This window comes from Paenibacillus ilasis (assembly GCF_043195395.1).
Taxonomy (GTDB): Bacteria; Bacillota; Bacilli; order Paenibacillales; family Paenibacillaceae; genus Paenibacillus_AQ; species Paenibacillus_AQ lautus.
In genome coordinates this window covers 2176670-2292012 of record NZ_JBHDJG010000001.1, presented here as the reverse complement: position 1 = coordinate 2292012, position 115343 = coordinate 2176670, and the positions used below count along the sequence as shown (strand labels likewise).

Genomic DNA, 115343 nt, shown 5'->3' with positions numbered 1-115343 from the left:
ACGCAGCTTTCCGGCTGCGTTTCATCTCATTATACTAGGATTTTCTTTTAGCAAAATGGTAGCGGAACAGATTTCTTTAGCAATTCATGCCGAAAACCGGTCATTGGATGACAATTAAATAGAAGAGAGCTGCTAAGACAAAACGGTATAGAGCAAACCATTCCAATCGAAGCCGCTTAATCAGTTTGATGAAGGTCACGACTGCAATCATTGCCACAAGAAAGGATGTCGTAAAACCAATCAACATGAGAAAGATATCGTCAGCATTCAGCAGATCGCGACTATCGTATAAATCCAGCAAGCTTGCACCAAACATAACAGGCACGGAAATAAGGAACGTAAAATCTGCGGCGGCTTTTTGGCTGGTGCCAAGTAAAAGTCCGCCTGAAATCGTCGAACCCGATCTCGAAAATCCCGGCCATAAAGCCAAACATTGGAACAGGCCGATCCCTAGTGCTTGTTTATAATTAATCCCATCCATCGTATCAGCGGTTTTAGTTCTCCTGCTCCGTGCTGCGATGATCATCAACAAGCCACCGGCAACTAAACCGATCAAGACAGGGGTTGGGCCGAATAGTTGGCTTTTTATGGTGTCGTTGAAGAGAAGATATAGGATCAGTGCCGGTAACATAGCCAAAATCATATGAATGACATTTAATCCTTTACTTTGGGAAAAATCCATTCTAATCAGATTAGCCCCAATCTCCAAATACCTTTTCCAATAAAGAATGAGAACTGCCAATACTGCACCCAACTGAATAACAATTTTAAAAGTTATTGCAGCGTCTCCCTCAAAGCTAAGCAAATTGCCTGCTAAAATAAGATGTCCGGTAGACGAAACCGGTAAAAATTCAGTTAAGCCCTCTATAATGCCAAGTATTATTGCTTTAACTACATCAGTCACCAATGAATATCCCCCTTCGGAAACAAACTCGTTCAGCAATTTCCAGTATAAGGGGGACATCTATATATTCCCATCGATTAACATAACAAAATTCCATTCCGTATGACATAATTGTCACATTGCTCATTGTTTTAGTCTTAAACAGCCCTTTGACTAGATAATTGGAAGATAGGCACCCACTTGTTACACCATGAACGAAACTGTTCTCACACACAGACTACGTGAAAAAGGACAGCCCCGCTTAGCCGGGACTGTCCATCATCCAACGTTCTGATATGAAGTAATTATATTAGCCAGTCACACGATTCACAATTTTAAGTACCGTATCCCGCGTTAATTTGCTTCCCCCCGCAGAAATGAGGTTGACCGTAGCATGAGCTAACGCTAATGGAATCTTGCAAAACTTTAACGCCGGACCATCCTTCAGGTCGGCGATATAAGAGTCTGCGGTTTGTAAATTACGGCATGTGTACTGGTGCATCTCATGAAATCCCCAACCATCAGGGAAGAAGTCAACGCCACGTTTAAGATCCTCATCTCTATTTCGAAGTATATTTACCGATTGGAGCCCTCTTCCGAAGGCAATTGCCTTCGTTAGATCAGATTGCGTTCCGTCATGCCATAACCATAGTTCGGATAACATTTCTCCAACCATACCCGCAACGCTATAGGTATATCGGTCCAGATCCTCTTCTGTATGAATGTTCCACCCGTTCTGAACCCATTCAGACATATGTAACGCCATCTTTGCGATGTAATGATTTACGATGGGAGCTCCGGAAGACGGACAAAGGATCGCCCATTTGTCTAGCTGCATCGTAACTTCTGGTAATACTGTCCGATAAGGTGATAGTAGTCTTGGTGTTGCTTCCATAATATCCTGTGACTTAAATATTTCATGAATTCCAAAAAGCAATTCAACTTTCAATTCGTCATTGAGTTCATTATGATCCTCGATTTCGTCTATTGCACGCATACATAGATAGGCAGATGTAACAGCCTCCCTTAATCCTAAATCCAAATAACTAATGGGTATATAAAAAGTACGGCTCGTCTTCTTTAACATGGACATGGCTTCATTCAAGGCGACGTTATTAATGAGTACTCCCTCCAAGTATAGCTAAGTTTTAAATTGCTCATTACTTACCATGATAACACACGTTGATATAGTCAATCCAAATTGTACTTAAAACTTAGGCATCGTTATAAACAAAACAAGAGGCAAACCGATATTCTCGATTTGCCTCTCTCACCCCTCAATGGAAATGACGCGTTTATTGATTTGTTCTCTCGAAATACACCAGCAAAGATCTCCCCCCAGCAGTCGGGAGCATCTGAATGGACGCGGCTTTATAATAAACACATAACATCGACCACAGTGTGTCAGTGATTAAAAATAATATAAGTTTACGGATCGGTCCCGAAGGGAAAACGGATACTTCGCATCGCGGGGGCAATCTCGGCTTTATATCACCCTTTTATCCATGACAGGTTGTATTTCATGCCGTCTTTCATGACAAAACCTTTTACTTGACGCATTCAGTTCTTACAATATTTCGATATACCCTTCTGTTCCATGGACGCGAATTCGCTGCCCATCTTTTATCCGTTTAGTAGCATTCTCCACGCCGACAACTGCGGGTAAGCCATATTCACGTGCAATAACTGCTCCATGGGTCATCAGTCCACCCACTTCGGTGACTAGGCCTTGGATGGATACAAACAATGGTGTCCAGCTAGGGTCAGTAAAGGAGGTGACTAATATATCTCCATCTTCCAGATCAGTATCTTCCATGTTTAAGATGACTCGTGCTCGCCCCTCTATAACTCCAGAGGAAACAGGCAGACCTGCAATCGCTCCGACAGGGAGATTCTCTCGTTTGTACTCCCCTGCTATGATTTCACCATCCGAGGTGATAACACGCGGCGGAGTTAGTTTTTTATATAATTTGTACTCGTCTTTTCGTTTGTTGATCATCCGGTAATCCAGTTTATGTGTGCGTACGACTTCGTGAAGTTCCTCAAAAGTGAGATAATATATATCTGCTTTATCATGAATAACGCCCACTTGTACGAGTTGTTCGGCTTCTTTCAGTAAAGCCTGCTTATATACGAAGTAGCGATTAATATACCCGTATTTTGGATATTCACGATAACCGATGAAATTCCGGACGAGGTCGATCATTCGTTTGGTTTCTTTGGCTTTTTGTTCACCATCCGGCAATTGCTTCAATCGATATAATAAGTCTTGTTCTTTTTGCAGTGCTTCCCGTCGCCCTTGCTCAAATCTCCTAATGCTTTCATGAGGCTCAAAGTTTTTGATGTTATTCAGAATTAAAGGCACAATCGTAATCGGTTTTTCGCTCCAACGCGTTCGAGTAATATCGATTTCTCCGGCACATCGCATACCGTATTTGTTGAGATAAGCTTGCACCGCGTCTCGGGCTTCCTGTCCGCCTTCAAACTTAGGTAGTTCATCCAAAAAGGGATCATCTTTTACATGTTGCAAATATTCAATCACTTCCGGATAAGGACGGATCGCATCTGCGACATCCAACAACGCCAGACCCATTTCCGAAGTAATATTGTGGGGCACGGATTGCGAAAGCGCATCGGCTGCGTTTTTTTCCCCCAACCACTTCATCATTTTCTCGTTGATCCATTCGGAAGCATCCATAGCCGCCATAAACACAGAGGTACTTCGGGGGTCGAATAAGATCTTCTTTAATTGTTGGATATCCTCCAGAATAAAATCAAACAAATCCGATCCCGATTTCGCTTGGATGTTATATTTTAGTTCTTCTACTGAAGCTTGATTGCTCTTAATCAAATCGGAAACGATTGCCGGATCGTGTTCGAATTGCGCTTGAACGCCTGCGGACGACTTGCCTTTACCGCGATTCCCGGGACTCCGTTCTTTATCATCAGTCGGCACCAGTTTTATAAAATCTCGCTCTATAATGGTCTCAAGTGCGTCTTTTATGAGCGGATCGGATCGTCCCAGGGTTAGTAACGCATCTCTGCCGACAGGCGAAGCCAACATAGCTGAAATATCGACAAACAACCTCCCGCCGGCTTTACGCATAGGTGCAGAAGTAATTAACAGGTAAAACGACAACCCCAGTGGTTTTATAGGATCCGTCATCATTTGTTGATGACCAACAGAGATATAGACGTGATTTTCTTGATCGCTCGCTTCAGGGATCGGATATAAAGTCGTGATTGGCCGACTCTGAACAATATAAAAGGTATCATGGGCCAAACACCATTCGATGTCTTGGGGCTGGCCGAAATAAGCTTCGATTTGTCTTCCGATGCGTGCCAGTTGTAGAATTTGCTCATCAGTAAGTGTTTGAGTCTTTTGCTGATCAGGATCGATCTGCTTTGTCTCCGTTCCGCCTTCTTTTCGTCCATAGATCGCCAATGTTTTGGCTGCTATCCTCTTATCGACGATATCCCCTTCCCGCACTTTATAACCATCGGCAGATACTAAACCAGAGACAAGCGCTTCTCCAAGTCCAAAACTGGCATCGATGGATAACACCTTTCGGCTCGAGGTCATCGGATCGGCGGTAAATAATATCCCTGAAGCCTGTGGGAAAACCATCCTTTGCACAATAACGGATAAATAAACTTGACTGTGGTCAAATCCATTTTGCATACGGTAGATCACCGCGCGATCCGTAAATAGGGAAGCCCAGCATTTGCTGATATGCTGCAAGATGGCATCGACGCCGATGATGTTTAAATAGGTGTCTTGTTGACCGGCAAAAGAGGCATGCGGTAAATCTTCGGCAGTCGCACTAGAACGCACGGCATAAGCATGTTCCTTGCCAAACCGGGAGAGATAGTGAGTTACGGCTGTCACTACATCGGGAGGAATTTCTATATCCATAATGGTTTGTCTGATCTTCCTGCTGATTTCACCAATTTGATCTCGATCTTCTGCTTTTAGCATAGTTAGTCGACCCAGCAAAGCATGATACGTTTCGTTTTGCTCGATGGCTCTTTGATAACCCACGGTTGTCACACAAAATCCTTCGGGAACCTGTATTCCTTCGATTTTTGATAATTTCCCTAAATGTAACCCTTTTCCGCCAACGAGCCAAAGCTGCGTTTTTTCCATTTCCTGAAAATCGAGAACCAACGAACGCATTCAACATCTCTCCTAACCATTAAATTGAGAAAAAACATTTGACAAGGATTTTTCGGCATGGTACAATTAAATTGTAAGATAAGATATTTATGTCCGATTTACTTCTGTCAGTCGTGGTCTGATTATATCACCATGTCTGTTTATATGCAATAAAAAAGAACCTTCAGGTTCTTTTTTTGTTTTCCGCTATCTTAGTGACATCCAAACCAAATAAAAAGAGCTGCGAAATATCGCTGCTCTTGTCAGTGGATAGCTAGCAGGGTTTTCACTGCATGCACAAGTTTCTGTCTTCTGTTAATCCTTTAATATTCTCCTTTAATGACGAAAAACGAGCCCCGAATGGTTCCAGCTAATTTCGACTTCTGTCTAGCAAACTTAAACTTCCCTTCCAACTCCTGTGGAACCTCCATCCCCTCCGAAAGCTTAAAACCAACAGCCCGCTTCTTAGGATCATCCACCGTATACATGACGTTGAGGGCAAGACCATCCTCATAAAAGACGTAGGCAAATTGGATATTTTCCACTTGAAAGCGCGAGGTTTCTAAAGGTTTGGCCGCAAACTCAAGATCACGTTCTTCTTTTAAAATTCGGTTTACATAATCAAGGGTTTCCTTGCTTTCGCTAGCGGGTACAACCGTAAATTCATGCTTATATTTGTTCATAAAGTAACGGGCTTCATTCGCTCGTAAACCAGCAAGCGCTTCTGCTGCGGGTGAAGATTCTAAGCCATGCGTAGACACATTTTTAAAATCAACGATATAGGACATTTCCATTCCTCCTAAAAGTTATGCGAGCATTACTTCATTGAATCGACTTCGAGTAAAGCTCGCATCAAGAGCATTCGCTTATTTCCTTACAACCGGAATCCACAACTCACCGAATACAAGATCGTCTCGCTGCCCCATTTCAACCGTTGCATTTGGCCCGCCAACATAGGCAAAATTTTGTGCTTCCGGCAAGACTTGTCCAAAGGCAATGCCAGTAAGTTTATTACTCAACTCATCAGCCGTCTTCCCTTCCCCTTTTACAACGAGGTATTCCCCTTTAGGAAATTGAATCACTCGAGTTGCTTCAGGTAACGATGTCTCTGTCATGACGCCGGCATAATGCATCATCTTATTATTCACCGCTTCGTTTACGGCAAAAATGTAGTCATTTGCGGCGATGGCCTTTAACGTGTCCAGCCTTCCATCCTGTTTCACGGCCTCCCAAAAATCCGCCTTCTCCTTGTTTATGCCAGCATAGTCTGTGTAATCGCTCTGGAGCTCCGTTCCAATTCCTAATACGATAAAGCTGTCTTTTTCCTCAAGCGCATAATTTGTCATATTCAAAACCATCCTTTTTTTAAGTTTATCAAATGATTGTCTTTTCACTTGATAGGTTTATAATAACCTTAAATCATGTCAAAAAATGATACTGTTTAGGAGAGGCCCGATGAAAAAAGTTGAACGAATCAATACCATTATGCGATATATCAACAACCGCGCCCACTTTACCATTTCTGAGATCATGCAGGAATTTAACATCTCTCGTTCGACGGCGATTCGAGATATCCGAGAAATTGAAGCCATGGGGATGCCGCTTGTTGCTGAAGTTGGGAGGGACGGGGGTTATTTTGTTATGAACAACTCTGTACTGCCCACGGTCCGCTTTACCGATACTGAAATTAAAGCGCTGTTTATTGCCTTTATGGCCACAAGAAATCAACAACTCCCTTATCTAAAGAGCCGTCAGTCTTTAGCTGAAAAATTACTAGGCCTCATCTCGGAGAACCAGCAAGATGACCTTGTGCTTTTGAATCAAATATTGCTTTTTGAAGGGACCAACCCCAATAACCCAGACCTGCTTGACTTGTCTGACCTGCCCCATCCGATGTTAGAAAAGCTCATCCAAATTCTTCTTGTGGACAGGTATTTATCGGTTTCCATCCAAGAAGAAAAGATGATAAAGTCTTATACCATTTATCTCTTACACCTCTATCGTGAAAAGAGCTTATGGATAATTGAAGGCTTTGACTTAGAGGAAGAAAAGAGGCGGATTATTCCTGTCGACAATCTCACCCATGTAGAACCATACCCTACGAAAAAAAGAGTAAGTAAGAAAAAAATTTTAGAACAACTAAGTAAGCACGAAGAAGTAATCAACCTTGTCCTTGATCTTGGCCCCAAGGCGATTGCCCAGTTCAAAAAATACCATCCTTTAAAGTTTTCAATTTCATATACGAACCCGTATCAAACCACAGCTACCTTAAAGACTTTTATCAATGTTCATCATTCAGAAGAATTGACTGAAATTACAAATTGGCTGCTTTTCCTAGGTGGAGATATCAAGGTCAGGGAGATACCGGAAGAAGTCTTAGTAGGTTTACAAGAGAGATTAAACTTATACTGCCCATAAGCAGTACCAGTTAAACCAATTAAAACATCCCATTCCTCTTTTGGTGAGAATGGGATGTTTATTAGTATCTTCAAATGGAAATGGAAGTCTTCCAATTCATTTGCTGCTATTTTCATGATTGGTTTGATCGTATATTGGAGCTGCCTTGCCAACCCTAAAAGCGTAATAACTCATCACAACAATACCTAAGAAAATAATGCCGGAAATCAGGGAAAAGCGAGTTTCATCGTTCATCCACATACCGACCAGTACCATAAGCAAAAAGGCAATGGTCACATAGTTTGTCACCGGGGCGAAAGGCATTTTGAACGGATGATGCTGCAAGGCATTCCCCTTGGTTTTTCTGAAATTGATTTGACTGATTAGAATGACAAACCACGGTACCATACCGGGAAGTACGCTGGCACTGTACACGTGCACAAACAGATTTTCGGGTGAAATATAGCTTAAAATCACGCCAATGCCCAATCCCACGAGTACGCCAATCGTTCCAAGCAAGGGCACGCCGTTACGGGACAGTTTCGTAAATATTTTCGGTGCCTGTCCATTGACTCCCAATGTATAAAGCATGCGTCCTGCGCTAAAAATCCCGCTATTACAACCTGACATGGCAGCTGTGATGACAACAAAGTTGATCAGCCCCGCCGCTGCAGTAATGCCGATTTTCGCAAATGTAGCAGCGAACGGGCTGCCGATGGTTTGCAATTGATTCCAAGGGTAAACCGTAACAATCACAAAAATCGCGCCAATATAGAAGATCAAAATCCGCCAGATAATACTTTGCGTCGCGCGCATTAACGTTTTTTGCGGGTTTTTTGCCTCACCTGCTGTAATCCCGATCAGTTCGACTCCTTGATAGGCCCCTATTACTAGAGAGAGAGCAAAGAAAAACCCCGACCACCCGCCAGTAAAAAAACCCCCATGCTGCCACAAGTTCGAAAATCCAATCGCATGCCCACCGTTGCCTATTCCGAACAAAATCAGACCCAACCCTGCAACAATCATCAGGACGATGGTAACGATTTTAATCATCGCAAACCAAAACTCAAATTCACCAAATGATTTCACAGAGAATAGGTTGGCTGCACCGAGAATCACGATTGCGACGAGCCCTGGTATCCAGGCGGGCAAATCCGGAAACCAGTACTTCATATACGTCCCAACAGCAATGATCTCCGCCATCCCGACAATAACCCATTGGAACCAGTTGCTCCAAGCCGTCACATACCCTGCCAAAGGATGAATGTACTTATGTCCAAAGGTCGCAAATGACCCCGTGCTCGGTTCTACATACTGCATTTCCCCCATTGCGCGCATGATGAAAAATATAAAAACCCCTACAATTGCATACGCAAGCATCACCGAAGGACCTGTCCAATTGATCGTGCTTGCAGAGCCCATAAATAATCCGACACCGATTGTGCCGCCTAAAGCAATCATCTGAATATGACGAGCTTCGAGCCCTCTCTTTAATTCATTGTTTTTCATTGCAGTTCCCCCCTCTGCTGCTCTCTTTGCTGTTCATTTGGACAAGCTGCAAATCTCATAAGAAGTAGACGCCAATTTTGTTTTATACACGCTAATCCAATTGTAGTAGCTTGTTCCTATGAAAACAATTATATTCATTTGGTAAACCTACAAGGGGCCCTACTATTCTAGAATGACATCAATCTCATTTATTATCAGACCTTGTAAATGTATATAACCCCGTCCTAATAATAGGACAGGGTTAACATTAAAGGTATTTTAATTTTTGATAAAAAACGCTTCACTGACCGTAAAACTCCTAATAAAGTCGTTAGAACTCGCCATGGAGTTACTTCTGCACAATCTGAATAAGGTTGCCGCATGTATCATCGAAGACAGCTATTGTGAGTTCGCCCATTTTTGTCGGCTCCATCGTAAACTTCACGCCGCTTTCCAACAATCGATGATACTCTTTATTAATATCTGCAACGCCAAACATCGTTGCTGGGATGCCATCGGCAAATATCTTCTTCTGATATTCTTTGGCGGCAGGATGGTCATTCGGTTCGAGTAAAAGCTCGGTACCCTCTTGGTCATCGGGAGAAACAAGCGTTATCCACCTAAATTCTCCGACGGGAACGTCCTCCTTTTTGACAAACCCCAGCTTTTCTGAATAAAACTCAAGTGCCTTGTCTTGATCTTGAACAAATAAACTGGTCACCATGATTTTCATAATGTTTTTGCCTCCTTAGATATTTGTGATGTTGGTGTGCTGCTAACAATCTGGCTCCAATCAGAAAAACCTTACATTCTTCCGAAGCAATTAAAATTACTCTACCCATCCTTTCAGTAGATTTTTAAGTGGTTCGTTGTTGAAAATAATCACTCGATATTTTCCTTTTTTTTCTGATTTTACGAGCCCTGCATCTTCCAATGCCGAAATATGTTTAGCTATCGCTTGTCGAGTAATAGAAAGATTGTGCTTCGTAATGAGGCGCACCGTAAGTTCATACAACGTCTGCTCATTGCGTTCGGATAGTTCGTCTAATATAAGCCTCCGAGTCGAATCGTTAAGTGCTTTGAATATAGCATCATTGTCCCAATTCATATATTGATTATAAGCAACCCCGCGGTTGCTTGTCAAACTTACCAAACGGGAAACCGCAATGATACTGCCAGCACCCATCATTGTGAACTTACGATTCCATCGATCAAGCCAGACACCAATGAACGGGCAAACATCAGATCACTGAAAATTGGACCATAGAAGACGTTAAAATTGAAAATACAGCTCATTTACTCCTTACTTCAATCGAATAAGTTGGCCATCCTTCACCTCATACACCTGGGTTGCGACGCCCTCGATCAACCGGACATCGTGAGATATAAACACGATCGTGCCTGCGTATTTTTGCATCATGGTCTCGAGCGCTTTCACGGCTGGAATATCCAGAAAGTTGCTCGGTTCGTCCATAAGCAGGATGTTGTAGCGCCCAAGCAACAATTGGGCTAGGAGGAGTTTGATGATTTCGCCGCCGCTTAATACCGAAAGCTCTTTGCGAACATCCTGATGCGTGAACCCCATGGACGCGAGTACAGCTCGAATGTCCGAAACAGGGTATTCACAGTTTTCCTGTATGAATGCCATTACGTTCTGATTCCGATCGAACTTGTAATCATTTTGGACAAAGCAGCCAATTTCCGCTTTTGGCGACAACGTAATCCCGCTCTCCCGATCGCGAATCATGTTAAACAACGTGGTTTTTCCGACGCCGTTAGCCCCGGTTATCGCAATCTTGCCACCAAGCGGGAACTGGAAGGACACGTTGTCGAAAATCAGTTTATCTCCGAACCGTTTGCTGATCTCGTTGCCCACAATCGGAAAGGGATTGTGCAACTCCAGCGCTTTGCTCTGTCGGAATTGAACACTTCGTTCGGGCTCGGGCGGGGTAACTTCGCCAAGCGCTTGGATTCGCCGTTCCGTACTTTTGGCTGCGTTATGGAGCTTTTTTTGCTTGCTGCCTTGGGACTTCTGATGGCCGAGGCGTCCTCCGCTTTGCGATCTGTTTTTTCTGTCTGTTCCCTTTGCCTTTTGCTCAAGCTTCCGTGCCTGACTCTTCTTCTCATTGACGACCTGTTCGAGTCGCTCTCTTTCCTCCACATATTGTTTATATTGGGTAAACTGGGATTGTCGTTCCTCTTCCTTGTGAACCAAATAGTCAGTATAACCACCCCAGTATTCGGTAATTTTACCGTCTTTCAGCTCCCAGATCTTATCGACGACCTGGTCTAGGAAATAACGATCATGACTAATGATGAGCAGAGCTCCGGAATAATGTTTAAGCCGGTTCACAAGGAAATCGATGCCTTCGCGATCCAGATGACTTGTCGGTTCATCGGCAAAAATGCCATGAACTTCTCCCGAAAGTGCCTGTGCAATTTTTAGTCGCGTCTCTTCCCCACCGCTCATTGTGTCGGCTTGCACTCGGTCGATCCCTAATTTGCCAATTATGGCGTAGTCCTGCACATCTTGAACAACGACCTCTTCCAACTGGGGGAGATAGGCAAATGTCCCTTCCCTTGAAATCTTGCCGTGCTGCAGAGGGATTTTGCCCAGCAGAGTTTTGAGCAACGTACTCTTCCCAGCTCCATTGGCGCCAACCAGACCGATTCGGTCGTACTCATACAACTCCAACTGGTCGATATCGAGCACGTCGCGCCCCAAATATTCCACATAAATATCCTTAGCTTTTATTAATAACATGTATTATCCTCCTTCGAAAATCGCAGTTTCCGTTGTTCCGTTTGCAGGTTGACCCGCGATTCGCAAAGGGAGGATTATATAAAGAAGTACCAGTGTATCCTTTGCATCGTCATGCCTCCTTTTCAAATAAATGACTTTGATCGTTACGTGCCAAGCACGATAGCAATAAAAAATGCAGATCCAAGTCCACAAGTGGGCTTGGATCTGCATGAATTACGTGCCAGAACAGAGCGAAACAAGACACAGCAAAAATGCCGTCCGGGTCGCAATCAATGTCCTCATACGTAAAATAAGCAGCTCAAAAAAAGCCCACCTCAGTGGAAATCCGCTTTTTTATCGCTTGCTTACCATAAACGCATGGAGTGAACCATTGATCGCAATCCTCCTCTTCAATAATAGTCGTATGTTAACATCGAGCGCTGCAACTGTCAAATGATATCCCAATTAATACCCACTAACCATACTTTTTCTGAATGAAGAGTTAAAAACCTACCCATAATACGATAGTTCGGAGCCCGAACAAATATCCCAGCAAAAGGAGTGAAATGGTATGCAGCGGATGATCCCTTTCAAAATCAATAATCAGAAAACCGTCATGTCTTTATTAGCTGTAGGTGTCGGTGCCACACTCATTGGAATGGCATATAGACGCAGGTCGAATAGAAATGCTTGGGGTCGAATGTTGAGGTCTATTCAATAATTTTCTTGAACAGTAAAAAGAATAAAGCAGTCGGATTCAAAACTCCGGCTGCTTTGTTTATACAAACGGTTTGCTTTTCTTAAAACGAAGGAAACCGGTTATGTTTTCTAAGTATATCGAATGCCTCAATGAGTTAAATTAACTTTTGAGTTACATAAATTAAGGTGGTGACTTGTTTACCTATGCCTCTATCCCCGCGCCTGTATCACTGGTTTGTCCGTCCCCAATGGATTACAAAAAAATACATCCATGACCATATCCAAAACCATTTCCAATTGGAGAATAAGTTCATTCTTGATTTTGGGTCGGGTACTGGAGCCAATTGCTCCCTTTGTCATGCAGATCGGTATCTTGGCATTGAACCCAATATGGATCGGGTTCGTCTCGCCAAAAGGCTGTACCCTAACCATAAGTTTGAAATATTTGATGAATACCAGATCCCTATAGAGAATAACACCATTGACTATATCTTTGTCGTAGCTGTTCTTCATCATATATCAGATGATCAGATTCGTTCATATTTGATCGAGTTTGAGCGAGTTTTGAAACCGGGTGGGAAGGTTATCGTCATGGAGCCGTATTTTTGTATGAACAGAACATTTAACAATCGATTTATGAACTGGTACGATGATGGGAAATACATCCGCAGCGAGATTAGTTACCTAAATTTATTTCAAAAAGGGCAATACGAATGTGAGGTCATAAAGAAGTTTACAAAGTGCATGTTATATAACGAAATTTACTTCACGGCGGAGCCAACCAAGCAGCAAATTAGTAACCTCATGAGAACTTAGCTCTCCATCCCAATTTACAGAGGTTTCTGACTTACGTCTGACTTAATATCGGACACCGCATATTATCAAAGGCTTGCTAAAAGACTAAATCTTTCGTTCCTCATACTCAAAGGGTTCTTCACTCGAGTAAATCTCATGGAAAAATCCTTTATACGGGATATCGTCTTCCAAACATTTTATGAGATACGATAACACCTCGTCACACTTCGGTTCCTCACCATGGTTCTGCATCACCTCGAATGTATCGACAATATTTTCCATGAGGGTTACTTTGATAAATAAGGGCAGCATATCCAGCATCGATTCTTCGATCTTGGTCTCGGATCTGTAACCCGCGAGGACGGTTTCAAAATAATCATCCATAAACTTTCTGCGTTTACCGGCGTCTGGTTCGAATTGTATCCAGCCCACCCCGTTTCCCCAGATACTGGCCAAGTCAAACATATACCAACCGAAACATGAATTATCGAAATCATATACGGTTATTTGCCCGGTATCATAATCTATCGAATAATTCCCATCGTTATAATCAAAATGAATCATACCGAAAGTTTCCTGGTTTCTGTCCAAGCCTTCCAAGGTAGTAAGGAGCTCTGTCAGCTTCACCTTGAGCATAGATAAAGAGTCGGGTATTAGTTTATCAATATATTCGGCATTGAATCTGTCAAAGAAATGAAACCGGCGATGGACAGGAGTATACCCTTTCGAGATTTGGTGCAGTTTCCCCAGGACTTTACCGCAATTATAATAATATTCGGTAATGGGAGCACCTTCCCGGTACCGGTAATGATTTTCTACAAGCATATTCCCCTTAGCTTTTTCAAATAAGCAGATAAAAAAGGTATGATTATTGTGAGTGATCTCCTCCAGCAGATTCCCCTTTCGGGAGCTGATTACATTGGAGACACTGCCTCCATGATCAAATAGATACCGAACATATTCCAGCTCACCCAGAAAATCATTCCGGCTCCTGTCAGGTAAAAAAGCGATTCGGAGTATTTTTGAAAGGCTCCCTTCTTTCTCACAGGTATATACGACATTCCTTCCTCCTTCATGTGGCGGAATCAGCCGGATATCATAGCCCTCCAATCCGTACAACTCTGATATTAATGGAAGCAAATATATATCACCGATGTTAACAACCTCGTTATAATTCATAGCATCTCTCCTTTAACAATTCAATACACACTTACAGAATAACCCTTTTTTACATATGACTACAAATCAAAAAATGATTATAGCGAATTTCTCCCAATTACTCGCTCTTGGTTGATCAACAGTATATTCAAATCACCTTTCTAAGGGCTGTATGTTCGATACTGGACTTTAGTCGAGGTCCACTACCTGCCGTAGTCTGTTCCGATTCACGAAGAAATTCGTTACAATATAGCAAAGACTTTTGGAGGAGCGATTGATCATGAATTACGCACATAAAGTGCAGAGGGAAATTGCCAACTGGGAACAAAAAATGTTCAAACCGCCGGGATGGCTGGAAAAAACATCGAAAACCATCGGCAATCGAATTAATCATTTGATTCCCCCGAAGGTGCACAGCATGATTACGACCACCATACGATCGATCGTGCGCACGGCGCTGTTCGGTGCGGAATATACGCCCAGCCGTTCGGTGCAGCATACTCTGGAACTGGAGTCTGCCGATCGAGAAGCGAAAGAGTTGTTTGCCCTATACCAAAAAATCGCGGTTGCCGAAGGCGCTGGAACGGGAGCTGGCGGCATAATGCTCAGCATGGTAGACTTTCCAGCTTTAATTGCGATCAAGATGAAATTTTTGTTCGAGCTGGCGCATGTTTACGGTTATGACACCAAACACTTCTCCGAGCGGGTATTCATTCTCAAGGTTTTTCAAATGACGTTTTCGGGACCGGAAAACCGTGCCAGGTTGCTCTATTCCATCAAGCATTGGCATATGGAAAAGGAACAATGGCTCTCCGACGCCGAATACTCCCGAAATATGGACTGGGAGACATTTCAGATCGAGTATCGCGACGCCATTGACTTCCGGAAAATGCTGCAGATGGTTCCCGGGATCGGCGCTATCGCAGGCGCATGGGCCAATTACACGATTCTAGATGAGCTCAACGAATTCGCCATGAACGCTTACCGCCTGCGCAGATTGCACGATGATGTCGTGGTTATGGATTAATCCTCTCTCTCGCCATATACGTCCAGGAGGCAGGGGTGTTTGGAGAAAAACAAAGGCAGCTAATCCGTAGGATTGGCTGCCTTAAGGTTTGCCTTCAATTGACATTATTTCGCGATGACCGCGCCCTTCCTATTAAACAACCTATGTGTAAAACACATCACTGTGCTCTATTGGATAATTACAAGAGATGGCCCCCTCATCCGAAATTGCGAACCCCTTCCCGAAATTCCAATACTCCTATATTTTGGTAAAACGGATTATAATCGTTTTTGTAATCACATGGATTCTAATGTCAGACAGCCAAATACAGCCGCCAACACAAAGGAGGAATGCTGTTTCAAACCCAATTACGAAGTTGCTTTTATCCCCATTCTAAAGGAGGAACTTTGATGATGCGAAAGGGAATACCTTATCTGCTGATCCTGTCGTTGCTGTTGACCTGCTGCACCCTCTTCGGTACGAAGGCGGAGGCTGCGGACTATACGCAGGGCGTCGAATTATCCGGAAGCGTAGCCACTGTATGGTTCAAATCCACCGTTAACACGAGTTGGGTCGATGTCCATTATAAAGGGAACGACGGCGTACAGCAAAATTTCAGAATGGCTTACAACGCTGGCAAATCCCGATACGAACAGGCCATCTCAGGCTTTGCAGCAGGCCACGTGATTACGTATTCTTTCACTTACAATAACGGAACCCCAGCCTACGACACCGGTGTCTTTACTTACACCGCCGGTTCCACGCCACCTCCCTCTTCTTCCGGCTCCATTGATGACATTCATCCATCCTCAATTCCCATGCCGCCAAATGGCGCCGTCTCGGTGAAAATCATGAACGGTACCCATGGCGCTTATACCGACCAGCAAATATACTGGGGCGTTCTCGGTATCAATCCCGTCAACAATCAGTGGAGCTATCTGGACCTCAATGGCAATCTGATCCCCATCTCCAGCGCCTTGAATGATGCGCCGGGACATCTAACCAAGAACGGTATCAACTACGCCAACATTTATCACAAGGCCAGCGATGCTTCCTGGATCACCTTGCCCCGGATCACGTCGGGCCGAATGTTCCTTAGCGTTGGCACTCCAATGTACATGAAGACTTATAACGATGGGTTCGCCGGCCCCGATCTGAACAATCCGACCGATCCCAACCGCGACATCTATTTCGATTTCGTCGAATTCACGATTGACGCGGCGGGCTATCACGGCAATACGACCCGCGTTGACGGATTCGGTTTTCCCCTCCAGCATCGACTGATCAACATATCCGGTTCCTTCGATCAGACCGTGGGTGAGCTCGAATCCGAAACCCGAAACGGAATCTTCGCCAAATTCCAGGCGGAAGTTCCTGGTGCTTTCAAATCACTGGCCACGATTCAAGCGCCTTATCGCATCGTCGCGCCGATTCACGGTTCTTTCGCCCAGGGTGGTGCTAATGCGAACTATTTCAGCGGATACGCTCCATACAGTACACAGGATATTTTCCGTTGCGACGGCGCTTTAACGGATGCGGCAACTTGTGCAGCCATCAATCGTCACGTATATACGACTAACGACTGGAATAACGTGTCGAATTACTATCAAGCCGCACCTGCTAACTATTACGCGAAATTCTGGCACGACCACAGCATGAACCGCTTGGCCTACGGGTTTCCATATGACGATGTCAACGGTCAGGCTGCTTACCTTGAAGTGGGCGATCCGAAAGGCCTGATCATTCGCGTAGGCTGGTAAATCATCCACGATTGCTAAAGCATGGAACCCGCCGATATACAAAAAAAATGCCTTGGTATCAATGAAGCTGCCTATCGAGCGGACCAAAGCTATTCAACATTAAGCACATTTAATCGGCAGGTATATTAGTTTTTGTTTGCCGACGGTTGAATAAATTCAAACTTCAAAAACAAAAACGATGCCATAAAGTCATCGTTTTTGTTTTTGAACTATTGAGTGGTTTGCGACAGTCCCGCTGTTTACGCATAAGTTGAAAAACAGCAGCCATTTCTCTGGATACCCATCTCTTCCGTTTTGTTGAACAACGATTACATCGCTTTCGGTACGTTTGAGTCTGTCTGTTTAGGCGAACGGATAAACATCAAGGCTAATATCGCACCTGCAAAAGCAACGATTCCAGACCAAAGGAAAGCTTGCTGAAAACCATGATTAAGTGCTGCCACAGGATTAGAATCTGATATGGAAGCAGTCGTTGATGCAGCGATCGCTACCATGATAGCAAGACTTATGGCTGATCCTATCTGATAGCTTGTATTAGCAAGTCCGGATGCCAGCCCCGCTTCTTCAGGCTTAGCTCCCGACATAGCGGCCATCATAGAAGGAATATAGGCTAATGACATTCCGAGAGCACCTAATAGTGAAGCTGGAAGTACATGAATAAGGAAGCTGCCATCCACAGGCGTATTGGTTGAGAACATAAGCATTGAACATCCGAGGGCAGTCAATCCAATCACGATGTTAGCTTTTATACCGAATCTACCGATCAATTTGCCCGTAATAACAATCATGAAGATGGCAATCAAAATCGTCATCGGAAGCAGTCCGACCCCTCCAGCGAAAGCTGAAAACTTGAGTACTTGCTGCATATACAGGTTTAGGAAGTACCATAACGGTATCCAACCGCCAGATAACATGATGAGCGCGATATTACCAGCGGCCAAATTAGGCACCTTAAAGATTCGAAGAGGTACAAGCGGTTCCTTTTTGATTAGCTGAATAATGAGGAAAAGGATAAACAGTATTACCCCAGCGATAAGTGTCCACAGGGTGATTGCTGCTCCCCATCCATTATGTTCTGCCGTTACGATCCCGTAAACGATTAGAACCAATGATGCTGTTACTGAGATGGAGCCTGCGACATCAATGCTTCCTTTTCTACGTATACCTTTTGCTAAAAGAGCAGGAGATAAAAGTAAGGCGACTACCCCGACAGGTACATTAATTAAGAAGGTCCATTGCCAGCTTAACCACTCCGTTATAACACCACCCAGAAATACCCCTGCTGATCCTCCAGCAGCTGCCGAAGCACCCCAGAACCCCAATGCTTTACCCAATTCTTTAGGATTACCGCTGAATAACATCATCACGATAGTTAGAGCTGAAGGTGCTATTAATGCGGAACCGAATCCTTGCAGTGCACGACCGATGTTTAGTGACTCTTCGTTCCATGCAAAACCAGCGAGTAAGGATGCTACTGTAAGGATCATAAAGCCCCACATGAACATGCGCCGTTGTCCAAAGAGGTCTGATAATCGGCCACCGAGTAGTAATAGACCACCGAAGAAAATCACATAAGCATTAAAGACCCACTGTAAACTTTCCTGAGTATATCCAAGCGCTTCTTTGATTGCTGGCAATGCAACTCCGATAATCGATGTATCCATAATCACCATAAAATTCGCAAGACACAACAATGCTAGTGCGAACCATCGTTTTGGATCTGCTTGTAAAAGAACCTGCCCTTGTTTTGACATTATATATTCAACCTCCTTTAGCTACATATCACCAGGTTCTTTTGATTCGATAAATTAACGCTCTCGACGGCCGCCTTAGAGACTAAGTTAATTTCAATCCATTATTTACCGGTGAGTTTCGTATTTATAGTATACCCCCCTACCCTATAATGTCAATAAATTTTTTTCTTTAAAAAAAAGTTTTTCATACAATCAACGAAATCAGGCCACTCAAAAAATATAGTGATAATAAAAAAAGCGCAGAACTTGAAGTTCTACGCTACCAAAATAGCGACGTGGAATGGAATTAAGAATTCTCAACTCGAGCACAGGAAAATCCTTTCGCTTCAAGATACTGCCGAGTGACATATGCATTCACACGAACCGGGTGAGGCATCCGGAACGCCATTTCATTGCTGCATACATGTTTTGGTCATGATAAAGTCCTTCTGCTCTTCATCCCCCATGTGCACTTTCTTATTTCTAAAGTCAATTGGCTTCTCCTCCCTTGTGTAATTCAATACAACCTCTTGTTCCCCTTTTTTACAAACTCCCAATCTTTTTCAACGTTTTTTCTGACCCTCTGCAAGAGATTCAACATAGTTTCCGCTTCGCTTTCGGAAAAACCCTCTAATGCAACCCTATTGGAATAATCATGTTCTCTTTTTATTAAAGGATAAACCTGTTTCCCTTTCTCTGTTGGAAAGAGTTTTTTGATTTTTTTATTAAACTGATCTTCTTTCTTTTCAATAAAGCCATGAAGTTCAAGCTTTTTTATAGCTCGGGCTGCACACGAGCAAGCTTATCCGGGTTTCGTACAGCATACATTCTGGCAAGCTTTCCGTGTCGGAGCTGTATGCATATCGCGGCCAAAATTTCGTCCCCCGAACGGATTACGAAGCCGGTCTCACCGTTAAGAGGTGCAGGCTCAAAGTGAAACTTGCCCTGAATAGTTTGGAACCCGTCGAGCAATACTGAGGCCACGTGATCGCGCGTTTGAATTGGGCGCTTGTATGCTTGGGCTTTGCCGCCTCCGTCGGCGATGAATGTGACGTCTTCGGTGAGCAGAGACAACAAATGATCGATATTACCATGCTCAAGGGACATGAGGAAGCGACTGATCCATTCCTTTTCGTCCCCATCGGCCCTTACGGACTCATTCTCGGAAACCCCCATCTTGTTTTTTGCCCGGCTCATCAGCTTGCGGCAATTTGCCTCTCGCTTGCCGATCAGGTCGGCAATTTCGGAATAATCGAAGCCGAGCGCTTCACGCAGGACGAAAATCGCCCGCTCTGTCGGGGTCAGCCGCTCGAGCAATACGAGCATGGCGTAAGACAGCAGATCGAAACGGACGACGGTTGTCTCGATCGTATCCTCCTCAGGCGTCCGAATCGGTTCGGGGAGCCACGGACCAACGTATATTTCCCGCTTCTTCCGCGCCGATTTTAGTTGATTGAGGCAATGGTTGGTTACCATTTTGCATAAATACGCCTTTGGCTCTGCAAGACGTTCGGGATGTACGTCGTACGCCTTAACAAACACGTCCTGCACCGCATCTTCCGCGTCTGCCGCAGATCCAGTTAACTGATAGGCCAGCGTGAATAACAGCGCTTTATATTGATCGTACAGTTCTTCCATTCGGCGTCTCACCTTCTCTTAGCTGCAAGCTAGATCTCTTCCTTGTTTCTATAGAAGTTTACTGCCTGCTTTCCATGCAATATTCCTGAATTTCCACGCGAGCTTTCCCGTTATGATCATATTAAACCCTTGTTTGCGTCCCCACACCAATCCGCGGTTTTCCCCAAGTCCAATGCAGAAGAAATCCAAGGGAACCTTCTTGTGAATCGGGGCGGGGCGTCCCTCCAAATCGGCCAAGACAATCTTCCCCAGTCGATCCCCCTGTAGCCCGCCTTCTTTGCACGTCATTTGATCTGCTTTGCCGTTTCTCGGATCGACGATTCTCGTACAGTCGCCGATGCTGTATACACCCGGTGCCCCTTGAACGCGATAAGATCCATCCACCAGCACTTGACCGTCCGGAGTTAGTGGCAAGCCCATACTGCGAAGCTGCGGATTCGGAATCAGACCAATCGTCCATATGCACAGACCAACCGGCATACGATCACCATTGCTGACCGTCACCATTCCCGCTTCCTCTCTGATCGCCTTACGATTGTGAAGTACTGTCACTCCGCATTTGTTGAGCGTCCGTTCCAGCTTGTATCCAACTTTCTCTGGCGCTTCCGGGAACAGCCGCTCTTTTACATTCAGCAAATAGACGGAGACATCGGATAAATTAAGTCCTAGTGAAGATGCTTCCTTCTGCATCTCAATTACCAGCTCAGCGGATGTCTCAACGCCACTGATGCCCGCCCCCGCAACTGCGACGGTCATCAGTCGCTTACGTTCTTTAGGATTTGTCTCGCCAACAGCTTGCCGTAGATTGGCGCGCCAGCGCTCCCGGATGACTGCTGCGGTTTGCAGATCGGTTAAAGAAATGCCACCCCGATCAGGATCAGGGCGCCGAGCGACACTACCGACCGCCACAACTAAAAGATCATAACGAGTCCAGGCCTCATTTCCTTCTGCATCCTTATATTGAATCTGCTTCCTCCCGCTATCGACAGACGTAACCGTACCTTGCACGAATTCGACTCCTTGTGAAAAACTATAATGCATCCAGGGAATCATAATCTCTTCCTCGCCTACGGCCGGCCGGAACAACAGCATTTTACGCACATGTCCGGGCTGCTTATCCAATAGAACAAACCGAATCCGCCGTCCGTTCGCCAGGCCCCGGGTCGTTTCTTTTATTGCTTTGAGCGCTGATAGCCCTGCATGGCCGCCTCCAATAATGATGCATGTCAAGTTGTTCATCATTCCTCAGCTCCTTTACATTTTGCACATAAAACAATATAAGGCGCTGATTTGTGACATCGTAATCGTGCGAATAAGAAACGCGGGTAACTTATTTCCCGTTCGAATGATAGATTAGCTGCACAACGCCAGAGGAGAACGTTCTTGTATTAACCAGTTTTAAATTCAACCTTTTGTTAATATCCATAAACAACGGTTTTCCTTCTCCCAGAACAACAGGGTGAACAGATAATCTGAATTCATCAACAAGCCCTAAATGAATAAAAGTTGTAATAAGACTTGCTCCACCATATAACCAGATGTCTTTGCCAGGCTTATTCTTTAACGCATTTACTTCTTCAATAATATGATCATTGATGTATATTGCTTTATGATCGGTCGCTTTCTGTGTCCTGGAAAACACATATTTTTCTTTACTATGAACGATTCGCCATATTTCTTTTTCAGTATCCGTATGATCTATTTCTGGAGTGAATTGCCCCCATAAGTCATAGCTTTTTCTTCCATATAAAATGGTATCAATTTGATTTAAGAAATCTATAAACCCCATCTCAGAGTCCATAATGCACCAATCTACTTCCCCATTTTTCCCTTCAATAAAGCCATCTAATGTAACTGCTAAATCTAAAATGATTTTTCGTCTCATGGTTTGTTACTCCTTTCGGGATTTACCACTCATTATAGACCATCAATATGTCATCTTATGTCATATTAATAACAAGCCGGTTTTCTTACGATATTCCCCTTATGATTAAACTTCCATGAGAGGCGGTTCAATTTATAAATGTTTCGGTCATCCATTGATAAAATTTCTCCTTCTCTTCGAATTGAAGGTAATGTGCGGATTGCTCATAAGCGATAAATTCCTTTGAATCATCATCCATGCTGTCGACATACGTTTTTGCTGCATTCGTTGAAGTCATGTAGTCATATTTCCCCATAATAAAATAACACGGGATTTCAAGTTTTGTTATACCCATGGGGGTTATCGATAAGCCTTGAAGCTCCGCCGTATTTCATGACATAATATCGCGGGGTAAACGCATCGCCACAGCCACCGATTGGCGACTTCTTGGATGTATAAAGTTATTGTCTCCCGGGGTAGGGACTATCCAGCTATACCCAACGAATAGGTAGGTTCGTTGCACCTCACCTATGCCTTTTACTATGTGGCTGTTTTTATACGTCGGCATGCTGCGGACCCAATCGTTCGAGAACTCGGTCCAATTGCCGGGTTAGATAAGGCGAAACGTCGCCAAGCCCGCTCACTGCTTCTAACAATGGGAAGGTTTGCCCGCCCCACGGACCTTGCGGATCAAAGACTTGTCTGCCGACTCGCAAGCCTTCTGCTGTCATCGAGGAGTTTAATCGTTCCAAACCTTCAACAAGCAGACCGACCGGCAGCGCTTTGTTCCTCCGCAGGGACCATTCTGCTAAATAGGACATGCCGCGCAATATATCGTATTCGAAAAATCTCGGGAAGCAAGGCTTCAGCCACTCCTTATCGATGACGTTCCCCGTTTGCTTGGAACATACAAGACGATGCTCCATTAAATAACGGGCGCCCTCATCCAAGAATGCGGCTTCCTGTTCGGTATATTCCCGGTCGGTATGCCATAAGATCGCCTCAAGCGGAGGAAGCGTAGAAACGATAGAGCTCTTTCTGGAGTATGTATTAGCATCAGGCTCGCAGTTCAGTCCGCCGTCAGGCAGCTGATGCTTTAGAAGCCATTCGCGAATCCATGGCAGTTCTCTGTCCAGATCACAGCCATGCGCCATGAGAATCTTATAAAATACGGCAAGTTCGCAATGGCAGCAATCCATCTTCATCTTATCGGTTTCCGAGATTGGCTGGTCATCGACGGAAATGACGAAGGTCTGCCACACCTGAGTTTCGAGTAAATGTTTGGCTTTGGCGATCACAGACTCAGGAATCTGCCTCACTTCTCCCATTTCATAAAGCACAGACATATGCCACCAGGCTCCATCCCATTTTCGACGGGTGTGCTCACCGTGGGCGGTTTCCCATTGCGAAGTGGATTCAAGAAATCGTATAGATTCTTCGATTGCCAAACGAATCGTTTGATTGGTTACCATCCTGCTATCTCCTTTTTTGTTCGCCGCGCTTTCTTATAACGCGGCAAAGCTGCCGAGTCAACCATGGATCGGCAGCCTTGCTTTGTGAGCTCTGGCAATCACAATGGTTATATCACCAGAACCCTCCATCTGAATGAATAATTTGTCCCGTAACCCATTCGGATTCTTCACTTGCTAAAAAAACGATTAGCTTTGCAGCATCCTTAGGTTCACCGATTCGCCCCATCGGGAATTTTGGTAACAAGTATTCTTTCAATTCACTGTTCATCCATCCACTATCCGTTGGTCCAGGATCTACGGCATTGACCGTAATGTGAAGCGGCGCTAGTTCAATAGCAACGGATTTCGTAAAAGTAGAAACAGCCCCCTTTGTTGCTACGTATGCCAAATTCCCAGGCTGAGGCGACTTGTCTTGACCTGATACCATGTTAATAATTCGACCACCATGTTTTCCTTCTATATGACGAGCAAACTCAACCGTCAAAAGAAACGTTCCTCTAATGTTCACACGATAATGAGCATCGAGGTTATCTGCATTGATGGAACGAAAATCTACGTCAACGGAATGCGTTGCATTATTCACTAGAATGGATGGGGAACCTAGTTTCTCATGAACCTCATCAAGCAGCATACTCGGTGCTTCTGATTGTGAAAGATCCAATTCCATGGATTCGCACCTTACTCCATAGCTGCGGATCTCCTCCATAAGATGCTGCGACCAGTCTGCGTCATCATCCATAAAATAGTTCATACCACGATCATACTTTGACCAATGCGTGAAAAAAATGTCTGCGCCTTCTCTGGCTAATGCTCGGCATATTGCAGTACCGATACCCTTTTCTCGGCTAGCTCCAGTAACAATCGCGATCTTATTCATTAATCGTTTCATTAAAAGCATCTCCTCGCGAAAAACGCTGAACAACGTGCTAACGGAGATGTATGCTCACCATTCAAAAAAACGAACACCCTAAAAAAGGCATTCGCTCGGTGTGTTTATAGCACATGAACCCAGCGATCCTATAATGGTTTAACTGAAAATTGGCCAAATGACCCCTTCAATCAAAAAGGGATCAACAAATCCATTCAACTCCTTAACCATTAAAGGATATCTCCCATTTCGGTCCATGCTCCTTTCGTACATCTCCTTTCACATAGGGTATCATAATTCCAAATTGTAGTAAATTATGGTTCGGGAAGAACTTATAGACCTCGCTTACTGCTGGGATCCCCATTTGGACTGGATAGCTTCATATTCGGATTTGGTAACCGGCAGAATGGAACCGTGACGTTTTTTTAGGATGCCGAAATCATATTCTTCCGGTTCAGGCTTCCTCCAGCATGCTCCTGTCGGATCGCCGATGTCCGTCGTTATGATTGGCAAATATCCTCCGCTAGTTGAATATTGGTCAACGAGTAGCCCCCATTTTTCCTCGCCATTGAATTTAAAAAACTCCGGACCTTCGACATCCTTTCCCGTCAGCGTAAGCCCGAGTGACTCTAGCGTCGAAATCACTTTCCAATCTCCCATTAGTCGGTCACTTGTCTCGATGGTAATCTGCCCGTCGCAGGAAGCACGGAAATACTTGTCGCCGGCTTTAATCATCGTTGTGTCGATAATCGTACGTTGTTCACCGCGGGTTATATAAAGCTCGGCCGGCGTAAACGTACGGAAATCCTGCGTTTTGCAGCAATAAATATGCATCCCGCGGCCATCACCGGCGCGAGCGTCCCGGCTGGAAGCCCAGAATATCAGATAATCGCCTTCTTCCTCATCATAAATCGCTTCCGGTGCCCAAGCGCAGCCCGCCTCCTCAGGAGCCAGCTCTACCATGCGCGGTTCAGACCAGTGCACCAAATCCGGTGATTCCCAGATGATCAGCGAGCGGCTGCCGGTTATCGTGGCCTGGGAATTCTGCCAACCGCCGCGATGATAAATACTAAGGTCGGTTGCAAGCAGATAGAAACAGCTGTCGTCCACGCTCCGAAGTATAAAGGGATCACGAACTCCCTGTTCCCCAACAACAGATCGCAAGACAGGTTGGTTCCGGTTCAGATCCTTCCAATGGAGTCCGTCTTGGCTCAGAGCGAAATAAATTTGCTCGCCGTCCTCCTGCTCACCGGTAAAATGAACGAACAGATATCCGTACAAAGATTCGGTATTTTTTGAATTTTGCATTGAGTGTCCATCTGCCTCCCGACTTCTTCGAAGTTTAAACGATTGGATCGCTGCCGATGTTATGCTTGCGATTTTTCTTGCGATTCGACAACTTGGATGACCGCAGCCAGGAACGCAAGTGTCAATCCTTGTCCCCATCCTTGTGCCCACTTTCGGTCAATACCGAGATATCCTTCAATGTCGTTCATGACAGCCGTTCCCCCGGACACGTTCAAGACCCGCCCGTTGTCAGCAATATTGGCAAGAACGCCGTCTAATGCTTTCCGGACATGCTTCGCATGAAGCGGATTGCCCTGCATCACCATCGCTGCCGCAATACCCGCTGTCGCCGATACTTCGCCATAGGCTTCCGGGTAATCGAGCACCGTGCCCCACAAGCCGTCCTCTTTCTGCAGCCTTTTGATCGCCGCGAGCTGATCGCGTAAAGAGCTCCATATGTGCATCATTGGAGGATAAAGATAGCCTTCCGGCAGCCCCCTTGCTGCACGCGACATCGTATAGGCCGCCCACGCGTTGGCCCGCGCCCAATGGATACCGGACATATGATCCTCATTAACGTGGTTGTAGCCGTGATACCATAGACCGGAATTCTCGTCTTGCAGGTAATGAATATGCCGCTCGAATTGATGCAAGGCGTCGTCAATGAGCGTCTTCTTCCCTAGCAGCACGCCGACCCGAAGCTCAAAGTATGCCGCCATGAACAGGGTATCCGCCCAGCACTGCTCGGGAAAATCATTGTTAGCCGACACCGTATGCTGAAGCACCCGGTCTCCGAACCGCAAAGCATGATGTTCCAGATAATCCATTTTACTTAAAATGATATCCAGGTATTTTTGTTCCTTCGTCTGTTCATAAAGGGTAAGCAGCATGTGCCCCATCGCGCAGCTATTCACGGTCCATCCTTCTGGCAGGCCCGCTTCCATGTATTCCTCGACCCAATCGATCATCCGTTCCAGGTAGAAATGCTCGCCAGTCACGTCGAACATGCGGCTGACGCCATAAAATGCGACACCGCCCGGCCAGTCCCATGTCAAATCCATCCCGAACGTATAGTTGGCAACGCGCTTCGCGGCTTGCTTTAAATCTTCCGAAGTGATATCCATTTTCAGCTTCATCATACCCTCCATATTATGTAGAGCCCCCGCTTACAGCAGGAGCCCCTAAGTTTTAGTTAGGATTATCGCGATTACCGGAATTGGCCAGCATCAATCGCTTCTTGCTTCTCGTCCAAGATTTCTTGATAGCCGGCATCGAGGAATTTCTGCTTGGCCGCTTCGTACTTCGCATCAAACTCGTCTTCCGGCGCAAGGACAATGTCCAGATACAGCTCCTGGAAGAGGTTGTTTAAATCTGCCTTATACTCGTTTACTTTCTCAAGAACTACGGTGAACAGCGGGTCCTGGATCTGATACGGCTTTATTTCTTGCCGATATTTTATCATGTCTTCGACAATTTGCTCGTAACCGGCAGGCGTCCAGTTGTTTTTGTTGGCTTTAAGCGTGAGTTCAGGCGTTTCAAATGTAGGCGCTTCCGTAATAAGTGCCCAATAGTCCTTGTTATTGTTCTGGGAGAGTACGGATTCGCCCTTGAAATTCGGGTCTTTTACCGGCAGGCCATCGGAATCAAGCGTATAGTTTTCCCCTTCTACTCCGTTCTGCAGGAACATCAGGTTCTCCGGTTGGCTCATCCACTCGAGGTACATCCATACGGCTGCGCGCTCCTCCGCCGTTGATGCATGGTTGATGCCCATGATCAAGCCAAACGTCCAGTCGGCGCGGCCTTGCGGCACATTGCCCTCCGGCACACCAGTCCCTGGAGGAATGACGGCAAATTCAGCTCCCGGATTGTTCTTCAGTGTAGCTGCAAACACGTCGGTGTTGTTGGTAATGTAAAGTCCGTACGTGCCTGTATTGCCCGCAACAAACTCGGCCTTGAGCTTGTTATCATCGTCGCGAAGATAGAACTCTTTGTCAATAAGTCCGTTATGATATTGATAACTTAAGTTACGCAACCATCCTTCGGTTGCCGAGGTCGTAAAGTCCGCAACAGATAGATCTGCATAAAGTGCGTGGACCTTCGGGTCGGTCGGCCAATCCCGGAAGCCATAGCTGTAGTTGAACACATTTCGTGTCAGACCGGCCCCGGCAACGCCGATTCCTGCTTCCTTCCATTTCATGAGCATTTCATTGTACTTCTCGAGCGAGGTCAAGTCCTCGACCTTCATCCCCACTTTCTCCACCCAGTCTTTACGAATGATATTAACAAAGTTGCCATAGTTATTTAAGTCCGGACGCTTACCGAAGACAAATGTATTTTTTCCATCAACGACGCCATATTGCTGAATCGTCTCGCTCATATTGCTCCAATAGGTTGGCGCATAGTGTTCAATCTCTTTCCAGTCCAACTCCTGCATAACATCTTCTCCGTAGTAAGCAAGCGCCTGTGGCATGTCATAGTGGAAAATGATATCCGGCGCCTTGCCAGCTGCGAGCAGCTGCTGATAATTCGTAACTTCGTTTGTGCGGGCGATCGGGGTGAACTTCACTTCGATATTATATTTGTCGCCGAATTCCTTCTGAATCCAGCGCGTGTAATAGTTATCGGTTACGTTCCAGCCTTCGAATGCACGCTCATACACGGGAATTTCCATGGTAACTCGTTCCGGGAAACCTTGCGAATAATCGGGATAGCCGCCTGCGGCGTTTTGGTTTGGGGTGGTACCCTCATCCGATGGAAAAGGCTCCTTCGAGCTATTGGTGCTATTCCCCGTACAGCCGGCCATAAGACCGGCAATGAATAGTAAAGCCATGAACATAGACATGATTTTCCGTTTGCTCATCGTATATCCCCCTTTTTAAAATCGCTGCAAAAGCATCTCGAGCACTATTCCTTGATAGCCCCAAGCATGACTCCCTGGACAAAATACTTCTGAATGAACGGATAGACGCAAATGATCGGCAATGTCGCAAATACAACACATGCTGCTTTGAGCACTTCCGGATTGCTCAGCGAGACTTGCGTCATCTCAAGTTGAAAGCTCTCGCTTGCCTGAACAACCAAGTAATACAGTTTCAACTGCAAGGGCCTCAGATCGACATTATGCTTAATGTAGAATAGGGCATCCTGATAAGCGTTCCAGCGTCCGACCGCGTAAAAAAGGGACAGTGTCGCCAGAATCGGCTTTGAGAGCGGCAGTACGATGCTGAACAGGATCCGGAAATGCCCCGCCCCATCCATCCGAGCTGACTCTTCCAGGCTGACCGGAATATTGCTGGAGATCGAAGTTCTCAATATCAGCAGGTTGAACGCGCTAAAGGACAGCGGCAAGATGAGGGACCATATCGTATCGAGCATCCCCAGGCTGTTGATCAGCATATATTCGGGAATCATGCCGCCGCCAAAAAACATCGTAAACATAAAAATGAAGGTAAAAAAAGAACGGCCCTTAAGCTGCTTTCGCGATAGCGGGTATGCTGCACAAGTGGTGACGATCATACCGATCATGGTGAACAGCACCGTAATAACAACGCTTACATAAAGAGACCTCAGGATACTCTGATCAGCGAAAACTTTGCCGTAGGCCTCCAGAGTGAAACCCGCTGGCCAGAGAAACACCTTGTTAGCAATGACGTACGCGTCTTCGCTTAAAGATTTTGCAACGACATGAACGAATGGAAGCAAACAAGCAAGTGAGGCAGCAACAAGAAAGAGACGGATCAGGATATCCCATATGTCCAGTTTCCTGGTACGGCGAACGGCATAGCTGCTAACGGTTGTTTTCATCGCTTCCCTCCTTTCTAAATAACACCGTCTTCGCCCAGTTTCTTGGCAACCCGATCAGCAATTAATATAAGGACGAGCCCCACGACAGCCTGGAACAACCCGAGAGCGGTTGCTCGGCTGAAGTTCCCGCCTTCAATGCCCCAGCGATATACCAAAACGGGAATGGTTGTAGTGAACTCCGTAGTGGCTTTATTCGCTAAGGCAAAGACACGCTCAAAGGAACCTGCCATCACGTGGCCCAAGTTCAAAATCAGCAATGTCACGATCGTTACTCGGATCGAGGGCAGGGTAATGTTCCACATTTTCCGCCACCGGCCTGCACCATCCACGACCGCCGCTTCATACAACTCTGGGTTAATGCCGCTTATTGCGGCCAGATAGATGATCGTCCCCCACCCCATGCTCTGCCATACGCCAATGAAGACATAACTGATCAGCCAATTGACGTCTTCTTGAAGGAACGGGATGCGCGTCCCACCCAGATGCGCGATCAGATTATTGATCATACCGGTTCCTTCACCCAATAGTTGATAGGCGATTGCGCCGATAATGACCCAGGACAGAAAGTGCGGCAAATAGAGCAGGGTCTGATTTACGCGCTTGAATAGAACATTCTTTACCTCATTAAGTAATAATGAGAGCACAATCGGCATTGTAAAGCTAAATAAGAGGTCCGATACATTCAGCAGAAGCGTGTTGCGAATTGCGCGACTGAATTCGGATTTTGCGAATATGTCTTGAAACACTTCAAATCCGACCCATTCGCTGCCCCAGAATCCCTTGGCAATCTTAAAATCCTTAAATGCAAGCACGAGACCGCTCATCGGCGCGTACTTAAACACCAACACAAACGATAGAGGAATGAGAAGCAGGAAGTAGAGCTGCCAATCCCGACGAAGATAATAGAGAACCCCCAGTTTCTTATCTGTTAAGGAGATTGAAGCGGTTTCATTTTTGGATGCAGTGACTAGACCTTTCAAAATCTCACCTCCTCCATTCACGATCTCCCCGACTCGGTTCCCTAGTTCGGTGACCTCGAGGTTGGACTTATCATATCGCCCCGATCGTCCGCAGGTAAACGCCGAATATTGATACATTTCCGTCATGATTGATTCCATATTTAGCCGATTCGATATTCAAGTGAGTGCAAGAATCAGTATTGACTAATCGAATCAAATGTTGCGATATATATCGCTTCGCTATACCTGTGAAATTGGATTGGTTGAGCCTTCACGATGTTCTGGACCTCTGCATCTTATAGCTGCTCGGCGGCATCCCTTCAAATTTTCGGAACAGACGATTGAAGCTTCGTACATTCATGCAGCCTACCTCGGATGCAATCTGCGCGATTGACAGGTTACTGTTCAGAAGCAGCTCTTTTGCCTTCTCGATTCGCAGCAAGTTGAGATAGTCCGATATACTTTTCCCCGTTTGTTCATAGACAATTTTTCGCATGTAGGAGTAACTGATTCCGATTTCTTTAGCCATCTCTTCAAATACGATTTCTTCACGGTAGTGCTCATTCAAATAATGAATAATTCGCTCGGCGTATCTGTTGGATGCGCCCGGCGAGCGCGTAAGGTAGTGAACAATCTCGCTGTAAAATCCAATAACATATTCTTCAAGCTCATCAAGCGTATCAAAAGAAGCCAAGGCAGCGTAAATGTTCCCCCGCCTCGTGAATATCCGCGCTGTGCTGACATTATTCTCTCTAAGGTGTTTAATGGTCACGCCAACCAATTGATGATAGATGAACAAGATATTATCGTAGGACACGTATTCGGCAGAACGGATTTCGTCACGAATGATTCTCAATTCTTCGATAATATTGTCCAGATCGCCATGTCCAAGGAAGTTGAGAATTCGTCTTTCACTGTTAGCAGGATAGATATATTTCTTGTCCCGTGCTTCCTCCTCCCTCCAGTATGTGATGCCGCCGCTGCCGGCGATCATTCGCTGCTTGATTGCTTCCAAGGCCTCCCCCAGTCGATCGGAGACCAGACGAATCGAATCTGCCGGACTGCTTACGCCGATCGTTACGGAGTACTCCAGCAATTCGTCCGCAGTGTTCCTCATCCTATCCAGAGCGTTATGAATGCCGATTCTATGGTTGTCATCTTCCCCCTGTCTGTAGTTGATCAGAATTACAAAGTGACCGTCACCGTGATAGACGCAGCGCGCATAAACCTCTTCCGGAAACAAATGATCACACGTCGAGAGAAGCAGGTAGCGATGGTAGCTGCGAGTTTCCGGATTGTTCCGACTGATATACTTTCGATAGCCATCAATAGAAACGACGGCAACAAGAAAGTGCGAAGCCGGGAAGATTTCTTCGGCCTGAGGCGTCACTTCCCCCCGCAGCAAACTATGAATGGCGTGACTCTGGGCATCCTGCTCGCGGATGCTGAGCAGCTTATAAAGTCCTTCCTCCTCTTCTTGCATTCGTCTGAAGGCCGCCTCGAGGAATACAAGCTCATTTTTATCCTGTACCCCTGGATTGACGCGTCCGCGAATCGTTCGGACCAATTCTCTGGCCGGCTTGGACAACCATGTTGCAATAAATACGGTCAGTATGGATCCCGCAAAAATAATAACAATCGTAAGCAAGATGATACCTCTCTGCAAAGAGTGGGGTTTGTTCATCAGTTCGTCGACCGAGTATATACTCACGTTCGTCCAACCGAATTCGTTCGAACGGGACCACGCGTACAGCAATCGTTCACCGCTGAGCTCCCGAAACATGTAGCCTTCAGACAATTCTTGCCTGGCGATTTCGGTAATAAACGGCTCCTCATAGGCGTTCTTGAGCAACAAATTCTTGTCATGATGGGAGATTATGGCACCGCTTGGCTTCATGAGCAAATAGCCTTGCTTCCCCGATTTCGTCGATCGCAAATACTGCTCGATTTGACGCTCCTTCAAATTGACCACAATCGTTCCGCGAGTAGCGGTTGAAAGACGGTTTAGAGGCAGCGCAAACGATATTACGTTCACTCCCGAATCAAGCCTGCGCGGATACCACACGCCGCGGATCCCTTTTTGCTCAAGAAGCGCCTCGTTCAGCCAGTCGATGGATTCATATTTGTCCAAACTCGTAATGCCTTTATCCGTTGAAATCACGTAATTCGCATCATCGAGGTAAAAGAAAGACGAATAGACCCCATCGACGCTCTGATTCAGATTTAACAATTCCTTGAGCACCGCCATCGCCTTGCTCACATTCATATAATCCTTCTTGAGCCCGGCAAGGGACTTAAACGGGCGGATTCGATCAAAGATATCAGTGCCGCCAAGGCGTACCGTATTCTGTGACAAATTGTTAAGAGCGTTCTCGTTTAGCTCGCGATTGGCATTTAGTTCTGCAAGCGAAGTTTCCGCGAAGGCATGCTCCGAATTCCGTAGAATCTGAGAGCTGCTGTACCAGGTTAAAATTGCCATCGGAATGGCCATGATGCAAAATAGGATCAATGCCAATTGCATCATCATCGGAATTCGCTTCATTGGACCCCTCCATCCTTTAATTGGTTGTACTAGAATCAACGCAGATCAATAAAGCGCTTTCATATGTATGAGTCTTTTATAAAAGCATTATAAGAAATATTGAAACAGGGTAAATATTGAATGGTTCTACGGTCGTTAGCCTCCCTTCGTTTGATCATCAAAAAAAACCTAAGTTATTTCCTTTCGGAACGATAATCAATTCTCCTGCCGTTATAACAGATGACCGGGAGTTTGAAAACATCCTTTTTCTTGTTCATCCGTTATTCGAAAATCGGCGCACATTGCTTATTACGAAATAAGCTGAGCCATCAGGTGGCGTCAGCTTATATGCGTTATAAACCTGAAAAATATTTTCATGAAGGGCTCTGATGAATTTGATTCGTAGGGGCTGCAGTGGTTACCTGGCACTTTTAATTGAAATGCTTTATATTTGTCCATTGTAAGACATAGTCAGACATGGTTCATTTTAAAGAATGGATCTCATGTTATGTTAAGCCCAAATTCTCCCACTCGTAAATCACCAAAAATGATATTTTTGATCCATATCTGATTCGATCCTAAAAATGAATCATATTTTACCATCTTGATCAAAAATGACATGCCATAAATCTGTTGCATTAGATAATCTAATCGACTACATATCTGCACCACACATCCGCGCAATTAAAAGAGCGGGAGGCTTCTCCCGCTCTAATGATGTAAGTACGTTTAGATGATATCTGCTTGCTTGATTCTCATTTTTACGATGCCTTCCGGCTTTTCACCAGGTAGTTGTACATGAGTTCTGCTGCCATGGCCCGATTGGTAACAGCCTTCGGAGACAGCTTGCCTCCACCGGTGCCTTTAACCAATCCGGTATCCAGCATGAAGTCCATCGCTTCCCGCGCATAACCGGATACGTCCTTCGTATCGGAATAGCGATCGATGCCATTCCCTCTACCAGGCAGCTCGTTCCCTGCCGATTCCATCATCGCATGGAGCATGACGACCATATCCTGACGCGTGATGGAGTCCTCCGGCCTAAACCGGTTATCTCCCGTCCCATGGACCAGCCCAAGCTTCTTCGCCTCAGACAAATACGGCGTGTAGTACCGGCTGCCCGCATCGGCAAAATTACCGTCGTCATCCGCGTTCTCTGGCTTCATGCCGAAGGCGTTCATGGCCATGACCAGGAAGTCGGCCCGGCTGATCTCCTCCTGCGGGAGGAATCGCCCTCCCCCTGCACCCTTTACAATATCTCGGGCTGAGAGGAAATGTACGGCGTCTGCATACCAGCTGCTCGGCTCCACATCCCGATAGGACACCTGCGCGTAGGCGATTGCATAGGTCCCGAGCTTGTTCGTATCGAAGGTCACGGCGCGAAGCCCGGTATCGTAATATCCGTTCATCATGGCGGGTACCGATCCTGTTGCATCGACTTCCCACGCAACCAGCTGGTCCGAGCGTTCGGCCGCCTCCGCATCGTAATGGAGCGATACCCTTACATTCGTTCCGCTTCCCGTCCATTCCACCATCTTGCCGTCGATCTGCAGAAACAGCTCCACGACCGGTCGGTTCCCGATCCCGGAAAGTCGGTCCGCGGAAAGTCCACTGCGGTTGCCCGGCCGAATCACGAGGCCCGTGAACTGCCCTGCTTCCGGCAGTTGGTTCAGCATATCGGAAGGCAGCTTCACGGTTGCCTGCGGGGTCACGATCTCGATCCGCTCCTGTGCGTGATTTCTGTTCAAGTAAGCCGACGGGATCTGGATGACAAATTCGCCGTTGAACGAACGGGCATTATCGTCCATTTGAATGGTTACGGTCTTGATCCCTCTCCGGTCAGCAGCGACGCTTTCGAAGACAGTGCTCAGATCCGAATCGCTGACTGATGCCTGAGCCCTCTGACCACTTATGGTGACTCCGACCGTAATCGTTCCCGGTTTGGAAGGACCCGTAGTCGGCGGCGTGCCCCCAGGCTTGCCTTGGCCCGGTTGATTGCTGCTGCCACCGTTATTTCCGTTGTTTCCGTTATTACCGTTATTTCCATTGTTGCCGTTATTGCCTCCGCCATCGTTTCCTCCTCCGTCATTCCCGCCGCCCGGAGGAGAGGTTTTCTTTGAGGTCGTAAAGCGATAGATTTGGCTAAGCCGCTTGGCGCCGAATTCATCGGTAATATCCATATACCAGTAATACGTCTCACCGGCTTTTCGTCCATTCCATGCGGCAGAGGCGATTTCTCCGGACTTCACGGCTTTTTGCTCGCCGATCAGCGTGTCTTTGTACACGTTGACCGCAAAATAATCGGTTGCCACCCGTTTTTGAATGTCCCTGAACGCAAACGGCTCAGTAAAATCCTCGATGGCGTCGTCAAAGAAATTATAGTCGTCTAAGTAAGGCGAATACGTATCCACATCCAGCGTTCCGGAGGTTGGATCGAACTTCAGCAGGCGCAGATAACCGTTTCCTCCGTTCGGTCCTCCCTGATAGTCCGCCAGCATTTCGATGACCTGTCTTGACGATCCATCCGGATGTGTCACCGTCTTCACGACCCGGTTGGCAGCATGATAATGTCCGCTCAGCACGAGCTGCACGTTTTTGTTCGGTGCAATGACCTGGTCAAAAACGCTCTGCGCCATATTGGACAGAGTGCCGTTGCTCTCCAGATAAGCGTGCATGCCCACGATCGCGATGCGGTCCGCATGCTTCTTCAGCGCCTCGTTGGCCCAAGCAATCGTTTCCGGCGTATCCTCCAGTCCAAAGCCGATATACAGGAAAATAAAGTCATGGCCTCCAAACGAATAAAGGTCGTAATGGTTGCGGTTGTTATCCATTTCGCCGCCATACCACGGATTGTTTTTGTACCGGTCAGCCCCGACATACTTTCCGTAGTAGGAGTAATCCACACCGTCAATGATGACGTCGTGATTGCCCGCAAGCACGCCATACGGTACTCCTGCTTCGTCCAGCTTCTTTAGGTTGCGATCGGCTACCGCCCACTGCTTCTCGTCGTCGGCCACGTTCACAATGTCGCCGGTATGAATCACATAACTGAACAAACCCTTCTTGTATTCTTCCGTGATCCAATCGCCCAGCTTATCGAAAATGTCCGGGTACGACTCCGCATAATACTGCGTGTCCGTAAACCATAAAATGTTGAACGGCGCGTTCGCGCTCTTCACTTCATCTTGGACCATGGCCTGAATTTTACCGTTTCGTACGAAACGGTTTGGCTCCACTTCGGCAGACAGCGTGATATCGGATTCCGTTTCGTTGCCGGTGGCCGACTCCAGCCCCGTCCACTTGCCGGTCTCATAATCCCAAGCATACAGCGTCACGATGCGCCCCGGAAGTGTGCGCCCTTGCCAGTGCAGCTCTACCGCATCTCGCTGCGACCACGCTTCGTCCAGCTGGACTTCGAATCGATGATAAGGGAATCCGGAATCCGTATCCGTGATAAGGTACTCACCGTCCGGGTATGAAATTTTGTCTGCATCCTCCTTGCCGATCCCCTTCTCGCCGTCCGGCTCCAGCACAAGCGGCGGCTCCCGGTCTGCAACGTTGATGCGGCCTTCGATCCCGTCTTCGCGGGCAAAATCGTATTTATCCCCTTCCAAGAAACGAACGTCCATCGAATCTCCGCTCGGATCGCTGAGTCGCGCTCTCAGGCTCGGATTCAAATTTACATTCTCCGCGAAATCGGCTGGGGAAACTTCGCCCGGAAGAAGAGGCTTCTCGTCTTCAATCATGAAAGTACGAGAGATATCCGCCGAGTTGCCGGCGCCGTCATGAACGGTCACTTTCAGAATATGCTCGCCAGGCGCAAGCTGCGTAGAAGACGTTTCGTAAGGAAACTTGATCGGCTCGCCATCAAGCTCCGCCGTAATGTCGGTTACGCCGGTCAAATTGTCCAAAGCGACCACATCCAGCGTGAAAGGGCCTTTGAGCTGCATGGCATCCGCCAACAGCTGCCCTTCCCCATACGTTATTCCCTCAATCTCGGGAGCCGTATTATCTACCGTCACGTCGATAGATTGGAAGTCTTGGCCGTTCATCAACATGCTAAGGGAATATATCCCGTCCTCTACCGAATCGGTGTCGAGCTCGGAATATCTCGCCGTGAACTTGTCCTGCGGGATCGGAAAATGAAAATCGCTGATCATGGGCTTGTTCGGATTGCTGCCGTAATCTGCGTCCCCGAATCCGTAATACGTATCCTCCCGGTAATCCACTGTCGATTGCCCGAGGTTGCCCAGGTAGTTCAGCACCTTGTCCGGTTTGACTACAGAGCCGTCCGGCAGCACGAGATGAAGATTCATCACTTCGAAATCGTCATGGTTGTTCTTGCCGAATACTTTGTCGTGATCTTTGACTTGATACGGCGCATTCTCATTCCCGGTATGCACGGAAACGGTCGTACCGGTCACGAAAAGCTCTGGAGTCATGTCGAACATCGACCAGGCGCCGTCCATGTATTTGGGCAGGATGCGTCCGAAAAATACCGTCTCCCCGCTTGCGTCCAGCGCGCTTGCCGACGCTTGGTAAATCTGATCGATGCCACGGGTCTGCATGCCCAGCTGCACCTTACCTGGCAGCGCCTTGCGAAGCGGCAGCGGATTTCCGTCAAAGCGGATTTCGATATCATCCTCGGCCCGGGAGCCGTATGCGTAGAAGAATGCCTTCCCGCTGAGCATGCTGCCGTTTGCCAAGGATAGGCCCGGATCCGGCAGTTCCGTTCCCGTGCTTTCTTTGTTAACCGTTAGGAGGCCCCCCCTGGAATTATAGGGTACCCGCGTGCGGTTGCCACTGTCGTCGGCCGCATCGATGATATAACGATAAACGCCGATCTCATTTAGCGTGATCGAGCCTTGGTAGACGTAACGGCCGTTATCCTGGGATGCAAGCGTAAGCGCATGCTTGTCCGTAAACACCGTCGGCTCCTCGGTAGCCGCTCCAATCAGTACTTCTACGGAAGCAAGAGGCTCATCGCTGATCACGGAAACCGGATAAGCCTGGCTCTTGCCCATATTATAGGCGGTCTGCTCATGCTGCAGCACTGGAGCGATCATGTCGACGCCTGCCACAGGCGGCACCTGACCAGGATCAATGCTCCCGGGATTGGCGTACATCCGGTTATCCAATCTTCTCATGGTTGTTCCTGCATCGGGGTAAGCATATCGTACGACCGCATTGCGGACGTCGTTGACCAGTCTGTCCGGGCTGTCCGGCGTGCTCGGATCGTACCAGGCCTGCACGATGTACGAATTGGCCTGTCCCGGCGCGGACAAGGCAATCCCGCGATGCAGCGAATTCGGTAGATTGAAATCCGATGTTTTCGAATTATCGTAGAAAATGATGTCATTATCCTTCAGCGTGCTGTTAAAATGCAGATTAAAGTCGCCCGTCGTGGTATATCCCTTTCCGTTCGCAACCGCTTCCTTCGCGAACCAGATCACGGCAGCGCTGTATGGTTCGATCGAGGTATGGTCCGGTATCGTCCAATGCTTAGGCGCTGTTGTACCCGGATATAGGTACGAGAGCGTGTAATCCTTGAGATCCAATATCTGATCCGAATTATTGTAGATTTCGACGTATTCATACTGGTTGCCGCTACCCCAGCGGTAATCCCCGGCCGGGTTCGGAAGAATCTCAGTGATTAGGATACGCGGAACGTCCCCGCCGGCGGTTCCTCCGGTTAACGCCGTTTCATACTCGCTGGATCTCGACCGCTGAAGCCCATCTGCTGCCTCTATATAATAGTGCAGCTTATTGCCTGTCAGCTGATCGGCCGGAATGACGGCATCGAATTGGTTCCCCCCGCGATCGATCATGTCGATCATGCTGTAGGGGCTATTGACGGCCGTTTTATAATACAGCTTAACTTCTAGCGCATCTCCGTCGGCGTCATAGACGCTTGAGCTTACGGTCAGCGGCTGCGTCCGTTCGGCCGAGGCGACGGGCGTGTGTCTGATTTCCGGGACGTGATTGTCAGGCGGCAATAGCTGCCCCGGGTCGATGATTCCGGCGGAAGGCAAGGCTTCCCTGGCATAAGGGATCATGTCCAAGCCGCCATTAGGAGGCTGGAGATGCACGCTCTTGCCGTCACCGACATCTTCGGCGGTATAATAGAAGCCGCTGATTACATCGGCGTCATCGCCTTTTCGGGTTATGTATAAGCCGCGGTCTGTGTTGTTGAGGCCGTCCTGCCCCCGAAGCTTGAATACCGGCACATGGTCGGGAACCGAGTGGTACAGGCGGAAATCGGATTCCTTCAAGGCTGCGGCTGCCCCGGTTATGGACGAGCTTGTGCGTTCTACCCAGAGCACGGCCGGGCTGTCCGCCGGGATGACCGCCCCATCCGGATTGCCGTAAACCGTGTCGGTCACCGTTAACGTCTTCATACCCGTATTGTAGTCGTAACGAATGTTGAACTCGTCGTTAAACGAGATCGGCGCCCCCGAATGATTGTAGAGCTCAACATATTCGAACAGATCGGCTCCGCCTGCCCCCTCGATCGTTTGCTGATTCGACCGGTCATCGGGATAAATCTCCGAGATCAACACCGGCATCGCTCCCGATGGGGCGGCATAGGCCGGGGTGCTTGCAAGCGTAAGCTCAAAAAAACTGCTGCCGATCAGTATGCCGGATAATAATCCGGCGATCCATTTTCGCTTCATGTGCTCCTCCTTTATGCTTTTTTCCTCTAAAAGCCTAAAGCATAAAGGTCAAGCGAATATCAAATGAAATCGCATGTTTCGTAAACTGAATTGAGACACAGAAACACGGATCAATTTCTGCTAATCCAAAATCATGTCAACGACTTGTTTCGCAAACGCAGCATAGGGCTCGATCAGATCAGGACTTTGATCGATAGCCCACCTGAGGTTATCGAAAGCCCTTAATAGCAGCAAATGCCTCATGTCATCAAGGTCTTGTTCACGTATCCCGTACCCGTCTAAAAACGCTTTGAATTCCTCAATATTCGGGCCTTCTTCAAGTCCCAATATTTGGTACTGCATCAATTGAGTAACAGCTGCATGCGGTACCGCGCTTACTTCTGCATTGCCCCAATCCAGCAATATAACTTGGTTTGCCTGATTGACCATCGTATTCTTTAAAGAGATATCTCCATGATTTAAACCGAAGCGGAACGTTTCTTTCTTCAAATTCTCGAACAGCTTTCTCACTCTCTGCGATTCCACCTGCGTAATTACGCCAAGCCGAATCAAGCGATCATGCTCCGTCAAACTATTGATATTATACTGCACGTACCCGTGCCAACTGCCGTCTGATCCTGCATGAGAAGGTGACTGAAACTCACCATGGACTGGATCAATCAGATTCCCTCCAAATCCTTTCACTTGAATCGAATGAATAAGCTTGGCATATTCGCCAAGCTGCCTCCAAACTTCGGACTTGGGAACCGTACTGTCTAACCCGTTGTCGCCATGTATAAAAGTTTGAATCATATATGCTGTTTCATCAACGATACCAATGGACAACACCTCAGGCCCAGGAATGCCAACTGCGGCTGCTTGCTCGATACACCATTTTTCTTTGACAAAGCTTGAAAATGTATCTTTATCGTTCATGCGGACGACGACTTTATGACTCTCTGTTTCAACTACGCAAACCTGATTTACGATACCTTTACCTATGATCTGGTATGACATTTTCGGTTGTTCTAGCAGAAAATCGCCTGTAATTCGTTCTGCTTGCATAACTACAGTGTGCTCCATCGTATCTTTCATCCCCCTTCAATAAAGCTCCGCGATAAAATGTTCTATGACATAGAATACCAAAATGTTGGAGATCATGACTGGTAAAGATTCGTTATTAACTAAACTATACTGGCCGTAAGTTTTAACAAAAAGCAGCCGTTCCTAATGACCAACCTGTTCCATTATCCGTATTCTGTGAAAGAAGTCGAATCTGTTTGCGTTCCTTATTTGCTTCTCTTGTTTGGGCGCCTCTAATGATGCGACTGATTTGTCCTCTTCCCGTTTCACTGCATGGTTCCGTATCAATACGCAGCTGCCTTGTCAGCAACTCTCCCATCCCTTTTCTGCATAAATCCGATCTCAATACACATTCTATATTGTACAGATTAGAAAAAAGGTGGAATGTGAAATGGCAAATAACAACAACTATAATCATAATCAGCATGATCATACGGATAATAATGATCAGCGGCAGAACAAAGTACATGGTGGGGAGTATCGCAATGGACGTCTTAGCCAAATTAAAAATAATAACCCGGATGGCGAAGATGTTCCGAATGAGTTTGTAAGTCGAAAAGAGTAATAGGAACCTAATGGATAATCCTTCAAGCTGGCTCTGTCTTCAAATGTAAATATGCGAGAAGGTGTCGATTTCCTCTTCTCAAGATACAAGACCCCCACTGATTCTTCGTTGATCAGTGGGGGTTAACATGTTCATCGACGTATCTGGTAATAACTACTTTCGGTTGTTGGGGAAAAGAATACCTTCTGCATATTCTCAAAATCTACACCATTCATTCTTCCAGCACAGCGTTCAGCCGATCTAAGTTTTGTTCATTGGCCACGACGCAGTATTGCTTAGCTTCTTCGAACTCCGCCGCTTTCATGAATAGCTGGCGAAAAATGACCCTTGTACGGTCGCCCAGTTCCTCGAAAGTAGCCGTCAACTGAAATTCGTGGCTATCCGGATTGGTCCAGGCTTCAAAGACCCGCACACGCGGAAAATCGAATTCTCGCGAAGTTATAATTTCGTTCTCACCCATAGTAGATTTCATGGGTATACCTCCTATTCGAGTGTTTTGCCAAGTGTATCAAGCATTTCATTCGTGCCATGCTCACGCACTTCCGGCGTATCATACCCGTCGAAAAATGCCCCTTGCTCGGTGAAGACCAGCTTTGTGCCGCCCTCGGTCGGGATGAATTCGACTGTTGTGAGTGAAACGGACATACGAATGTCGTCCGAATCCAGGGAGTAGCTATAGACGATGCGCTCTTCCGGCGCAATTTCTTGGTAGCATGCGTCAAAGGTAAAGATGGGACCCTCTGGCGGGCCTCCTCTGCTGTATTCGCGTCCTCCGACATGGAATTCGAAAATATCGGGTTTTGAGAACCACTTTGCTTTGGCAGCCGGATCGGCCCAAGCTTGATAGACCTTTGCAGGCGAAGCTGTATAAGTCCGCTCCACAACGAAGGTAGCATGTTTGACAAATCGTTCGTTCACGGTTATTCCTCCCTAAATTTCGATTCTATCTCTTCCTCGGCAATGAAATCACCCAATAAATCCAGATGGTGCTCCCAGCTCGTTCTCCGCTCGATCACTAACTTCTCATGGCTCTTTTTAATCGCTTGCATGAGATCGGTGAAGTCTTCCACTGCTAAGGGAGCCTTCCCCTGCATCGACTTGGATACATGATGAAGCTGTTCAAGGAGCATTTGCTGCAGCTTGATTTGTTCTTTGATTCGGGCAATTTGCAGGTTGACGATCTCTACTGGACTCATCTGCTCGTCGTTCAGGACGGACTTGACCTCCTCCAAAGATAAGCCTAATTCCTTAAGCGATATAATCTGCTGCAGGCGTGACAGGTCAGATTCATCGTACAGCCTATGTCCGGACTCCGTCTTGCCCGATGGCGAGAACAAACCGATTTGATCGTAAAATCGCAAAGTCCGCACGGTGAGTCCCGTTTGTTTGGCAAGATCCCCCACCTTCCAATTTCGTTTCATAAGTGCTCCTTTGTTAGCGCTAACTATGTACCGGTAGATTAAGTATAAAAGATGACGTAGCGTTAGTTGCAATCGAAATTTTTTATTTTGGTAAAAAAACAACTACATGAATCGCCACTTGAACACATATTGTCTTTCTGAATATATACATGTCGTTACATCTTAATAGCAAAAAAGCCGCGAGTTCCGCGACTTCCTATGCGTATATGTTCTAATCCTCCGACAATCCTCTACTCCAATTACAGACTCTTTATATGAGTATGTTTTAATTTCTGATGGATGAATTACTCTCTTGCAGCGTCTCCATCATGATATAAAAATATGGACTGTCGCCAGTATTGTCTATGTATAATCTAATCGTTGCACAGAGATAACATTTATTAATCATTTAATCCCTTTCCAGCTAGGATATGCGGGATATATTTTTCAACCCTAGATTCTCGGGTTTTGGATTGCTTGGGTGTAGAAAAATGGAGAAGGTATGCTCTTTGTCGTCCCGGCGTCAATGCTTCAAAAGCCGTCTTTAAGCCTTGGATTTCCACGAATTTATTTTCTAATTCTTCCGGTATGACGTATTCCGTATTCTTTTTATAGGTCACTTGCAAACCGGCCTTCTCAACTTCAATGGCTTCATCAATATATGTTTTCAAGATAAGTTGCATTTCATCGATCTCTTGAACATTGGTGAACCGGATCTGACGCGCTGCCTGAACATTCGCGGTTTGTTGGATTAGGATCCCGTGGGGATCTTTTAACAATGCGCCTTTGTGAAACAGAAGCGCACAGTAATCCTTAAATCCATGAATCAAAACGATGTTTTTATTGTCAAACGTGTAACAAGGATGCATCCATTTAAAATCCTCGGTCAGCCCGCAGTCAAGAGCGATTTCTCTCAGCAGCTTGAATTCTTCCTTCCACTTCTTAAGCTTGTTAAAATAAGGATCAATCTTTGAATTCCTCTCACCTTTGATCATCAAGATCCCCCTCCTGAATTGAAAATCCATAGATAATGTTAAAATCATTCTTCATTATCCTCTAGAAGTTGATTCAAGCGCAACATATTCTAGAGCCACCATTCCCCCCCATTTTACTCTCCATAAAGTCCATATGTTACTGCCAGCGAATATCTGCAATGACCGGATAGTGATCCGAAGCGTCGTAAGGAAGAACCCTGGCTGTGGCCCGTTCTGTCGGCATGTTTACAAAGATGTGATCGATCTCCATACCGTTCTCCATGGTAGGCAGGTTGTTCTGAAGAGTGACTTTTGTCCATCGGGAGCTCAACCGTTTCATGAATGGATCGTCCATATCCATATTAAAGTCCCCAGCCAGGATCGCCGGTTGTTCCAGTTTCTCTAGAGCACTCCAAAGAATGGGGTTCTGTTTGATCCGTTCCTTCATATGTACCCCCAAATGGGTATTTGCTATTGTGACCACGTCTTCATTAATTTGCAGTTTTACCATTAAGATGCTCCTTCTCTCTTTAGACCCGCCAATATACTGAATTTCTTTTGAAATTATCGGATAGTGGCTTAAAATGGCGTTTCCATATTGAAGGATAATGAGATTAACGCTAGGAGAGAAACAAGCGTGCATCCCGAGCAGTTTAGCCAGCCTTTTCAGCTGATCTCGAAAGCCGCTTCGGGGCATAAAACGGTCCACCCCTTGCAATGCAACAATATCCGGTTGGGCTTTTGTGATTACTTCCGCTATGCGGCTCAAACTGGCTTTCCCATCTAATCCTTTTCCATGCCGTATACTGTAGGACATCACTTTCAGATTGATGTTGTCATCCATAGAATTCACCTTTTCCGTATTATGTAACATTCGTGTAGTTTACGATAGAGATAAAAGCTAATATTCCAAAGGAAACGATGAAATCTAAAACCAAGCTTATCCCCGCAACCCTTTGTTATTTTTTCACAATAGGACAACATTCATGAGTCTCAATTAATGGCAATTGCTATAAATATCTTGTTACAGAATTTGAATGAACTGATTAGAGCGTCATCTAATCGGAGGTGAATATAAGTTCTTGCCCATTTCGACTAACAATGCAAGTACTTGTCCTCAGCTCGGGACAAGAGCTCACATCGGTTAAAACAAAAAAGCCGCGATTTCAGCGACTTTGTATGTGTTATGCTCTTGTCCTACGACTTTCTATCGTCACTTCGATGTGTTTTTGTCGCCAATCACAGCTTCGGTTCTGTTAACGCTAGGTCAATTTTCAATAGCATCGGAAACGTTTTTGATCGTAACTGACCCGTTCATTGGATCAGTCCTGTGATCAGCTGCAAATCCATACCCGTTCCACTAATTAACAATCGTTCCTTCTTGTTCCCGAGTAACTGCTGGGTCCAATCCACGAAACCGCCATCCACAATATTCACTCCATCCACATACACTTCGAAGTTCAGGCCTTTATAATACTGGTTGGTGCTATCTACCCTGTCTTCAATCAATAAGCAGGAGGGAAACTTTACATTCAAATGATCGACCAATCTATCCAACAAACCTTCTGAATCGGTATAGCCCTTCCGCATATGAAGAAATACCTTAATCTCCTTACCTAGTTTCTCGCCGTAATAATTGAGATAGAAATCGATATGCCGGGTCAGCGAATCTTTTTCGAAGCGATAAGAACCGGTATCTTTTCCTGAACTAACCAAGGTAAATAAACCGAAATGAGGAAGGACATTGGCATTTTTAAACCACTGCCCTCGAGTGACTCTGCTGGCCGCGCAAACATGCACATCGCTGACGCTGTTGTTTATTGTTTTGTTCTTTATGCCATTCGCCAGATAGATCGCAAGCATATTGGTGCTGTCCGACATCAATTCGACGCCTCTTGTCGCTGAAATCACCTTGTTTTGATCTACCTTCGCAATCACCGAACAGCTTCCCAGCGGGCTAGCTGGAGAAAGTTCCAGTGTGGTAAATCCACGATGTTCAGCCAATTCGAGCATATCAAGCTCTATTTTCCTCAGCTTTATGGGACTGAGTTCGGAAGGCTTTACAAAACGATTCGTCGTATATTTGTTGAGCAAATCGACGGGAGAACTTTGAGCCGTAATTTCTTTTGAAAGCGCGAGAAGAAGTGTCGTCATTTCCGATTGCGACAATGTTGTCGTCAGTTCCGTAATCAAACGTTCATTTCCTAATTTCGCAAGGATTGTATGTACGATTTGGGGATGTTCCATATTCCATCTTCAACCTCCTCAAAACTCACCTTATTCCATCGCCCAACGCGAGATACTACCGCTATGTCCTTATACGTTTCCCTAGAGACGTCGGCAATCGGTCGAGGCTGCTCAAGTTCTTTTCCTGCCAGTAACCGTTCAAGCCTTCTTCCCCTTTATGCTCCGCCCACCGCTGGAGCGTATCCCTCTCCTTTTCGTACGTCATGAACGGCACCGAATAACCGCAGGACGTCTGGACTTTATGTATATCGACCGTAATGATCTGCCGGACTCCAGGCAGCGGTTCGAACATTCCGTATACCCGCTCCCACTCGCTGTCCCCCGGCAGAATAACCGTCCCGGTTCCGTACAGACGCAGGATGTTCGGCGGACCCTGGAATGCACAGAACATCATCGTGATTCGGCCGTTCTCTTCGAGATGGGCGCTGGTCTCATTGCCGCTCCCGGTCAAATCCAAATACGCGACCTTACGTTCGGACAAAATCCGGAACGTGTCATATCCCTTCGGCGACAGATTGACATGTCCATCCCGCGACATCGGCGCTGTTCCGACAAAGAACAGGTGCTGCTTTCGGATAAAGTCCGTATGCTCGGGGAGCATGGCCGGAAATTGTTTTCCCATTCGAATCCCCTCCGATGAACTTGTATTGCGTTCGATTCACGCGTGAACACCGCCCGGGTTGCGCTCTAAAGCGTTCAGGACGGATCGCTTGCTTCATTCGTGATCTCGTGCTCCATACGTTCATTGTATTCGAAGCCGTCACATAAATATAATATATTCTTAACCTGCATAGATACACTCCGGTTATGAATGAGGCGACTAGTGGCCTATTCAGCAGCTCCGGATCTTCTAGTAAACGCCATTCATTAATAAAAAAACCATCATGATGATCACTGATGGTTTTTTATATTCTAATATAGAAACGAATCAATTTATAGATCTAATAAAATGGATCGTAACTTTTTCACGGTAGTATCGATTATGGGGTCTCGTAATTTTTTAACGGCATACCTACATATTCACGGAAGGATCGGATCCGCTCTGCCTCAAACTCGAAGACGATTGCAAGCTCATTGCGAAAAGGCCGCCCATTCAGCAAACCTTCCGAGCGAAATACCACAACCCCGTGGTCCTCGTTCTCAAGCACGATGAGTGGAGTCAGCTGCATCTTAAATACGGAGCGCTCGAACCGGATCAATTCCTCGAACCGCTCTTTGCCTTTCTGCTCGTGATTCCACCCCTCTAGGGGAAGCGGAACGAAGAAATGGAAATCTTCCGCAACTTTCTTAAGAAAATCTTCTGTTTGCCCTGTTTCTAAAGCTTGCCTAAAAGCATCAAACGCTTCGCTAGTTCGGGATGAGACCGAGCTAAAGGATTTTTCCATGAAAGATTCCTCCTCATTATGGTTGACTGGTCGCTGTCGCTGTTTCCATCAAGTCGTTTGGATTGGTGAGGCCGGCAAGATAAAGGACTCTAGCTATTCATAGGTTAGCGCGACAAAACCTTTAACTGGCTCGCTATCGTTCCAAGGTGAAAAGCTTCGTGAAACAGAATGAAGTTTAACAACTCACCAGAGATGTTAAATTGGAACGGTCCCAAGGCAAACGGAGTTGAAAGCTTCTCGCCCAGCATTTCAGGTTTCAACTCCGATAAGCGGGAAAGCTGAGTGGTTAACATCTCGACCAACTCTTCCTTCGATGGAGGAGCAAACGTCCAGTCCAAAGGCTTTGTTCCGGAGTTAAACAGCGTTTCATACAAGTCCGGTATGGCCGATGGTGAGCCGAAGATCAAGGGAGAGTACTTATCCATCCAATAAATCATATGACCAACATTCCAACGGATTGTATTGTTGAAACCAGCCGGTTGAATGTCGAACAGTTCCTCAGGGATCGCCTGCACCTGCTGCAGTAGCACTTGACGTGCGGTTTTTGCCGTGTTGATCATCATTTCAGACATGTTGATTTCCTCCTTTTCATGAGAAACACTTGAACTATTCTTAATATAGGTCTCATGGAACTTTCCATCAATGCAGTGGGCGTTACCGGAACGTTAAGTATAAGTTAATGATGATGCATTGACAGGATAAGGAAGATGAAGTAACAATAATCTGTAACATTCAGCCAAACAGGCAATAGAAAGCAGGTGTGAGCGATGGAGTTAAAACAACTGCAATATTTCATGGCTATTTGTGAAGAGCTTCATTTCACGAGAGCAGCCGAAAAAATGGGAGTCAGCGCACCCAACATCAGCCAGCAGATAAGGCGATTAGAAGAAGAATTAGGGGTTCTGTTGTTCGATCGTGTGGGAAAAACAATTGTCCTTACAGACGCTGGAGCGATTCTTCGTGACCATGGTGCTGCCGTATTCACGCATCTGCAGCAAGCGGGCGACGCCATCGCAGATCTGAAGCAAATGCAAGGCGGATCCCTTTCGATCGGGGTCTTGCCCGGTGACGCGGATCTCATGTTCAACGCCATGCTGCTAAACTTCCATCAGACCTATCCCACTATCTCGCTGTCCCTTTTGGAGACCACGAAAGTAACAGAACAAGTTCTGGATCGAAGCATCGATGTCGGCGTAACCATTGGACCTGTTATCGATGAACGTGTCACGTCAATTCCCCTGTTTCATGAGGAGTTCTCATTAGCGGTGAGTATGAATGATCCTCTTTCCACGGAGAAATTCATCCCCTTGAACAGACTGCAAGCCTTAAAGATGGTCATGTTTCCAGCAGACCACCAATGCCGCAAGCTGATCGATCGCTTTTGCATGGACAACGGGTTTTCTCTACAGCCGCATATGGTGACGACAACATTATCTTCCCTCCTTCAAATGGTACAGAGCGGAGTTGGCGGTTGTGTTCTGCCGCGACTTCTGCTGGAGAATCTGCACAATCCAGACATCAAGGTGGTGCACCTGAGGAACCCTACGCCTTCTCAAGACATTTGCCTGATCTACCGCAGCGACAGGTATGTCGGATACGCCATGCGCACCTTCATCAAGACTTTGAGAGCCTACATCGAAACAGCTATCCAGCAATCAAAATCTTCATAAATAAGGAAACAAGCTACTTTTTAGTACTGTACTGCGGACTTTGTCAATATATTTTATAGACATGATCATGATGGCTTCTTCTATAATCAGGGAAGGAAGAAAAGGATATGCCGATACGTCCGCCAATCTTGCAGAGGGGCGATACCGTTGGAATCGTCACCTTGGGTAGCCCGCTCGCTGCTGACATCATTAATGCACGAATCGAATATTTGAGAGCAATGGAGCTTAATGTTGTATTGGGTCAATATGTATATGCGCAAAACGGGTTTCTTGCCGGCACAGACGAGCAGCGGGCAGCCGATTTAATGATGATGTTTCGAGATGAGCAGGTTAAAATGATACTGCCCACACGAGGCGGTACAGGAGTGGCCGGAATTCTTCCGTACCTTGATTATAATGAGATACGAAATAATCCAAAAATCGTTACGGGTTACAGCGATATCACGGTACTACTAAATGTACTGCATCAATATGTGGATTTAATAACATTCCATAGTCTGCTGCTTATTGACTTTAAGCCAGAAACGCCCGCTTATAATTTCGATCAGTTTTTTTCCGCAACATCCGTATATTCATCAACCCGGTCAATCTTGAATCCGCCGGGGATGCCGCTGATAAGCCGTGTTCCGGGCAACGTTACGGGGCAGCTTGTGGGCGGTAATCTGACATCGTTTGTCGATACGCTAGGCACGCCTTTTGAAATCGATACACGTGGTAAAATTCTCGTTCTCGAAGAAACACATGAACCTACCAATACCGTTTACAGGTACTTGAATGATCTGAAGCTTGCCGGAAAATTTCGTGACTGCATCGGCATTATTATGGGGGAATGCTCGGGCTGCCAGGCGGCTTATGGCAAATCCTATGAAGATGTAATCAACGAATTTGTGGTCCCTCTCGGTAAGCCGCTTATAACGAACCTGGCTACAGGACATGGTATTTATAAAGCCGCTTTGCCGATTGGCGCAACCGTGAATCTCGATTCAGTCAATAATAGAATTACTACAGTTGAACCTACCGTCAGCGTTTAACGTCGGCGAAGACAATGAGCTATGTCGTCTAACGACAAGCCGCACTGAGCCGTGCCGGCAATGAAAGTCCCTTGTGCTTGTAAAGCGTACTGCACAGACTAACATGCAGTAAAAAACAGCCTTGGCCGACGAACGGCCAAGGCTGTTTACATGTTTACTACGAGCGATTCGGCGTAATTGTTTGCATAGGAGCTGACATGATCCCTGCTTACTTCTCGTCGAGTTGTGTTTGGATAAAAATGATAGTTGAGGAACACATGGATAAATTCTCGAAGATTTGCTGAATCATGAGCAGCAGCTAATCGCGAAAGAGCGCCATTCCCGATCCGTTAGTATGCTGCTTTCTCATACAAATCAACAGGCAATGCCTGCACGAACGGCGACCAATCGCCCGTCGTGTAAACATGAAGCCGATGCATGGCCCTTGTACATGCTGTATACAGAAGTTTGCGATCATTTTCCCGGCTGTAAGCTTGAGGTGAAGCCTCATAAATCAGAACCGCATCAAACTCAACACCCTTCGCGAGATACACGGGAATAACCATCGCTCCTTTATCAAAGGTGACCGTCTCCTTCGTAATGAGCTGCAATGTCTCGCTTCCTTGCTCCCGTAATGATTCAAAGGCTGTGCGGCTTTCAGCCGCCGTCTTCGTAATGACGGCAATAGATTCAAAGCCTTCGGCTTTCAGTGCCGTGATGTCTTTCAATATTCGTGCGTCACGCTTCTCCCCACCTTCTAACCTAGCGAGAAGAGGTTTCGGTCCGCTCCTTTCAAAGGGGACGATTTCCGACTCATCAGAGAGCAGCATTTTCGTAAATTCCACAATCTCACGAGTTGAACGATAACTGCGCACAAGGCGGATCAAGCTTGTTTCGGCTTCACCATAAAGCTGAACCAGCGGCGAATCGGACTCCTGCAGCTTTGTAGACTGCGTAAAAATCGCCTGCCCGAAATCGCCGAGTACCGTCATGCGGGCACGAGGAAATAGTTTTTTGAGATACTCATATTGAAACGTCGAGTAATCCTGCCCCTCATCGACAAAGACATGCCGAATCTCCGTGTTCGTCCGAACGCCTTCGATCAGTTCTTTTAAATACAAATACGGAGTCGCATCCTCATAGAATAATTCGAGCCGGTCCAGCTTTTCTTTGGTCTGCTTGCAGATTTCAGGCCATAGAACAGGGATCTCGGTCTCCTTCGTCTTCTCTTGATAAGCCGCTTCATCGTCAAACAATTGGACGTATAGGCTTTGGACATCGATAAACGATAATTTCCTCACGCTTTGTCTTATCGGTTTGAAGCTCATCTTCACGATCCTTTGGCTGAGCAATTCCTCCTCCCGCTCGGCGAAGTCAAAGTCACCTTCATCTTCCCGGCGCTTTTTGGTTATTTTCTCGTGAACTTCGGCGTAACGCTCGGCAATGTCAAACACTTCCCTATCTTTATGCAGCTCGCTGAAAATTTCCGCATATTGGTCGTTGTCCAAGTAATGAAGCTCCTCCTCAACCCAGGACGCCCCGCGCTCCTTGCGTTCCAATAGTGAAAGTTCCTTCAAAAGCCACTTCTGCAGGAGATCGACACGATTGGCCAAGCTCAAGGAAGAGTCATAACTGTAAAATTGCGATCTCATTTGCTCCGCGGTGATCAGATCACGATCCCGGAAATGAATGCCTTTGAAAAGCATGCCTTCGCGCCCCAGCCACTGCGCATAGTTCTGCAGGGCTCTCAAGAAGGCCTCGGAAGCTTTGTACTTCATCCCCTGAAGGCGAGCTCCATATTCGGGAGAGGATTGTGCAGTCAGCACATATTCGATCTGATCGAAGGGATCCTCCAGACGCAAGGATGAACCCAGCCAATATTCTAGATATTCCTGCAAAGTCGTCTGCTGCATGTTCTCCTCACCGAGCTCAGGAAGAACGGAAGATACATAACTGTTAAAAATTTGATTTGGTGAGAATAGTACAATCTGGTCAGCCTTAAGCGAATCGCGGTTTTTGTACAGCAAATACGCCACACGTTGCAAGGCCGCGGAGGTCTTCCCGCTCCCAGCCGCCCCCTGCACGATAAGCAGCCGGCTATGATCGTTTCGGATAATGGCGTTTTGCTCCTTCTGGATAGTTGATACGATACTCTTCATTTGCGAGTCCGCGCCTTTGGCCAGCATTTGTTGGAGCAGCTCGTCACCGATCGTTACGTTCGCATCAAACATATGAAGAATTTGTCCGTTGTGAATCTGATACTGCCGTTTCAGCTCCATCGTGCCCGTGATCTGCCCGACCGGCGTGACGTAAGAGGCCGCACCAGGGGAGTGGTCGTAGTAGAGACTCGCGATGGGACTGCGCCAATCATACACCAGGAAGCTCAATCCATCTTCATCAATGAAGGAAGATACGCCGATATAAATCTGCTCGCTCACGTTCAGGCCGTCCTCTAAAAAATCAATGCGCCCAAAATAGGGTGAAGGCAACAGCCGATGTAAGCTCCTCCATTGTTGCGTCAGAAGCCGATGACGGCGCTCACGTTCAGATAACACCGCAGCCTGTTGTTTAATCGTATAAAATGTTTCTTCAAAATCTTCGTCCGAGCTCGTGTTGACCGTAACCTCTTCCCAGAATCGCCTGCGAATCTCAGCAGCCTGATCGCGCAGCCCGGTAACGTCCGGTTCCAACTCGTCGATCCTCGCCTTCAGCTTTTCCCTTACCTGATCCAGCCGTTCTTGTTCTGTCCGCCATTCCTTCGCTTCCATGTTTTCCTGAACACACTCCTTTTCAATCTGGTCTGAAAAAAAGAGCATTGACAAATCAGAAATCACTGGTGTAAAATAAAATTAGGAAAAGTAATTATTATACCAGCTTAATATGATTTTTCAATCGCGCTACCGATTATATCACGGCGCTTTTTCTCGTTCAATCATTTTTTTCTTGGCGTATCTGCCAAGTTTTTTTGTTTTCCCGTAGAATACAAACTCGCTCGTCCCCTCCTCTCACATCAATTACAACAAGTTGATTTTATTTCTGGATTCCGATGGTATCCACTGTCAAGCTGTCGTTAACGCAAAAAAAACCGGGTTGTGGGAAGAGGTTCCCCAACCCGGTTTTGTCAAATGTTAGTCCGCCGGCTTTCTGAGTGCTTTTTCTTTTTTTATAATGGTCTGTTCATATCTTGCGATTTTATCGTTGAGCCGTACCAGCGTGTTCGTCATTTCTTCGATTTTGTCCGCAAGCCGACTGCGCTGCTCAATCAGTAGCCCTTTTCGTGTTTCGAGCGTGTCGTCTCCTTGTTGAAAGAGCGTAACATACTCGATAAGCACCTCGACCGGAAGCCCCGCGCTTTGACGCATGCATTTAATAAAATCGACCCATTTGATGTCTTCCTCCGTATATTCCCTGATACCGTTTTGATTCCGGTTTACAGGCGGAATCAGCCCAATTCGCTCATAGTAGCGAAGAGTATCCTGGGAAAGCCCGAACCTTTCGCTGATTTCTTTAATCGTCACCGCCATGCCTTGATTCACCTTCTCATCTTTCAATACCGTTTCCTGATATGCTTAGGCTATAACGCGCCCACTACCCGGTGAGGTACATACGGCTCTTCGAGGGAGGCGATCTCCTCCAGGGTGAGATTGACCGAGAGAGCGGCTGCCGCGTCTTCGAGATGCGACATTTTGGTCGCACCGACAATGGGAGCTGTAACCGGTTGTTTTTGCAGCAGCCAGGCAAGAGCAACCTGCGAGCGGGGAACGGCTCGCTCTGCTGCAATGACTGCAAGCCGTTCCACAATTACCCGATCGGCATCGGCAGTGGCATCATACTTGGATTTTTGAGTCATGTCTGTTTCGGAACGGTGCGTCGTTTCCGACCAATCGCGTGTCAATCGTCCTGATGCTAGAGGACTGTATGGGATCACGCCAATTTTTTCGGATTTGCACAGCGGCAGCATTTCGCGCTCTTCTTCGCGGTATATGAGATTGTAATGGTTCTGCATCGAAACGAACCGGGTCCAGCCATTCTTCTCTGCGACATGCTGCGCTTTGAGAAACTGCCATGCATACATGGCCGAAGCTCCGATATAGCGGGCCTTTCCGGCTTTCACCACATCATGCAGGGCCTCCATCGTTTCTTCGATCGGCGTATCATAATCCCAACGATGGATCTGGTACAGATCGACATAATCGGTACCCAAACGCTTGAGGCTCTTGTCGATTTCACTCATGATGGATTTCCGGGACAGCCCCATGCCGTTCGGACCTTCGTGCATACGGAAATGAACTTTAGTCGCGAGGACGATTTCATCCCGGTTGGCGTAATCCTTCAATGCGCGGCCTACAATTTCCTCACTCGTACCGTCTGAATACACATTTGCTGTATCGAAAAAGTTAATGCCGAGTTCCAATGCCTTTTTAATAATGGGACGACTGTTCTCCTCATTAAGCACCCATTGATGTATCCATCGCTCTGCTACGCCGAATCCCATGCATCCAAGACAGATGCGGGATACGTCGAGTCCGGTATTCCCTAGCTTCACATATTCCATGAACATCCCTCCTTAAATCTAGTCTATCACCTGGAGTTAACTCAAGGTCAACATGAAATAAAATTCTCATGACTAACCACCTATATCAATACACCTCAGATCATGTTCAAACCACATAAAATGAGAGAGAGGTTGTCCGAAGTCACGTTTGGTGACTTGTAGGACAACCTCTTTTTTTAATTTTGACGAGGATTTTCATGGTTGCTAATGAACCCACTCGCAGACTGCTGCTTTAAAGCTTTACTTAAGTCGCCGAGTTCCTTCGTATTGGTCAAGCAGCCTGTACATCGCTTGGTTGCTGGCCGCAAGACCACCTTCCCGATTTCGGATCCGCCATAATCGGTTAAATTCTTCAATAGCCTGCTTAAGCTGAGATTCCAGATCCGTGATGAAGTTGAACTCATCTTCCTCATTAGACATACCAATCCGGCACATATATCGGTGAATGCCTACCGCCTGTTCAATCAACCGCAGGGTATTCCGCAGTTCGTCAGTAATTACATCCGCATCAGGAATTTGAAGATCAAGTCTTGCAAGCTGTTCTTTACGCTTCTTCAGCCACTCCAGCATGTCATGATATTGAAAATTCAGCTGAAATGAGCCGACAGTCGTTCCGTTGAGCTCTGCAAAAATCCGCAAAAATAAACTCAGCTCTTCCTCCAGCCTCTCCCGGCTCTTCAATCCGCGGGTCAGTAAAGCAGTCAGATAGGTGCCGTTATCAAGCGAGCTGTTCTCCAAATGGTAGTACCGTCCCAATTCCATCAGGAAATGCCCGATCTCGCCGCTGGCATCTTTAAATACGTACTCCGACAGATAGCTCTCCATTTCACCTTCCCGATTCAGGTTGCCTTCCGTAAACCAGCTTAAACCGGCTGCATAGGCATACCCAGGATAGCTGATGGCCGGAACCTGCCAATGTCCGTTATCTCCCCAATCCGTCACGATAAGTCCTCTGGCTCCATATTTCCGACCTTGGACCGCTGCGTCGGTGATATTGTTCAGCATATTGTCAGTACGCCCGGAAAGGGAGGACCAAGAGCTGGTTCCAGGACAGACGTAATATGATACTCCAGTCGTTTGCAGCATGCTGCAGTGCTCCGCAAAAGAAATGCTGCTGTCATAATTCCAGTCGAGGACCGTCACATCACCCGGAATCCGTTCGACCACCTCCGGGTGGCGGGTTATTACATCTCCCCACATCAGCACTTTCTTCCCGTGACTTCGAACAATGTCCATCACGCCCTCCGTATACTCCATATATAGCGGGCCCATTCCAATCGCACCACATCGCTCCTTGCTTTTGCCGGTTCCAAGACCAAAAGGCTCATCCATATTGATGTTAACCCAATCGGATGTAAACGCAGGCAGCAATTCGTCCAACATCCCCCGAATCAAATCCAGGGAACGCGGGTCCACGGGGTTCAAAGTGGTGGGTGGGAACGTCAACGAATGCGGCGATTCGATCGCCATTCCGTCAGGATGCTCCGCAAGTTCACGGTACGCCGGTTTACTCAGCCATTCTCCCATGTGACCCAGGCAATTCTGATTCGGCACCAGATCGATAAATCGGCTTGCGGCGTAAGCATCCAACCTGCGGAACTCTTCTGCTGTCATCGGCGTGCTCTCCGGGAACGTTTCCTTGTGCTGCTCATATTCGAAGCAGTATCCCTCCATGTACAGCTGCAGATGATTCAGCTTTAACCTCTCCATCTGGTCGATCAGTTGGAACAGTTCGGGCAGCTTCGGAATTTTGCTGCGTCCGATATCCAGCATCAAGCCGCGTACCGGAAAGTCGGGTTCATCTTCAATCCGAAAGCAGCTCCATGTAAGGCCTCGGCGAATGAGAAGCTGCTCCATGGTAACCATTGCATAATGCAATCCGGGCGGTTGACTGTACTCGATTCGGAGTCCCTCTTCATCCCATTGCAAAACATAGCCTTCCGGGTGTAGTCCCTCCCGTAAAGAGACCCCTATATAAATGGACGAATCTGTGGAGGCACCATGCTGAGAAGAGCTTGCCAATGCCTGCACCAATCGAGTGTTCAGTCTCACCTGCTCCACAGCTGGAACTGCTCGTTCCTGAATGTCATACGTAACGCTGGCTGACCAAGTCTTCTCCCCACCCAGCCATTTCACAAGACGCGGCTGTGGATACAACGGCATGAGTTGCTCTTGTTTCATTGAATAGACACTTCCTTTCCCCTAATCCGATACACGAATAACACTTTGTAATTTGTATGGTGGTTGAGGCTACGGGAAATTCTCGCTTCATTGCTGTTCTGTTCCTCGCGTTCCCTTGTGTTTCATCGCGCTTAACTGTATTCATCTTGTGTTCTATCACGACCTTTATCGCGTCCCACTGTCAAACTTTTGATTCAGCTGCTTGAAGTTGAAGTCACCCGTCAGCTGTTCAGGAAGTCAATGAGGTCACTCAGCTGCTTCTCTGTTGTTTTGCCCCCGCTGAACGACAGCAAGCCGCGCAGCGGCATGGCATCCAGAAATGCTCTGAACATTTCCGCATGGGATTTGTCTTCAATCGCCGATGCAAACGGGAGCTTGCCGATAAAATCCTCTACAAAAGCCGCGCCCTTAGCGGTCTTCTTCAGATCGGATACGGTGGAGTTGCGATGGAATACAATCTGCCGCTCGGTTGTGGACTGCAACTCAACGATTTCTGTGAGCTCGATATCCCGGGAAGACTTGCCGATTCGAATCTCAAATTCGCCGCTCTCCACGACCCAGTCTTTCAGCTCGATATCATAATAGGCGAAGCTTCTGTGATCCAGCTCGAAGGTAATGGTCTTGGCTTCTCCTGGTGCCAATTCCACCTTGTGAAAGCCCTTCAGCTCCTGATCCGGCCGTATCACGCTGCTCTCCCTATCATGAACATAGAGCTGCACGATTTCCTTGCCTGCTTGAGCACCGGTGTTCTTTACGTCCACGGAAACGCTGAGCTTCTCCGTATCCTTTAGCTGCTTCTTATCGACCGTTAATTTGGAGTATTCGAATGTGGTGTAGCTCAGCCCGTGTCCGAACGGAAACAAAGGATTCAGCTTTTTCGAATCATAATAACGATACCCGACAAACAAGCCTTCGCGGTATTCCACCCGGTCGCCTTCCCCGGGAAAAAACAAATAAGAAGGATTGTCACTCAGCGCAACCGGGAATGTCTCCGCCAGCTTCCCTGAAGGATTCGCGTCACCGAACAAAATGTCAGCGATTGCTCCGCCAAGCGCTTGACCGCCCAGATACGCTTCCAGCACCGCTTTGGCTTCTCCAAGCCACGGCATCTCCACCGGTGCGCCGTTGCTGAGCACCACAGCCACATTCGGCTGGACCTTCGCTACCGCTTCGATCAACGCGATCTGATTCGGCGGGATCCGCAGATGCTTCCGATCGAATCCTTCCGATTCATAGCGGCTCGGCAAGCCGGCAAATACAACGGCAACGGTGGCGTCAGATGCGATGGTCAGCGCTTCCTGTAGCAGCTGTTGGTCGCTGTCCTCTTCGTTCAGTTTATAGCCAGGCGCGTACTGGATCTGCGCATTGCCGGACGATGCTTCCAATTCCTCCAATATATCGTCCACCAGTGTCGGGCGAATCTTGGAGCTGCCGCTGCCCTGATAGCGCGGCTCCTGAGCTAATGCGCCGATCACGGCGATACGGCCGCTTCGGGCCAATGGCAGCATCCCGCCTTCATTTTTAAGCAGCACCATGCTCTCTTGAGCCACCTCGCGCGCCAAACGGTGATGCTCCGCTTGATCAAAGGCCGCCTCATCCGGTTTCCGCTGATCCACCGCTTTGAAGATCACGGTAAGCAGACGCTCTACCGCCGCGTCCAGCTTACCTTCGGGCAGCTGACCGCTTCTGACGGCCTCCACAATTTTTGCATCCCCCTCGCCGTGGCTTGACGGCATCTCCAGCTCCATGCCTGCCGCGAGCGCCTTCGCCCGCTCATTGACCGCACCCCAGTCCGAAATGACAAAGCCTTCATGGCCCCACTCATTTTTCAAAATATCGGTCAGCAGGGTTTCATTCTCGGAAGCGAATTCCCCGTTCACTTTGTTGTATGAGCACATAACGGTCCATGGCTGTGCTTGTTTGACGGCTCCCTCAAAGCTGGCTAGGTAAATTTCACGCAGCGTCCGTTCGTCGACCACGGAGTCCGACGTCATTCGCCGATGCTCCTGGTTGTTGGCCGCGAAATGCTTAAGTGAGGTCCCTACCCCCTGACTCTGCACCCCTTGGATGTGGTGAGTCGCCATCTCCGTAGATAGATAAGGATCTTCCGAGAAATATTCAAAGTTGCGGCCGCATAAAGGGGAACGCTTGATATTCGCTCCCGGACCCAGCAGTACGGCTACATTCTCCGCTTGGCATTCTATGCCCAGCGCTTCGCCCATCCGGTAGATCAAGTCGCGATTCCATGAGCTCGCTACGCCCGCCGCCGACGGGAAGCATGTTGCAGGCACGCTGTCGAACAAGCCCAGATGGTCGGACGAGGCCCGCTGCTTACGCAGCCCGTGCGGTCCGTCCGTCACCATGACGGATGGAATCCCCAGCCGCTCCACCCCTTTCGTATGCCAATTGTCCAGGCCGGAGCAAAGACTCGCCTTCTCCTCCAAGGTCATCTGCGAAATCAATGCTTTGATATCCCGCTGCTCACTCATTTCCATTCCCCCTCCGTTTGATTCCATCGATCCAGCAATTCAAACTCCATGCCATCGGATACATCCCGGCTGCTGGATCCAATATACACCTTGAGTGTGCCGGGCTCAGCCTTGTAGCCGGATACCGGCGACCAGAACGTCAATTCCTCGTCGGTAATTTTAAACGTAATCTCCCGGCTCTCTCCCGGTGCCAACGATACTTTCCGGAAGCCCTTCAGCTCCTTGACCGGCCTCACGATAGTCCCGCAGCAGTCCTGAATGTATAACTGGACGATTTCCTCCCCGGAAACAGCGCCCGTATTCGTCACCTTCACCGATACCGTGATCGTATCGTCCGCCGTCATCTCGCGGCGGTCCAGCGTGATCCCTGAGTACTCAAAACTCGTAAAACTCAGCCCATGTCCGAAAGGATATAACGGGTCATTCGGGCCATCTAAGTATTTGGTTATGAATTTATCCATTCGGTTCGTTTCGGTAAGCGGTCTGCCGGTGTTAAAGCCGTTATAATATACCGGCACCTGTCCAATGCGGGCAGGGAAGCTTATCGTCAGCTTGCCTGACGGGTTGTAATCCCCGGTTAACACATCTGCGATGGCGTGACCTGCCTGCGAGCCGAGGAACCAGGTTTCCACAATGGCATCGACATGCTGCTCATACCAGTCCAGCACCAGCGGACGGCCGTTCGTCAGAACAAGAACCGTCGGTTTGCCTTCCGCGATCACGGCTTCCGCCAGCCGCTGCTGCGCCTCGGGGATGACGATATCCATACGGGAAGCCGCTTCACCCGACATATCACTGCTCTCACCTAGTGCCAGAACGACGAAGTCCGCCTTGCGGGCCTGCATGACCGCTGCCTCGATTCCGCCGTCTATCGATTCATTTACGCCGCTCCCCTGGGCGTACAAGAGGCGCTCCGCAGCGATGCCTTTCTCCAGCATTCCTTCATACAGGGTCACGGTTTCATGACCATATCGGGAGAACTGCCACGGTCCGAGCAGGTCCTTGCTATCGGCAAACGGACCAATCAGCGCGACCTTGCCGGCTTCCTTTACGAGCGGGAGCACGCCATTATTTTTGAGCAGAACAATCGATTTCTGTGCCAGCTCCCGACTTGCCTGAAGATGTGCTGCGTTAAAGTGATATTCGATTTCCTTCTCTGGTCGAATATATCGAAACGGGTCGTCCATGATGCCTGTTTTGTACTTCAAATATAAAATGCGGCGAACGGCATCATCGATCTGCGGCTCGGTCACCTTACCTTCCCGGACAAGCGCGGGCAGATGATCGAAAGCGCGAGTCACCATCTCAATATCCATCGTGGCATGAACCGCTTTTTGCGCAGCCTCCTTTGTGTCTTTCGCGTGTCCATGAACCCGAATCTCGTCTACCGAGCCGTAATCGGAAATCAGGATCCCGTCAAATCCCAGCTCCTCGCGCAGCAGCTTTTTCAGTACGAACGTATTGGCCGCAACCGGAACTCCCTGATAAATATTAAAGGCATTCATCACCGAGCCGGCTCCCGCTTCCAGGGCAGCCTTAAACGGCGGGAGGTATACGTTGCGCAGAGTCCCCTCCGAAATATCCACACTGTTGTAATCTCTGCCGGCTTCCGCGGCGCCGTAGGCAATGAAATGCTTCAGGCAGGCAACCAGCGTCTCTTCACTATGCAGGGACTCTCCTTGGTACCCTGCAACTTGAGCTTTGGCAATCAACGCCCCTAAATACGGATCCTCGCCCGCTCCTTCCGACACTCTGCCCCAGCGGGCGTCACGGGTAATGTCGATCATCGGGCCGTGATTGAATATCGTACCGGAAGCACTGGCCTCCTTAGCAGCAATCGCGCACGCTTCTTGTATCGCTTCCAATTCCCAACTGCAGGACCATGCCAGCGGTATCGGGAATATGGTCTGCGAGCCGTGGATCACGTCCGCATGAAAGAGCAGCGGAATCCCGTGCGGCGATTGCTCGACGGCTATTTTCTGCAATTCGAATACTCTTGTAATGTCGAAGGCTCCCAGTACCGTCCCTGCTCTGCCCTCGGCAATCAGCTTCTCCGGCGGGTCGGATTCCACCGCATTCCCGAAGGAGAAATTGGAGGCCTGGCATTGACACATTTGACCGACCTTTTCCTCCAGCGACATGTCGGCAAGCAAAGCTTCAACAGACTCTGCGATTTCTTCATCCGAGCGTTCCCGAATCCCGCCCTTTCGGTACGCTGCTGCTTCCTCTATCAAGGATTGTGCGAGATAAGGCCCCCGCCCCCTGTTGCCCCTAAGCGGGAAGCTCCCGAAGGATGGGATGCGGAGCTCGCCAGTGAATGAATCCCCGTCGAACGCCAGCTCTACGGAAAGATCCTCATCCGGCTTCCAAAACACCTTGCCCAATCCCCGTATTCGGTTGCCCTTCACCGTAACCGTCGGGAATGAGAGTGGAACCGGAAGTGGCTCCATTACAGCATCAAGGGTGTAGGCAGCTTTTTTGCTGATTTTAAACTGTATCTTCATTCGCGGCTTGTCAATCATACAATGCCAAATGCCTATCATATCTGCTTCACTCCTGTTCTTAATCATCGTGTTTTTATACGGTTAGATTTAGCCCTTCACCGCACCGATGGTCATGCCTTTGACAAAGTATTTCTGGAAGAACGGATAGGCAACGAGGATCGGCACCACGCCGATGACGGCCACCGCCATCCGGAAAGTCTCGCTCGGCAGCTGTTCCAATGCATTCCCTGAATTCATGCTGCTGTTGCGAGTCAAATACTGTATGTCGCTCATGATCCGGTTCAGAAGATTCTGAAGACTGAACAGCTCCGGATCCGTTACAAACACTAATCCGTTATTCCAATCGTTCCAGTATGCCAGCCCCTGAAACATGCCGACTGTGGCCATAATCGGAAGCGACAGCGGCAGAATGATCTTGTAATACATCCTGAACTCGCCGGCTCCGTCCATGCTGGCCGATTCCAGTACCGCCGCAGGAATCGTGGTGGCGAAGAACGTCCGCATCAGCAGCACATTGAAGCCATTCATGAGCAGCCAAGGGATCAACAGGGCAAATAGCGTGTTTTTCAAATCGAACAGCTGGGTATAGACCAGATAGGTCGGAACCAATCCCCCGTTAAACAGCAGCGTGAAGAATACAATGAACGACAGTACAACGCCGCCGGGAAGATCCTTTCGGGAGAGCGGATACGCCAGCAGTGAAGTCATGACAAGGCTGGCGCTCGTGCCGATCACCGTGATCAGGATGGTAATCCCGTATGCGTGAAGGATCTGCGCCGATTCTCTCCATAAATATTCATAAGCGCCCAGGCTAAACTTGGAGGGAAAGAACGAGTAGCCCTCCATTGCAATCGTGTGGTCATCCGTGATCGATGAGATAAACAGCAGGATGAACGGAAGAATGCACGCCAGGGAAAAAATGATCATGATGATGTGTGCAGCCCATTGCAGGCCTCGAGATTCGTTTTTCATATGGATCGCTCCTTAGAACAAAGCATTGTCTTTATCAATTTTCCGCACGACATAATTGGATACCAGCACGAGAACGAAGCCGACCAGCGACTGGTAGAATCCCGCTGCCGAGGACATCCCGATATCTCCGAGCTGCATCAACCCGCGGAATACGTAGGTATCGATAACATTGGTGGTCGAGAATAGAGCGCCTGAATCCATGGGCACCTGGTAGAACAATCCGAAATCGGAATAGAAAATACGTCCGATGCCGAGCAGTGTCAATATGGTGATCACCGGCGTAATCATCGGCAGTGTGATCTTGCGGATCTGCATCCATTTGGAGGCTCCGTCCAGCTTCGCTGCCTCGTAGTATTCCGGATCGATGCCGATGATGGCTGCCAGATACACGATGCAGGAATACCCTGCCGCCTTCCATATATGGACAAAAGTCAGAATGAAAGGCCAATATTTCGGCTCGGTATACCATGAGATTGGATCGAGCCCAAGTGCCGGGAGCAGCGTCTTGTTCACCATTCCCGTATTCACGCTGAACATGGCATATACCAGGTAGCTGACGATAATGATGGAGATAAGAAACGGCAGAATGATCACGCTTTGATAAAAGCGTGACGCTACTTTGTTGCGGATCTCGTTCAGCAAAATCGCGATACCGACCGAAACGATCAAGCCGAGCACAATAAACGCGGCATTGTATAGAATCGTGTTTCTCGTAATGATGAACGCATCATCCGTTTTGAACAGGTACTCAAAGTTTTTGAAGCCGATCCAATCACTGTCCCATATCCCCTTGCTGTAGTTCACATCCTTAAAAGCGATGCTAAGACCGAACAGCGGCAAATAATTATTGATGAGCAGGTAGATGAGACCCGGCAACATCATGATGTATAGCGGAATGTACTTCCGAAGGGATCCCCGTCCCTTACGTGTTGTACTTGTCACCGCACTTCCCCCCTTTGTGGCCTAATAGCCGAATCTATATCTTCATTTTAAAGAGCATGCCGCCGGGGCACTACCGCTTAGACGACTTCACATTTGTGCTTTCCCGACTTCACCGGCATCAAAGTAGAACCAAGGGACGGGAAGTTGTAATGGAATATCTCAATTGAATCGGAAGCTTTTTTCCTGCACGTAAAAAAGCAGGCCGCCAAGGATTAACCCTTGAGCGGCCTGCTGCTATGCTTTTAACTTTATCGATATTTTTATGATTCCTCTGCATCATCCACAAAGGAGGCGGACTCGAATGCTATCCGTGACCGTTCGCATTAGAGCTTACTTCACGCCGTTGGTTTTAGCCCATTCATCCAATTGCTCCTGCTTCTCCGCAATGATCTTGTCAATTCCGGCCGATTTCAATTTGGAAATGAACTCCGGCAAAATCTGTTCCGGGTCTACGCTGCCCGTCTCCAGCGGCATTTTATATTGTGTAATGACATTGCTTACGGCTGCGTACTCGGTCTTCACCGGAGAGGCGTCAAACAGAAAGCCCATGGCTTTCGAGCGTTTGGAGCTCTTGTTGAATTGATCCATCTTGGTCCAAATTTCCGGATCGTCGCCTTTCATGACATTGGACAGAAACTGATTGCCGAACAGCCAGCCCAGCGGCATTTTATAGCCTACCGAGTTGTAATCAACGCCTTCAGGGTAATCGATCACATTTTCGTAGCCGTCCACCTTCACATAATGCGTGCCTTCGATCCCCCAGTCATACAGGTTCACGATATCCTTGTCGGTGTACATCAGATTCAAAAATTCCATCGCTTTCTCAGGGGTTTTGGAATTGACTGGAATGCCCCACATCGCGCCTGTTACTGTGCTCGTCGTCCCTACAGGAGGCACGAGCTCCGCAGTAACCAGATCCAACCCGGATAACTTCTTCTCGCTCTCCGCAAAGCCCGGTTTTTGCATAGCCATATAGGCAAAGGCCTTTCCGGCTTTGATCATATCAAACCGTGTTGCCTGCGTCGTTGCCATATCCTGCGGAATCAATCCGTCGAGATACCACCCGCGAATTCTATTGACAAAATCGGCGTATTCCTTCGTTTCGTAATAATTGACAACCTTAAGGTCATTGTCATAATTCGGAAGCACACCAATCGTATCGTTCAAGCTGTCATAGTTTACATAATTTTCTCGGAATGACTGCCCTGCCGCACCAGTAACCAGAGGAGTCATCGTGGGTCCTTCCCCTTCCTTAACCTTTCGCAGCACGGCTTCCACATCATCGAGCGACTTGATCGAGGCAACGTCAATCTTGTATTTATCAACCAAGTCTTTGCTCATGGTCAGCCCGTAGCTTGCCGCCAAATCCCGCACCGTCGGCGTTCCGAATATCTCGCCACCGATCCGCGTTGCTTGTAAATATTCCTTACCCAAGGAGTCGACAATCCCCTGACCATGCTGCTCAAGCAGGCTATCCAGCGGTTTCAGCTGACCTTTCGCGACGATGTTGCTGAAGTTATAGCCGGATAAGTACAGAAGATCCATTTTCTCATCGCTTGCAAACATCAGATTGGTCTGCTGTTCCCAGTCTCCGACAGAAATATGCTCAAATTTCACCTTGGCCTGTATTTTCTCGACCGTGATCTTGTTGATGGCTTCCTCCACCTGCTGCATATCCTTCGGAATGGAGCCTGCCACGGGCAGCACAACCGTCAGCTCCGTGAGGTCTTTTTGTTCGCCGGTCGTCTCTTTGCCTTGGTCGGCTGCCTTACCGCCCCCGCATGCCGACAATAAAAGGACGGCACTCAAGAGCATCGAGGATAGTCCAACTAATGATTTTTTCATCTGTTCCCCCGCCTTTGTCATTTATGTGTTTCTAGCTCTATTGTAAGAGGGGACGAGTTCATGCACTGCTCTTTTAACGACTTTTCGCTGTCACTTTACCGACTTTCACCTAGAGCTTGCGCTGCGTAATGCTCCTGTCGGTACTCCAATGGACTTTTATCCATATATTTTTTGAACATGCGGGAAAAGTGAGAGAAGTTGGCATAACCGATCCGGGTCGCAATCGAACTGACGGACAGCTCGGTATTCGCGAGCAGCCCGGCCGCCATACTCAATCGCTGCTGGAGTAGGTAATCCGAGATGGACATGCCGGTCCCTTTCTTGAAGATTCGGGTCAAATAATCAGGATTTAAAAACACGTGGCTCGCGATATCCTCCCTCGACAAATCCTCAGATAAATGCTCGCGAATATAAACTTTTACTCTCTCTACTACGCTCGGCGAATGCTCCACCGAAGACGCAAAATCCATCGCCCTTTCAACAATATGGCGGATCCAGGCCAACGAATCCGTAGATGAGCGCGCTGACCTGGCATATAACTCCAGGGAACGACTGTCCCTCAGAAGCTGATGCGCCTGGATGCCCTTCAACTGGAGGACATAATAGAGCATTTGCTGAAAATCCTGAATGAATTGATTCAGTAAATCCGATGTCAGCAGGTTACCTTCGACCTGAGCGCTGATGTAGGCTTCCGCTTCCTTCAACACCTGTCCGCTCGCCCCCTCTTTTAAGAGGACCGCCCACATGCTCATATCGGGAAGAATTTGCTGGTAGGCATATGACGGCTTCTCGTCCTTTAACATAAAGACATGATGATCGTAAGCGACGTTGCTTTCGTTCATCCGATCCAATTGGATATACATCGAGGCAACGTCATGGCCATGAGCCGACTCCCCGATATAACAGGAAACCCCTGCATAGAAGTATTTCCTGCAAGCTTCGATGTACGTTTCGCACCTGCCCCTGCTTGTCTCATCATCCGCCGATGTCGGATCCCTGTTGATCAAGGCGAGCCATCGTCCTTTCTCCAACGGCACCAGCATGCCATGCTCGGACCGCTCCTGGATGAGCTCCTCAGCAGATTTGCGTATCGCGTATTCAATAATTTTTTCATCCCGCAGCGTGACTTCCTTATACCATCGCCGAATCTGAATCAGTATGGGGGTAAAGATCATATCCTCCGAATACGGAATATTCCGACCCTCTGCCTCTTTCTTAATGGCAGCGGAGCCGCTCGGGATCGACTGATTGAGGATATCAAGCCAAAATCGTTCGACCAGCAGGGGCTGATGCTGCATCCAATACTTTCCGTACTGACTAAATTCGGATTGCTCACGCTTCTGCTCGAGTTTCTTGATCGCTTTCCGTACAACGGATACAAGATCGGCAAATGGGACGGGCTTCAGTAAATAATCAAAGCTGCCCAACTGAATGGCCTGCTTGGCATATTGAAAGTCGGCATGACAGGTAAGAAAAATCGCAACGATATCCGGATTATATCCCCGCACCCATTCTAATAGCTCCAAGCCGGACCCTTGAGGCATTTCAATATCGCATAACAGAAGATCCACATGCTCCCGCCGGATGATTTCCATGGCCTGGCCGGCGCTGTGCGCAGTGAAAATCGTGGAAATACCCAGTTGCGCCCATTCTACACCCTCTTTCAACCCCTCTACAGCAATCGCTTCATCATCCACGATCAGTAAATGACGCATAGGTGCTCAGCTCCTTCCCATCCTGTCCAGGGCTTAACGGTATGACCAGCTCGACGACCGCCCCGTGGGGATCGTCGTTATAGCAATCCATCGTCGCCCGATTCGCGTACTGCAGGCGCAGCCGTTCTCTTACATTCCACAAGCCTATATGCTCTCTCCCGGCGTCTGCCTCTTGTCCGCCGCAGCGGATCGCCTCCAATACCTCTTCCGAAAATCCTTCTCCGGTATCTCGAACGGTCAAGCAAACGATCGGCTCTTCCGCCAGATCGTCGAGGACCGCTTCAATGATCAGCATCGTCCGTACATCTGCCCTTACGGCATGCTTGATCGTATTTTCTACAATCGTCTGAAGCATCAGAGGAGGAACAGGGGTTTCCAGCAGATAATCCGGAACATGAATCTCGCTTTCGAATTGATAGGGAAGCCGCAGCTGCTGAATCCGCAAATAATTTCTCGTATGCTGCAGCTCATCCTTTAATAGAACCAACGCCTGGTTATTGCTCTGGAACATATACCTGAAATATTGAACCAGACACAGCGTCATCTCCTGGATCAATTCGTATCGCTTCACCTGTGCCAGATGGTACAAAATATTCAGGGAATTCATGAAAAAATGCGGGTTGATCTGGAGTTGAAGCTGCTTCAGCTCCGCCCGCTGCTTGCTCAATTGCTCTTCATAGATGTCGATCTTGAGCTTTTCAATTTGTGACACCATGTGATCAAAGGTACGGTATACCAGCTGAAACTCCTCGGGAGCGGACGGAATCTTCTCGATTCGCAAATTGAAGTTCCCTTCCCCGATTCTCCGCATCAATTGAACGATCTTTTGCAGCGGCCGTAACAGCACCTTTCGCAGGAACCACAAGCTGACCGGCAGAAGCAGAATAGCGAATGCGGAGAGGATGGCGGCCGTCTTTTTGAGATATGGTAGATTTTCGAGGGTCAACTTGTCCGGAATAACGGCGACCATGCTGAGGTCCGCTTTCTTTGAAGTCTCCCCCACGACGAGATAGTCTTTGTCCTTACCTGACATGTAATAGCTGTTGAAACCATGGGTGAAATCCAACGCTTCATCCTCCAAGGGCTTCGTGCTATAGAGCCGCTTTCCATGGCCGTCAACGAACAGCATCGCTCCGGTTTCACCCGTGTTCAGTACGGACATCGGCGACATCAATGTCTTGAGGGACACCCAGGATCCAATACTGATATTGTCATCCCTGAGCACTTTGATCGCATAATAGGTCCCTTCAATCTCTTGCAGCTGCCAGTACGCCTCCATTCCGTAGAAGCGGTTTTGGCTCGTACTGCTCTGTTGAAGGTATTCTCGCATTTTTAATAATCCATTATAGGTCATGGACCCTTTGTAGGCTTCCACAAAATCATGACGCGGCAAAGAATATACGAATAGCCCGTCGATGTAAGGGTAAACCGAAAGATCAGAGGACAGTTTTCGGGAAACATCGCTTTTGGCCATCATATACGTATTGTCCGGCACAGCATCTTTCATCGTAAGCACACTGACTTCCGATCTGGACAGATTCACCAGATGCCGCTCGATCTCCGAGAGCTGGTTATCGATCTGCCTCATTTGGATGGAGATCATATTTTTATTGGAGACCGCTACCTGGTTATGAATGACGTTGACACTGTAATAACTCATATAGATCAGTAAGGCGATTAAAGGGATGGACACGCCCAGAAGGCCAAGCACGAGCTTGACGCGAATCGAATTCCAAGGAATTGCCTTGATATGGCTGTACATGATGTGACTCCTCTCCCTGGTGTTGAGCTATCCCCATCTTACTACTTCTCCCGTCAAGTGTTGAAGCACCAGTCTTTGTCATTGGTGATCCCGGCTTTTACAATTGCTCCTCTAAAAAGGATAACGTCATATCAAAGCACTCCATGGCCTCTAGGGTGTTAAGCTGAAATTGATATTCGTGCTGCACTACGCCATGAGACAGCGGGTAAAACAATGACTTCACGGGTACGTTCGCTTCTTGAAGTCGTGCTTCCAATTCCTTACCGTGTTTTTCAAATGAACCGGTGTTGCCGTCTGTAATAAAGGTTGGCGGAAAATCACTCGTTACATGGTTTGTTGTTGAAGCATCTTCCACTTCGGTCCCATCCTTCCAATTCCGTGTTCCCATATAGGCCCACCCCAGCTGATTCAGAAAAAACTTCTCCAATCTGCCGGTTACGCTGGCCAGCTGTTTGACGTTATACGGACCGCAATATAGCAGCGCCGCTTGTATGGAATCCTCCGGAACCACTTGTGAAATACCTGTTCGCTTCGCGAGGTCGGCATTGGTCTGAATTGCGATGAATTGGGATGCAATTTGGGCGCCAGCTGAATCTCCGCCGACAATAAGGCGATCCAAATCTAAGGACGGGTAGCCCTTAAGTTCCTTCAGATGCCGATAGACCTCCGTCATTTGAAGGACAGGTGCCGGGTATCGTGCCTCAGGAGCCACCTCGTAGTTCATGCTGACGACTGCATAGCCTTTGCTGGCCATCATCGTAGACCAATAGGCGGTACCCGATTTATCCCCTGACACAAATGCACCGCCGTGAACCCATAGGATCGTCGGGAGTTTGCCGGCATGATCTTTGGGAAGATATATGTCCATTTCGTTGGATTTAAACGTCGAAAGATAGGTGAGGTCTTTATGAACTTCTACAACCTGCTGAAGCTTTGCCCAATTCGAAGGTGCAGCGGGCTCTGCCTCTGGCTGGCTGCGAAGCCAATAGATAAATGGAACGGGAGTCAGATTTACTAGCAGAAGCCCTCCTATAATAACAAAAACCATGATGGACAGCATCCATTTTACAATTTTCAAAATCAATATGCTTCTCTCCTTAACGCTTCTTCGGTGACGATATTCTACCTCTTTCCATCCGTGCGATCTACCGTTTATCCGACTTCTTCGTTGTCATATGACGACCTGCTCATTTAATTTACTATCATGATCCTCTTCCTCTTTTTGCGACAAAGCTCATTTTTGTTATATAAAAGTACATTAGATATAGATTTAATGGCCAGGTCAGAGAAAGCGGTGCTGGTGCACGTTACCGTAATCGCTGCCAACGAGCAATCCGCTTGTTTTATAAAGCGATGGATCGATTTAGAGTTACGATTCACAATTCCGCGCTGGATATTGAAAAAGCAAAACTTGATTCTCCTCCTCCATATAAAAAAAGCCGCGATTTCCGCGACTTTGTATGCACATATCTTAAAATACAGGCTTAATCACCATAAGAAGGATAATAATGACTGCAATTAGGTTTGCCAGCATATCTCGGGATTGTTTTCTCTGAAATAACATCTTATATTCTGAGGAAATCTCGCTAGACACTGACTGATTCAACGCGATTCCTTGCATTTGTTTCAGGATCGGTTCAACCGCAAAGATCGCATACATTCCTGAGATAAAAAACAAAACTAGCGAAACAATGTACCATTCCGATTGAAACAAGTAAGGGTTCATCCAGCCCATCAATAATCCTGATAGGAGGATAACGCCAAAAGAAAAATTGGCATTTCGGTTCAATTTTTCAACGATATGATGAGCATATTTCAGCTGTTCCACCGACGCCGCCCTCTTCAAAATCATATTGAACAGAAACACGGGTCCAACTCCAACAATCGCTGATAGTATATGGAAGACTAACAATGATGTATAAAGGTAATGCATCTCATCATCCCCTCCCCTATTCCTTGCTCCAAGTAACACAAAATACTCGCCTAAAGTTCGCATCGTTATCAAGAGCGTCGACTAATACCGTAGCTAAGTCTGCTCTAGATATTTGATATGGACCAAAAGGGAAACCATGGCGTTGCTCCTGGACTCTTATCTTCCCGGTTGCAGAGTCATTATTTAGTTGAGCTGGGCGGTAGATACTCCAATCAAGCTCACTCTCCTGGATGAGTTTTTCGGCTTTATCAAGTTCCGTCAATTCGTGACGGTAGATCCACCTAGCGACGGATGAGAAGATCCTGGGGTGTTTGGCTTCAAGCAAATAAGAGCTGACAAAAATGAAGCGCCGGGTTTTGGCTTCCTGCATCGCTCTGATAATCGTTTGCGTAACGCCAGCTACATCGGTTTTCCCGCCTATAATCGCAATAACTGCATCCGTACCTTCAATCGCTTGAAGAACGTCAGAGTCATGAAGTCCGTCTCCAATTACAATCTTGTCTAAGCCTTGATCCATATTTAACAACTGCGGACGTCTTGTAAACGCAATAAGTTTGTGTCCACGTCTCATGCCGTATTTTAGAACCTCCAGCCCTGTCGGGCTGGTTGAACCGATGATGACGGTTATTCTCATATCCATCTCCCCTACTCATTAGACTCACTGGCGAGTTGAAGTTTGTATATGCTTGTTCAAATTGTTTAATACGATCTTTAACAACCTTATTAATTCGAGGTACTCCTCTGCTGAGATGCCTTCCGTTCCAATATCCATCACTTCTGCTAGCGCTTCCTCAATCTTAGGAACGACAGCCCTTCCAGCATCAGTTAAATAAATCTTTTGGTTCCGTAAATCGATGGGGTCAATCTCTTTGCGAATATAACCTTCAGATTCAAGCTTGCGGATCGCCTTTGCCGTCGTTGTCTTGTCGACCATCAGTTGCTCGCTTAATGTTTTCTGATTCACCTCCTCTTTCATTGAAAGCATTAGCAAAAACATATGCTGCCCAAATCCCAAGCGATGCGTCGCAAGCCGCGGAGTTAGCAACAAATGTAAATGACGATTGATCGCGGTTATTTCTTTTCCATACGATTCGTTCTGGTATTCATGTCTTTTCATCTTATTCAACTCCAATAGTATCAATAACCAACTATATACATTTTATCTGCATTTAGTTGGATATGACAACTGTTTTTTTTCGCATGCAACACACATATCCCATTTGTTTTCTATTCCAGCATTTTAGCTCCAGCACGGCAATCATTAAGAACTTGGATTTATAAAATTTCCGGAAGCCGTTAAAAAAAGCTTTCCATAGTCACCCGTTCGGGCGATTATAAAAAGCTTAATCTGTTTTATGATTGGTTTGTTTTAGATGAACCGTTTCTTATAGAACTTCCGTTCTTCTTGTGTTGTCACACAAATAACTCAAGAGCAAGGAAAAGGAGCAAACCGCTAACACTTGCATAAGCACTGAGGAGGTATTGTTTGGAATCCTTCTTGTAGCGTCTTTCAATAACAGATCGGAAAGCGTGTAGAACAGCTGTCACAAGAATAACGTCCTGATATGCCTCCACTCTCCATTCCCAAACAAATCTCATATAGTAAATGGCGATAAGGGAACCAGCTACGAGGATGAGCTCACCAATTAGATGAAATCGATTGATATGCTTATACAGCAGCTTATCTGAATCGTGGGATACCTTCAGCTTTTTTTTGATCCATAAGTACCCGGAGACGAATACGATCGCATACAAAATGATACTCATAATGAGCATTCTAAAGTCACCCCTCTCTAAAATAGCTGTCAGTATCACTCAGGACTAACATACAGATTTTTTACAATTGCTCGTATATGGTAAAAGAGGTTTATACTTTCTTAAAAATACACTATTTTCTTATTTGTATCAATTACAAATGGAAACCTTAGTTTGCAGATTTCGGTGCAGGATTACGAATTTATATATGATGATGGCCAACATTCAACCTCTGCAGTGTGACAAACAACTCTATGAAGTTTTCAATGCATACAGTTGCGAAATTATCCGATCGAGTCTCTCTTGGATGAGGATCGCTTCCGCATATCGGGCAGGAATACCCTCATATCCGTAGTAAATGCCTGCCAATCCACCGGCGATGGCGCCGATCGTATCAGAATCCTCTCCTAGATTTGCCGCCTTCTGTACGACTCCTGCAAAATCTGACGTATGGAGCAAACTATGTAGTACCCACCGGAAGGTATGCACCACAAAACCGCTTGCCGGGCAATCCGGCTGAGCTTCAATGTTACCTTCGTATTCGCTTCCCATCACCTCGGCCATGATGGCTGCCCTTAAATCTTCGCCTTGTAGAAGGCGTTGCGCCATTCGGTTGTACATGACACAGACTTCGGCGCACCTTGGATCATAATGCGTCATCCGTGACTGCATGATTGTCACTCGGTCAATGTCCGCTGGGTCCTTGTAGGCCAGTGCCGCCGGCAGGCATCGCATGAGCGATCCATTCCCGCCGCTTTGCGCCATATCCATGTGCGCAACAAAGGCGGCTTCGAACCAGTCTCCCTCGTATTTTTGAAAAACATGACGGATGATATTCCCTATGTCTTTCGGCCGTGATTGGTACCATTCCATAAAGAAACGCCCGATCGCCTCCATAGGCTCCTCAGGATTTTCGATTATCCCTGCCGCCACGCAAAGCGTCATCATCGTATCGTCGGTCACTTCCCCCGGTTCCAGCTGCCACACCCCGCCGCCAACGATCTCCGTCAAATAGCCATACTTCTCCTTAATCTCCCGCTCGCTCATAAACTCCGTCGTTCCCCCAAGTGCGTCCCCAACAGCCACTCCGTACAGGCCACCCTTAATGCGATTATATAATTTGTTTTCCATGCAACCACCTCACTTTCATTTTTTGAAAGAAATCAAGCAGGCTCCTATTAGCTATGATTATAACAAAATGGAAAGCTGCAATCTTCTGATTATAATGGCGGTTTTGAACGATGGATAGGTTGCGAATCACGCCATGCTGCCCATATCTTGATGGCCTGCAAAATCGATTACCATAAGTTCTTGTCCAGTAAGTTCTGGCCCATAAATGGGGACAGGAAACTTACATCGTTAAATCAAAAAAAGCCGCGATTTCCGCGACTTCGGATGTGGATATATTATAACCATCCCTATTCTTACTGGTATTTTGCTGGGTTTTATCACTAGGGATTGCAGAAGAAGAACCGACAAATTATTCATAGTCTGCTCTTCTGCATTATAGTCAAATAGAAATCGCGAGATTATGTTTCTTGTGCAGTAAGTACTTTATCCGGCGCTTTTTGATTCATGATCGGCACCATGACCATTGCGCCAAGAAGAAATAAGAATCCGGCTCCGCTATAGATCGTACTCAGCGAAAAGGCGTCCTTTAATGCGCCAGCAAAAGACATGGAAATGACCATCATGCCAACAAACATCGGATTCAGAACTCCATTCACCCGACCGACAATGGAAGCATGTGACCATTTCAGGATCATGGTGCTGATCCCGATATGAATGCAAGGGAAAACAAGCCCATTCAGAAATTGAACGGTCAGCGTGACAGGAACACTCGTCGAATACCCGACAATGGCTGTACAGACCGCGCCTGCAAGCATGCCTATGGCAAGAAGAAGCTGCGGTGGAACCCGCTTTGCAAAAACAGCTACGATCCCGCCGCCGATCAGCATGGCTGCGCCATTCACCATCAGCAGATACTGGAGGAATTCCTCGCTCCTGCCCAATCGCTCCGTTACGATAAACAGGTTGAGAGCTTGGGCTACGCCAACAGCGAGTCCCGCGAGAATAAACGCGAGTCCGAGCATACGCAGCACTTGGCTTTGCCAAACATAGCGAAAGCCTTCAACGAAATCTTTGCGGAATTGGCCTTTTACTGCGGCCGTTTGAGATTTCATATTATCCTCAGGCAGTCGAACCAGGACGAGTGCGGAAAGCAGAAAAACAACGCCCATTACAGCGATCGATGTTTCAAGGCCAAACGTGCTGTATACGAAGGTGCCCAGCATAGGTCCAAGCACCATGAATATGGCCATCAGCGATTGGAATAGAGCCATCCCTTGCTGCAGTTGTTCCTCGGACACATGATACTTAAACAACCGCATACTTGAAGGCTGCGAGAACTGCGAAAGAATAGCCGAGATGAATGCGACAAGGTAGACGGATTGCCAAGAACCGTAATGTATGGTCAGAAGCACTACGAATACCGATACCGCGGATAATAAATCGCACCAGATCATCGTTCGCTTTGGCCTCCAGCGGTCTGCAAATGTACCTCCGATGAACGAAAAAACAAAAATAGGTGCGAATTCTGCTACGCTGATTAGCGAGATGGCGTATGGATCATTGTTTGTTCTATCCGCAACGTACAGGAGGATTGCGAAATTACGTACCCAGATGCCGATCTGCAGGAGCACGCTTGATAATAAAATCGTCTGCAGGAACCGATTGCGAAGAAGGCTTGGTGCATTTGTGCTTTTGTCGTGCCTATTCAATCTTTTCAACCTCCAATTAGTCTTTAAAAAATGCCCATCTTGAGTATTGGTATGTCTCTCCTTTCCAATCCTTATTATACGGACCTCATCTTCGTTGACCTCCTCCTTAAGACTGAAATTACATATACAATATTCGAACTGCTTATGACATTAAGTACCATCTCATTCAACCAGCAAGGAACACAGCATGTTTGAAAACGATCCGCTCGGGTTTATTGATCTCAACAAAGACGTTAGTGTTGGGAAAATCAACGCCATCAGGACCGTGCATGATAAACTCCCATGGACTGCCCGGTTTCATGTCAAACTGGTGAATAATCATCGTAAAACCTTGAGGGCCCCACCATTTCGACAGATGCTCCTCTTTCGTCCAAGCATCAAACACAAGATCCCGTGGAGCATCAAATACACGGGTGACCACAATCTCGCATTCACCTACTTGCGTTGCGGTCTCGCTTGTTTCGTTATTCTGGTTCATGTCCAGCCCTCCAAAATGAATTTGAGTTACTGACTACTCGTTTATCAATCATAGCAAATGAATCATGCATTGATTTCTTACAGATTGCTCTCTTGAATAATTCAATCATTCCATCCGGAAACGCCGATTACCTTAATAATGCCTTCAATAAAACTACCCGTTATCTTCATGTTAGGCTGGTAAGATCGATTGGAATTAGAGTATTAATTAAACGGTTAGTAAAATAACCTCTTGCCCGTATCGGCTGACAAAAAAAGCCGCGATTTCCGCGACTTGGTTTGTGTATATATCTTTGTTCTCTGACAATGCCTTGAGACTTTTCAGCGTTTTTCGTTCACTTACCTTCCTCGTCGGCCGAGGGACCGTAGATGCCCGGCACCGGAATATCAAGCAGACGCAAATAAACTCCGAGCTGCGCACGGTGGTGGACCATGTGGCTTAATCCGAAGGTGCGAAACGCGATCGCCCGCGGTTGGCGCAGGATGATATGGTCGCCGTTCCGTAAGGTCCATTCCTCGCCGAGCGTTTTCTCGTCGCATTCGGCTAAAAGTTTTTCAAGCTTGACAACGTTAGCGTCGAATTCCTCCAACACGTCATCGCGTCTTGCTAAGGCTTCCCGCCGAAGCGGTACAGACGAAAGATCGAATTCAGGGTACAGAAAAATTGCGATTTGCCAGTTTAGGATGTTGATCAGATGCGTGGCAAGTCCACTGAGCGTCATGGATTTGACGTGCGGCTTCCACGTCATATGCTCCTCGGGCAATCGCTCCAGAATGCGGCGTGTAGTTGCCAGCTCATGGCTGGCGTCACCAACGATCAGCTGTTTCACCATAATTTTCCACTCCTCCTTTTTATGGTTAGCATACTATAAAACCTCTCGAGTGAAAAGGCTTGTCTCGGTCGTTCGGCATCCGATGACGAGGCGACATCCAGGTAAGCCTTCGCTGACTTAACAATCCCCGTGTGGATGTAGATTACGTCAAGTATTTTCCCGTAATCGACTGCTCCGCTTGGATGATCTGGGAAGGTGTGCCTTCGAATACCACTTGGCCTCCCCTGCTTCCTCCGTCCGGTCCCATATCGATGATCCAATCCGCTTGACTGATCACATCGAGGTTATGCTCGATGACGATCACCGTATTGCCGGCATCCACGAGACGGTTCATGATCCCTAGAAGGTCACCGATATCTGACATATGCAGGCCAGTCGTCGGCTCGTCCATCACATAGATGCTGCCTTTCTTATGCAGCTCGCTTGCCAGCTTGATCCGCTGACATTCCCCGCCTGAGAGCGTGCTGAGCGGCTGGCCGAGTGTAATATAGTTCAATCCTACATCACTCATCGCTTGCAGCTTGCGTACAACCTCTTTTAGTTCAAAAAATTCCAATGCCTGCTCCACTGTCATTTCCAGCACTTCTGCAATGGATTTGCCGTTCAGCTGGTACGCGAGCACCTCTTCCTTGAACCGTCTGCCTCCGCATATTTCGCATGGGAGCTTCACGTTCTCGAGGAATGCAAGGTCTGTATAAACGACACCCAGCCCTTGGCAGTTCTCGCAGGCCCCTTTGGAGTTGAAGCTGAACAAGCCTTGGCTGACCTTGTTTGCGGAAGCAAACGCTTTGCGCACATCATCCATAATGCCCGTATAGGTCGCGGGATTCGAGCGTGTTGACACGCCTACCGCCGATTGGTCGATGACGATCGCATCCGGATGATGGCTGAGGAATATTTCGTTAATCAGCGTGCTCTTGCCCGAGCCGGCAACTCCTGTAACGACAGTCAGTACGCCGGTTGGAATATCTAAGCTCACGTTCCGAAGGTTATGAAGTGAGGCATCCTGAATGGGCAGCTTGCCGGTGGGCTGCCTGCAATCGTGCTTCAGTTGCAGCGGCCGCTTCATATGGGTGCCGGTCAGCGTACCTGATTCCAGTAATCCTTGGAAGCTTCCTTCATACACGATCGTACCGCCGCGGCTGCCGGCGTGAGGCCCTACGTCAACGATATGATCCGCCACCTTGATCACATCGGGATCATGCTCGACAACAATCACGGTATTGCCCTTGTCGCGCAGCTTCTGAAGCAATTCATTTAAACGGTGTACATCACGAGGATGTAAGCCAACGCTTGGCTCATCGAAGATGTACGTGACATCCACCAGACTGCCGCTCAGGTGTTTCACCATCTTGACGCGCTGCGACTCACCGCCGGACAATGTGTCTGTTTCACGGTCCAGCGTCAGATAGTCGAGTCCAATGTCTACCAGATGCTGCAGCCGCTCCGTCAGAGATTTGACCATCGGCGCGGCGATCGCATTGTTAATCTCCCGCATGACACGAATGAGCTGACCGACCTCCATGGAGGACATCTCCGCAATGTTGAGTCCATTGATCCTGCAGCTAAGGGCTGCCTGACTTAATCTGGCACCTCGGCAGCTGGAGCAGGGACCCTCGGAGATGTAAGGTGCAACAGCTTTTTGCGTGCGTTCGGACTTCGTCTTCACATCCTGCTTGATGTATTTGTTCGTGAACTTCTCAATGACGCCTTCCACTGTAATATTCGTTGCCTTGCCGGCGAAATCCATCTTCACTTTCCTTGCCTTGGCGTACAACAGTTGCTCCAGTTCATCATCGGAATAGTCGTTCAGCTTCTTGTCGAGATCAAAGTCTCCCGACTGAACAATCATGTTCCACTCCCAGCCGTTCACCGAATAGTCCGGCAGCATAATCGCCCCTTCATTGAGCGACTTTGACATGTCCAGCGCCTTGCTCATGTCAACGCCTAATTTGCGACCGATCCCGTTGCATTCGGGACACATGCCTTGGGGATCGTTAAACGAGAACATGTTCGCTTGTCCGACATAGGGCTGCCCAACCCGGGAGAACAGAAGACGGAGAATGGGAGAAATATCGGTAATCGTGCCCATTGTGGAATGGGAACCGCCGCCCAGCCGCTTCTGATCAACAATTACAGCCATGCTCAGGTTCTCGATCGCGTCCGCGTCAGGCTGCGGATAGCGAGGAAGAAAATTACGCACGAACATGCTGAAGTTCTCATTCAGCAAACGCGTGGATTCTGCGGCAATAGTATCGAAGACGATTGATGACTTGCCGGATCCGGATACCCCGGTGAATATCGTGATCTTCCGCTTGGGAATGCGCAGGGATACGTTCTTGAGATTGTTTTCCCTCGCAGCCGAGATGACGATATATTCCTGATTCGATTCGCTCATGGCTAACATCCTTCCGGTCGAGTTATTTTCTACTTGATTCATTGTTCAAATGGTTTATACAGAACAAATTAGGATGCCCATACTTGACCAGATGTGTTACGAGATGTTCTAAGGAGACATAAACCAGCTGCAAGAGACATGCAGCCGGTTTATGTTGATTCGGTTCATGGTTCAACGATCGAGCCCAAGCAAGAGCTGATAGAATATATGGTATGTATAGGCCCTGTCGTCTCACACGAATGTTGTGATGCAGCTGCGCCCGTCATTTCAGTGAAAATGCCTGCGCTTGCTCATCTATAACTGGCGGAGTTTCCGGCACTGGATAACTATCGGCCCAAGCACTTGTTTCAGGCGAAACTTATTCAGGCCCCAATCTCTTTGCAAATGACTCCATCCAAATTGGACACCATTTAGTGACGCAATGATTATAGGAAACTAATTAGTGTCGTGTCAACTCGTAACTTTTATTGGAGGTACTCTTCAAGGTCACCCTGGCTCCATTATTTCCACAAGATCGTGTCCGTCGTGATGTAAGCAGCCCCTGCCGCTTCAAACGGCCGCAAAATCTCCCGTTCGTTAACGGTCCAAAGAGAGACTTCCACTCCGGCTCTCCTGATGTTTCGTATGTCCTCCGGAGTCGTCACGTGATAATCGTAATCTAGGAAGGCCGGCTGTAACCGGGCGATTAGCTCCAGATCTGCAGCGGTTGGTGATTGGGATGAGAGAAACCCAAGCGGCACCCGATCGTCAATCGTTCGCACCTTGAGCAGATCATTGGCATTGAAACAAATGAAACTGCTTTGCTCAAGCATGCCAGCGCGGCGAACAAGCTCAACCAGCACTTCCAGATCCCGTTCTTGATGATATTCCTCAATTTCGATAAAAGCGTGCATACCATAGGACAAACAGACATCTAGCACTTCCTCCATCGTCGGAATTTGCAGACCGGGATAGTCGCCAATTCCGTTCCCTGCAACGATATCCAAGCTTCGGATTTCCGCAAATGAGAAGTCCTTTGTCTTCCCCGTCCCGTTTGTCATGCGGTCAACGGTACGATCATGATGGACTATCCAGCGGCCGTCCGTTGTGCAATAGGTATCGCATTCAATGCCCCAAAAGCCCGATTTGCCCGCCAGCTCAAAGGCTGCGATGGTATTCTCAGGAGCGTGCATACTTAAGCCGCGATGGGCTACATATTTCGGTTCATTATTCATCTTATTGCCACCTCATATCCGATTTTATTTACATCAACAAGCTCGCTCTTCCTTTAACCGCCCCCAGCATGACGCCTTTATTTAAAGTACTTTTATGTGAAAAACACCATGAAATTCATTGAATTGTGAAATTTTAGCCACCGCTTGGGAATAACGAAGAAACCGCGCGTTAAATGTTGAATACTCGAACTCCCTCCTTTCTTACCCCACGATGAAGACACTTTTAATAATGCTAGTTCAACTAATCATTTCATGATGTTTCACCGTTTTCCCACTTAAATAATACAAGATTACTGTTAATTCTGATCACCGATTTTTTAGATTATCAACGACGTATTTAGGATAATTCTTTCTATTTATGACTATTAAAAAAACAACTGATCCCATAACCCGGCATGCAAAATGGCCCTCCCTTACGGGAAGGCCATCTGTCAGGAATGATGGAAAAAACGGAATTAGAGTTGACCCGTCTGTGACTGTTTATTTTTCCCAGGCGCAAACCAACCGAGAAGGGCTATCGCCACCAAGACACCATAGAAGATAATGGTCCAGACTGTGCTATGTGGGAAATCATGATCTAACACCCCGATATCTTCATGGGCCAAAGTAATCACAGCAAGCTTGACACCAACCCATGCCACGATGGCATAAGCCGTGGTCTCGAGTGCCGGTCGTTGAGCAAGCAGCTTTACAAACCATGTGGCTGCAAATTTGATCAGAACGAGCCCGGCGATTCCGCCAAGCACGACAACCAAGAATTGTCCTCCGTCCATACCACCGAAATCCGGTAGCGGTGAGTCCGGGAGACCCAGTGCCAGAGCCACTGCAGCAAGAATGGAATCAATCGCAAAGGCGAGATCCGCAATCGCAATTTTGCTTACCGTTGGCCAAAAGCCTTTACCGGCAGCATCTTTCTTTATGTCCTCGCGAATATTCTTGTTTTCCTTACCGAACCGTGCTTTGATTATGTGCTTTAAGCCGAGGTATAGAAGATAAGCAGCTCCGATCGCCTGTATTTGCCAGACGTTCGCAATAAACGATATCGCAAACAGAGCAGCGAAGCGAAAAACAAAAGCCATAATGATCCCATAATTGATCGCTTTCTTCTTCTGGTCCTCCGGTAAGTGCTTCGCGATAACTGCCAGAACAAGGGCATTATCCGCTGATAGTAAACCTTCCAATCCAATAAGAATTAGTAATGCCCATGCATACTCCAACCAAATTGACTCCAACAGTAGTTCTCCTCTCTTATGTGAGAATGTTCATAGTTCAACTTCTGGCTAAAAACGTGTAATCTCCTGTTAAAACACCAGAGGTTTTTTCCAGTTTTGATTGTTCCATGACTCCCTTTCGTTATTACGTTGTCAAGTAATGTCTCGTTTCATTCATTTCAGGCAAAATTTTAAATCTACTGCAGCCTCGAGGTCTACGCTTTTTTATTCAAATAAAAATAGAAGATGACCCCATCCGGTGAATGGGTTGCGCCATAAGATACGCCATGCATCTCCAGAATCTGTTTCGAAATGGCGAGTCCAAGCCCCGTTCCTCCGGTCGACCGTTGGCGGGAAGCTTCGCCACGATAGAATCGATCCCAGATCTTTTCCAATTGCTCGCCTTCAATGTGTGTTCCTTTATTTTCAATGCAAATTTTAACGCTGTTCCTCTCTTCCGTCGTTGTTACGATAATGGATTGCTGGTTCGGCGTATAACGAATCGCGTTGGTGAGAAAATTGACAATGACCTGCTCAATTCGGAGCTCGTTCCCCACCACTTCCACAGGTTCAAGTGAAGTATGCAGATGCAATTGCTTGTCCGAGATGTCCACAGCCAATTTTGCGCATATCCGTTCGATAACGGTATCAATATAAAAGGACTCCGTGTGCATTTGATAAGTTCCCGATTCATACTTCGCCAATTCCAGCATATCCGAGATCATCAGATCCATCCTTTTAACTTCGTCCTCCATAGCCTTAAAATAATAATCCCGTTTATGAATTGCAACCCCGTCCTTCACAATCGCAAGACAGCTTTGAATGACGCTTAACGGTGTTTTCAGCTCATGCGATACACCGGATATAAATTCTTTTCGCGTATGCTCCAGCTGCTTTTCTTTCTCGATGTCCTTATTGAGCCGGAGGATATGGGATTGCAGCCGCTCGGAAAGTTCGTTAATGTTGCGCGACAAATCACCGATCTCATCCTTGGTCGTGACCGGAATTTTTTCTGAAAAATCAAGGCCTGCCATTTGCTGCGTCGTACGGTTGATACGCAGGAGCGGCCTGGCGATCCGACGGGAATAATAGAACGATGCCAGCAGCACGAGCAGCAGGGTGACGATGACAACGTAGACATAATAATGTCGCATGACCCCGGCGGCTTCACTTACAGGCTGCATCGATGTCATCGCGAAAAGGTATGCGGGATTTCCGTTTATGTCTTCGATATGGTTCACGAATATTTTGTATTTCAAGTGATTTTCTTCATAATCCATCATGTGATTCGCATTCCTGGCATGATCATAGTCGCCGTACAGCAGTTCAGCCTGAAAAGCCTTGATACGGTCAAGAAACAAGTGATTCGTGTATCGCGAGCTTTCAGCGCCTTCCGGTATATGTAAGTCCGTAACCGTTCCGTAGGCCAGGACGTTGGGATACTTTTCGTGGTACTGAACCGGGCTTGGAAATCGGGGGACAACCTCGTACTCTTTGCTCACCATCTGTCGATTCTCCAGTTGGTCTTCCTGTCGAAGATTAGCGACACTCCTACCCATCCGCTGAATAATCAGCTGCTTGTCCATATTCAGACCTTCAACAACGATGGGTTCCCCTTCCTTGATCCATGGATAGATAAACGTATTCTCACTATAAAAATCTTCCACGTTCATGAACTTATATAGCGGGATCTTTATCTCACGTCCAGAAAACTCGGGATTGTCGTCCATACGGTCCAGCCTAATCGTCATGAAATAATCCTCGGTATTCTGCAAATTACCCTTGGAGTCCAATACCGCAATCCAGGTGTTATACGTTTGATCAAATTCGCGCTCGAGTCTGGAAGCCCACCTTTTGATGCACATAGAATTGTTTAAAGAATAGGGTTTGTCCAATGAAAATAACAGCTATAATGAGCATGCATAATGCGGTCGTTAATAGAAACAGCTTGAGAACAATCCCTCTTTTCATGGCTGCTCCTCAAATCTTCGGAATGGGTTATGGAGTGAGGCATCCATCTTGATTTCCATATCATATGGCTCCTCTTTCACCATCAGTATCTTTTTTGACATGTTCAGACCTCTCAGGCATTCATGTATTGTTGTTTTTCCGTACAATAATATTGGATATCCTAACATGCCTATAAAAATTAGACAAATGCTTACCATTCATCATAATATTCCATGCCAAAACCCAAACAAACCGGGAAAACAGCCACTCCTATTCAAAAGTGTCTATATTCCGGGATATAACTTATGCTGATTGCACAAAAAAACTCCACAACCATGTCACAGGGAAGTTCCTATATCCCTAGAAGGTTGCAGAGGGGATTTAGTTTCGGTACGAATTTCTTGCCCATATTAGAGTTCGGGCGCTATTTCGGAACTAGAGTCACATCAATATGTGCATGTTCTGACCTTTTCTTACATACCTATGAGAGAATACTCATGTTTTCAGGCGAAAGAAGGGATATCATGAAGACAAGATGGGGCATTGCTTTGTTGTTGCTCTTTATGATTGTGGTTCTGATTCTGTACCGACAGGTTCATGATCGTTCCAAAGCAGAAGATCTTTATACGGATGGGCAGCTTCGTATGGAAATAGAATCCGTTCAATCTGTTGCAGAACCCATGAAGGAGACATCCTTTCAGGTTATCATTACGGAGCTACCTGAGAAGCCTGTTATAAACGCCGATATTGAATTCAACCTTACTATGCCCGATATGTTTTGTGGTGTATTCCCCGCAGCAATTGTCGAATCAAAGCCGGGTGTATATACCGCAACGGCTGTACCTGTTATGCAAGGACTTTGGCAGGCGGAAGCGGTCCTTCGTTGGGAGGATCAGCATGTCACGGTAAGGACGTTGTTCAAAGTTCGTTAGTCCTGCTTACTTACCATAACCAGGGGTGAATACCCGGAATCCATCCGTTGGCGCTTAGTCCCTTTAATATAGACAGCATCCCCATTAAAAAGGCCAGAAAACCGCCGAATTTGCGCATTCCTCTGCGCCACTTTTTCGTTAGACTGCCGGCAGACAGCGCCGTTAGGAGCAGAATGGGAAAAGTCGAAAGTCCAAATACCAGCATAATCAAGAGGCCTTGCAGACCAGAACCGGATGCCGCTGCATTCATATGCATCGCATAGGTCAAACCGCATGGAAGAAAACCGAGCAGAAGGCCGGTTAGAAAAGTCGCAAACAGCTCATGCCGCTGACCAAGCCGTTCCAATTTCAGGTGAAAAAAAGAATGCCTCGGCAGATGCGCGTTATAAATGGGCAATGTGTACCGGCGAAAGGTCCACAGCAGTATGAGCAGTCCGCCAATGATGCTGGCCGCTCCTTGGAAGCCTACAAAGCTGCCAGCCACATCCAGAAAGGAGCCAACCATCCCCATAAAGCCTCCAATCACCGTGTATGTTGTCACTCTCCCAGCGTTGTAGGCTAACGTAGAAGCAAGCGGGGAGACGCTGGTTCGAAGGGCCAGAGAAGAAACGATCCCCCCACACATCACCAGGCAATGCGGCGCCCCCATCAAGCCTGTCAGTGCTACTAACAGTAATCCGCCCCCCGTTAAGGCCATATTCTTAAAACCCGTTGTACCGATAACTGGGGTCCAAGCGAATGACCGGCGACCAGTAAAGAGCTGGCTGCCATTCCGATTCGAATTTCTGCTTTTTGCTTCAGCTTCTGTCCAAGCCTTACTCCAGCCACTTCCGATTTCCCACACATACGAAATTTCTCTCGACGAAGCATTCCATCCCCCTTCCCGGCGCACCTTATATGCCGTTCTTCATAGGATCACGCATCCATTCATTGTATGAAGGTGCGCGAATATTAAGAATAGAGGCCAGCGGCAGGTTGAATTCTTCTGTCGCTTTTATTTTGCATGCTTGTTGAGTTCAAACCAAAGGTAGATACACATGGCATACCCTTCTATTCCACACCACTCATTTCTTATTCATATTTTCTACTGAACCAGGTCCGAATACCGGCGCTAATTTTGATGCGGACAATTGCTCGCTTAGACCAAAATATTCGCAAAAATTCATAATCATCGGATTCCATTTCGAAGGATCGATATAGTTTGATTTGGGATCCATAAGAAGATCATCTTCAATATGAACTTTTTCAATGCGCACTTCGATGGCTACAAGCGAACTTGGTTCTTCAAAAGGATGGAGCTTTACCAACCTGGCTTCCAGATGGACGGGACATTCTTTTACACGCGGCGCTTGAACAACATGGGACTGAACTTGAGTTAGCCCTGCGACACCAAATTTATTCGCCTCGAACTTGTATCCCCTCGATGCTTTCGACTCTGGGACTGGGTTGCGACCAGTTAACAGGGTCAGACGATCAACTGCGGGAATCAAGTCAATCGACGGGAGATTAAGTACACACTCGCCTTCACGAATCATATTTTGAACAGTCTGAGACTTGCTGCTCATACCAAGCATACATGATTGATTGAGCCACCAGGCGGAGGACATCGGAGCCAAATTGGGGGTGCCGTCTTCATTGACGGTACTGATCAACACGACCGAAGTCCCGAAGTAATGGATTTTCGGATTGATTACTTTGTGCATAACGGATTCCATCTCCTCGTCATGATTTTTAAGTAATGTATCATAAGCTCCTTGTTGAAGCATAGGGATATGGAATAAGTCCGCAAGATATAAAAAATTTGATCATTACCATTCATTGTTGATGGAAAAAACAGCCGACCCTTAGGCCGGCTGTTACCGATCATTTAATAAGAACTATCGTTTTACTCCCCGGATTCCCCGTGCCCTTCAGGTGCGGGAATTGCTTTTTCAGCAGCACGGCTGACCGTCTCCTACTGCTTCTAAGTGTTACGCGCTCTTCGTAGGTGTTAATCGCTACATCGAATACCATACTGCCGAGGATCAGACGCAAAGGCGGGTCTTCGCATTCTACCAACTTTAAAAGAGCTTCGGCTGCAAGTTGGGGATCGCTGTCTACAGAGCCTTCCGAATATTACTTAGCCATTTCTTCCCGAAGAGGTCACCTGCCTCCAAGGCAGCACGGGCGTAGGCATATCCCAGTCCCTTGCTTGCCCCTGATCCCGCTGACCGTAAGCTCTCCTCTGCTACAGACAGGAAGGAATCGGGCGTAATCCCCCCGCATAGACATTCTATCCTCTGGAAAATCGTTCCGGCGGCTTTGACCGAAAGCTGTTGGCCGATTAACGTTCTCGCCAGGTAGGTAAAACCATCAGGCTGCACAGGTACTCGGGCTATTATAACCTATATCCAAATCTTGTAATACTCTATCCAAGGTGGCGACCCAATAACCCATTACGGCAAGCACTCAAAATGATGGTAAACCGTCATAGCTATTCGGCATAGCTATTATACAAAGTAAAAAAGCCCGGCTGTTAACCAGCCCGGCCTTTCTTCGATTCAAATATAAGTTGCAGCTACATCACTGGTTTGTTTGTTGTTTCTGCGAGCGCAGCGCCAGCAATAGAGCCACAGCGATGAGCACGAACGCGGCAAATGCCAGCATCGGAATGGTCAACCATCCGAACCAATTCAAGTAGTCATTCAAGCAGGACACTGGCCCGCATGCGGCAATATCCGAATCTTTAGGGAGTTTTTGAATGATACTATGATATGTGGATATGCCTCCGCCAATGATTACTAGGGGGAGGATATATGGGACGATGTGCGTCTTTTGCCGATATGCTGCGATTCCCAAGACAATGACTAATGGATACATGAAGATCCTTTGATACCAACATAAGACACATGGCGTAAAATGCCATACTTCACTAAGAAACAAACTTCCGCTTGTTGCCACAGCGGATACAGTCCATGCAAAAAACAACCAAACTCCCGTTTTATTCATCTTTCAAATAACCTCCCTTCTATTTGTTGCTTAGCCACCATACGATACCGGTATTATTACATGATTTTCTCATTTTCTCTTAATTGTCTATATATGAAAATGGCTCCTTCGGGCTATATGTTGGAAAAGTCGATATCCAATATCCCTCGTTACAATACAAACACCTAGGCAGGGTCAGTTCCCTGATATCAAAAAAGCCGCCAAAAATGGCGACTCTTTGATGAATGCGTTCGAAGCTGCAGCTCAAAATATATATACCAAGTACTCCAAAATAAGGACGTTCCGATTGCTGCCGATCCAGCTTGTTATGAGGCTCTTTTAATATTCCGGCTCTATTTTTTACCCGTTTCTAAAAAAGGGTTGCTTTTACTCATCTGCCCCGATGTTTACATCGGCCCCTTGCACTCTTGGCTGCCCGTCAATGTCCTGCGTCCCGATGATCGCGTTATCCGTCGAACCAGCATCTATCGCTGGGGACGAAGACTGAAGATGAAAGTCGCCTCCGGGAGCATTTACGAATTTAGGATCCATGAACAAAGAATGCGCATCGTTGCCGGATCCCGCTTTGTATGCGGAAAAGCCAGTATAGTCTTTGCTCTTCCATGTCCAGAATGCATCTGCACTACCACCTGGAGAAAAATATAGATTGTAATCCACGACGTTTCCTGAATTTTTTGTATATTCATTGTAGATCAGCACGCCCGTGGAACTAGCCACAAAGATATTGTTCTTGACCACGTTATTACGCGTGTCATACTGGACATAGAGCTGGCCGCTACCCTCGCCTATCATATCGTTATTGTAAACGGTGTTGTTCACTACCTTGCAATTCACCGTTGACCCCCGCTCGTCGTCGTATCCGCCCATGGCGATGCCCGTCAACCGGTTATTGTGCACCATGTTACTTCGGATCGTAATATGACTGGTGGATTTACCCGCATGCTCCGAGGCAATTTCAATGCCGATGTCATTATTGTAGCTGTAGTTCTGTTCAATGATGCTGTCTTTGCCGCCATCAACATAAATACCACCGGCTGCATTACTGTTATTCGGAAGTCTTTTCCCATAAGAAGGATTGTTGTTGGAAGAAATATTGTATATCCGATTACCTTTCACCAAGCCATGACGTGCCTGGTCGTAAGCTTCTTCCGGTGCAGTCCCCTCGAAACCGATAATATCTACCCCGATGTTGTCGTTATCGTGAATGAGATTGTCCGTCACCGCAAAGGTATCTACATTACCATTCAGTACCAGTGTTTCACTGGAACCCAGGACAAGATTGTACAGCTCATTACCGTGAATCGTAATGTCGTGAAGCGATTCCGGAGCTTTGGTGCCGTATACGGCGATACCATGAGCATCTCTTCCAAGCAAATCGCTGCCGGCTGGCGTGGCCGTACTCTGGATATCATGGATCTTGTTGTTGCTCAGATTAATAAAGCCGCCTGAACCTTGAACATAGATCCCAACTGGCACCGCGTTTCTGGAAGAAGTGGCATAGTTGCGAATCTCCAAGCCTTGAATGGTAATGTAACTAACATCGGTTATCTCAATAAGCCCTTCAATCCCGTTGACTGAAAGTCCTGTACCATCCATGATGGGTTTCTCCGATCCATAGCTCGTGAAAGTAATGGGACCTTGTGATGCTGTACCGGAGCGTGTTATCTTGAGCTTCTGATTGTATACGCCGTCCCGAACGTAAATCATGCTGCCCGGATCAGCTTTGTCAGCCGCATGCTGCAGCGTCTTCCATGGCGCACGGATCGTCCCCGGATTGGAATCACTCCCGTCGATGGCCACATAATATTCAGTACCGGCTGCCGATACGACGGAAGATTGCACATTTCCAGAATCTACACCAAATACAGTCATGCTCAATCCCACCAGCAAAGCCTTTACTAATTTCAACACCGTTTCTCATCTCCTATCTGTACATATTTATATTACAGTGAGGTCATCATTGAAGTCACGACGAATTTAGAATTGAATTTTCTCTATTAATAAAGGCACCTCTTGCTCGATATCCAGACATGCATATTGTCATCCCTTTGAGATCTCTTTTCTATTCATGAAGACAGTTATCATTCTGTTCCTTCACTTAGAGGCGGTGTGCTGCTTCAAGATTTATTTCGGTAATATGCCTGATTCAAATTTTTCTTGTGTACATGCTTTGATCCTGCAATCGAACCAGTACTTTACCATAACGACCACTCTGCCGGATGATTACTTTACCGGACGGGTACGCTTGCTCTAAATAGTCTGCAATTAACTTCCGATTCTGATCATCTGCAGGAAGACCGTGACTGCGAAGCCAGTTCATCATTTCCTGTAACGCCGCTTCTCTTGAGACTTCCGTCGTTTTCGTTTCCCGTGTTATAAGGGACTCATAGGAATAGCCTTTGAGATACAGCAAATGAAGCAAATATCCGAATTCCATGTGTTTCGATTTGAAGGGCTGACCGGTGATGAGCGGCCAGATTTCATTTACCAAACTGAGCTCCTTGGAACCTGCCGGCATACTGATATAACAATAATCCCTTGCGCATTGTAGTACCTTCTCGACGCTATCCCAATCTAGAATGACGGGACACATTGAGACAAAGACAAGATCGAAGGCATTGCTCCAGTCTCTGGCCGCCACGTCAATATCTTCAAAAGGTTCCGGCACAATCTTCACCTGGTCATCGGCGAATGTTCCGATGTTTTCCTTCAGCAGTTCGATCAACGGTGGAGAGGATTCTACGGCCGTTACGCGGGCCCCCCGCTCTGCAAACGGCACCGAAAATACGCCCGAAGCGGCGCCAATATCCAGCACAGAGGCGTTGTCGAATCGAACCCCTTGTCCTTCAAGCCAATTCATGATTCGAGTGGTCCGTTTTCTTCCCTCTTCATTAAACGATTGCTCGTTGAAAGTCTTCGCCTTATGATCAAAGGCGCGGGTCGGTTTGATTCCGGCCTTTTTCATCTTGTCCACAACGCTATCGCCATGTTCTTTCCAAGCCTTTTCCCAAATCGCTTCATTAAAAAAATCGTTCATAACCTTCATCTCGCTTTCCTCTATAGTTTCTGGTTGCGGGCGAGAAGCCCGCCGAGCCGCCATAATCGCCAGTATTGGTGATTTAAAAAACTTTAATGGATCTATATTATCCATAATTAAAACGCAATTTCATCCGTTACGGACTGAACGTGTGTTCGCTCTTTCCCAAACATTCGTCACCATGCTGACTGCTGGAGAACTGCTTGTCTCCTTCCCTCCTCCCTGCTTCCCTTCTTAAGATCGCTCCTAATATGGATATGTGATATCCATATTAAACGATTCAATTTCAGTTTGCAATACCATTGTAGCCGCAATGTACTTTATTCTTATGCTGACAATGAACATTTAAATAACAGAACAATCTTCACTAAAACAGCCGATCATTCAGATCGGCTGTTTTCTGTCATCAGATATGAACAAGAACCTATATCTTTATCCTACTCCCCATTTCTTGCTCATGCTTCCCTTTACATGCGATCCATGGTGGGCCCATCTAAGATTGTCTGTTGTTGAATACAGATACCATAAAATATAAGTACGCGGCATGTAACAGTAATCCGACCAAAAAGAAAACGATTGCCAGGATAGGTTCATTCTGCGTGATCAGATAGGGTATTTTTGCTGGCCAATACGTTGGGAGCCAAGCCCCTAAAACCTGCCAAGCTCCTGGAACAAAATTTGCCACCACAGGGCCCGCTATGAACAGCCCTCCTATTTTAGATAAGGCTAATCCTTCCACCTTGTTTGCTGAGAAAGCCGCAAGAAACAACGAGAATAACGGCGCTTCCAATGCCAGGAGCAGCAAAACCCCTAGTTTATCCCAGTGAATATCCGATAAAGTGGAAAAAGACAAATATACAAGGGATAAGACGGTGCATAACATAAATGGAAACGTCACTCTATATAGCAAATAACCTTGACGCATTAGGGGGGTAACTGCGTAATAGGCAATCATATTCTCATCGCGTTCGTCGAGCATAAGGAGACCGGTGAGCATTCCTGTCAGCATGGGGATCGTAACAACCAAAAGCGATCCAGCAAAACCGCGGTACGGCTCCAGATGAAACGAATAGTTTATATCAAGCCAATCGATGGCAACAGGGAATCCAAACCTCGATACAAACAGGAGTGCCAGCGGACCGAGCATAGCTGCCATCAGAACAGGGTCCTTCCACGCATGCCGTAGATCCTTTATAATAAGGGCTTTATATCTCTCCATTCATGCCCCCTTCCTCGCCTACCCGCATCAGCACATGTCGGGTGTAGGAGCGTTGTGCCCAGATGTAAGCCGCAAAGTTCCAAATCAATAGGATACATACAGAATATAGAACACTGCCAAATGATAAGCCGCCAATAGGAGACATGAGTAACCGGAGTGTTCCTTCGGTCGGAAGGACGAGAAACAGGTCAGCATGCCACAATTGAAGGAAACCGAACAATGGAAGGGTGAATGGCATTGCGTAGACTTGCACCATCAATATAAAACCGTTAATCGCCCGCTGGCGCGCCGCCACCCCAATTGACAGCAAGGTCATGAAGGTTGATGTTAAGACAATACCGGCAGAAAAAGCAAACGGATTTTCCGGTATACTGCCGGTCGCCATATGAATGACCCAGCCTGCCGTAAGGGATAACACCGACAGAGAAGCCGCCTTTGCCAGCAAATATTCCCAAATGTGAACCGGCGATACAAACAGCGGATCGTGGACGCCTTGGTCCCTCTCCAGCAGGACCATACCGCCTGCCATGATAAGTCCCAAGGCGGCGGGATCGCTGAAGGTCAGCACAATCGCTGTTGTCTCCTGGTAAGCCTCGGGTACGAATCGGAGCAGAATCCAATAACAGGTACAGACGAATACATAAACCCAATAGAAACCATGACGCCACTGGAAACGGAGATCGAAAACAAATAAGCTTAGGCCTTTCATACAAGCTGCCTCCCCGTAACCTCAATAAAAATTTGTTCGAGCGATGCCTCTTGCGAATGAATGGTTTCGAGAGGGGAATCCTGAATGAGCTGAAGAAATTGGTTATTCTTACCGATGCCATCGAGAGAAAATATGGCCTCCATTAAATCGCCATCCCTGCTGTATTCGACTCGGACCTCTTTTCGTCCCTTACGAAGTTTCAGCTCTCTGGGTGAATCGATCAATTTAATTTCGCCGTCGACGATAAATGCTACCCGATCGCAAAGCTCTTCGGCCGCTTGCATATTATGCGTGGTGATAAGAACCGTCTTACCGGCAGCCTTTTTGGCAAGTATCAATTCCTTCATTCGCTGGGCATTGACCGGGTCTAATCCGGAAGTAGGTTCATCCAGAAATAGTATTTCTGGGTCATCCAATAACGCCCGACAGAAATTCAACCTCATCTTCATACCCTTGGATAGCTGGGAAACCTTCATATTTGCGGCATTCGTCAGATCCACTTGTTCCAACAGTTTCATTGGATCCTCAGTCTCCCCTCTGTAAAGGGAACGAAAGAGCCTTAAGTTTTCGTGAACCGAAAATTTACTATAGAAGTTCGGGAATTCAAAAGCTACTCCGATTCGCTCGTAATAATCGGGACCGGTGTCCCTGATTTCGCTACCCATGACTTTTATACTTCCTTGATATCCTTTCAGAACGCCGATCAGCAGTTTTTGCGTTGTACTTTTACCAGCGCCGGACGGGCCGAGGAATCCAAAGATTTCTCCAGGCGAAATGACAAAATCAAGCCCCTGCAGGGTCGGCTCTTTTCGATTGGGATACGTGTAATGAAGCCCTCTTACTTCGATCACGACGCCCCATCTCCCTTCGCCGCTTTAGACACTGCAAGCATACCGGCAGATAATAACTCAACTAACAATTCGACCGTTGATGTAAATTGCTCCTCTCCAATCTCTTTTTTGTGCAGCGTAAGCAGCGCTAATGATCTGATCATGCTCACGATGGATTCGGGTGCCGTACTCGGTAAAATGCCAGCCTTCTGCCAAGCCGTAATCACAGGCATGAGCGCATCTTGATCCTCCGTAAAGTTACGCTCCAGCAGGGCTTTCGGCAATTTCCTGAACAACAGCTCCATCTCCCCGCGATCCATCATCTGCCGAAGCAGCGGGCTCTCATCCATCATCCTTAGTGAATACAAGAGAAACCCTTTAATGCTTCCCTTGCTGCAGACCTCTTCAGGAGGGAATAAGTCCAGAACGGCATTGCGGATTCGCTGCTCCTCCTCCAGAATCAATTCATAATAGATCTCCTCTTTTGATCCGAAAAACATGTAAAACGAGCCTTGGGCAATGCCTGCGCCCTTCGTGAGATCTTCAACGCTGGTTTTGCGGAGGCCCGCCGTTTCAAAATGATGGCGTGCCTCAGTCAGCAGTTTCTGGCGGATCCACTTGCGTTCTTCATCAGAAAATTTTTTGGGCATGCTGCAGTTTCACATCCTTAATTGTGAAGTTCGTGATTCTGTGAATAATTTTATTTTATATTCACAAAATACTCCTTCTACTCCCGAGTGTCAATATATTTGGTGTTACGGTGTCTTTCGGTTACAATAAATGGAGATTTTATCCTTTGACGAGGGGTGCATTATGCATCATTTTAACGAGGTTTTCGTCCAATTGCTGATTTTGCTTGCGATATCGATGGGTGTGATCGCATTAGCTAAAAAAATGAATCAGCCATACTCCATTGCTCTTGTTATCGTAGGCCTGCTGCTTGGAATGCTCCATGTACCGGTACTGGATGAAGCTGAATCATTCATCACCCAATCGAGTGTGTTTCAAGCGATCATTATTTCTTTGTTCCTGCCAATCCTTCTCGGCGACGCCACGTTAAAGCTTCCGTTCTCGCATCTTCGTGAACAAGGCAAGCCGGTGCTTGCCCTCGCTTTTGGCGGGACGCTGCTTTCGTTCCTTCTGATTGCTCTTGCAATGTATGGGCTTATGGGATTGCCTCTAATTGTTGCATTTACCTTTGCGGCTTTGATGAGCGCCACAGATCCGATCAGTGTCATTTCCATCTTCAAATCTTTAGGCGTACCAAAGAAAATTGTGACCATCATCGAAGGGGAATCACTGTTTAATGACGGAATTGCCGTTGTGTTATTCCAGATCTCCACCGTCTATCTACTTACGTATATGGAAATGGGATGGGCGGGATTAGGCAGCGGCCTACTGCTCTTTCTAAAGTTTGGTGTGGGCGGTATCGCGGTTGGAGGCGTGCTGGGGTATCTGTTCTCGCAGCTCATTCGCTTCTATGACGATTATCCGCTGGAGATTGCTTTCTCTATGCTCCTGTTCTTCGGGAGTTACTTTATTGCCGAGCATTTCCACGTCTCCGGCGTAATTGCCGTCGTTGTGGGCGGCTTAATTTTCGGCAGTTACGGAGCGCGCATCGGGATGTCGGATACAACCAAGATGAACATTAATTCGTTCTGGGACGTTATCACGTTAATCGCGAATTCATTGATTTTCCTTATGATCGGTCTCGAAATCAAGCATATTAATTTCGCGGACAAATGGGCGTTAATCGGGGCTGCCGTTCTTATTGTTCTAATCGGAAGAACATTGGCCGTCTACGCGAGTCTGTATTTCCTGAAATCCTTCCCTTCTTCATGGAAAGTGGTTTTGAATTGGGGCGGGTTAAAGGGCAGCTTATCGATCGCACTTGCCTTAAGCTTGCCTACATCCTTCGACGGTCGCGACGATATACTCGTGCTCACCTTTAGCGTCGTCCTTTTCTCACTTCTCGTTCAGGGGTTAACCATCAAGCCTTTGGTTAAGAAGTTTGGATTAGCCGGCCCCATCAAGGAAAAAGACGGGGCGGATATTTAAGAACCCTCCGAGTAAGCAAAAAAGAACACGGAACGAGTAGAACACGGAACGAGTATAAGGTTCAGCCTAGGAGTTCTAATTAGACAACTCCAGCTGAATCTTATTTTTTCGTATTCCGAATTGCGGCTTTGTTCCCCTTCAATATATGTACACGCTAAACTCCAAATCCTTCTTAGCCAATAAGCACTTTCTCTTCAGGCAACCGGTATTTTTGATTGACAACTCTTTGCGACAGCGCAAAGGCGAGTGTTAAGGGGCCGAGTCTGCCGATGTACATGGTCAAAATGATGACTCCCTTGCCAAAGGGAGACAGCTCAGGCGTCAATCCCATTGATAGACCCACCGTGCCGAAAGCAGAGGTCACTTCGAACAGAACTTCCATAAAATCCTTTTGCAAACTATGTTCGCTTATGGTTAACAAGAAAGTAGCAAAAATCACAACGCCTACAGAAATCACCATGACGGCGATGGACCGAAGGATAATCGATTGGGGGATGCGCCGATTTAATAACTGCACGTCCTGCTTCCCCTTAATAATGCTAACCAATGTGAATAAAAGAACGGCGAAAGTATTGGTTTTGATCCCGCCTCCGGTGGATCCAGAGGAAGCCCCGATAAACATGAGAAAAATCATAAAAAATTGAGAAGTCGTCATCATCGCGGCGATATCAATCGTATTAAACCCGGCGGTACGAGTCACCACGCCTTGAAAATAAGCCGCCCATATTCGCTCTCCCCAGGTCAAGGAGCCGAATGTACGGGAGTTGAACAACTCAATAATGAAAATAACGATAAAGCCGGCTAAACAAAGAAATGCTGAAGTCGACAAAACGATTCTTGAATGAAGGGACAGCTTATTCCACCTTCTGTGCTTCCATACATCCAGTACAACAGTAAATCCTAGTCCGCCAATGATAAAAAGCAGGGTGATGACGATGTTGACTAACGGGTCCCCCACATACCGGCTTAGACTATCCGACCAAAGGCTGAAGCCAGCGTTATTAAAAGAAGAGATGGAGTGGAATACGCCGTAATAAATAGCTTGTCCCCAGCCCAGTTCCTCTTCCCAACGAATGATTAACAAGGCTGCTCCAGCGATCTCGATAATGAGGGCAATCAGAAAAATGCCTAGAGACAGCCTCACAACGCCTTGCGTTGATAATGCGTTAGTGGATTCTTGGAGGAGCAGTCGATTTTTCAGTCCGATTTTCTTTCCTAGCACAACGGCGATCAAAACGCCGAAGGTCATGAAACCAAGCCCGCCGACTTGAATCAGGCACATGATGATGATTTGTCCAAAAAGGGAGAAGTCGGTTCCTGTATCGACCACGGCCAATCCCGTTACGCATACGGCAGATGTTGAAGTGAACAGAGCGTTTAACCAACCGATCCCTTCACCTGATGAAGACGATATCGGTAAGGCCAACAAGATCGCGCCGATGACAATCGGCATGGCGAAACCAAGGAGGATCAGACGTGAAGATGATAAGTTGAACTGTTTGAATGATTTTAGCGACTCTGATTTGCCTCTAGCCATCATATTTTCCCCTTTCAATTCCGACAGACCATGAAACCCCGCGGGCTTCTTTGCGTAGTATATACCATAATAAAGCATAGGTTCTACTTCAATCCAATGATATGGTATTGTTTACTCATCACTAACTGTTTACTTTTAGCATGTTTTAACCTAATATTTATTACGATAAATTTCATACGCACTGATGCTTAATCCTCTATGAGGAACGGGGGAACCAACAAAGCTACTAAGCTTTAGGGGTGAATTCTTTCTGATCAAGAAGGAACGGGAACTCTCAATCCCGAATCCGACAGCTAACCTCGTCAGCGTCTTGGGAGAGAACACTCTTACTACTTTGACTTGTCCATGATCCGTACAGCCAAGGCCTGGAAGCAGATTTGTCTCTGCATCCAGGCCTTTTTTGTTAAAACTGTTTTGCAGAAAAGAAAGGAATGAGTTCACTGCTGAATAACGAAAAAATACTGGTCTGCGTGTATTACGGTCCAAACGGAGAACGTCTTATTCGCCGAGGTGGCGAATTAGCCAGACTTCTTCAGTGTCCCCTGTTTGTGTTAAGCGTTATACCCTTACGTGAAGATGAGCTTGATCAGGCACAAGAAAGATATATGGCCGAGTGGAAAATGAAATGCGACGAATATGGGGCAACCTTTATCGTCAAAACGAATGAAGATCGCAAGGCTTCAGAAATCATAGCCGAAACCGCCAAAAACCATCATATTACCCAACTCATCATCGGACAATCCGGCCAAACTAGGTGGCAAGAAATAACGCGTGGCTCGTTTATCAACGAACTCCTAAATCAGATAGGCGAAACGGATTTGCACATTGTAGCAGTTCAAAGAATGGATGATCAAATGGCAGACACACATGAACGAGGAATTCGAGTCACCGTGTTTAGAGATGGTTCTCAGTATATGCTCGAGAATAAGGAATCCGGGGGCGATCCTATAGCCGAAGGTCTCTTTTTCAAAGAATTAAATACCGATTTTGACACCGGCTTGCTGAAAATAAAAACAGGTCGAGAGGTCCAGTATTTGAAAATAAGTCACGGAAAAGTGGTAGACTCGTCTTTTTTCCAAAACAGAGAAATGTATGAGAAACACAGCGATCAATAAAGGATGGAGTGGAACTTGTGCGTAAACCATACATGAATTCGAACAACCGAAATACACAACATTCCGCTCCTGGCAAAATGGAGTTTTTCATCAACAAGCTAAAAAAAAATATGAGTCCCCCTCAGCTCATCATGCTCGTTTTTTTCACATTGATATTAATCGGGACCGCACTGCTTGCGCTTCCCCACTCATCCTCCACCGGAAGGTCGGTTGGTCTGCTGGATGCTTTATTTACAGCCACCTCGGCAATATGCGTAAACGGACTGGTTGTCTTGGATACCGGTAGTGTTTTTTCGACTTTTGGACAAGTCATTATTATGATGTTGATCCAAATTGGCGGGCTCGGCTTTATGACCTTTGGCGTCATGGTCGCCATTGTTCTGGGGAAGAGAATTGGGTTGAAGCAACGACTCATTATACAGCAAACCACGCATTCGACCTCGGCACAAGGTTTGGTTAAATTGTCAATGTATATGGTGCTCATTGCATTCGCGTTTGAAGCATTAGCTACGATTGTCCTGACGCTCCGCTGGCAACAGGACTTCGGGTGGGGACAGGCAGCTTATTACGCCCTTTTCCATTCCGTTTCGGCATTCAACAATGCCGGATTCGCCCTGTGGTCTGACAGCCTTTCCCCCTTTGTCGGCGATCCGATCGTCAATATTACGATTGTCTTGTTATTCATCATTGGAGGTCTCGGCTATATCGTCATTGTGGATGTATTCCAAAAACGTTCATGGAAGAAGCTTTCGCTTCACTCCAAGGTTGTCTTAGTTGGGACAGGAACGCTGTCCCTGCTCGGTTTTCTATTTATATACTTTTTAGAGAGCTGGAATCCGTCAACCTTTGGCCAATTGAGCGAAAGCGAACAAGTGCTGGCTGCTTTTTTCCAAGGCATAACGCCTCGAAGCTCGGGGTTTAACACGATTGACATCGGCAGTATGCTGGCGGCTTCTCAGTTTTTCATTATTATTTTGATGTTCATCGGTGCTGCTTCCGGAGGAACAGGCGGCGGTATTAAGATCAATACGCTTGTTGTACTCATACTAGCAACGATCCAAACCTTTCGCGGGGGTGGTCAAATCCATGCCTTCAAGCGCAAAATAGCTGGAGAAACCGTCATGCGCGCCCTGGCCGTTGTCATGAGTTCTTTGGTGGTCGTGCTGGGAGTTTCCCTGTTGCTGACCATCTCTGAAGGAATGCTCGAAGAACATTTCTTGGAAGTGTTGTTTGAAGCAACCTCAGCATTTAGCACCACTGGATTGTCGATGGGATTGACAAGTGAATTGTCCCCCGTGGGGAAAATGATTGTGACAATAACCATGTTTGCCGGTCGTCTGGGTCCCTTAACACTCGCTTATGCGTTGGCTCAAAAAAAGCGCACCTCCAAAATTGGTTACGCGGAAGATCATATCTTGATTGGGTAGTTCAGGCTTCTCAATCAAGAATTTTCTTGTCCTCCAACATCTCATCTTTTAGTAGACATATCCTTGCAAAGGGGATTCACTCAAAAGTGATTGTGCAACCGTCTCTCAATAAATTCTACAGTTCGATCAACACCTCTCTCCGTTCGAATTTTTTCTGACAGTGCCGTTGAATTTACTCTCAGTGATGATTGACTCGTTAGGGCTGCTATCCGCTCAACCAAACCCTCGACAGACATTGATTTTTCAGGAATCGGCTTGGTCGATACGCCTAACTCATACATACGTCTTGCCCAAAAAGGCTGATCCGCATGAAACGGAGATATGGTCATCGGCTTCCCCGCTTTCAGAACGGCCGCTGTCGTCCCTGCTCCGCCATGATGAATAACACCAACAGCTCGCGGAAACAGCCATGTGTGCGGCGCTTCCTGTATACACAAGATGTTCTCGGGCACATCGCCGAACGCTTGCATTCCACTCCAGCCAACCAGAATGATCCCGCGTTGCCCCGTTCGTTGTAAAGCCTCCATGGTCATTTGGAGCACATGATCTTGCTTTAAAGGCATGCTGCTAAAACTAATAATGATCGGTGGGGGACCTGACGCTATAAATGACTCCAGCTCCTTTGGCGGGTCCCAATCCATATCTTCCAGAAACCAAAATCCCTCCATACAGACTCGATCCTTCCATTTCGGGTCAAATGGCATAACCGAAGGACTGCAACCATAAAGCACCGGGATTTCACGTCCGTTTACGCACAGATCATCAGAGAATACACTTCGCGGAGGTAAATGTAACGTCTCGCTTCTCCAGGTATTCATCAATGTTTTGAAGGATAATAGCATGAAACGGTTGAGATGATAGCTTTTTTCATTTAGCCACCGATTCCTGAAGGAGAAAGGTAAAATGGGATTGGTGAAAGTACCTGTCGGCGCAATGATAGGAATCGGATGTGCCGCAAATACGGGAATATTCAACTTTTGTGCAATATCGTATCCTGCGAATGCCTTGGGATGATAGATGAGGCCGTCTGCATCTTGTGAAGCGGTCCACAGGTCATCGAGCATTTGCTGCATCATAGGGTGTATAAGCTTTTTCATCTGCTTCATAATCTCGAAGGGATTGCTGCCCAGCATGCGTTTTCCTTCCACAGACTGCGCCAGTTTCAACATATTTGCCCGTATTGGTGCGAAACCGACGCCATGTCCGCGAATGAAGCCTTCGAAATCCTGCGATGTGCATATAACCACATCATGTCCGTTGTTCTGGAGACCGCGGGCAAGGGCAATGAACGGCTGCACATCTCCCCTTGTTCCGATGGTAAGCAGCTTTATTTTCACTCATTTCCCTCCTTACGATAAATGCCATGCCTTAACATATCCAAATAGGGTTTTGTGTCTAAAGCTGCACTTACCTCGAGTCCTCCTGTGGAATTCTCGTCGTATCGTTTGGTCATTTGCTTCGTAATGATGGATTCCAGGGAGAGCAATACGAATTCGATGGCTTGCTTGGGGTCGATTCCTTCTCTGAACCGGCTCTGATCGATCCTGCTTGCAAGGAGGTGTATGGAATTCTCGTTCATTAGCTGTTGTTTGAGCAGAAGCTCCGCTTTTAGCTCTTCCGGCATAACCATAAATGTTTTAGCCATAAATCCAAACCTGATGGGATCACTTTTAAATACATCCATCTTTTTTTGAGATAACTGCTCTATCGCCTGAAACAGATCCTCGGAGAGATCCATGGGTGACGAAGTCAATGTATGGTAATAGTGCTTCAAGCATTCATCTACCACCGTTAAATACAATGTTCTTTTATCCGAAAAATAATGGAACAGAATTCCCTTGGATACACCAGCTGCCTTGGTAATTTGATTGGTTGAAGCACCTTCATAGCCCTTGTGGTAAAACTCTACTAAAGCTGCTTGCAAAATGGTTTGTTTTTTATCCGTCTCCATTATATAGTACTCCACCCCCGCCGATTGACCACCTGGTCAATATGATTTGACCAAATTGTAATACACATTGACCATGTGGTCAATAGGGTGGTGACTTATTTCGATCTTACTTATCTTCCTAATCGTTATAATAAAAAAAGAAATATGACTATTAAATGTCATATTTCTCCGCGAACGACACGAAAACCTTGATCGGGGCCAAAGCCATTGGGATCGAACTTGCCTCGGAAGGATATCTCGTTGTTGCTAACGTCGCCGATCCACCCGCCGCCCTTTACTACTCGGAAAGAACCGCTTTGACTATCTATGTTGCCATGCCAGTCCCAGCACCACTCTCTTACGTTGCCAGACATATCGTAAATTCCCAACTCGTTGGGTTTCTGGGTACCGATCGATTTTGTTTTATTATGATTGCTCTCTATGATAGGCCAGTTCCAATCCCCAGATAGGTATTTGTCCCCGGCGTTTTTCCAATACCATGCAACCTCGTCGGCATTATTACTTCCGCTGTAGATGTAATCCTTGCTGTTCTGACCTCCGCCTGCAGCATATTCCCACTCCGCTTCTGTAGGCAATCGGTAACCGTTAGCTCCCTCATTGATCGTAACGGTCCATTTGATCTGATCGTTATCATTTCTATTCTTCGGATCTTTTTTGCCCTTGTCTATGTTGTAATACGGATTTAAGCCCTCTTGAATGCTTCTTTGATTACAGTACTCCACAACGTCATACCAGCTCACCATTTCCACCGGCAAATGGTCGCCTTTGAATGCAGAGGGATTCCTGCCCATGACTTCCACCCACTCTTTTTGAGTGACCTCATATTTGCCGATGTAGAAGTTTGATACGGTTGCATTTATTTCAGCGTAGTTAGACTGGTAGTTCTTAAAGGTCCCGCCTTCCACAAATACAAAATCATCTTTCTTCTCAGGCTTATCTTGCGAACAAGCGCCGATCACCACCATTGTTGCTATTAAAAAGAACATGCATAGCTTTCTCATTGGTATATCTCCTTTAAGCTGATAGGGAAAATGATAGGCCATAACGGCATTTAACTCGCCTCCCCTTTACGTCGAAGGCCGTTCGTCTGGCGAAAAACGGCCCGCAACGTATCCGGTCTAACGCGGAGAACAGAGGGGAACGGTCCATCCGACTGTTTCCCTGTCAAGGCTTGCTGATTCCAAATCGGTGGATTCGTTTAAACCATTTCGGTCGCTCGAACCGGGCTTATCGTGAAAGACGTTCCCCACCGTGCCCCTTGGTTGAGTTTACTGATGGCGATTGGTTACCACACTGTTACGTTAGAGCTTCCGCTACTTTGATAACCCTCTGTAGCTAACACCTGATATGACCAGCTGCTTCCCAGATTCATTCCCTTGCTAGCCCATGCGTTCACGTGGTTGCTGAACGTAATGGAGGAGTTGACCCCGGTCGCTCTTTTCGATTGTCGAACACTCCAGTACTGGGCAAACGTTTGAGTTCCGTCAATGGAAGGCGCGTTGTATCGCATGGTCGTATAGATGTCATATGTGCCCCCATCACTTGTCACCGTCCCTTTATGTGTCCCTGTAGGCCGATAAGTACCCCAGCTATCCACGACGTAATATTCAATGAGTGCGTTTCTCGTCCATCCGTAGAGAGTCAAATACCCATTGCCGGAAGGCGCCCAGACGCCGGCATTGTAGTTAATTGTTCGGTTAGGCGATCCGGTATTCCAGCCTTTGCCGACGACGAAATTCCCGGTATTTTGCCATGTCACGCTGTAATTACCACCGGAGCCGTTTACAGCATTAACCGTTCCGCCGCCATCGGTCCAATTTTGCCAATAGTCGGTTGCTGCACTTGAAGTTGTTGCAAACAAACCAAAACTCATGGTAGCTGCAAGAATAACCGTCATCATTTTCCTACTGAACTTAAACATAATCTACCTCCTCATATTGTTGAATTATTTTTTTCCTTTTACCTCCTTTCTAAGTAAATTATAGGATGGTAGCGATTACATAACACTTAGCAAATTAAACATGATATCTAGATTATTTTACAATTTTAGGAACTAATAACCGAACATGGAATAGGACGAAAATGATTAGCCAAGATGAAAAGATTATTACAATAAAGAAGACTGCCGGGAATTTCGCCGACAGTCTTTCTCTTCAACATAGTTATCTCTTTATCCTTTTCACTGGACCACCCGGGTAAAGATCGTCTTTTCAATGGATTATCACGGTCTTTTCCATCCACGGCTCATAGCTGCCAGCGAAGCTTTCCCGGCTTGGTACCCTTCACTCCACTTGACTGGATTGCGGCGTCTGACCTCCGAACCCCTTTGGCTTCCTTCTTATGCCCATAATGATGAAGGTGACATAGATTATGATCGCAATCGAATCGATTAGCGTATCCGTGAGTGCCGATACGTCTTGTAATGCTGTTATGCCAAGAATGACGATCAACCGGATGATTAGAAGCGACACGATGGTCCATGCGGCATACCGGATCTTCAATCGCTCGCTTTGGAATGACATGAAAATGAACACGATGCCGAAGACCAGATTTTCCGCCGTGATGATATGCCAGACATATATGAATACTATTCGGTTGTCCAACGTGATCGCACTCACATCAAGCGTCGGCAGTACAGCGGTTTGCCCGTTCCATGCGTGCGTAAAGGCAAACAGTATCGCCAGAATGCCAGCGATCAGAAAATAAAAATTCCTAACCTTGATGCCCATGACATCCCTCCTCGGATATTCCTGGTTCCTTCTTGCGAATAGACCGGTAAAGCTCACGAACGATTTCTGCCAGCCGTTGGTCGCTTTCTTGATTAAAGTCCCTTAGCGTTTCGGCTGCTACGTCGAGCAATTGACTGACCTTTTCCAGATGGGCCATTTTCCTACGCGTTTCTGCATTCTTGGCATCGAGGAACGAAGCAACCTCACGGCAATAAGCAGGGTCTACATTCTCCATTCTGTGGAATCCAAACGTTCCCTTGATTTCGTCAAGAGTGAAGTCTGCATACTGCATGATTTGAATATTCATCAAATCGATGAGATCGTTCTTCGAATACCTGCGGTACCGATTGTCTTCACGGGACGGCGATACGATTCCAATCCGGTCATAATACCGAAGCGTATCCTTTGGAATCCCAAGTAACTGCGAAACCTCTTGTATAGAATAAAGTTTTTCCATGAATTCAAAGTAACATTGGAGTAAGCTCCAATGTCAAGATGTTTTTCTATATTTATCTTTCGACACATTTCATTTGTCAGCCCATTTCGACTGAAACGGATCCTCGCTCATCCATTCACTTGCTCTTCTGAAAAATAAAATCCTTCTAAGTGACTCTAATGTTATATAGAGAAGAGAGTCCGATCTATCTCGATCGGACTCTCTTCTTTGTTCAGCAGTTTAAACCATTGCGTCCCTTTATTGGCGAGCGCTTGATAGCTTCAATCAAGCTCGAGGCCATGTTGCTGTCTTTTTTTGCGCCTGTATCTCACATTTCGGATAGGATGTGCTTTTTCCCCCACTCGCTCATCGTATCTAGAAATTCAATCATGGTTCGTCCCTTCGGTGTCAGCGTATATTCGACTCTAGGCCGAGGCTCCGGATACGATTTTCTATCGATGATTCCATCTCGCTCAAGCTCTCGAAGCTGCTCAGTCAATATTTTCTTCGAAATGGCTGGTAAATGCCGTTGCAATTCGCTATACCGAACGGGTATTGAGCTTTTAAACAAATATCTATAGATTGGAATTTTCCATCTCCCGCTTAACATGGAAATTACGATTTCAACCGGACATTCATTTCGTTGTACAGGCATTCGTTTCCCCCTCCATTTTTATCCATAGTGTATCATGGTTCTTTAAGCTAAAGCTTGGATACAAAAAAGTGCCTAATTGTTATCGATATTTAAAAGAGAATACAATCACACTTAAAAAGGAGTTGATATCCATGCGAATTGGAATCCTCGGAGCGGGAAATGTAGGTCAATCATTAGGAAAAGGACTTGCGAAATCAGGTCATCAAATTCTCATCAGTAGTCGAACACCTCATAGCGAGAAACGCAATCTTTGGAAACACGAGGTAGGTGATGCGGGGGATATTGCATCATTTGCTGAAGCAGCTCAATTTGGCGAGGTTATTATTGCGGCTCTCCCTTGGTCCAGTATGATAGAAGTGATTGAAACCATCGATCCTGTGTATCTAAAAAGCAAAACGGTTATTGATGTAAGCAATGCCGTCCATTTTGACAATGGCCCGCGCTTGCTCCTTACAAATACTTCAGCAGGAGAAGTCATCCAATCCATTTTACCAGAGAGTCATGTTGTTAAGACACTGAATACAGTTAGCGATAAAGTCATGAGTCATCCCCAATATAAAGAAGGTTCACCGATCATGTTCGTATCCGGAAACCATGCACCTTCCAAAGATCAGGTCAAGGTACTTCTTCACGATCTCGGCTGGTCAACGATCGTTGATTTAGGTGATATTCGGCAAAGCTCTCTACAAGAATCCATTATGCTTGCATGCGTGATTAGTGAAATTCAATTGCAATCGCCAGGATCATCCTTTGCCTTATTAAGACAATGAGTATTACCCTTCATTGATGATGTATGCTCAAATTAATTGGCGAACGGCCAAGAAGCTTAGAGATATTTTGTGGGCAAGTAGAAAGTAAATCACAATATCTAATGATTTCTACAAGAAAGAAGACTGCCGGTATTTTACACCGACAGTCTTTCGCTTCCAAGTAGTATACGCTTCATTCTATTCGCTGGACAATTCCTTGAGCGATTTGATTTTACCATGGGGATGCTGTTCTTGCTTTCGTGACTTCCAGGCAGCTTCTTTCCTTCTCTTCTGGTGAGCCATGACAGAAATCCTCCTTTGGAAAATGAAATGTATACCACTTTCTTATATTGTCATTCCTCGGCTCTGTTCATTCATGAAATTCATCCTCGTGGACGCAGACCAAAGCGCTTCTAGTGATGATGAATGCTGGTCAGCTTGGAGTAACGTCCGATCCAGTCCCCTGCTATATTTTAATGTACTTTTGAGGCTGATCCACAAGCGACTTACAAGAATAGAAATATAGTACGTTTCCCGTTACTATTATAATGGAATATGGCAACCCAAGGTTGTCAGATGAGTGGGTGTATTCCCGGCTCGATTGAAAGGAGTTATCCATGAATAACAAGCTGATACGCGTTTTGAAAAAGCTGTACCACCACTCGAATAATAACTATGACCCGGAACGCGAGGTTTCCATCTATAAGACGGATACACTTGCTCCGGCCGAGCAGGAGCTGCTCCACGCCAGCGGGTGGGTCCCAAACGATCTGCAGTACATCCGTCATGACGAGATCATCGACAAGCTGATCGAGCTCCAGACAAACCCCATCCTTTCCTGGAGCAGCGTTGGCAGCGCCTTTGTCGCCGGGGTTGGCGGGAGTTACCCGCGAGCCATATCCTCGCTGGCCAGTTACCATTCCATGATACACGCTCGAGCGCATGCGTATGAGGTATCTGAGCGAGTTCTTGCCTGCAGGGTGTGCGCATTCAGCCATCGTGACGAAGGCTGGGACAACCTGTCCTACATCCGTTATGCGATGCATCTGGGGAATAATTACAGCGGATCAAGCTTCGGCACGTATGTAGACATGACCGAGTTCGTCAATCTGCTGGAGGTAGACGCTATTCAACCAACGGAAGAAGACAAGCAGGCCTTCAGCCACCTGCTGCATAGTCTGGACCGGGCGGAAGCGGGCGAAACACCAGGAAAATACGAGAAACGGCTCACGTCCGAGAAAATCATCAAAGGGCATAGCGGCATACGCCGTGGTATGCTCCAGGCGTTAGCTATGGTCGGCGTGATCCCCAACCGCGTCCTGGAGCTTGCCCCCGATCGCTGGACGAACATGGAGTCGATCATCAACGCCGAGTTCAGTCTGGACAACACCAAGGGCCGTTCCGACATGGAGATGCCTTGGGCTGGCTGGCAAGGCAGTCTAGGCGTGGATTGGAATAAGGCTCGAACAATCTTCGGCGAGTGGGTTTAAGTAACTGCTTTTTGCGATCTACACACCTAAAATAAAGGCAGCCCATCATACTGCCCCGGCTGCCTTCAACTCATTCTTCAGTTATGGTTTCCATTAGCTTAGTTTGCTTAACAAGGGATTATATCTGTTCCTTTTCCTTCGTCCATTCTTTGTATTCAGGTAAAGTATATTCGTCAGTTTTTACGACGGTCCAATGATTGTTCTTACGTTCTAAGAAGACCTTTATTAAATATTCTCCTCCGGACTCATCAAAATCATCTCTCAAATAAATCATACTTGCATGGATAAGAACTTCCACTTCATTATCGTTTATCGTTTTCACTTTAATACGTTCATAACCTTCAATATTATAATTAGCATCCAACAAATGAACATGTTGATTTAAGGATTCAACCTCATTCTTCTCAACATTGACTCCTTGTTTGTGGTCCATATTCTCTTTTAGATCTGGGTAATGATCCCACAGAATATGAATATCCTTGTTAAGCACGGCTTGTGTTCTATAATACATGTACTCTCTGACTGGCGTTATGTATTTCACCCAATCCGAAGGTTCCGGCTCCACAAAACCATCTAGACCTGAATCAGTAGTGAGGTTTTCTGTTTGCGTTGTATTTTGCTGACACCCGATTAAAGATACGAATAGTACAATCAATATACCTCTTAAAAGAATCATCATATTCGCCCCCTTCATTATATGACGAGCTGTTAGTATAATCCCTTGAGTATTTGTCTTGCATAAGAATTCCAGTCTGCTTCATCTGTGTTGATCTCCAAAGTGGGAATTAGTGATTGTTTCGCACACATGCGAAGTTGATCCTGGTCCTCTAAGAACTTATGACATGCCTCCGTTACCGTGGAGTGATTTTCCATCACATATGATTTCCACGCGTTGCTACGACTTTCAATAAACCTTGGCTCCACTGCATCTTCAGACAGAGTTAAAAGCACACATTGTGCATTCAGTCTAAATAATCGTTTTTCTAATACCTCAATGTTCGAAGAATTTGAAAATGCCGCTCGATGATTTAAATGGAATCTCTCCAAAAGATAAAATATACCGTTTGAGGGTTTCGTATGGCCAAGTGAATCAATCCAACTGTATTGAAGCTCAAGATAATCAACATGACGATTTAATAGTTGAATATGTTCATCTTTATCCATTGTTCTCAAGACGCCTTGGTATGAATGCAAAACTTGTGAATAGTGTTCACTTATTGCAATTATCGATTTTTCAACATTGGACGCTTGACTTTGTATTTCCTTGATTGCAGAAAACAATGATGTTTTCCCAGCAGTTGACAACCCTTCGATTATAACTCCCCGAATCAAGTATCCAGCTCCTCTTCAATTGTTCTCGACAACCATTCTACCACATATTAGGAACCGTGATCCTGGCCTGCTTAGCAAACTAAACGGCCTGCCAGCTTTGTTTCTCATCAGACCTCCATCCCATCGGTTATGAATCGCAAAAAAAAATCGCCAAAATGGCGACTTTTTTAGATCCCTGCTTTATGATGATCCTTACGTGTTCTCTTCACTTTGGTATTCTAAAATATCTCCAGGTTGGCATTCCAGCGCTTTGCAAATGGCTTCTAAAGTTGAAAGCCTAATGGCCTTGGCCTTTCCATTTTTCAATATAGAAAGGTTCGCCATGGTTATTCCAACCCTCTCCGAAAGTTCGGTTACGCTCATTTTTCGTTTAGCCAGCATGACATCAATATTGATTATAATCGCCATCGTTATCACCTCAGACCGTCAAATCGTTTTCAGATTTTATATCAATTGCCTCTTTTAGAAGCTTTTGAAGAACAGCAGCAAAAACGGCAATCACCATGGACGCAAAGATCAGGGCCATTCCGATGAGTATAATACCTGGGGCATCGTCTTTCTCCGCGATCAGGTAGAAGAGCGGCATGCCTACCACAAACAAGCTGCTGATTATGACTGCACAGTTTTTTATATTCTTTAGAACGCGTACGGATAATTCCGAGAAAGCTTTGTTCTTATCAATATAGCCTAGAAGCTTATAAGCTTGATACAAAGCAAAGTAAAAAGGTATCGCCGTTGCATACAAATCGATGAAAACGAGATATTTCAAATAAGTATGATCTGGATACAATTCTGCCATAAAATTCGCTATCTCTGGTACCACAAATACGCACAAAGCAAGAACTGGAATCCCAATCAGAATAACAGCAATCCTTAAAAAGAGTGTGGATCCTCGTTTCATAAAAAAGCACCTCACTTGATATTTATGAATTTGATTTTATCAACTAATTTATCGTTTTGCAATAAATAATTGATGTTTTTTATTATATTTATATTGTTATAAAGATGTCCAATGATTTTTGACAATAATAAAAAGCATTCCTTATGACAAAGAAATGCTTTACTTTTATTTTATGACTCGGCAAGTTGAAGACCATCCCCAAGGCAAAGGAATGGCCTTCATTTGAATCTGCTTTTTTTTACGAGCAATCGCTATTCCTTTGATATATTGATTTTGCGGGCAACAGGAGTAGTTTTTTCCTCCTCCATCGTGTCGATGACACTGTCGATCACGGATCGCGAAGCAAGCAGCCATTCCTTAACCGCGTTTTTTACATGCTTCTTGGCTTGATGCCGCTCCAAGTTCTCCAATAAAAACTCCAATCGAGGCATTCTTTCCATCACTCGTTCCCTCCTAAGCACTCGCTTCATTGATCCTTCGCACTCATTTCCAATTCCCGCTTGCCAAAACGAATGATAAGCCGGTCCTCCGCATACCTCGCGCCTACAACTTGGCGTCCCATTAACGTTCTTGGTAAAATGACCTTGCGTTTGTAAGCCCCGGCATCTACCGTCAATTCATCGCCCGTCTGCATTAGATTTAGATCTTCCTTATCGATAAAGGGAATCATTAGCTCCAACAACATCTCTCCCTCCTCTTCCCGAATTGTCTCCGTTATGCCATGGTAAAACATTGCAGAAGGATCCCGATCCACATAGACGATATCCGCTAATTCTTTAAGAATGGGGAGTCCGATAACTTCCTTTTGCATCATAGGTGCTTTCAGAATCGGAAGCGGCTGGAAGTTCAATACGATTTCTTCCTCGTATTTCTTTTGAATATCCCGCCAATGTGCGAAGAATCCTTCTCCCGCCTCATCCGGCAGCACCCGATTAACGATCACCGCATCCGTATTGAACCCGAACAAATTCAAATATGTAAAGGAGCGCTTCGCTTCGGCAAGAACCATCTTTTCGGGATTCAGCACGATTCTAACCGACGTGATCTCCGGATCCAGAACGAGCCGCTGCATATCCTCCAAACCGCGTGCCAAACGCTCGATACTGTCCAGCACGTCATCTGAAGGGAGCTCTATATCCTTTACAATTTTGGCTACCGGCCGCACAAGCTTGATCAGTTTGCGTTCGGTCGGGAATATTTTCTCGAGCCACCAATTCAATACGTTCGGGTAGCTTAGCAGACGAAGCGTCTCTCCGGTCGGGGCGCAATCCACCACCATTACGTCATATTGTCCGCTTTCCGCGTATTCCTTGATTTTCAGTAAACTGAAGAGCTCCTCCATGCCTGGAAACACAAGCATTTCTTCTGTCGTGACATCTTTCAGCTGCGCTTTGTCGAGTAATTTGGTGAGCCAGACTTGGACGGTTCCCCAATTGCGCTCCGTCTCGCGGATGGCGTTCACTTCCTGTCCCCACAAGTTGTCGCTGATTTGGACGGGATCCGGCCCGATCGGTACCGCCAGCGAATCCGCTAAACTATGTGCCGCATCTGTGCTCAGAATAAGAGTTCTTTTTCCTTGTTCTGCCATTTTCACAGCCGTTGCCGCCGCAATACTCGTCTTGCCCACGCCGCCCTTACCTGTGTAGATAATGATCCTCATGTCCACCCGCTCCTTTTAGTACGATTTCGTAGTAATTCACCGGAAAAAATCCGGTTTAAAACCGGTTATTCCTCAATCTGAATCTTTATGGGAAGGCGCTTTACTTCTTGAGGTGTAACAGGTCCCCCATCCTGGAAAACTCTGGCTGCCTTGAACAGGAGTGTTGTGAATTGCTCCAGTTCTTCCGGCGTAAATGCCGCCTCCAATCTGCCCAGCATCGCCATCATGATTTGCTCCCATTCTTTCGCCAGCTGCAGACCTTCCTGCGTCAGTGTGACGAGCTTAACCCGTTGGTCTTGTGCAGACGTAGCTCGTGCGATCAAGCCTTTACGTTCAAGCCGCTTAGCAATGCTTGTCATTGAACTTAGTGGTGCCCCCATCTCGGCGGCCAACTCAGACATGGTCAAATCCCCGCGGAGGAGCAATATGAGCAGTGTTGACATATCTGAACGAGTCACTTTTTGTTCGAGTTGAAGCGTATCGGTCATAAAAGCAAACGGACGCAGACCGGTCTTGAGGAAAAGGTCATATAGGTGTTTTATACCGGTCACTCCCTATCGTACGAGTTCGTAATAATACTTCTGCGACCATTTTAATACGATTTCGTATTAATTTCAATAACCTATAGGATTTTTTTCTTGAACCAAGTAATAGCTTGGCATCGACACCTTTTGCATCACGTGATTAAGCATTCAGACAGGCAGGCAAAATTCCTCATTGACACGCTTTCGTATCGGATGGTAAATTGAACCCAGGAAATTACTACGAAATCGTACTAATGGGATGCTGGAGGTGTATGAATATGGACTTGAATAGTATTCTATTGACAGCGGCCGGTGCCATCGGCGGCGTCACGGCGGTGATTCACGGTATATTGATGAAACGGCTTATTATCAGGCCAATTGAGGCGAATTTTGCAGCGAATGGGCGGATCTCTGGACCGCTGCAAAAGCTTGTGGCACTGCTATTACAATTTAGCACTTTCAACTGGTTGCTGAGCGGACTCGCCTTAATCGCCGCAGCCATCTGGATTGAACAGGACGCAAGGCTCGTGATTAGCCTGCTTGCTGGCAGTTCTTTTTTGTATGGTGCGATCATTTCTCATTGGGCCATTCGCCGCCCTCATCCTGGCGGGATCTTGATGAGCGCTGCGTGCATTCTCATCGTTTTGGGACTAACGGTAGGTTAGACTCGGATTACTTTCAAGTTCCCTCCAATCGCATCAATCATGAAAAAGCTCCAATAATCTTTTCACCACATAAAAATACACCCTAAAATGCTGCATGGGTGTATTTTTTATGATTTTGCCGTCCATTATTCTATTAAATTTTATCGATGCCTTTAGTTATTTAAAATAGGTATTTCTCCAAGGAGATTCTTCAGGTTGATGGAGTCCCACGGCAAATGCTCTGTTATACCTAACCCAACGACATCTGTCACTACAGATAATTCCTTAATCAAACTCAGTAGTTGAGGCATTTGCATGGTTCCCTTAGGAGATAAATGAAAGGGTTCTTCAGGGTTGGCGAATAATAAAGAACGGAATGCAATTGGATCAAGCACGTCTAGATCAAGGTGAATAGCCAGGTGCTTAATGCCGCTTTGTTTGATCCATTTTTTTATAGATTCAGTGCTGCTCGCTAACTCTTTCGTTCCAGCCGTTCGAATACCAAGTCTTTGAATCATTTCCGTGTCTGGTTCTGTAGGTGCAACACCTAGTCTTTGAAACGCTTCTGAGATCACTGCAACTTCTTCTTCTGTAGGAGCCGCTAATCCTGCAATAAAGACGTTTTCAGGTTTTAGCGGGGTTTTCACATGTTTTGCGAACTCCTCATCTCCTTCACCCAAAAGATTCCCGAGAGGCAATGCGTGTCCGTTATCATACCCGACATAATTGACCAAATCAGAGTGAGCATCGATCCATATTAAACCTAACTCCCCGCCGTACCGTTCGTTTAAATAGGCAAACGGAGCTTGTTCAACCAGACAATCACCACCAAACATAACAATGCGATCCGGCTTATGAGCCTCAATAAGATGATGAGCAGCCTCTAGCTGTTCAAGCAGCTGCTTTCTTCCATTCATGCCGTTCTCGTTTTCAAGCGAAGTTCCATCATAAGCTTGAACGGGTACGTGGATAAGGGGTTGATCACTTTCGGGAGCTAGCCAAGCAAGCAGCTCGGCTCCAAAAGAGTAGTTCGGGTTGTTTCCTCCTTGCCATTGTGGCATTAGCAGTCGTATTGTTTTTGTAGTCATTTGTTTCTCTCCTTTACATCAAAGTACGCTTAGTATAGACTGAGCACAAATAAAAAAGTAGTACGCACAATTATGATAGGTACTACCCGAAAGGATAGTGTAAAGTATGAGTATGGCTGAATATAAAGGTAAAGTTAAGAATGTTCAAGATACACCTTTTGGTTATACCATTTCGATTATTGGGGGTAAGTGGAAGATGGTTATTATGTACCTCTTGGCAGAAAACCAACCGGTTCGATTTAATGATCTGAAGAGACAAATTGGAGCGATTACTTACAAAACATTGAGCGCACAACTCAAAGAATTGGAAGCGGATGGTCTGGTGACACGGAAAGAGTATCCTCAAGTTCCCCCCAAAGTCGAGTACAGTCTTACAGATAAAGCGGAAACGCTATTACCCGTTTTGGAACAGTTATGTGAGTGGGGAGCAAAAAACCAACCTCATTAATTCCATTTCTGCGATTGCAAAAAAGCCGCATAACATGCGGCTTTCAAAGGTTGACCCATTGAAGCAGTGACTCAAAGTCGTAAAACGGTTATTTGCTCGTTTTCGATGATTTCGCCGTTGTCACGGAAGCCGTAGCTTTCATAAAGCTTTTTGGCGGCCGCGTTCTCAGCCTTATAAGGAATCCAGCAGAATTGTGCGGGCCCTGCCGGAAAGGTGCGGATAAATTCCAGGATTTTTTTCATGGCTTCCCGACCATAACCTCTGTTCTGGTATTGCTTGTCAATCATTAGCCGCAGAATGCAATAGCTGTCGTCTGCGATTGTCGGGAGATCGTATCCGGTGATTCTATAAGTAATCATAACAAAACCGACCGGCTGTTCATCCGCGTAAATGGCAAATGGGAATGGATGTCCCTCATTGGTTGCAAGGACATAACACGAAGCCACGCTCGACAAATTGGACGCTACGAAGCGCCGTTGATCTTCTGAGACCTCCAGATTAAATATGGAACGTCGGTTATCTAACGTGATTTTCCTGAGAGTAATCATGCAAGGCTTCTCCCTTCAGTATCTTGGGTTGATCGTTTTTGCGCCGCGGTCGCTTATATAACATACAATTTATCCAAAAAAAGTAATAGACTTATATTGAAATTTTTTATAGACTATTATGTATCTATGGCTTTTTTAGGTCAATATGAATTAACCGGCACATCTTGTGCCGGTTTTATTTTTTTGCTCATATAAGCTGCGTTTTAGCATTCCTGTTGATGGGGATTCATGGCGAAGACGAAACTACTGACGGGGATCATATAGAAGCAGAGGCTGAAGAAACATTTTAATTAAGTGAACCCCCTTAGAGTAGACATTGTTGGAAACCCATATGGGAAACCAATGATTCTTAGGGGGATTTTATGAGCAAGAAGCTATACGACCCACGCCGTGTGGACCGTGATTCCGCTATTTGTAAGCAAAGGTGCTAAACATAAGGTTAAGCGGACACAGGTTCCGCTAAGGCCGGCAAATCACACTAATAACGGGGAAAATCCGAGAATAACGGATTCTGTGTCCGCGAAACCTTGAATTTGGCACAGTTGTTGGGAAATAGCGGATCTCGTGTCCGCATACATCAGATGCACACCACATACAGCAGC

General features: G+C 46.8%; 98 protein-coding genes, 4 pseudogenes and 1 riboswitch. Of the genes and pseudogenes, 15 read left to right on the top strand and 87 right to left on the bottom strand.

Annotated elements, in window-relative coordinates; all coding sequences use genetic code 11:
* Positions 1-100: 100 nt before the first annotated feature.
* From ACETK5_RS10660 to ACETK5_RS10640, 5 genes are all read right to left on the bottom strand, one after another.
* On the bottom strand, positions 101-904 hold the full coding sequence (locus ACETK5_RS10660) for an undecaprenyl-diphosphate phosphatase (RefSeq protein WP_394057386.1): 804 nt from the start codon (positions 902-904) through the stop codon (positions 101-103).
* 289 nt (positions 905-1193) lie between these two features.
* Positions 1194-1976, bottom strand: coding sequence for a squalene/phytoene synthase family protein (locus tag ACETK5_RS10655; protein WP_165789714.1), 783 nt, complete (start codon positions 1974-1976; stop codon positions 1194-1196).
* Between the two features lie 474 nt (positions 1977-2450).
* Positions 2451-5060 (bottom strand): phosphoenolpyruvate synthase, encoded by a 2610-nt coding sequence (gene ppsA, locus ACETK5_RS10650; protein WP_394055510.1) that lies wholly within the window; start codon positions 5058-5060, stop codon positions 2451-2453.
* Between the two features lie 302 nt (positions 5061-5362).
* Positions 5363-5827, bottom strand: coding sequence for a phage tail protein (locus ACETK5_RS10645; RefSeq protein ID WP_394055508.1), 465 nt, complete (start codon positions 5825-5827; stop codon positions 5363-5365).
* 78 nt (positions 5828-5905) lie between these two features.
* Positions 5906-6385: a GyrI-like domain-containing protein gene (locus ACETK5_RS10640; RefSeq protein ID WP_100537426.1), complete on the bottom strand. Its 480-nt coding sequence runs from the start codon at positions 6383-6385 to the stop codon at positions 5906-5908.
* 109 nt (positions 6386-6494) lie between these two features.
* Here ACETK5_RS10640 and ACETK5_RS10635 point away from each other — a divergent pair, with 109 nt between their 5' ends.
* On the top strand, positions 6495-7457 hold the full coding sequence (locus ACETK5_RS10635; RefSeq protein WP_326120519.1) for a helix-turn-helix transcriptional regulator: 963 nt from the start codon (positions 6495-6497) through the stop codon (positions 7455-7457).
* Positions 7458-7553: 96 nt separating this feature from the next.
* On the opposite strand, the gene ACETK5_RS10630 is transcribed toward ACETK5_RS10635, so the two are convergent.
* From ACETK5_RS10630 to ACETK5_RS10615, 4 genes are all read right to left on the bottom strand, one after another.
* On the bottom strand, positions 7554-8945 hold the full coding sequence (locus ACETK5_RS10630; protein ID WP_394055506.1) for an amino acid permease: 1392 nt from the start codon (positions 8943-8945) through the stop codon (positions 7554-7556).
* Positions 8946-9273: 328 nt separating this feature from the next.
* Positions 9274-9657, bottom strand: a complete 384-nt coding sequence (locus tag ACETK5_RS10625) for a VOC family protein (protein WP_100537428.1) — start codon at positions 9655-9657, stop codon at positions 9274-9276.
* A gap of 96 nt (positions 9658-9753) precedes the next feature.
* Entirely contained in the window at positions 9754-10032 is a 279-nt protein-coding gene (locus ACETK5_RS10620; protein WP_100539401.1) for an ArsR/SmtB family transcription factor, read from the bottom strand.
* A 195-nt stretch (positions 10033-10227) separates the two neighbouring features.
* Positions 10228-11688, bottom strand: a complete 1461-nt coding sequence (locus ACETK5_RS10615; protein WP_394055503.1) for an Msr family ABC-F type ribosomal protection protein — start codon at positions 11686-11688, stop codon at positions 10228-10230.
* 882 nt (positions 11689-12570) lie between these two features.
* On the opposite strand from ACETK5_RS10615, the gene ACETK5_RS10610 reads away from it, so the two are divergent.
* Complete coding sequence (locus ACETK5_RS10610; protein WP_394055501.1) at positions 12571-13182, top strand: class I SAM-dependent methyltransferase; 612 nt, start codon at positions 12571-12573, stop codon at positions 13180-13182.
* An 84-nt stretch (positions 13183-13266) separates the two neighbouring features.
* On the opposite strand, the gene ACETK5_RS10605 is transcribed toward ACETK5_RS10610, so the two are convergent.
* Positions 13267-14340, bottom strand: coding sequence for a phosphotransferase enzyme family protein (locus tag ACETK5_RS10605; protein WP_394055499.1), 1074 nt, complete (start codon positions 14338-14340; stop codon positions 13267-13269).
* Between the two features lie 259 nt (positions 14341-14599).
* Here ACETK5_RS10605 and ACETK5_RS10600 point away from each other — a divergent pair, with 259 nt between their 5' ends.
* Positions 14600-15346 carry an EcsC family protein gene (locus ACETK5_RS10600; protein ID WP_394055497.1) on the top strand — a complete coding sequence of 249 codons (747 nt, stop codon included), beginning with the start codon at positions 14600-14602 and terminating at the stop codon, positions 15344-15346.
* Between the two features lie 389 nt (positions 15347-15735).
* The gene (locus ACETK5_RS10595; RefSeq protein ID WP_394055495.1) at positions 15736-17085 is read left to right on the top strand and encodes a glycoside hydrolase family 64 protein; all 1350 of its coding nucleotides are present in this window, start codon (positions 15736-15738) and stop codon (positions 17083-17085) included.
* 308 nt (positions 17086-17393) lie between these two features.
* Here ACETK5_RS10595 and ACETK5_RS10590 read toward each other — a convergent pair whose 3' ends face one another.
* The 16 genes and pseudogenes from ACETK5_RS10590 to ACETK5_RS10515 form a co-directional block, all read right to left on the bottom strand.
* Complete coding sequence (locus tag ACETK5_RS10590; protein WP_394055493.1) at positions 17394-18839, bottom strand: MFS transporter; 1446 nt, start codon at positions 18837-18839, stop codon at positions 17394-17396.
* 496 nt (positions 18840-19335) lie between these two features.
* Positions 19336-19608 (bottom strand): annotated as a pseudogene (locus ACETK5_RS10585) (MarR family winged helix-turn-helix transcriptional regulator); the annotation flags it as partial.
* Positions 19593-20456 carry an RNA polymerase sigma factor SigJ gene (gene sigJ, locus ACETK5_RS10580; RefSeq protein WP_394055491.1) on the bottom strand — a complete coding sequence of 288 codons (864 nt, stop codon included), beginning with the start codon at positions 20454-20456 and terminating at the stop codon, positions 19593-19595. The pseudogene ACETK5_RS10585 and the gene sigJ, both read right to left, overlap by 16 nt.
* 48 nt (positions 20457-20504) lie before the next feature.
* The gene (locus ACETK5_RS10575; protein ID WP_394055489.1) at positions 20505-21695 is read right to left on the bottom strand and encodes an NAD(P)/FAD-dependent oxidoreductase; all 1191 of its coding nucleotides are present in this window, start codon (positions 21693-21695) and stop codon (positions 20505-20507) included.
* A gap of 91 nt (positions 21696-21786) precedes the next feature.
* The gene (locus ACETK5_RS10570; RefSeq protein WP_100537435.1) at positions 21787-22341 is read right to left on the bottom strand and encodes a dihydrofolate reductase family protein; all 555 of its coding nucleotides are present in this window, start codon (positions 22339-22341) and stop codon (positions 21787-21789) included.
* Positions 22342-22468: 127 nt separating this feature from the next.
* Positions 22469-22745: pseudogene (locus ACETK5_RS10565) on the bottom strand (alpha/beta hydrolase); the annotation flags it as partial.
* A gap of 129 nt (positions 22746-22874) precedes the next feature.
* On the bottom strand, positions 22875-23792 hold the full coding sequence (locus ACETK5_RS10560) for a hypothetical protein (RefSeq protein ID WP_326113447.1): 918 nt from the start codon (positions 23790-23792) through the stop codon (positions 22875-22877).
* Positions 23793-23904: 112 nt separating this feature from the next.
* Positions 23905-24681 (bottom strand): SDR family oxidoreductase, encoded by a 777-nt coding sequence (locus ACETK5_RS10555; RefSeq protein ID WP_394055486.1) that lies wholly within the window; start codon positions 24679-24681, stop codon positions 23905-23907.
* A 324-nt stretch (positions 24682-25005) separates the two neighbouring features.
* Positions 25006-25968, bottom strand: coding sequence for a glycoside hydrolase family 43 protein (locus ACETK5_RS10550; RefSeq protein ID WP_394055484.1), 963 nt, complete (start codon positions 25966-25968; stop codon positions 25006-25008).
* Between the two features lie 59 nt (positions 25969-26027).
* On the bottom strand, positions 26028-27083 hold the full coding sequence (locus ACETK5_RS10545; RefSeq protein WP_394055482.1) for a glycoside hydrolase family 88/105 protein: 1056 nt from the start codon (positions 27081-27083) through the stop codon (positions 26028-26030).
* Positions 27084-27154: 71 nt separating this feature from the next.
* The gene (locus tag ACETK5_RS10540; RefSeq protein WP_394055480.1) at positions 27155-28807 is read right to left on the bottom strand and encodes an extracellular solute-binding protein; all 1653 of its coding nucleotides are present in this window, start codon (positions 28805-28807) and stop codon (positions 27155-27157) included.
* Between the two features lie 44 nt (positions 28808-28851).
* The gene (locus ACETK5_RS10535) at positions 28852-29751 is read right to left on the bottom strand and encodes a carbohydrate ABC transporter permease (RefSeq protein WP_394055478.1); all 900 of its coding nucleotides are present in this window, start codon (positions 29749-29751) and stop codon (positions 28852-28854) included.
* A 14-nt stretch (positions 29752-29765) separates the two neighbouring features.
* Positions 29766-30857, bottom strand: coding sequence for an ABC transporter permease (locus tag ACETK5_RS10530; protein WP_326113445.1), 1092 nt, complete (start codon positions 30855-30857; stop codon positions 29766-29768).
* A 124-nt stretch (positions 30858-30981) separates the two neighbouring features.
* Positions 30982-33252 (bottom strand): AraC family transcriptional regulator, encoded by a 2271-nt coding sequence (locus tag ACETK5_RS10525; protein ID WP_394055476.1) that lies wholly within the window; start codon positions 33250-33252, stop codon positions 30982-30984.
* Positions 33253-33992: 740 nt separating this feature from the next.
* On the bottom strand, positions 33993-39905 hold the full coding sequence (locus ACETK5_RS10520) for an S-layer homology domain-containing protein (RefSeq protein WP_394055474.1): 5913 nt from the start codon (positions 39903-39905) through the stop codon (positions 33993-33995).
* Positions 39906-40025: 120 nt separating this feature from the next.
* A complete protein-coding gene (locus tag ACETK5_RS10515; RefSeq protein ID WP_394055472.1) occupies positions 40026-40979 on the bottom strand; it encodes a phosphotransferase family protein in 954 nt (317 codons plus the stop codon).
* Positions 40980-41358: 379 nt separating this feature from the next.
* Here ACETK5_RS10515 and ACETK5_RS10510 point away from each other — a divergent pair, with 379 nt between their 5' ends.
* The gene (locus ACETK5_RS10510) at positions 41359-41532 is read left to right on the top strand and encodes a hypothetical protein (RefSeq protein ID WP_165789646.1); all 174 of its coding nucleotides are present in this window, start codon (positions 41359-41361) and stop codon (positions 41530-41532) included.
* 211 nt (positions 41533-41743) lie between these two features.
* Here the strand turns inward: ACETK5_RS10510 and ACETK5_RS10505 are convergent, their stop codons facing one another.
* From ACETK5_RS10505 to ACETK5_RS10465, 9 genes are all read right to left on the bottom strand, one after another.
* Positions 41744-42004, bottom strand: a complete 261-nt coding sequence (locus ACETK5_RS10505) for an SRPBCC domain-containing protein (RefSeq protein WP_207797466.1) — start codon at positions 42002-42004, stop codon at positions 41744-41746.
* Between the two features lie 11 nt (positions 42005-42015).
* Complete coding sequence (locus ACETK5_RS10500; protein WP_394055469.1) at positions 42016-42450, bottom strand: SRPBCC family protein; 435 nt, start codon at positions 42448-42450, stop codon at positions 42016-42018.
* Between the two features lie 2 nt (positions 42451-42452).
* Positions 42453-42953, bottom strand: coding sequence for a MerR family transcriptional regulator (locus ACETK5_RS10495; RefSeq protein WP_100537445.1), 501 nt, complete (start codon positions 42951-42953; stop codon positions 42453-42455).
* 380 nt (positions 42954-43333) lie between these two features.
* Positions 43334-43927, bottom strand: a complete 594-nt coding sequence (locus ACETK5_RS10490) for a YdeI/OmpD-associated family protein (protein ID WP_394055467.1) — start codon at positions 43925-43927, stop codon at positions 43334-43336.
* A gap of 136 nt (positions 43928-44063) precedes the next feature.
* A complete protein-coding gene (locus ACETK5_RS10485; protein WP_394057383.1) occupies positions 44064-44723 on the bottom strand; it encodes an endonuclease/exonuclease/phosphatase family protein in 660 nt (219 codons plus the stop codon).
* A 497-nt stretch (positions 44724-45220) separates the two neighbouring features.
* Entirely contained in the window at positions 45221-46153 is a 933-nt protein-coding gene (locus tag ACETK5_RS10480; RefSeq protein WP_326113438.1) for a hypothetical protein, read from the bottom strand.
* Between the two features lie 61 nt (positions 46154-46214).
* On the bottom strand, positions 46215-46775 hold the full coding sequence (locus ACETK5_RS10475; protein WP_326113437.1) for a pyridoxamine 5'-phosphate oxidase family protein: 561 nt from the start codon (positions 46773-46775) through the stop codon (positions 46215-46217).
* Positions 46776-47133: 358 nt separating this feature from the next.
* The gene (locus ACETK5_RS10470; protein ID WP_394055465.1) at positions 47134-47538 is read right to left on the bottom strand and encodes a nuclear transport factor 2 family protein; all 405 of its coding nucleotides are present in this window, start codon (positions 47536-47538) and stop codon (positions 47134-47136) included.
* A gap of 104 nt (positions 47539-47642) precedes the next feature.
* A complete protein-coding gene (locus ACETK5_RS10465; RefSeq protein ID WP_326113435.1) occupies positions 47643-48110 on the bottom strand; it encodes a DinB family protein in 468 nt (155 codons plus the stop codon).
* Positions 48111-48305: 195 nt separating this feature from the next.
* On the opposite strand from ACETK5_RS10465, the gene ACETK5_RS10460 reads away from it, so the two are divergent.
* Together ACETK5_RS10460 and ACETK5_RS10455 are read left to right on the top strand one after the other, a co-directional pair.
* Positions 48306-49208, top strand: a complete 903-nt coding sequence (locus tag ACETK5_RS10460) for a LysR family transcriptional regulator (RefSeq protein ID WP_326113434.1) — start codon at positions 48306-48308, stop codon at positions 49206-49208.
* 107 nt (positions 49209-49315) lie between these two features.
* On the top strand, positions 49316-50239 hold the full coding sequence (locus ACETK5_RS10455) for a S66 peptidase family protein (protein ID WP_100537453.1): 924 nt from the start codon (positions 49316-49318) through the stop codon (positions 50237-50239).
* Between the two features lie 329 nt (positions 50240-50568).
* Here ACETK5_RS10455 and helD read toward each other — a convergent pair whose 3' ends face one another.
* The 24 genes and pseudogenes from helD to ACETK5_RS10335 form a co-directional block, all read right to left on the bottom strand.
* On the bottom strand, positions 50569-52986 hold the full coding sequence (gene helD, locus ACETK5_RS10450; protein ID WP_394055462.1) for an RNA polymerase recycling motor HelD: 2418 nt from the start codon (positions 52984-52986) through the stop codon (positions 50569-50571).
* A gap of 360 nt (positions 52987-53346) precedes the next feature.
* Positions 53347-53742, bottom strand: coding sequence for a MerR family transcriptional regulator (locus ACETK5_RS10445; RefSeq protein ID WP_394057381.1), 396 nt, complete (start codon positions 53740-53742; stop codon positions 53347-53349).
* Between the two features lie 50 nt (positions 53743-53792).
* The gene (locus ACETK5_RS10440) at positions 53793-54773 is read right to left on the bottom strand and encodes an aldo/keto reductase (protein ID WP_100537455.1); all 981 of its coding nucleotides are present in this window, start codon (positions 54771-54773) and stop codon (positions 53793-53795) included.
* Positions 54774-55013: 240 nt separating this feature from the next.
* Complete coding sequence (locus tag ACETK5_RS10435; RefSeq protein ID WP_394055459.1) at positions 55014-56954, bottom strand: beta-N-acetylhexosaminidase; 1941 nt, start codon at positions 56952-56954, stop codon at positions 55014-55016.
* A 221-nt stretch (positions 56955-57175) separates the two neighbouring features.
* Positions 57176-59443 carry a beta-glucosidase family protein gene (locus ACETK5_RS10430; protein ID WP_394055457.1) on the bottom strand — a complete coding sequence of 756 codons (2268 nt, stop codon included), beginning with the start codon at positions 59441-59443 and terminating at the stop codon, positions 57176-57178.
* On the bottom strand, positions 59440-61947 hold the full coding sequence (locus ACETK5_RS10425; protein ID WP_394055455.1) for a glycoside hydrolase family 3 N-terminal domain-containing protein: 2508 nt from the start codon (positions 61945-61947) through the stop codon (positions 59440-59442). Before ACETK5_RS10425 ends, ACETK5_RS10430 begins: the two co-directional genes overlap by 4 nt.
* A gap of 87 nt (positions 61948-62034) precedes the next feature.
* On the bottom strand, positions 62035-62919 hold the full coding sequence (locus tag ACETK5_RS10420; RefSeq protein WP_394055453.1) for a carbohydrate ABC transporter permease: 885 nt from the start codon (positions 62917-62919) through the stop codon (positions 62035-62037).
* Positions 62920-62931: 12 nt separating this feature from the next.
* On the bottom strand, positions 62932-63801 hold the full coding sequence (locus tag ACETK5_RS10415; RefSeq protein ID WP_215157170.1) for an ABC transporter permease: 870 nt from the start codon (positions 63799-63801) through the stop codon (positions 62932-62934).
* A 390-nt stretch (positions 63802-64191) separates the two neighbouring features.
* A complete protein-coding gene (locus ACETK5_RS10410; RefSeq protein ID WP_394055451.1) occupies positions 64192-65706 on the bottom strand; it encodes an ABC transporter substrate-binding protein in 1515 nt (504 codons plus the stop codon).
* Between the two features lie 95 nt (positions 65707-65801).
* Positions 65802-67421 carry a response regulator gene (locus ACETK5_RS10405; protein WP_394055449.1) on the bottom strand — a complete coding sequence of 540 codons (1620 nt, stop codon included), beginning with the start codon at positions 67419-67421 and terminating at the stop codon, positions 65802-65804.
* Positions 67396-69183 carry a sensor histidine kinase gene (locus ACETK5_RS10400; RefSeq protein WP_394055447.1) on the bottom strand — a complete coding sequence of 596 codons (1788 nt, stop codon included), beginning with the start codon at positions 69181-69183 and terminating at the stop codon, positions 67396-67398. Before ACETK5_RS10400 ends, ACETK5_RS10405 begins: the two co-directional genes overlap by 26 nt.
* Positions 69184-69280: 97 nt before the next feature.
* The gene (locus ACETK5_RS10395; protein ID WP_394055445.1) at positions 69281-70267 is read right to left on the bottom strand and encodes an alpha/beta hydrolase; all 987 of its coding nucleotides are present in this window, start codon (positions 70265-70267) and stop codon (positions 69281-69283) included.
* 387 nt (positions 70268-70654) lie between these two features.
* A complete protein-coding gene (locus tag ACETK5_RS10390) occupies positions 70655-71116 on the bottom strand; it encodes a DUF2269 family protein (RefSeq protein WP_165789648.1) in 462 nt (153 codons plus the stop codon).
* Positions 71117-71132: 16 nt separating this feature from the next.
* Positions 71133-71750: an NAD(P)-dependent oxidoreductase gene (locus tag ACETK5_RS10385; protein WP_394055442.1), complete on the bottom strand. Its 618-nt coding sequence runs from the start codon at positions 71748-71750 to the stop codon at positions 71133-71135.
* 24 nt (positions 71751-71774) lie between these two features.
* The gene (locus tag ACETK5_RS10380; RefSeq protein WP_394055440.1) at positions 71775-72233 is read right to left on the bottom strand and encodes a MarR family winged helix-turn-helix transcriptional regulator; all 459 of its coding nucleotides are present in this window, start codon (positions 72231-72233) and stop codon (positions 71775-71777) included.
* A 296-nt stretch (positions 72234-72529) separates the two neighbouring features.
* Complete coding sequence (locus tag ACETK5_RS10375) at positions 72530-72883, bottom strand: DUF4181 domain-containing protein (RefSeq protein ID WP_243390718.1); 354 nt, start codon at positions 72881-72883, stop codon at positions 72530-72532.
* Positions 72884-73123: 240 nt separating this feature from the next.
* Positions 73124-74002 (bottom strand): ADP-ribosylglycohydrolase family protein, encoded by an 879-nt coding sequence (locus ACETK5_RS10370; RefSeq protein ID WP_394055438.1) that lies wholly within the window; start codon positions 74000-74002, stop codon positions 73124-73126.
* 398 nt (positions 74003-74400) lie between these two features.
* The gene (locus ACETK5_RS10365; RefSeq protein WP_100537462.1) at positions 74401-75651 is read right to left on the bottom strand and encodes an MFS transporter; all 1251 of its coding nucleotides are present in this window, start codon (positions 75649-75651) and stop codon (positions 74401-74403) included.
* A gap of 178 nt (positions 75652-75829) precedes the next feature.
* Positions 75830-76129: pseudogene (locus tag ACETK5_RS10360) on the bottom strand (SRPBCC domain-containing protein); the annotation flags it as partial.
* A 334-nt stretch (positions 76130-76463) separates the two neighbouring features.
* Complete coding sequence (locus tag ACETK5_RS10355) at positions 76464-76961, bottom strand: DinB family protein (RefSeq protein ID WP_100537464.1); 498 nt, start codon at positions 76959-76961, stop codon at positions 76464-76466.
* A gap of 142 nt (positions 76962-77103) precedes the next feature.
* Positions 77104-79359 carry an ATP-binding cassette domain-containing protein gene (locus ACETK5_RS10350; protein WP_394055435.1) on the bottom strand — a complete coding sequence of 752 codons (2256 nt, stop codon included), beginning with the start codon at positions 79357-79359 and terminating at the stop codon, positions 77104-77106.
* Between the two features lie 500 nt (positions 79360-79859).
* The gene (locus ACETK5_RS10345; protein WP_394055433.1) at positions 79860-80573 is read right to left on the bottom strand and encodes a glycerophosphodiester phosphodiesterase; all 714 of its coding nucleotides are present in this window, start codon (positions 80571-80573) and stop codon (positions 79860-79862) included.
* A gap of 455 nt (positions 80574-81028) precedes the next feature.
* Positions 81029-81805 carry a TerC family protein gene (locus tag ACETK5_RS10340; RefSeq protein WP_100537467.1) on the bottom strand — a complete coding sequence of 259 codons (777 nt, stop codon included), beginning with the start codon at positions 81803-81805 and terminating at the stop codon, positions 81029-81031.
* Positions 81806-81999: 194 nt separating this feature from the next.
* Positions 82000-83755 (bottom strand): annotated as a pseudogene (locus tag ACETK5_RS10335) (sensor histidine kinase).
* 503 nt (positions 83756-84258) lie between these two features.
* On the opposite strand from ACETK5_RS10335, the gene ACETK5_RS10330 reads away from it, so the two are divergent.
* Positions 84259-84666 (top strand): FixH family protein, encoded by a 408-nt coding sequence (locus tag ACETK5_RS10330; protein ID WP_394055431.1) that lies wholly within the window; start codon positions 84259-84261, stop codon positions 84664-84666.
* 10 nt (positions 84667-84676) lie between these two features.
* Here ACETK5_RS10330 and ACETK5_RS10325 read toward each other — a convergent pair whose 3' ends face one another.
* From ACETK5_RS10325 to ACETK5_RS10280, 10 genes are all read right to left on the bottom strand, one after another.
* Positions 84677-85363: a sulfite exporter TauE/SafE family protein gene (locus ACETK5_RS10325; RefSeq protein ID WP_394057379.1), complete on the bottom strand. Its 687-nt coding sequence runs from the start codon at positions 85361-85363 to the stop codon at positions 84677-84679.
* A gap of 367 nt (positions 85364-85730) precedes the next feature.
* Complete coding sequence (locus ACETK5_RS10320; RefSeq protein WP_394055429.1) at positions 85731-86369, bottom strand: flavin reductase family protein; 639 nt, start codon at positions 86367-86369, stop codon at positions 85731-85733.
* Positions 86370-86762: 393 nt separating this feature from the next.
* Positions 86763-87029, bottom strand: a complete 267-nt coding sequence (locus tag ACETK5_RS10315; protein WP_394055427.1) for a DNA glycosylase family protein — start codon at positions 87027-87029, stop codon at positions 86763-86765.
* 199 nt (positions 87030-87228) lie between these two features.
* Positions 87229-87654 carry a disulfide oxidoreductase gene (locus ACETK5_RS10310; protein ID WP_100537471.1) on the bottom strand — a complete coding sequence of 142 codons (426 nt, stop codon included), beginning with the start codon at positions 87652-87654 and terminating at the stop codon, positions 87229-87231.
* Positions 87655-88020: 366 nt separating this feature from the next.
* Positions 88021-89565 (bottom strand): right-handed parallel beta-helix repeat-containing protein, encoded by a 1545-nt coding sequence (locus ACETK5_RS10305; RefSeq protein ID WP_394055425.1) that lies wholly within the window; start codon positions 89563-89565, stop codon positions 88021-88023.
* Positions 89566-89800: 235 nt separating this feature from the next.
* A complete protein-coding gene (locus tag ACETK5_RS10300; protein WP_394055423.1) occupies positions 89801-90691 on the bottom strand; it encodes a class I SAM-dependent methyltransferase in 891 nt (296 codons plus the stop codon).
* A gap of 493 nt (positions 90692-91184) precedes the next feature.
* Entirely contained in the window at positions 91185-91910 is a 726-nt protein-coding gene (locus ACETK5_RS10295; protein WP_326113422.1) for a hypothetical protein, read from the bottom strand.
* Positions 91897-92619: a fluoroquinolone export ABC transporter permease subunit gene (locus ACETK5_RS10290; protein ID WP_394055421.1), complete on the bottom strand. Its 723-nt coding sequence runs from the start codon at positions 92617-92619 to the stop codon at positions 91897-91899. The genes ACETK5_RS10295 and ACETK5_RS10290 overlap by 14 nt, the downstream gene beginning before the upstream one ends.
* Positions 92616-93470: an ABC transporter ATP-binding protein gene (locus tag ACETK5_RS10285; RefSeq protein WP_394055419.1), complete on the bottom strand. Its 855-nt coding sequence runs from the start codon at positions 93468-93470 to the stop codon at positions 92616-92618. Before ACETK5_RS10285 ends, ACETK5_RS10290 begins: the two co-directional genes overlap by 4 nt.
* Entirely contained in the window at positions 93467-94099 is a 633-nt protein-coding gene (locus tag ACETK5_RS10280) for a TetR/AcrR family transcriptional regulator (RefSeq protein ID WP_326113419.1), read from the bottom strand. The genes ACETK5_RS10285 and ACETK5_RS10280 overlap by 4 nt, the downstream gene beginning before the upstream one ends.
* A 163-nt stretch (positions 94100-94262) precedes the next feature.
* On the opposite strand from ACETK5_RS10280, the gene ACETK5_RS10275 reads away from it, so the two are divergent.
* On the top strand, positions 94263-95507 hold the full coding sequence (locus ACETK5_RS10275; protein ID WP_326113418.1) for a cation:proton antiporter: 1245 nt from the start codon (positions 94263-94265) through the stop codon (positions 95505-95507).
* A gap of 172 nt (positions 95508-95679) precedes the next feature.
* On the opposite strand, the gene ACETK5_RS10270 is transcribed toward ACETK5_RS10275, so the two are convergent.
* Entirely contained in the window at positions 95680-97044 is a 1365-nt protein-coding gene (locus tag ACETK5_RS10270; protein WP_326113417.1) for a TrkH family potassium uptake protein, read from the bottom strand.
* A 175-nt stretch (positions 97045-97219) separates the two neighbouring features.
* Positions 97220-97368: riboswitch (cyclic di-AMP (ydaO/yuaA leader) on the top strand.
* A gap of 107 nt (positions 97369-97475) precedes the next feature.
* Here ACETK5_RS10270 and ACETK5_RS10265 point away from each other — a divergent pair.
* Together ACETK5_RS10265 and ACETK5_RS10260 are read left to right on the top strand one after the other, a co-directional pair.
* Positions 97476-98159, top strand: coding sequence for a universal stress protein (locus tag ACETK5_RS10265; protein ID WP_326113416.1), 684 nt, complete (start codon positions 97476-97478; stop codon positions 98157-98159).
* 77 nt (positions 98160-98236) lie between these two features.
* On the top strand, positions 98237-99586 hold the full coding sequence (locus tag ACETK5_RS10260; RefSeq protein ID WP_394057378.1) for a TrkH family potassium uptake protein: 1350 nt from the start codon (positions 98237-98239) through the stop codon (positions 99584-99586).
* Positions 99587-99666: 80 nt separating this feature from the next.
* Here ACETK5_RS10260 and ACETK5_RS10255 read toward each other — a convergent pair whose 3' ends face one another.
* From ACETK5_RS10255 to ACETK5_RS10225, 7 genes are all read right to left on the bottom strand, one after another.
* Positions 99667-100923 carry a glycosyltransferase gene (locus ACETK5_RS10255; RefSeq protein ID WP_394055417.1) on the bottom strand — a complete coding sequence of 419 codons (1257 nt, stop codon included), beginning with the start codon at positions 100921-100923 and terminating at the stop codon, positions 99667-99669.
* Positions 100920-101537 (bottom strand): TetR/AcrR family transcriptional regulator, encoded by a 618-nt coding sequence (locus ACETK5_RS10250; RefSeq protein ID WP_326120478.1) that lies wholly within the window; start codon positions 101535-101537, stop codon positions 100920-100922. Before ACETK5_RS10250 ends, ACETK5_RS10255 begins: the two co-directional genes overlap by 4 nt.
* 158 nt (positions 101538-101695) lie before the next feature.
* Positions 101696-102538, bottom strand: coding sequence for a formylglycine-generating enzyme family protein (locus ACETK5_RS10245; protein WP_394057376.1), 843 nt, complete (start codon positions 102536-102538; stop codon positions 101696-101698).
* Between the two features lie 284 nt (positions 102539-102822).
* The gene (locus tag ACETK5_RS10240) at positions 102823-103458 is read right to left on the bottom strand and encodes a glycoside hydrolase family 11 protein (RefSeq protein WP_394055415.1); all 636 of its coding nucleotides are present in this window, start codon (positions 103456-103458) and stop codon (positions 102823-102825) included.
* A gap of 361 nt (positions 103459-103819) precedes the next feature.
* Positions 103820-104266, bottom strand: a complete 447-nt coding sequence (locus ACETK5_RS10235; RefSeq protein ID WP_394055413.1) for a hypothetical protein — start codon at positions 104264-104266, stop codon at positions 103820-103822.
* A complete protein-coding gene (locus ACETK5_RS10230; RefSeq protein ID WP_100537474.1) occupies positions 104250-104723 on the bottom strand; it encodes a MerR family transcriptional regulator in 474 nt (157 codons plus the stop codon). The genes ACETK5_RS10235 and ACETK5_RS10230 overlap by 17 nt, the downstream gene beginning before the upstream one ends.
* A gap of 307 nt (positions 104724-105030) precedes the next feature.
* On the bottom strand, positions 105031-105357 hold the full coding sequence (locus tag ACETK5_RS10225) for a winged helix-turn-helix transcriptional regulator (protein WP_100537475.1): 327 nt from the start codon (positions 105355-105357) through the stop codon (positions 105031-105033).
* Between the two features lie 131 nt (positions 105358-105488).
* Here ACETK5_RS10225 and ACETK5_RS10220 point away from each other — a divergent pair, with 131 nt between their 5' ends.
* Positions 105489-106127 carry an NADPH-dependent F420 reductase gene (locus ACETK5_RS10220; RefSeq protein ID WP_394055410.1) on the top strand — a complete coding sequence of 213 codons (639 nt, stop codon included), beginning with the start codon at positions 105489-105491 and terminating at the stop codon, positions 106125-106127.
* Positions 106128-106304: 177 nt separating this feature from the next.
* On the opposite strand, the gene ACETK5_RS10215 is transcribed toward ACETK5_RS10220, so the two are convergent.
* Positions 106305-106409, bottom strand: coding sequence for a DUF6254 family protein (locus tag ACETK5_RS10215; protein ID WP_015735743.1), 105 nt, complete (start codon positions 106407-106409; stop codon positions 106305-106307).
* 314 nt (positions 106410-106723) lie between these two features.
* Here ACETK5_RS10215 and ACETK5_RS10210 point away from each other — a divergent pair, with 314 nt between their 5' ends.
* Positions 106724-107596 carry a hypothetical protein gene (locus ACETK5_RS10210; RefSeq protein WP_394055408.1) on the top strand — a complete coding sequence of 291 codons (873 nt, stop codon included), beginning with the start codon at positions 106724-106726 and terminating at the stop codon, positions 107594-107596.
* A gap of 118 nt (positions 107597-107714) precedes the next feature.
* Here the strand turns inward: ACETK5_RS10210 and ACETK5_RS10205 are convergent, their stop codons facing one another.
* The 7 genes from ACETK5_RS10205 to ACETK5_RS10175 form a co-directional block, all read right to left on the bottom strand.
* Positions 107715-108272 carry a hypothetical protein gene (locus ACETK5_RS10205; protein ID WP_394055406.1) on the bottom strand — a complete coding sequence of 186 codons (558 nt, stop codon included), beginning with the start codon at positions 108270-108272 and terminating at the stop codon, positions 107715-107717.
* A gap of 32 nt (positions 108273-108304) precedes the next feature.
* Positions 108305-108928 (bottom strand): hypothetical protein, encoded by a 624-nt coding sequence (locus ACETK5_RS10200; RefSeq protein ID WP_394055404.1) that lies wholly within the window; start codon positions 108926-108928, stop codon positions 108305-108307.
* A gap of 192 nt (positions 108929-109120) precedes the next feature.
* A complete protein-coding gene (locus ACETK5_RS10195; protein ID WP_127593026.1) occupies positions 109121-109336 on the bottom strand; it encodes a helix-turn-helix domain-containing protein in 216 nt (71 codons plus the stop codon).
* Positions 109337-109346: 10 nt separating this feature from the next.
* Positions 109347-109829, bottom strand: coding sequence for a DUF2975 domain-containing protein (locus ACETK5_RS10190; RefSeq protein WP_100537481.1), 483 nt, complete (start codon positions 109827-109829; stop codon positions 109347-109349).
* A gap of 251 nt (positions 109830-110080) precedes the next feature.
* Entirely contained in the window at positions 110081-110269 is a 189-nt protein-coding gene (locus ACETK5_RS10185) for a hypothetical protein (RefSeq protein ID WP_326113405.1), read from the bottom strand.
* A gap of 26 nt (positions 110270-110295) precedes the next feature.
* Positions 110296-111489 (bottom strand): ArsA family ATPase, encoded by a 1194-nt coding sequence (locus ACETK5_RS10180; protein WP_326113404.1) that lies wholly within the window; start codon positions 111487-111489, stop codon positions 110296-110298.
* Positions 111490-111554: 65 nt separating this feature from the next.
* The gene (locus ACETK5_RS10175; protein WP_326113741.1) at positions 111555-111977 is read right to left on the bottom strand and encodes a MarR family winged helix-turn-helix transcriptional regulator; all 423 of its coding nucleotides are present in this window, start codon (positions 111975-111977) and stop codon (positions 111555-111557) included.
* A 314-nt stretch (positions 111978-112291) separates the two neighbouring features.
* On the opposite strand from ACETK5_RS10175, the gene ACETK5_RS10170 reads away from it, so the two are divergent.
* Positions 112292-112678 carry a class I SAM-dependent rRNA methyltransferase gene (locus ACETK5_RS10170; protein WP_100537485.1) on the top strand — a complete coding sequence of 129 codons (387 nt, stop codon included), beginning with the start codon at positions 112292-112294 and terminating at the stop codon, positions 112676-112678.
* A 152-nt stretch (positions 112679-112830) separates the two neighbouring features.
* Here ACETK5_RS10170 and ACETK5_RS10165 read toward each other — a convergent pair whose 3' ends face one another.
* Positions 112831-113745, bottom strand: coding sequence for an arginase family protein (locus ACETK5_RS10165; RefSeq protein ID WP_394055400.1), 915 nt, complete (start codon positions 113743-113745; stop codon positions 112831-112833).
* 106 nt (positions 113746-113851) lie between these two features.
* Here ACETK5_RS10165 and ACETK5_RS10160 point away from each other — a divergent pair, with 106 nt between their 5' ends.
* Positions 113852-114193 carry a winged helix-turn-helix transcriptional regulator gene (locus tag ACETK5_RS10160; protein ID WP_100537487.1) on the top strand — a complete coding sequence of 114 codons (342 nt, stop codon included), beginning with the start codon at positions 113852-113854 and terminating at the stop codon, positions 114191-114193.
* A 71-nt stretch (positions 114194-114264) separates the two neighbouring features.
* Here ACETK5_RS10160 and ACETK5_RS10155 read toward each other — a convergent pair whose 3' ends face one another.
* On the bottom strand, positions 114265-114741 hold the full coding sequence (locus ACETK5_RS10155; RefSeq protein ID WP_326113402.1) for a GNAT family N-acetyltransferase: 477 nt from the start codon (positions 114739-114741) through the stop codon (positions 114265-114267).
* Positions 114742-115343 lie beyond the last annotated feature (602 nt).

What these genes read in the sequence shown, in the direction of transcription:
- helD (WP_394055462.1), bottom strand. Translation starts at nt 52,986, where the DNA reads ATGGAAGCGAAGGAATGGCGGACAGAACAAGAACGGCTGGATCAGGTA.
- ACETK5_RS10505 (WP_207797466.1), bottom strand. Translation starts at nt 42,004, where the DNA reads ATGAAATCTACTATGGGTGAGAACGAAATTATAACTTCGCGAGAATTC.
- ACETK5_RS10230 (WP_100537474.1), bottom strand. Translation starts at nt 104,723, where the DNA reads ATGGAAAAACTTTATTCTATACAAGAGGTTTCGCAGTTACTTGGGATT.
- ACETK5_RS10355 (WP_100537464.1), bottom strand. Translation starts at nt 76,961, where the DNA reads ATGGTGAAACAGCTGATCGTTGGTGACGCCAGCCATGAGCTGGCAACT.
- ACETK5_RS10540 (WP_394055480.1), bottom strand. Translation starts at nt 28,807, where the DNA reads ATGAGCAAACGGAAAATCATGTCTATGTTCATGGCTTTACTATTCATT.
- ACETK5_RS10460 (WP_326113434.1), top strand. Translation starts at nt 48,306, where the DNA reads ATGGAGTTAAAACAACTGCAATATTTCATGGCTATTTGTGAAGAGCTT.
- ACETK5_RS10375 (WP_243390718.1), bottom strand. Translation starts at nt 72,883, where the DNA reads ATGAGTATCATTTTGTATGCGATCGTATTCGTCTCCGGGTACTTATGG.
- ACETK5_RS10480 (WP_326113438.1), bottom strand. Translation starts at nt 46,153, where the DNA reads ATGGAACATCCCCAAATCGTACATACAATCCTTGCGAAATTAGGAAAT.
- ACETK5_RS10195 (WP_127593026.1), bottom strand. Translation starts at nt 109,336, where the DNA reads ATGGCGATTATAATCAATATTGATGTCATGCTGGCTAAACGAAAAATG.
- ACETK5_RS10390 (WP_165789648.1), bottom strand. Translation starts at nt 71,116, where the DNA reads ATGCATTACCTTTATACATCATTGTTAGTCTTCCATATACTATCAGCG.
- ACETK5_RS10435 (WP_394055459.1), bottom strand. Translation starts at nt 56,954, where the DNA reads ATGAAACAAGAGCAACTCATGCCGTTGTATCCACAGCCGCGTCTTGTG.
- ACETK5_RS10645 (WP_394055508.1), bottom strand. Translation starts at nt 5,827, where the DNA reads ATGTCCTATATCGTTGATTTTAAAAATGTGTCTACGCATGGCTTAGAA.
- ACETK5_RS10410 (WP_394055451.1), bottom strand. Translation starts at nt 65,706, where the DNA reads ATGAAAAAATCATTAGTTGGACTATCCTCGATGCTCTTGAGTGCCGTC.
- ACETK5_RS10475 (WP_326113437.1), bottom strand. Translation starts at nt 46,775, where the DNA reads ATGGGAAAACAATTTCCGGCCATGCTCCCCGAGCATACGGACTTTATC.
- ACETK5_RS10420 (WP_394055453.1), bottom strand. Translation starts at nt 62,919, where the DNA reads ATGAAAAACGAATCTCGAGGCCTGCAATGGGCTGCACACATCATCATG.
- ACETK5_RS10300 (WP_394055423.1), bottom strand. Translation starts at nt 90,691, where the DNA reads ATGAACGATTTTTTTAATGAAGCGATTTGGGAAAAGGCTTGGAAAGAA.
- ACETK5_RS10425 (WP_394055455.1), bottom strand. Translation starts at nt 61,947, where the DNA reads ATGAAGATACAGTTTAAAATCAGCAAAAAAGCTGCCTACACCCTTGAT.
- ACETK5_RS10430 (WP_394055457.1), bottom strand. Translation starts at nt 59,443, where the DNA reads ATGAGTGAGCAGCGGGATATCAAAGCATTGATTTCGCAGATGACCTTG.
- ACETK5_RS10345 (WP_394055433.1), bottom strand. Translation starts at nt 80,573, where the DNA reads ATGAATAATGAACCGAAATATGTAGCCCATCGCGGCTTAAGTATGCAC.
- ACETK5_RS10550 (WP_394055484.1), bottom strand. Translation starts at nt 25,968, where the DNA reads ATGCAAAATTCAAAAAATACCGAATCTTTGTACGGATATCTGTTCGTT.
- ACETK5_RS10405 (WP_394055449.1), bottom strand. Translation starts at nt 67,421, where the DNA reads ATGCGTCATTTACTGATCGTGGATGATGAAGCGATTGCTGTAGAGGGG.
- ACETK5_RS10465 (WP_326113435.1), bottom strand. Translation starts at nt 48,110, where the DNA reads ATGTCTGAAATGATGATCAACACGGCAAAAACCGCACGTCAAGTGCTA.
- ACETK5_RS10655 (WP_165789714.1), bottom strand. Translation starts at nt 1,976, where the DNA reads ATGTCCATGTTAAAGAAGACGAGCCGTACTTTTTATATACCCATTAGT.
- ACETK5_RS10350 (WP_394055435.1), bottom strand. Translation starts at nt 79,359, where the DNA reads ATGAGCGAATCGAATCAGGAATATATCGTCATCTCGGCTGCGAGGGAA.
- ACETK5_RS10630 (WP_394055506.1), bottom strand. Translation starts at nt 8,945, where the DNA reads ATGAAAAACAATGAATTAAAGAGAGGGCTCGAAGCTCGTCATATTCAG.
- ACETK5_RS10570 (WP_100537435.1), bottom strand. Translation starts at nt 22,341, where the DNA reads ATGAGACGAAAAATCATTTTAGATTTAGCAGTTACATTAGATGGCTTT.
- ACETK5_RS10380 (WP_394055440.1), bottom strand. Translation starts at nt 72,233, where the DNA reads ATGAAAAGACATGAATACCAGAACGAATCGTATGGAAAAGAAATAACC.
- ACETK5_RS10240 (WP_394055415.1), bottom strand. Translation starts at nt 103,458, where the DNA reads ATGTTTAAGTTCAGTAGGAAAATGATGACGGTTATTCTTGCAGCTACC.
- ACETK5_RS10515 (WP_394055472.1), bottom strand. Translation starts at nt 40,979, where the DNA reads ATGAAAGATACGATGGAGCACACTGTAGTTATGCAAGCAGAACGAATT.
- ACETK5_RS10600 (WP_394055497.1), top strand. Translation starts at nt 14,600, where the DNA reads ATGAATTACGCACATAAAGTGCAGAGGGAAATTGCCAACTGGGAACAA.
- ACETK5_RS10270 (WP_326113417.1), bottom strand. Translation starts at nt 97,044, where the DNA reads ATGGCTAGAGGCAAATCAGAGTCGCTAAAATCATTCAAACAGTTCAAC.
- ACETK5_RS10560 (WP_326113447.1), bottom strand. Translation starts at nt 23,792, where the DNA reads ATGGTAACCAATCAAACGATTCGTTTGGCAATCGAAGAATCTATACGA.
- ACETK5_RS10220 (WP_394055410.1), top strand. Translation starts at nt 105,489, where the DNA reads ATGCGAATTGGAATCCTCGGAGCGGGAAATGTAGGTCAATCATTAGGA.
- ACETK5_RS10495 (WP_100537445.1), bottom strand. Translation starts at nt 42,953, where the DNA reads ATGAAACGAAATTGGAAGGTGGGGGATCTTGCCAAACAAACGGGACTC.
- ACETK5_RS10275 (WP_326113418.1), top strand. Translation starts at nt 94,263, where the DNA reads ATGCATCATTTTAACGAGGTTTTCGTCCAATTGCTGATTTTGCTTGCG.
- ACETK5_RS10265 (WP_326113416.1), top strand. Translation starts at nt 97,476, where the DNA reads ATGAGTTCACTGCTGAATAACGAAAAAATACTGGTCTGCGTGTATTAC.
- ACETK5_RS10180 (WP_326113404.1), bottom strand. Translation starts at nt 111,489, where the DNA reads ATGAGGATCATTATCTACACAGGTAAGGGCGGCGTGGGCAAGACGAGT.
- ACETK5_RS10280 (WP_326113419.1), bottom strand. Translation starts at nt 94,099, where the DNA reads ATGCCCAAAAAATTTTCTGATGAAGAACGCAAGTGGATCCGCCAGAAA.
- ACETK5_RS10445 (WP_394057381.1), bottom strand. Translation starts at nt 53,742, where the DNA reads ATGGCGGTGACGATTAAAGAAATCAGCGAAAGGTTCGGGCTTTCCCAG.
- ACETK5_RS10250 (WP_326120478.1), bottom strand. Translation starts at nt 101,537, where the DNA reads ATGGAGACGGATAAAAAACAAACCATTTTGCAAGCAGCTTTAGTAGAG.
- ACETK5_RS10260 (WP_394057378.1), top strand. Translation starts at nt 98,237, where the DNA reads ATGGAGTTTTTCATCAACAAGCTAAAAAAAAATATGAGTCCCCCTCAG.
- ACETK5_RS10160 (WP_100537487.1), top strand. Translation starts at nt 113,852, where the DNA reads ATGAGTATGGCTGAATATAAAGGTAAAGTTAAGAATGTTCAAGATACA.
- ACETK5_RS10625 (WP_100537428.1), bottom strand. Translation starts at nt 9,657, where the DNA reads ATGAAAATCATGGTGACCAGTTTATTTGTTCAAGATCAAGACAAGGCA.
- ACETK5_RS10385 (WP_394055442.1), bottom strand. Translation starts at nt 71,750, where the DNA reads ATGAGAATAACCGTCATCATCGGTTCAACCAGCCCGACAGGGCTGGAG.
- ACETK5_RS10455 (WP_100537453.1), top strand. Translation starts at nt 49,316, where the DNA reads ATGCCGATACGTCCGCCAATCTTGCAGAGGGGCGATACCGTTGGAATC.
- ACETK5_RS10470 (WP_394055465.1), bottom strand. Translation starts at nt 47,538, where the DNA reads ATGGAAAAATCCTTTAGCTCGGTCTCATCCCGAACTAGCGAAGCGTTT.
- ACETK5_RS10555 (WP_394055486.1), bottom strand. Translation starts at nt 24,681, where the DNA reads ATGAAACGATTAATGAATAAGATCGCGATTGTTACTGGAGCTAGCCGA.
- ACETK5_RS10485 (WP_394057383.1), bottom strand. Translation starts at nt 44,723, where the DNA reads ATGTCCTACAGTATACGGCATGGAAAAGGATTAGATGGGAAAGCCAGT.
- ACETK5_RS10205 (WP_394055406.1), bottom strand. Translation starts at nt 108,272, where the DNA reads ATGATTCTTTTAAGAGGTATATTGATTGTACTATTCGTATCTTTAATC.
- ACETK5_RS10415 (WP_215157170.1), bottom strand. Translation starts at nt 63,801, where the DNA reads ATGATGTTGCCGGGTCTCATCTACCTGCTCATCAATAATTATTTGCCG.
- ACETK5_RS10245 (WP_394057376.1), bottom strand. Translation starts at nt 102,538, where the DNA reads ATGAGAAAGCTATGCATGTTCTTTTTAATAGCAACAATGGTGGTGATC.
- ACETK5_RS10615 (WP_394055503.1), bottom strand. Translation starts at nt 11,688, where the DNA reads ATGTTATTAATAAAAGCTAAGGATATTTATGTGGAATATTTGGGGCGC.
- ACETK5_RS10310 (WP_100537471.1), bottom strand. Translation starts at nt 87,654, where the DNA reads ATGAATAAAACGGGAGTTTGGTTGTTTTTTGCATGGACTGTATCCGCT.
- ACETK5_RS10530 (WP_326113445.1), bottom strand. Translation starts at nt 30,857, where the DNA reads ATGACGGAAATGTATCAATATTCGGCGTTTACCTGCGGACGATCGGGG.
- ACETK5_RS10620 (WP_100539401.1), bottom strand. Translation starts at nt 10,032, where the DNA reads ATGAATTGGGACAATGATGCTATATTCAAAGCACTTAACGATTCGACT.
- ppsA (WP_394055510.1), bottom strand. Translation starts at nt 5,060, where the DNA reads ATGCGTTCGTTGGTTCTCGATTTTCAGGAAATGGAAAAAACGCAGCTT.
- sigJ (WP_394055491.1), bottom strand. Translation starts at nt 20,456, where the DNA reads ATGGAAGAACTGTACGATCAATATAAAGCGCTGTTATTCACGCTGGCC.
- ACETK5_RS10295 (WP_326113422.1), bottom strand. Translation starts at nt 91,910, where the DNA reads ATGGAGAGATATAAAGCCCTTATTATAAAGGATCTACGGCATGCGTGG.
- ACETK5_RS10320 (WP_394055429.1), bottom strand. Translation starts at nt 86,369, where the DNA reads ATGCACAAAGTAATCAATCCGAAAATCCATTACTTCGGGACTTCGGTC.
- ACETK5_RS10510 (WP_165789646.1), top strand. Translation starts at nt 41,359, where the DNA reads ATGGCAAATAACAACAACTATAATCATAATCAGCATGATCATACGGAT.
- ACETK5_RS10545 (WP_394055482.1), bottom strand. Translation starts at nt 27,083, where the DNA reads ATGAAGCTGAAAATGGATATCACTTCGGAAGATTTAAAGCAAGCCGCG.
- ACETK5_RS10370 (WP_394055438.1), bottom strand. Translation starts at nt 74,002, where the DNA reads ATGGAAAACAAATTATATAATCGCATTAAGGGTGGCCTGTACGGAGTG.
- ACETK5_RS10215 (WP_015735743.1), bottom strand. Translation starts at nt 106,409, where the DNA reads ATGGCTCACCAGAAGAGAAGGAAAGAAGCTGCCTGGAAGTCACGAAAG.
- ACETK5_RS10490 (WP_394055467.1), bottom strand. Translation starts at nt 43,927, where the DNA reads ATGATCAAAGGTGAGAGGAATTCAAAGATTGATCCTTATTTTAACAAG.
- ACETK5_RS10640 (WP_100537426.1), bottom strand. Translation starts at nt 6,385, where the DNA reads ATGACAAATTATGCGCTTGAGGAAAAAGACAGCTTTATCGTATTAGGA.
- ACETK5_RS10535 (WP_394055478.1), bottom strand. Translation starts at nt 29,751, where the DNA reads ATGAAAACAACCGTTAGCAGCTATGCCGTTCGCCGTACCAGGAAACTG.
- ACETK5_RS10525 (WP_394055476.1), bottom strand. Translation starts at nt 33,252, where the DNA reads ATGAAGCGAATTCCGATGATGATGCAATTGGCATTGATCCTATTTTGC.
- ACETK5_RS10235 (WP_394055413.1), bottom strand. Translation starts at nt 104,266, where the DNA reads ATGGGCATCAAGGTTAGGAATTTTTATTTTCTGATCGCTGGCATTCTG.
- ACETK5_RS10190 (WP_100537481.1), bottom strand. Translation starts at nt 109,829, where the DNA reads ATGAAACGAGGATCCACACTCTTTTTAAGGATTGCTGTTATTCTGATT.
- ACETK5_RS10185 (WP_326113405.1), bottom strand. Translation starts at nt 110,269, where the DNA reads ATGGAAAGAATGCCTCGATTGGAGTTTTTATTGGAGAACTTGGAGCGG.
- ACETK5_RS10225 (WP_100537475.1), bottom strand. Translation starts at nt 105,357, where the DNA reads ATGCCTGTACAACGAAATGAATGTCCGGTTGAAATCGTAATTTCCATG.
- ACETK5_RS10595 (WP_394055495.1), top strand. Translation starts at nt 15,736, where the DNA reads ATGATGCGAAAGGGAATACCTTATCTGCTGATCCTGTCGTTGCTGTTG.
- ACETK5_RS10440 (WP_100537455.1), bottom strand. Translation starts at nt 54,773, where the DNA reads ATGGAATATGTGAAGCTAGGGAATACCGGACTCGACGTATCCCGCATC.
- ACETK5_RS10590 (WP_394055493.1), bottom strand. Translation starts at nt 18,839, where the DNA reads ATGTCAAAACAAGGGCAGGTTCTTTTACAAGCAGATCCAAAACGATGG.
- ACETK5_RS10635 (WP_326120519.1), top strand. Translation starts at nt 6,495, where the DNA reads ATGAAAAAAGTTGAACGAATCAATACCATTATGCGATATATCAACAAC.
- ACETK5_RS10175 (WP_326113741.1), bottom strand. Translation starts at nt 111,977, where the DNA reads ATGACCGATACGCTTCAACTCGAACAAAAAGTGACTCGTTCAGATATG.
- ACETK5_RS10330 (WP_394055431.1), top strand. Translation starts at nt 84,259, where the DNA reads ATGAAGACAAGATGGGGCATTGCTTTGTTGTTGCTCTTTATGATTGTG.
- ACETK5_RS10610 (WP_394055501.1), top strand. Translation starts at nt 12,571, where the DNA reads ATGCCTCTATCCCCGCGCCTGTATCACTGGTTTGTCCGTCCCCAATGG.
- ACETK5_RS10290 (WP_394055421.1), bottom strand. Translation starts at nt 92,619, where the DNA reads ATGAAAGGCCTAAGCTTATTTGTTTTCGATCTCCGTTTCCAGTGGCGT.
- ACETK5_RS10170 (WP_100537485.1), top strand. Translation starts at nt 112,292, where the DNA reads ATGGACTTGAATAGTATTCTATTGACAGCGGCCGGTGCCATCGGCGGC.
- ACETK5_RS10325 (WP_394057379.1), bottom strand. Translation starts at nt 85,363, where the DNA reads ATGGCCTTAACGGGGGGCGGATTACTGTTAGTAGCACTGACAGGCTTG.
- ACETK5_RS10155 (WP_326113402.1), bottom strand. Translation starts at nt 114,741, where the DNA reads ATGATTACTCTCAGGAAAATCACGTTAGATAACCGACGTTCCATATTT.
- ACETK5_RS10520 (WP_394055474.1), bottom strand. Translation starts at nt 39,905, where the DNA reads ATGAAGCGAAAATGGATCGCCGGATTATTATCCGGCATACTGATCGGC.
- ACETK5_RS10605 (WP_394055499.1), bottom strand. Translation starts at nt 14,340, where the DNA reads ATGAATTATAACGAGGTTGTTAACATCGGTGATATATATTTGCTTCCA.
- ACETK5_RS10400 (WP_394055447.1), bottom strand. Translation starts at nt 69,183, where the DNA reads ATGTACAGCCATATCAAGGCAATTCCTTGGAATTCGATTCGCGTCAAG.
- ACETK5_RS10575 (WP_394055489.1), bottom strand. Translation starts at nt 21,695, where the DNA reads ATGAACAACTTGACATGCATCATTATTGGAGGCGGCCATGCAGGGCTA.
- ACETK5_RS10210 (WP_394055408.1), top strand. Translation starts at nt 106,724, where the DNA reads ATGAATAACAAGCTGATACGCGTTTTGAAAAAGCTGTACCACCACTCG.
- ACETK5_RS10165 (WP_394055400.1), bottom strand. Translation starts at nt 113,745, where the DNA reads ATGACTACAAAAACAATACGACTGCTAATGCCACAATGGCAAGGAGGA.